This is a genomic window from Luteibacter sp. PvP120 (assembly GCF_054055715.1).
Genome location: NZ_JBSRXP010000007.1, coordinates 1 through 110,241, shown reverse-complemented (window position 1 = coordinate 110,241; position 110,241 = coordinate 1). Strand labels below are relative to the sequence as shown.

The following is a 110,241-nucleotide window of genomic DNA, read 5'->3' as shown; positions in this document are numbered from 1 at the left end:
GTAGGGCCAGGGCGCATCGGCATTGCGCATGCGCTCGGGCGCGGCGGCGAGGATCAGCACGGCGTCCTCGCCGGTCATGCGCATCAGCTCCCGGCGCCGCCGGGCGTACTCGGCCGCGGCGATCAATGCAGGGTGTCGTTCGCCGTCCGGGGGGCTCGGCTGAGTTCAGCGTGCAGCAACATGGCGCCGGCACGGACGAACTCTTCCAGTTCGGTCAGGCTTTCGTCGTTGACATCCTCGTCGGCGTCGAACTCGAAGTCCGTCGTGGCGATGCCGGCCATGTCCTGCAGGACCTCCTTCGCATCGTCACTCATGCCCTTGTTGGCCTCGACCGAGCCACCCAGGCCGAACCCGCCCAGGAAGCCCTGCACCCAGTCGGTCAGGCCCTCCGCCCGCTCCGCGGTGGGCGCGTCGTCGTCAGGCAGCCAGGGCGAGAAGGTCAGGTCCGGATCGGCCAGCCATTCCTCGGTCTGGTGACGCAGCCGGGAGAGCATCGCCTGTTCGTCGGCGGACGGGGCCGGATCGGGCTCGAGCTCGATCGCCGCCAGCACGTCATGGCGGGGAAAGCGGCCACCGGCACAGATGTAACCCACGAGGGAGCCATGGAATTCGCTGACCGACAGGGTCAGCTTGCAGCGGGCGATGAGCTCGGCGATCTCTTCCGGATCGACGGTCTGGTTGGCCGACATGGCGGCTACTCCTTGGGGCGAGAGCGGGCAGTCTAATGCAGCCATCTTCGGCCTGCTTCCGTCGAAGGCCTTCACGGATTGCCGACACGGCGAAAACGTCCTGTTATAGTCCGCGCATGACGAACCCGGATGCCTTCAAGACCGAACTGGAAGCCCTGAGCGCCACGCTCGACCGGCTCGTCGATACCGTTCGCCGTCTCACCGAGGAAAACCGCAGCCTGCGGCACAGCCAGGAGCAGCTGGCGAACGAACGTGCGGGGCTGATGGCGCGCAACGAACAGGCGCGCAGCCGCGTGGAAGCGATGATCCAGCGCCTCAAGGCGCTCGAAAACACCGGCTGAGGCCACCTTTATGAACGCCACCGCCAGCGAACCGGTCTCCCTCCGCCTGCTCGATCGCGAGTTTCACATCGCGTGCGCCCCGGAAGAACGCCCCGGCCTGATCGCCGCCGCACAGTTCCTCGACGGCAAGATGCGCGAGCTGAAGGCCCATGCCAAGGCGCCCGGCTTCGACCGGATCGCCGTGCTGGCGGCCGTCAGCATCGCCCACGAGCTGCTTTCGCTCAGAAAGGAGCACGGCTCGCAGGAACAGGTGCTGACCGACGGTCTTGCCGCACTGCGCAGAAAGCTTGATGGTCTGCTCGACGCGCCGGTAAAATAGCCTCGGGCGTTCCCTGCGGTGTTCGCCAGCGCACTTTACATTTGCCTTGTTCCTACATACGACCCCGGGTCGGCTTTTGGTGGCTGTTGTGCATGTCCGCCTTCGTGCGGAAAGCCTTGATGCCGCCTAGCTCTCCCACCTGATCCTTTGGATCAAGGTCGTTTGGTGCGCAGCGGCATCGCGGAGAACGCCTCTCCATTCTCGCCGGTCGGCCCGCAGGGCCGGTCAGCGCCCTTCCCGCGGCACCGGGCGGGGCGGCTCGACGGCAACCTTCCGACCGTGCCGTCCGGCTGAACGTCCATGTCAAAGCTCCCCGAGAGACGCGAACTTCGAGCCGACCTCGTCCAGCGCCGACGCCAGCTGAAGCCGGCCGAGCGCGTGGCCGCGGCGCAGGGCCTGCGCCAGTCGCTGGAACAACTCCCCGAATTCGTCACCGACACGCATGTGGCCGGCTACTGGGCCACCGGTGGCGAGCTGCCCTTGAACCTCGCCATCGCGCCGCTTGCCGAGCGCGGGCAGACGTTCTACCTGCCCATCGTCACCAAGTCGGGCGGCAAGCGCCGGCTCACCTTCGCCCCGTGGGCCACGGGTGAAGACGTCGAATCCAACGAAATGGGCATCCCCGAGCCGAAGGCGTCCGGCAACATCGTCGAGGCGAACAAGCTCGACCTGGTGCTGGTGCCGCTGCTGGGTTTCGACCGCAAGGGCAACCGTCTGGGCTTCGGTGGCGGTTACTACGACCGCAGCTTCGAGTTCCTGCGCGGGCAGCCACGCCCGGCCAAGCCGCTGCTGGTCGGCGTCGCCTACGATTTCCAGGAACTGGACACCATCGAGACCGCCGAGTGGGATATCCCGCTCGATTACGTCGCGACGGACAAGGCCCTGATCGACTGCACGAGCGGCGCCGCATGAAGTACTGGCTCATGAAGTCCGAGCCGGATACGTTCTCCATCGACGATCTCAAGCGCAAGGGCGTCGAACCCTGGGACGGCGTACGCAACTACCAGGCGCGCAACTTCATGCGCGACGGCATGAAGGTCGGCGACAAGATCTTCTTCTACCATTCCAACACCGAGGTTCCCGGCATCGTCGGCATCGCCTCGGTGGCGTCGCCCGCGTATCCGGACGAAAGCCAGTTCAACGCCAAGTCCAAGTACTACGACGAGAAAAGCACGCGGGAAGAACCGCGCTGGATGCTGGTCGACGTCAAGTTCGAGCGTAAGCTCGCCCGCACCATCACGCTGGACGAACTGAAGAAGATCGACGAACTCGCGGACATGCCACTGGTGCGCAAGGGCAACCGCCTTTCAGTGATGCCGGTGGCCAAGGGCGACTGGGATTTCATCCTCACGCTGGAAAACGCATGAGCCAGGACAACGAAAAGCGTCTCGCCGCCGAAACCGCCGCCTTCCGCTACGTGGGCGAGGGCGGTTTCCGCGGCGGCATCATCGGCGTCGGCACGGGTTCCACCGTCAACTTCTTCATCGACGAACTGGCCCAGTACCGTGACCGCATCAAGGCGGCGGTGTCCAGTTCGGACGCTTCCAGCGCGCGCCTGCGCAAGCTCGGCATCGACGTGCTCGACCTCAACGCCGCCGGGCGACTCGACCTCTATGTCGACGGCGCCGACGAATGCGATCCGCACAAGCGCCTCATCAAGGGCGGTGGCGCCGCGCTCACGCGCGAGAAGATCGTCGCAGCCGCCTCCGACAAGTTCGTCTGCATCATCGACGCGAGCAAGCAGGTGGACGTGCTGGGCACCTTCCCGCTGCCCATCGAAGTGATCCCCATGGCCCGCAGCCATGTGGCGCGCGAGATCGTCGCCCGCGGCGGCCAGCCGGTGTGGCGCGATGGCGTCGTCACCGACAACGGCAACTGGATCCTCGACGTGCACCACTGGCGCATTACCGACCCGGTGGCGCTGGAAGCCGATCTCAACCAGATCGTCGGCGTCGTGGCCGTCGGCCTGTTCGCGAAGCGCCCAGCCGACGTGGTGATCGTCGGCAATCGCGAGATCTGAGAAAGCCCCGCCCTAGCCTGCGCGCGGGATGTCCGCAACACAGGTAACCTCGCGCCATGACCCTCGAAACCGTTCTCCTTGTCGTCCTGCTGGTCACCGTACTGGCGTGCCTCGCCTTGCTCTTCGTCGTCGTCTCGCGCAGTGGCAGGCAGGACGACGGCAGTGCCGCCCGCCTGGACGGCCTGCGTGACGACACGCGCCGCCTCGAAACCGTGCTGCGCGACGAGCAACGCGCGGGTCGCGGCGAGCTGGGCGAGAGCTTCGGCCAGTTCCGCACCCACGTGCAGGAGCAACTGCAGCACGCCGCCGAGCGCCAGCACGAGCGCATCGAGGCCTTCGGCAAGCGGCTGGACCAACTGACCGAGCGCACCGATCTCGGCCTGCAATCGTTGCGTCAGGGCCTGGGCGACGATGCCCGGAAAACGCGCGAGGAATCCGCCGTCACGCTGAAGCATTTCGGCGAGCTGCTCGACCAGCGTTTCGGCACGCTCACCGCCGACAACGAGAAACGCCTGACCGATGTCCGCACCACGCTGGAAACCCGGCTGGGCGCCATCCAGCAGGACAACGCAGCCAAGCTGGAACAGATGCGCGCCACCGTGGACGAAAAACTGCAGTCCACGCTGGAGACCCGGCTGGGCCAGTCGTTCCAGCTGGTATCCGAACGCCTGGAGGCCGTGCAGCGCGGCCTGGGCGAGATGCAGGCGCTGGCCACCGGCGTGGGCGACCTCAAGCGCGTCCTGACCAACGTGAAGACCCGGGGCACCTTCGGTGAGGTACAACTGGGCGCCCTGCTCGAGCAGATCCTCGTGGCCGAGCAATATGCCTCCAACGTCGCCACCGTGCCGGGCTCCGCCGAGCGCGTGGAATACGCCATCCGCCTGCCCGGTGGCGACGACGACAGCGGCCCCGTGTGGCTGCCCATCGACGCGAAATACCCCGTCGAGGACTACCAGCGCCTGCTCGACGCCCAGGATGCCGCAGACCTGGAAGGCGCCCTGCTCGCCGGCAAGGCCCTGGAAGTGCGCGTGCGCGAAGAGGCACGGCGCATCCATACCAAGTACGTGTCGCCGCCGCACACTACCGACTTCGCCATCCTCTTCCTGCCGACCGAGGGCCTCTACGCCGAGGTGATCCGTCGGCCGGGCCTGTCCGACCAGTTGCAGCGCGACCATCGCGTCACCATTGCCGGCCCCACCACGCTGACCGCCCTGCTCAACAGCCTGCAGATGGGCTTCCGCACCCTGGCCATCCAGAAGCGCTCTTCAGAGGTCTGGCAGGTGCTGGCGGCGGTGAAGAACGAGTTCGGCAAGTTCGCCACCGTGCTGGAACGCACCCAGAAACAGCTGGACTCGGCCACCAACAGCATCAAGAACGCCGGGGTACGCACGCGGGCCATCGAGCGCAAGCTGCGTGGCGTGGAATCCCTCGGCGGCGAGGAATCGCAAAAACTTCTGGATCTCGGTGCCATCGACGAGACCGACACCCCGACGGAAGATGCCGGCGACTGAGCCGGCCCGGCCTGAACATCGCTACACTATGTGTTTGCCCCGTCGAGGAACCGTCACGATGAGCGACGACAACAAGTCCCGCCCGGTCAGCCGTGAGCAGGCCGAAGAAGCCGTGCGTACCCTGCTCCTGTGGGCAGGTGAAGACCCGCAGCGCGAAGGCCTGCTCGATACCCCCAAGCGCGTGGTCAAGGCCTACGGCGACTGGTTCAGGGGCTACGACGAAGACCCGGCCGAATACCTGCGCCGCACCTTCGAGGAAGTGGCCGGCTACGACGAGATGATCATCCTGCGTGACATCGAGTTCGAAAGCCATTGCGAGCACCACATGGCCCCGATCATCGGTCGCGCCCATGTCGGTTACGTGCCGACCGACCGCGTGGTGGGCATCAGCAAGCTGGCTCGCGTCGTGGAAGGCTTTGCGCGCCGCTTCCAGGTGCAGGAAAAACTCACCGCGCAGATCGCGCACTGCATCGACGACACGCTGCGTCCCCGTGGCGTCGGTGTGGTGATCGATGCCGCCCATGAGTGCATGACCACGCGTGGCGTCCACAAGCGTGGCGTCTCCATGGTCACCAGCCAGATGCTCGGCAGCTTCCGCGAGGACCCGCGCACCCGCGGGGAGTTCCTCAGCTTCGTCGGCATTCCCCGTCGCTGACCTTGGGCGGGCCGGCCGACACACCTCTCCACGATGAGCGCCTGCAGGATCTTTTCCGCGACGGCGTAGTCGTCGAGGACATCCCCACCCTGTTTCCGCTGCTGCGCGGGCGGGGCCTGCTGCGTGCATTCTCCGCGCTGTTCCATGGCGGCGAGGCGCAGGTGCTGTTGCGCCTGCTGGTCCTGCGTACGCTGGGAGGCCGCACGCATGCCACCGAATGGACGCCGCAGGAGATCCGCGATCACCTGGCGTTCGTCGATGCGGTCAAGCTCGACACGGTGGTCCAGCGCCTGAAGGACCACGAACTGCTGGTCTACGACGGCGAGACCCAGCGTTATCGTGTGGGCCTGCCGGGGCGCAAGGCGCTGGCCGCCCTGGCCGTGATGCTCGAGTTCGAGAACGACGACGACGACGGGCTGGGCTACCTCACCGCGCAGCTGGCCGCCGGCCAGGCCGTGGGCCGTGTCTCGGTCGATGAACTGGGGCACCTGCTCTCGCGCCTGACCGAACTGAAGGACGACTTCGACCGCGCCGTGTTGTCCGGTTCGGAGCACCGCATCCGGCGCGCCGCCGAACGGCTGGATTCGGTGTGGACCTGGGTGGAGAAAGGCACCGAGGTGGTTGCGGGCATCACCGTCAAGGAGGACCTGGAACCGGCTGCGCACCGGCTGGCGCAGGCCGTGGGCCGCGCGCAGAGTGCCCTGCTCAGCCAGGCCGGCACCTTCCAGCGCGAACTCAACAAGATCGACCAGCACCGGGTGCACCTGGGCCGCACGGGTCTGTCGTCGTCCGACCTGGTCGGCTGGCTGCGCGCACAGGATGTCGACGCGCTGGCGTCATTCGAGGATGGACAGCTGCTGCTGCCGTTGCCTGCGCCCTTCCTCCACGACCAGATCGCGTTGGACGTCGCCGAGTTCGAGCTCCTCGAGCGCGAGCGCCTGGCCGCCGAGACGACCGCCCTGCCCGGCGCGGAACAACCGCCGGACACCGCCGACCTGGCGATGGACGAGGAAGACCTGCGCTTCCTCGGCGAATGGCATGCCGAGCTGGCCGCACTCGTCGCGCCACGCGAGCTGTCCGACACGCTGATCGGCGACGACTACGCCCTCTCCGCCTACCGGTTGTCGCTGCTCGGCCTGCTCGGCGATCCCGAATCGGCCGCGCTGGAAGGCGGCACCGCCGACCTGGCCCGGCTGCCGCTGGCGCTGGAGATCGAGCCGCGACTGATCGACACCGACCTGCCCCAGATCGCGCGGGTCAGCGCCGGACGCCTGCGTCCGCGCGACACCGCGAAGGACACCCCCGATGCATGACGATACCGCCACCTTCGTGACCCGGCTGCTCTCCCAGCGCTGGCTGCCGCGCGACGACGTACAGGCGCGCAAGGCGCTGCTGGACGACGGCTTCCGCGAGGAACTCGACCGTCGCCTGGAAGCCGTCGGCCTGGAACTGCGCGAGCACCCCTACGCCGCTTACATCGGGCTGGCCGTGGCCCGCAAGAGCGAGCGTGCCGTGTTCGGTGGCAGCGACAGCTGGATTTCCAACACCCTGCAGCTCGACCGCGACGGCGTGGCCCTGCTGGTCGTCCTCTGGGCACTGATCGTGCTGCCCAAGCGGCAGCGCCAGATCGAACGCCAGGCGGTCGATGCCGCCGCGTCACAGGGCCAGATGTTCGCCGAAGGCAAGCCGATACCGCGCGATCCGGCCGTCTCCCCCGTGATCGCCGAACGCACGCTTCTGGCGGACTTCGGCGACAAGCTGGGCGGCAAGACACGCGTCGGCTTCAACCTCGGCACGCTGAACCGGCTGGGCTTCATCATCCGTCGCAAGGGCGATGTGGCGGAAGGTCCACTGCTGGACCTGGCCTTCGACTACGAACGTACCGCGCGGCGCATCCTCGACGGCGCGCTGGCCGACCTGCTGACCGATGCCGCGAACCGTGCGCCCGTGCCGGACGACGACGGGGACGACGACGAAGCCGGCTCAGCGACGATCCATCCGGAGGAGCCGTCCGATGTTTGATTTCCGCAGCCTCGAGGTCGTCCACTGGGATTACTGGCAGCGTTTCAGCCTGCCGCTGGATACCAACATCGTCACGGTGGTGGGGCCGAACGGCTCGGGCAAGACCACGCTGCTGGACGCGTTGCGCACGCTGCTGACCATCGACTGCGCGGGCAACCGCGACTACAAGAGCTACCTTCGCCACAACGGCATGCCGTACGCCTGGCTACGTGCCCGCGTAGGCAACGTCCCGGGACCGAGTGGCGAGCGCCCGTTCTTTCCGCTGATGGACCGCGAGGTGACCCTCGCCTGCCGCATCCAGAAGAAGGGCGGCGAATGGACACGGCAGTACGCCGTGCTGGGTGGCGATGTCGGCATCGAGGAGATCGACGCGCGAAACGATTTCCTCGGGCTGCGCGACTACCGAGTCCGCCTGGAGGGCGCGGGCCTGTCCCAGGCGATCCGCCGGGTACTGACGCTCGAACAAGGCGCCACCGACAAGCTCTGCCAGCTGCCGCCCAAGGCGCTGCTCGAACTGGTGTTCGACGTGTTCGGCGACAAGGCCGTGCTCGACGACTACCAGCGCGCGCGCAACGAACAGGTCGAGGCCGACCGCGAGCAGCACGGGCTCGAGCACCAGCTGTCCCTCATCGGTGCCAGCCTGCAGGAAACGGAAGCGCGTGCCCGCTCCTACCAGGAATGGACCGCGCTGAAGAACGAGCGGGTCGATCTGGTCGCCAGCGTGCTGCCCCGGGTGGAGTTGGCGGAACTGGCCGGCGGTATCCGGGGCGCGCGCCCGCAGCTGATCGGCGGCAAACGTCGCGTCACCGACCTGGAGCGCCGCGATGCGGACCTGACCCGCCAGCTCGGCGATTTCGACGTCACCGGCGAGGCCTTGCGGGCAGCACAGAACGAGGCGGACACCGCGCGCCAGCAGACGCGCAAGCTGCTGGACGCCGCTCGCGGCGAACTGGCGCAGAACGACCTGCTCATCAAGCAGGAAGCGCGTCTGCGCGAGATGGTTGCCAACCAGGGCGGTGCCGATCACGAGCGCCTGGCCGATGTCGCACGCGACGCGCGCAGCACCGTCCATGCGCTGCAAGCGGAAGAAGGTGTGTTGCGCCAGCGGCTGACGACCCTGACCGGTCAGCTGGCCGCGTGGCGCAGCGGGCGTCGTTACACGCCCGAGTTCGAAGCCTCGTTCCGCCGTGCGCTGGACGAAGCCGGCATACGGCACAGCATGCTCAGCGAGATCGTGGAGATACGCGAGCCACGTTGGCAGCCGGCGGTGGAAGCCGTGCTGGCGGGCTACCGCCACGTGGTATTGCTGGACGATCCGCGCGATCGCGAAACCGCGTGGAAGCTGGGCGAACAGCATCGTTACAAGCACTTCGTCGTGGCCGACCGCGCACCCGCCGAACGGGCCCATCCGCGCTCCCTGCTCGAGGTGGTGGACTTCTCCGCGGCGGCACCGGACTGGTTGCTGCGCAACCTGGACCGTATCCGCCGGGTGGAAGACATCGCCGAAGGGGCGACGTGTGGCAAGGACCAGGACTGGATCACGCCCCAGGGTTACTTCCGCGAGCGTCGCGGCGGCCGCCACCTGGGCGTGGACGACATGTACTTCGGCAGCGGGGCGCGCGAGCGCCAGCTGCGCGATGGCGAAGCGGCGCTGCGCGAGATCGAGACGCGACTGCGCGACATCGCTGCCGAGCGCAAGGACGCCATGGCGCGCGCCGCCGATGCCGAAGCGATCCTGCGCGGCGCCAGCGCCAGTAGCCAGCTGGCCGACCGCGCGGACGAGTTTGCCGACGCGCATGCCCAGCAGCCGCGCCTGCAGGAAGACGTGCAACGCACGGCGGACAGCCACGCGGCTGCGGAGACCCACTACGAGGCCATCCGCGACAAGCGCCTGAAGACATCCAACGCCCGAGACAACGCCGCACGCGAGCAGCGCGACGTGCAGCGCCAGCTCACCGACGCGGGCCGGCAGCACCACCAGTTGCGCAACGAACAGATCGAACGCCTGCGCGCGTTCCGCGCCAAGCGCATGCATATCCCGCTGGCGCAGCGAAGCCGGGCCGCCATGGCGGAACTGCGCGAACGCTACGAATCGGCCAGGGCTGTCGAGCGCGAAGTGATACGTCTCGAGCAACGTCTGGCGGAGGGCCACTGGGAAGAAGACCCCAGCGTGGTCGCGCTGCGCGAAAAACTCTGGGCAGACCACGAGGGCCTGAAGCTCGACCTGGACAAACGCCGTGCCCATCTGGAGCGCGCGTCACGCATCACGCACGAGGCCCGCGGCGCGTACATCCAGGTGCTACGCAACACCGTCCGCCGTTATGCCCGCAACCTCAAGGTGCTGGCCGATCTGGCCGGCATCGGCGTGGACGTGGACCTGCCCGAGCTGAGCAACGACGATTTGGCCCTGGCCTCGGCCGCGCTGCAGGTGCGCTTCGAGTTCGACAAGAAGGGCTGGATCGGCATGGACGACGGCGAAGCGTCGGGCGGCCAGCAGGTCATGAAGTCGCTGTTGTTGCTGGTGGCACTGATGCGCGACGAGGACCGCCCGGGCGGCTTCGTCTTCATCGACGAGCCGTTCGCGCACCTGGACATCTTCAACATCGACAAGGTGGGCGCGTTCCTGAAGTCCACCCGCGCCCAGTACATCCTGACCACGCCGGCCACGCACAACATCAACGTGTTCCAGCCGTCCGAACTGACGTTGGTGACCAGCAAGCGCCGTCCGGGTGCGACCTGGGCGCAACCGCTGGCCGTGCTGAGACGCAGGAGCGAAGTGGCGTAGTGGGGCTACATCCAAAGCCGGAGCCAGAGCCAGAGCCGCCGTTGCTTGTATGGCGCGGCGATGAGGCGTCGGGTGGTCATCCTCTGAGCGAGTTCGGCCGCTTGCGGCCGCTGCCCGAGCGCAGAGGGTGACCACCCGGCGCCTCCTCCCCGCAGCCGCAGCCGCAGCAGCTAGCGGGTCAGTAGTACCGCACCTTCCCAGCTTTCGGACGGTCTTCGTCCGACTCATCCAGCGCGGCGTTGCCGGCGTCTACAGGTACCTGCCGCATCGGATCGTGTTCGTCTTCCTCCGGCCGCACCCGCGCGTGGTGACGGGCGATCAGCCAGGCGGCCGCGATGGCACCCAGGCCGAGGCCGGCGCCGATCACGATGCCCAGCGGGCGACGACGCACATGGCGACCGGCTTCGGCCAGCGCCTCGGAGGTGAGCGAACCGGCGCGGCCGGCGTACTGGCGGGCGGTGCCCAGCGCCTGGTGCTTGCGGCTGCCGGTGACCGAGCCGATCGCACGCTCGGCCTTGCCGAACATCTCCTCACCGAAACTCTTGCTGCGCAGGAACGTCATGGGGTGTCTCCTTCTATCGAGGCGCACACCATGACTCCAGCGACGTGATGATTTCGCGGTGCCGCCGTGGAGGCGGCGAACCGCCGGCCGTGACATCAGGCCAGGCTTTCCAGCCAGGCGTCGTCGGACCCTTCCTCCACGCCTTCGAACAGGAACGTCGACAGGTAGCGCTCTCCCGTATCCGGCAACATGGCCAGGATGACGCTGCCCTCCTCGGCGGATTCGGCGTGGGTGAGTGCCGCTGCCACGGTGGCACCGGCCGAGATTCCGACGAAGAGACCTTCTTCCTGCGCCAGGCGACGGGCCGTGTCGCGTGCCTGGATGTCGTCCACCGGGATATTGGCGTCGAAGACCGAACGGTTCAGCACCTCGGGGATGAAGTCCGGGGTCCAGCCCTGGATCTTGTGCGGCGACCAGGGCTTGTCGGCCAGCAGCGGCGCCGCGGCGGGCTCCGTGGTGACGATACGGACCTCCGGGCGTGCCAGCTTGAGCATTTCGCCCACGCCGGTCAGCGTGCCGCCGGTGCCCCACCCGGTGACGAACGCATCGAGACGGCGGCCGGCGAAGTCCTGGAGGATTTCCGCCGCCGTGGTGCTGCGGTGATAGGCAGGGTTGGCCGTGTTGCGGAACTGCCGCGGCAGGAACCAGCCGTGCTTCGCGGCCAGTTCCTCGGCGCGCCTGACCATGCCGCTGCCGCGCTCGGCAGCGGGGGTCAGGATGACGCGGGCGCCGTAGGCGCGCATCAGCTTGCGTCGCTCGACCGAGAAGCTGTCGGCCATGGTGGCGACGAAACGGTAACCCCTGGCCGCGCAGACCATGGCCAGGGCGACGCCGGTGTTGCCCGACGTGGCCTCGACCACGGTGTCGCCGGGCTTGAGCAGGCCCTTCTGTTCGGCGTCGCGGATCACCGCGATGGCGAGGCGGTCCTTGACCGATCCGCCGGGGTTGAACGACTCGACCTTCGCGTAAAGCGACACATGGGAGGGCGCAACGCGGTGCAGGCGGACGATGGGCGTGCGGCCGATGGTATCGAGGATGCTCTCATGGATCATGGGGAAGTCCTTGGCGGCGATACGGGGATCCACGACGTTACTCCCCCCGCCCCGGGGCGACAAACCCGGCCGGATCGCGCAGACTGCCGGGCATGAATCGACGTCCATACGTTTTCGCCGCCGGCCTGTTCCTGGCCCTGGCGGCCTCGGCCCAGGACCTGCCGCGGACACCCGCGGACTACCTGCGCCGCATGGACGCCAACGGCGATGGCCGCATCGACGAGGCGGAATACGTTCGCTACATGAGCCAGGGCTTCCTGCGCATGGACATCAACGGCGATGGCGTACTCGACGCCAACGACGGGCCCATGCGTCCGGGTGCGCGTCCCGTCCGGCTGGACGCCTTCCAGCGCGACCTGATCCGGCAGTTCCACAAGCTCGACCGCAACGGCGACGGTTACCTCGACGCGCGCGAACTCTCGCAACCGCCGCGCTGAAACAGGTCGACACGGCGCGCCCGCCGTGGGTTACCCTCTGGCCCACTTCGGGGAGAGCGGATGACCACCACGGAATTGTTCCTGATCGCCATGACGATCATTCTGGGCGTGCCCTACCTGATCTGGCGCATCTTCCGCACGGATTACTGGGCGCCGCTGGTGGTGGTGCAGATCCTGACCGGCATCCTGCTGGGCCCGGGGCTGCTGGGACGGATGTTTCCGGCCTACTACGCCACGGTGTTCGCGCCGCCGGTGATCGCCGCGCTCAACGGCATCGCCTGGTGGGCGGTCATGGTGTTCGTGTGGATCGCCGGCATCGAGCTCGACCTGCGCGAGGTCTGGAAGCAGCGCCGCGAATGCGGCACCACGGCAGCGTTCGCGCTCGGCATCCCCCTGGCCACCGGCTGCCTGGCGGCGCTGGGCATGCTGGCCTGGCGCGACGGCTGGATGGGCGAGGCGGCCACCCCGTGGCAGTTCGTCCTGGGCATCGGCATGGCCTGCGCCGTGACGGCGCTGCCCATCCTCATCCTGCTGATGGAGAAGATGGGCATCCTGCGCGAACCGCTGGGACAACGGGTGCTGCGCTATGCCAGCCTCGATGACCTGGCCATCTGGGCGGTGCTGGCCGTCATCCTGCTGGACTGGCAGCGGGTCGGGCACCAGGCCGCGTTCCTGGGCCTCTTCGCGATCGCCGCCCTGGCCATCCGTCGCCTGATGGCCCGTGTGCCGGAGGCCGATCGCTACATCATCGGCCTGGTCTGGCTGGCCGCGTGCGGCTACGGCGCGGACGCCTGCGGCCTGCATTTCATGGTGGGTGCCTTCCTCGCCGGCGCGGTCATGGAGCGCGAGTGGTTCACCCTCGAAAAACTCGATGGCCTGCGCCATAACGTGCTGCTGGTCATCATGCCGATCTACTTCCTTTCCACCGGGCTGCGCACGAACTGGCAGATGGGCGGCACCGCCGTGTTCGTCGCGGCCGGGGTGCTGCTCGTGGCCTCGATCGCCGGCAAGCTGGCCGGCGTGGGCATCGCAGGCAAGCTGCTGGGCTGGGCCCGGGGCGATGCATGGACGATCGGCTGGCTGCTGCAGACCAAGGCACTGATCATGATCATCTTCGTCAACGTGCTGCTCGACCGGCACATCATCACCAGCGAAACCTTCACCGCCTTGCTGCTGATGGCCGTGGCCAGCACCATGCTGACCACCCCGATCGTCGCGCCCCGGCTGCACCGCCCGATGCACCGCGGCAAGCCCGAGCAGGCCCGCCGCCGCGCCACCGCTGAAACGTGAGCTAATTCGTAGCCCCCGTCGTATGATGGAACGAATTCGGCATAACACGATGGTTGGGGCGTGCGTTGGACAACCAGCTATGGGAAAGCAAATACCACGAGGCCGTCGACCGACTGACCCGTGAAGAGAGCCAGTGGCGGACCGCCGAGTCTCTGCTGCGCCAGCTGGTGGGTTGCCTGGGCCGTGCCGCGCATGGCGCCAACGATCAGGTCGACCCGCATATCGAACGCGTCGCCAACGCCCTGCACGGCCCGGTCGACGCGATGCTGCTCGAGCCGCTGGTCCACGGCCTGAGCGAGGCGCTGGACAGGCTGGGCGACCATCCCCAGGCCACCCTGGAGGAACGCTCGGTCGCCCTCGTCCGCGCACCGCGCAGCGAGCACGGTTCGTCCGTGCAGTCGGCGCTGAGTCGTCTGGTCGACCGCATCGTGGTGCTGCCCAAGCTGGCCGATCGCGCCAGCGACCTGCGCCACGATGTGGCCGATGCCGGCGACCTGGTGGCCCTGGCTGTCTGCGGCGACCGCCTGGCCGACCTGGTCAACGAGCAGCGCATCGGCCTGCAGCGCGAGATAGAGGCCCTGCAAGCGGTGCTTCGCCATGTCACCGGCCGTCTGGACGAGATGAGCCAGTACATGTCGCGCGAGCTGGCCGACCAGAACACCGGCGAGGCCAACGGCCAGGCGCTGGACGCCTCCGTGGCGCATGAGATGCGCCTGCTCGGCGAGGCCGCACTGGAACTGGAAGACATCCACGAGCTGCGCGAGCGGGTGGGCGACAGCCTGGAGACGATCGCCGAGTGCTTCCGCGAGTTCCGCGACCGCGAAGGCGGCCGGCTTACCGCGTACCGCGAGCGCGCGGAAAAGATGCGCCAGCGCATCGAGCAACTGGAAACCGAGCGCAACGCCCTGCAGCGCTCGCTCGAACGCGAGCACGAGCTGGCGCAGACCGACACCATGATCGGCATGCCCAACCGGCTGGCGTATGAAAAACGCATCGAGGTGGCGTTCAACGCCTGGCAGATGGCGGGCCGGCCGCTCTGCGTCGCCGCCATCGACATCGATCACTTCAAGAGCATCAACGATACCTACGGCCACACCGCGGGTGACGCCGTGCTGCGCATCATCGGCCAGGCCCTGGTGAAGCACGTGCGCCCGTGCGATTTCGTCGCCCGCTACGGTGGCGAGGAATTCATCGTGCTGTTCGATGGCGCCGACGAGAACGAAGCCCTGCAGGTGTGCGAGCGCCTGCGCGGCAAGATCCAGCACCTGGCTTTCCACGCCAGCCGGCAGCCGGTGCGTGTCACCGCGTCCATCGGCCTGGCCCAGTTCCAGGCCGGCGACACGCCGCAGACCGTGTTCGACCGCGCCGACCTCGCGCTCTACACCGCCAAGAACGGCGGCCGCAACCGCTGCGTCATCGGCTGACGCCGAACAGGCTGCCCACCGCCGCGGTCAGCGCCATGGCCGCCGCGCCCCAGAAGACGATGCGCAGGGTGCCACGGAACACGCCGGAACCCGCCAGTCGCGCCGACGTGGCGCCGAGCACGGCCAGGGCAAACAGGGACACGACCACGACCGCGGCGGTCATGGCCGACCGTGGCGCAAGCGCCGCGGCGGCGATAGGCAGCACGGCGCCCACGGCGAAGCTTGCCGCGGAGGCGGCCGCCGCTTGCAGGGGCCGCGCCGCGGTCGCTTCCGACAGACCCAGTTCGTCGCGCAGGTGGGCACCCAGCGCGTCGTGCGCCATCAGCTGGTCCGCCACGGTGCGCGCCAGCGTGCGATCGAGCCCGCGCAACACATAGATCTCGGTCAGCTCGCGGTGCTCACCGACCGGGTCTTCCGCCAGTTCGCGCGATTCCAGCGTGCGCTCCGCATGCTCGCTGTCGGCCTGCGAGCGCACCGACACGTATTCCCCTGCCGCCATGGACATGGCGCCGGCCACCAGGCCGGCCATACCCGCCAGCAGGACATTGCCGACGCCCGCGGCGGCCGACGCCACGCCGACCAGCAGGCTGGCCGTGGAGAGGATGCCGTCGTTGGCGCCGAGCACGGCCGCACGCAGCCAGCCGATCCGGTCCAGCCGGTGGTGTTCATGGTGCCGTTGTCGGTGCATCCTCGTCCTCCTTCCGGATCGTGCCTTCGACGCGTTCCTCGATGCGCGAGACCAGCCAGCCGATGGCCAGCGCGCAGGCAGTACCGAGCAACACTTCGCCCAGGCGATAAAGAGCGGTTTCCCACAAGGGGCCCGTGTTGGGCACGAGCAGGAGGATCGCCGCGGTGATGCCACCCACCCGTGCCGCGGCACCCGCATTGAATATCCAGCAGGCGACGGTGACCACGGGAAGCGCCACGCAGAAGGACACCAGGTTGCCGGCGCCACCGATCCACAGCCCGAAGAGGCCGGCCGCGCCACCGAATGCCGTGCCCACGATGCGATCACGCCCGGCCCCGCGCGTGTCGCCGAAGTGTGGCTGGACGACTGCCACAGCGCTGATCGCCGCCCAGTACGCCTGGCCGGTATGCAGCGCATGCCCGATGAGATAGGCCACGCTGGCGGCGACCACGGTCTTCAGCGCCATGAAGATGCCGGTGCGCACGCGGCCACCCAGCGGCATGGCGCGGAACATCCGGTCCAGCATCGCCTGCGCACGATGCAGGCGGCTGGCATGCGTGGCGGTGTCGGTACGGGCGTCGGCGGGGTTCATCGCCTTATCGTAGCGAGGAACCCTGTCGACGCGCCGCGACAGCGGCGCTTACGACTTGAGTTTCCACCCGGTCCGGAATATCCACCACACCGCCGTGAGGCAGACCAGCAGGAAGCCCACCGTCGCGCCCACGCTCACCAGCACGTTCACGTCGGCCTGGCCGTAGAAGCTCCAGCGGAAGCCGTTGACCAGGTAGACCACCGGATTGAACATCGTGATCGTCTGCCACGCGGGTGGCAGCATCGAGATCGAGTAGAAGCTGCCGCCGAGGAAGGTGAGCGGCGTGATCACCATCAGCGGCACCACCTGCAGCTTCTGGAAATCGTCGGCCCACAGCCCGATGATGAAACCGAACAGGCTGAAGGTCACCGCGGTCAGCAACAGGAAGGCCACCATCCACACCGGGTGCTGGATCTCGTAGGGCACGAACAGCCGTGCCGTCAGCAGGATCAGCAGGCCCAGGATCACCGACTTGGTCGCCGCCGCGCCGACGTAACCGATCACCACCTCCACGTACGACACCGGTGCCGACAGCAGCTCGTAGATGGTGCCGGCCCATTTGGGCATGTAGATGCCGAACGACGCGTTGGAGATGCTCTCGTTGAGCAGCGACAGCATGATCAGGCCGGGGATGATGAACGCCCCGTAGCTCACGCCGCCGATGGCGCCCATGCGCGAGCCGATGGCGGCACCGAACACCACGAAGTACAACGAGGTGGACAGCACCGGCGAGGCGATGCTCTGCATCAGCGTGCGGAAGGTACGGGCCATCTCGAAGCGGTAGATGGCGCGGATCGCGTGGAAGTTCATGCGCCACCCCTTACCAGGCTTACGAAGATGTCTTCGAGGGAACTCTCGCTCGAGTGCAGGTCCTTGAAGTCGATACCCAGGTCGCTCAGCTTGCGCAGCAGCACAGCGATACCGGTGTCCTCGCCCTGCGTGTCGAAGGTGTAGATCAGCGAGGTGCCGTCGGCCCCGAGTTCCAGCGGCCACTCACGCAGGCCATCCGGCACGGCGTCGAGCGGGGTCTGCAACGAGAGCGTCAGCTGCTTCTTGCCCATCTTGCGCATCAGCGTCTGCTTCTCCTCGACGATGACGATCTCGCCGCGGTTGATGACGCCGATGCGGTCGGCCATCTCCTGGGCTTCCTCGATGTAGTGCGTGGTGAGGATGATGGTGACGCCGGACTCGCGCAGGCGGCGGACCATCTGCCACATGTCGTGGCGCAACTCCACATCCACGCCCGCCGTGGGCTCATCCAGGAAGAGTACGCGCGGCTCGTGTGCCAGCGCCTTGGCGATGAGCACGCGCCGTTTCATGCCGCCGGACAGCGCCATGATCTTCGCGTCGCGCTTGTCCCACAGCGACAGGTCGCGCAGGATGCGCTCCAGGTGCACGGGATTGGGCGCCTTGCCGAACAGGCCACGGCTGAACTTGACCGTGGCCCATACCGTCTCGAAGGAATCCGTGGACAGCTCCTGCGGGACCAGCCCGATCAGGCTGCGCGCGGCGCGGAAATCCTTGCGGATATCGTGGCCGTCGACGAGCACGCTGCCGCCGGTGCCGTTGACGATGCCGCAGACGATGCTGATCAGCGTGGTCTTGCCGGCACCGTTCGGGCCCAGCAACGCGAAGATCTCGCCACGCCGGATATCGAGGTCGACGCCGTTGAGCGCGCGATGGCCGCTTTTGTATTCTTTGGTCAGTCCGCGGATCGCGACGATGGCGTCGGGCGCGGTGGTGGAAGCATCCATGGGAACCCGCGATGTGGAGGGGTAAGACGGCCGATGGTAGCCCCTGGCGCCGTGGGCCGCGAGACCTTGTGGAAACGTCCGGCGGCCCCAGATCGACGCAATAACTTCGCCCCGGAATGCCCATGTCCATCTCCCTGTACGACGCCACGGTGCCCGTCTTCGCGCGTGGCTTTCGCGTGCTTTCCGACCTGCTGACCAAGGCGGAGGCGCACGCCACCGATGCGTCCGCGTTGCTGGAAGGCCGACTTGCGCCGGATATGCTCACCCTGACCGGGCAGATCCAGCGCGCCAGCGACACCGCCAAGTTCGCGGTGGCCCGGCTGAGCGAGGCCCAGCCGCCCTCCTTCGAGGACAACGAGGCCAGCTTCGCCGACCTGCGCAAGCGTCTGGACGCCACCGTCGCCTGGATCGAGTCGGTCGACCGCGACGCCATCGAGGCGGGGGCATCGCGCACCATCGCCCGCACGTTTCGCGACACCGAGTACACCTTCACCGGCCAGAGCTACGTGCTGACCTTCGCCCTGCCCAACTTCTTCTTCCACGTGACCACGGCGTACGACATTCTCCGCCACCAGGGCGTGCCCATCGGCAAGATGGATTACCTGGGCGTCGCCGGATGAGCGAGGGCCTTCGCCGCTGCGCCTGGGGCGATGCCGACGAGTTGCTACGCGATTACCACGATCACGAATGGGGCGTGCCCGAGCATGACGGGCGCCGCCTCTGGGAAAAACTGGTCCTGGACGGTTTCCAGGCCGGGTTGTCCTGGCGCACCATCCTGGCCCGCCGCGACGGCTTCCGCCGGGCCTTCGACGGCTTCGTGCCGGAGGTGGTGGCTGCATACGGCCAGGCCGACATGGAACGCCTGCTCGCCGATCCCGGGATCATCCGTTCGCGGGCGAAGATCGCCGCGGCGATCGGCAATGCCAGGGCCTATCTGGCCATGCAGCAGGCCGGGGAGGATTTTTCCCGTTTCTGCTGGGATTTCGTGGGCGGCACGCCCCTCGTCTGGGAAGGCGCCGTCCCGCCCAACAGCCCGCTTTCCGCGCAGGTCTCACGGGCGCTGAAGCATCGCGGCTTCAGCTTCGTCGGCCCCACCATCGTGTTCGCCTGGATGGAAGCCACCGGCCTGATCGACAGCCACGCGGCGCACTGCTTCCGCCGCGGTTAACGGCATTTTTAGCCCTCCCGGCGTAGGTTGGCTACGAGGCCGTCACACCGGCCCATCGTCTGGTCCACCCAAGCGTCAGTGAGGGTCCCATGGCTTCCAGCTCCGCACAGCTCTTCATTCCCTATTGCACGGCCCCGCAGGGTCCATGGGTGGTTCGCCGCGCTTCCGCGCCGCTGGCGCGCTACGCCAGCCAAGCCCTCGCCATCGCCGCCGCGGAAGACCTCGCCCCCGCCATGTCCGACAGCCTGGGCCTGCCCGTGGAAATCCACGTGCAGCAAGCCGACGGCACCTGGGAAGAACACACCTTCGTCGTGGCCGGCCTGGTGGCCGGCCTGCCCACACCGCCTGCCGGCATCGTCCGTCACGCGTGAGCGTCATGGGGTGAGACGTCGATGAGGTAACCTTGTCCGGTTGCCTCATCCCTCTCCGTACCCATCGATGCTCACCGACGACACCAAAGCCGCGATCCGCGCCGCCTACACGCGGCTGAAGGACGGTCTTGCGGGTTTCCGGGGGCGCTCGGCCCAGCTGAAGATGATCGCCGAGGTGGCCAAGGCATTGGCCGAGCCCGCCGGCGCCGCGGTGATCGAAGCCCCCACGGGCACCGGCAAATCCATGGCCTATCTCATCGCCGGCCTGGAAGTGGCGCGCGCCCAGAAGAAGAAACTGGTCATCGCCACGGCCACCGTGGCGTTGCAGGAACAGCTGGTGCAGCGGGACATCCCGCAATACCTCAGCCTGTGCGGCGTCGAAGCGAAGATTGCCCTGGCCAAGGGCCGCGGCCGTTACCTGTGCCCGCGCAACCTGCGCATGGCCGGCGCGGAGCCCGCCGCGCAGACCGGCTTCGATTTCGATGCCGACCTGGCCCTGTGGTCGCGCCCTCCGGCGGAGCGCGACACCAAGGCGGTCGAGAAACTGGCCGCAGCGTTCGAATCGCGCGAGTGGAGCGGCGATATCGACACCAGCCCCGAGCCGCTGTCCGACCTGGTGCGCGGCATGATCACCACCAGCGCGGGCGGATGCACGGGGCGCAAGTGCGGCGCCTTCGCCGTGTGTCCGTTCTTCGTCGCCCGCCGCGCCATCGGCGAGGCCGACATCGTCGTGGCCAACCAGGACCTGGTGCTGGCCGACCTCACCATGCCACGCGACGAAGACACCTTCGGCGGCGTGATCCTGCCCAAGCCGGAAGACACCCTTTATATCTTCGACGAGGCGCACCACGTGCCTGCCAAGGCCATCGACCGCGGCGCGGCGGATGTCCACCTGGCCACTGCCGTGCGCCGTATCGGCCGCCTGCAGAACCAGATCCACGGGGCCTATTCGCTCACCGACAAGGAAAGCATCGGCAACCTCACGCTGGAGGCCGGCGACGAGAAAATGCTCGCCATGTCCAACGCCCTGGAGGAGATCGAGCGCGAGATCCGCATGACGTGGACACCGTCGTCGAACGAAACCGAGCCCGTGTTCCGCGCATCGCTGGGGCAGCTTCCGGAAAACTGGAAGATGCACGCCGAACACCTGCACCTCATCACCCGCGACATCCAGCGCTGGTTGCGCACGGTGCGCCGCACGGTGGTGGAAATGGAAGCGGGCGGCCCGACCCAGGAAGCGCTGTCGCGCGAGCTGGGCGTGGCCCTGGAGCGACTCGAGCGCCAGGTGAAGACGTGGTACGCCTGGTCCACCGACGACAGCGACACCGGACCGCCGCTGGCCCGCTGGGTCAGCATGACGCCGGAGCAGCAGCTGGTCTGCCACGCCTCCGCGGTGTCGGCCGGCGGCCTGCTGCGCAACGTGCTGTGGGACAACGCATCCGCCGTGGTGATGACGTCCGCGACGCTCAGCGCCGGCGGTAATTTCCGCGGGTTTGCCGATGCGGTGGGCCTGCCCAACGACGCCGTGACGCTCAGCCTGCCCTCGCCGTTCGACCTCGAACGCCAGGCCACCCTGAGCGTGCCCAGCATGAAGACCCTGCCCGACGATCGCGAAGGGCACGCCCGCGAGATCTCCTCCTGGCTGGCGCAAAACCTCGACTGGGACGCGGGCAACCTCGTGCTGTTCACCTCGCGGGCCAAGCTCGACCGCGTGCTGCAGACGCTGCCCATCGAGTTCGTCCGCAAGGTGCGCGCGCAGGGCTCGCTGTCCAAGCAGCAATTGATCACCGAGCACCGCGAGGACATCGAGGCCGGCAAGGGCAGCACGCTGTTCGGCCTGGCCTCGTTCGGCGAAGGCCTGGACCTGCCCGGCAAGCTGTGCGAAACGGTGGTGGTGACACAGCTGCCGTTCGCGGTGCCTACCGATCCGGTCGGCGCCACCTATGCGGAGTGGCTGGAGTCGCGCGGACGCAACCCGTTCATCGAGGTGAGCGTGCCGGATGCCACACGCATCCTCACGCAGTATTGCGGCCGGCTGATCCGCACGGAAACCGACACCGGTCGCATCGTGCTGCTGGATCGCCGCGTGGTCACCAAGCGCTACGGCACCGGCATGCTGCGGGCCCTGCCCCCGTTCGCGCGCGATATCGAGCGCGTCGCGTGAGCGTGATCGGTTTCGCACGCTTGCGTGCCGTGCCGTGGAAGAACGGCCTGGGCATCACGCGTGAGATCCAGGTCGAACCCGCCGGCGCGACGATGGACGATTTCCTCTGGCGGGCCAGCATCGCGGAGGTCGACACGGCCTCGCCGTTCTCGGTGTTTCCCGGCATCGACCGGACGATCGTGCTGCTGGACGGCAACGGCTTCACCATGACCCTCGACGAAAACCGCGTGCACGCGCTGACCACACCCTGTGTACCGTTCGCTTTCGCTGGCGAGTCGCGTGTCGAGGTCGCCCTGGCCGGTGGTGCCACCCGCGATTTCAACCTGATGGTCCGGCGCAGTCATGCACGGGGCCATGTCGATGTCGAACGGGGCCCCGCCATGCTCGAACATCAGGACGTGGCCCTGCTGCACCTGGCACGGGGCCATGCCGAGGTGGACGGCGTGGCGTGTGTCCCGGGGGACAGCGCCATCGGGCCACGCACGGTGCGGCTCGCTGCCGACGCGGTGGCCCTCTGCGTGCGGGTGGTCCTGCTGACGCGATGAACGGCCAGGGTTGGCGTGTCGTCCGCAAGTTCAAACGGGGTTCAAGCCCCGGTGCGCATCGTAGGGGATCGTTCCCCCGGATCTACACCATGCGCATCGCCCTCACGGCCCTCCTCCTCTCCATGGCCACCACCGGCGCCCTCGCCAGCACGCCGGTCACGGCCGTGTCGCACCTCGACCTGGATCGGTACGCCGGCACCTGGCACGAGATCGCGCGCCTGCCCATGTGGTTCCAGCGCAAATGCGAGAAGGATGTCACCGCGCATTACACGCCCCGGCCCGACGGCACGGTCACCGTACACAACGCCTGCGTGACCGCCGAGGGCAAGACCATCGCCAGCGATGGCGTGGCACGACGGCCCGAGCCGTTCGCGCTGGGCAAGCTGCAGGTGCGTTTCGCGCCCGCGTGGCTGTCGTGGGTGCCGCTGGTCTGGGCGGATTATTGGGTGATCGCGCTGGACGACGACTACCGCTGGGCGATGATCGGCCAGCCGGGCCGCAAGTACCTCTGGATACTGTCCCGCGAGCCCTCGCTGGACCGGAAGACCTTCGAGGAACTCAAGGCGCGCGCGGTGTCGATGGGCTACGACCTTGGCCCGCTGATCGTCTCGGGCAAGGTCGACTGACGCCATGGCTGCCTCGGACTCTTCGGGCACTGCCGGCGCGTCCGGCCCTTGCCCCTGCGGCAGCGGTCCCTCCTATGCCGCATGCTGCGGCCGCTGGCACGCCGGCGAGGCCGCCCCGACCGCCGAAGCGCTGATGCGCTCTCGCTACAGCGCCTATGTCCTCGGCCTGGAGGCGTATCTGCTGGATACGTGGCACGCATCCACACGGCCATCCCATCTCGGACTGGCCACGCAGTCGCCCCGACCCACCTGGCTGGGGCTGTCGGTGAAACGCCATGACAATCCGTCGGCGGACACGGCTGTCGTCGCGTTCGTGGCGCGCCTGCGCATGGGCGGCGGCAGCGCGGAGCGCATGCAGGAGACGAGCCGCTTCGTGCGCGAAGACGGGCGCTGGTTTTATGTCGACGCGGCGTCCTGATCCACGGGTGGCCATCTCCCTTCCCGTTCCAACCGCTCGTACCATGTGCGCATTCCGCTGTCCTCCGGTGCGTAGTCGCCCCTCGCCGACTTCCAGATAAGCGGTGGCTCTCGATTCCTGAGCTTTTCGGTGGCCGCCTGTGCCGTACCTGCCTGCACCAGCTTGCCGTGCGCCTCGGTGTACTCCTTCAGGGCATCGCCGGTGAACAGCTTCCCTTCTTTTCCGTGGGAAAGAACGCGTGTAAGTATGGCCCGCTCCAGCGCAGATAAGCTTTCGTAAGCATTCGCATAATCCGCAGCCCGGTCTTGCTCGTAGTGATGGGCCTGGATGTCGAGCAAGTCGTGGAAATTGTCGTCCGTCAGCCGGCTGAACGGTCCGGCCACCCGGGTTATGGCGTTCTGGATTTCCTCAGGACGATGGTCGAAGCGAACGAACGTTTCGTACAGGCGTTGGTTGTCGATGGCGAGCGCTGGTTTGGCAACCCGAAGGTGCCCTGCAAGGAAGTCCATGTAAGGATCGCCGAGCAGCGGCAACTCGTTGATCGTCGATCCCAAGAAGGGCGTGCTGTTGCCATGCACCAAGCGCAACAGCTTGTCGCGGTCGGAGCCCGACATCACCAGACCAAGCCGGGTAACACCGGGGCTGTTGATGGTATCCCGCGCCGATTTGAGCGCGAACATGGCATTCATGCCTTCCTTGGATGTGATGGCGTGCTGCGCCTCATCCACGATCAGGACGACGGGTCTTTCGACTTTCTCGATGAGGGATTTGAGGGCATCGGCCAGACTGGCGCCGGGCTTGCTGCCGATATCCCCGAGATTGAACTCCACACCATGGATACTGACTTTGCTGAGCCCCACGGCTTGAGCAGCGCGTGCTACGGCACCCTGTGCCTTGGCAAGGGCGCTAGCGATGGTGTTCGCAATCAGTTCACCGGGATCTGTGCTGGGATTCTTCCAGAGATCGACGTAAAGCACCAAGGCATCCAGCTTCTCGAGAGCCGGGGTCAACTCTTCGATAAGGAATGTAGATTTGCCCGTTCGGCGAGGCGCGCCGAGGAACAGGGTGCTCGACGTGAAGAGACCGGCTTTCAGGACCAACGTGGCGGACTCGGTGGCGACATCCGGACGCTTGAAATGCAGTTCCATGGTTTTACGTGTCAAAAGTCTAGTTTACTTAACTTAAGCTTCGCTACTTAATTTTTCAAGAGCGACTTCAAGTGCATGTATTTAGTAATTTTTTTCTTTTAAATCAGTTTTTCCATTCTCACTTAATTTAAGTGAATCAACTTAAATCGAACCAGATGAGGGATATCGGTGGCCGGCGATAACGGCACGGCGGTCTGCCAGGCCATCCGCGAGCGACGCCTGCTGGCCATCGAATACGGCGGCACGCACCGGCTGGTGCAACCGCATGTCTATGGGGACGACCACGCCGGCCATCGCCTGCTCAGCGCCTATCAGGTGAGCGGCGACAGCGCGTCGGGCGCGTCCCGGGGATGGAAGTCGTTCCGCATGGACCGGGTCGGCTCGGTGGTCTTGACCACCGAGCGGTTCCATGGGGCGCGCACCGACTACCAACGCGACGACGGCGCCTTCGCGCGTGTGCTGTGCCAGCTGTGAGCGCTGGTCAGACGATCGAGCGGGTGACGCCGCCATCGACACGGATCGCGGCGCCGGTGGTGCCGGAGGCCTGTTCCGAGGCGAGGTACACCGAGGCGTTGGCGACCTCTTCCACGCTGAGCAGGCGCTTGATCAGCGACGTGGGACGATGGGTCTGGATGAAGTCCTTCTCCACCGCTTCCATCGCGATGCCCTGTTCCTTCGCGATCTTGCCGAAGAACTCGCTGACACCTTCCGACAGGGTCGGCCCGGGAAGGATCGCATTGACGGTAACGCCGGTACCGGCCAGCACCTCGGCCAGGCCGCGCGACACACCGAGCTGGGCCGTCTTCGTCACGCCGTAGTGGACCATCTCGGCCGGCACCTGCACACCCGATTCGCTCGAGATGAACTGCACGCGGCCCCAGCCACGTTCGGCCATGCCCTTGGCGTAATGACGCGACAGGCGAACGCCCGAGTTCACGTTCACTTCGAAGAAGCGCGTCCATTCGGCGTCGTCGATGGCGAAGAAATCCTTCGGCTCGAAAATGCCCAGGTTGTTCACCAGGATGTCGGTGTCCGGCACGGCGCGGGTCAGCGTCGCCGCCCCTTCGGCCGTGCCAAGATCGGCGGCCACACCGGTGACGGTGGCGTTCGGCGCGGCTTTCTTCACGGCAGCGATGGCGTCGTCCACACGGGCCTGGGTGCGCCCGGTCACGACCACGGCAGCCCCCGCGACGGCCAGGCCGGTGGCGATGGCCAGGCCGATGCCAGCGGTGGAGCCGGTGACGATGGCATGGCGCTGGCTGAGATCGATGTGCATGGGGTGGCTCCGGACAGGAAAGGATCACCTTATCGTCGGGGCGCAGCCGGCGGGGATCAATTGCCGGCCGGGCAAAAGAGCCTTTCCGCCGGGGAAAGGGCGGATCAGCGCGGCACGTCGGCGTCGATGCGGGTCTCGCCCTCGAACACGCCGTGGGGCCCGAAGCGACGCTCGCCGATCATCGTGCGGCCCTCGTTGTCGACGAGGATCACGGTGCTGGCGCGCGTGCCGTAGTGTTCCCCGACGATGAACGCGCTGGAGAGGAAACGCTCGCGCTCGATGCCGATACCCGTGTCCGGCAGCACGTCGTCGGGCCAGACGCCGCGATCGGCCAGCAGCGCGAACAGCCTGTCAGGGTCGCCGCTGCCGTCTTGCGCCAGCCAGTCGCCAAGCCGCTGGACCAGCGCGCGCGTCTTCGGCCACGGCGCGTTGAAGTCGGCATTGCTCAGGCCATGCACGCCGGCGGCCACCGGCTGCGCACGGGCCACAGGGTGGTTGCCCAGGTAGTACGCGTCGTCATGATCGAAGGTCAGCAGGTTGAACGGTCGATAGTCCCGCGCGCTGGCCATCAGTTCGATGGCGTGGGTGCGTGCGGGCAACGTGGCGCCGAGATAGTCGGCCACCAGCAGGCCCCGTGACAGGCCACTGTGGTCGGCATGCATGTCGCGCACGTTGGTGATCACGCCGACGCGTCCATCCGGGGCGACGCCGGCCCAGGTACCGCCGGCCTCGAGGTCACGACCCGCGAGGATCTGCGGCGCCTCGTCCCACGCGGCCAGCGGCGCCGTCGGCCGCGCATGGAACTCGTCGCGGTTGGCGACCAGCACCAAACGCCACTGCGGGTGGGCGCGCCAGGCAAAAGCGATCAGGCACATGGCAGCGTCGGGGCGTGCAGCGGCATGCGCCCATTGTGCGCCCCGTAGGTCACGATGACCATGTAGGAGCGCACGATGTGCGCGATGGGGGGTGCGTCATCGCCGCTTCGTCGGCTTTTCGCGCACATCGTGCGCTCCTACACGCGGCTTTTCGCGCACATCGTGCGCTCCTACACGGCCTGGCGGAGGGGGGCCGTGTGTTTTGCGGTGGCGAGCATGCGCACGATGGAGGCGGCGGCTTCGCGGCCATCGTAGACGGCACGGACGACCAGATCGGCGCCGCGCACGTTGTCGCCACCGGCAAACACCTGCGGATGGCTGGTCTGCAGCGGCAGGCGACCTTCGCCACCGACCGCGATGCGTCCGCTGTGATCGCGTTCGATGCCGAAGGCGTCGCACCAGTCGGGCGGACTCGGCTGGAATCCGAAGGCCTGGATGACGACGTCGGCCGGCAGGTCGGTTTCGCTGCCTTCGATGTTCTGCGGACGCGGGCGACCGTCGAGGCCCGCCACCAGTTGGGTCTCGACGACGCGAACGGCGGTGATGCGGCCGTCCTCACCCAGCAGGGCCATCGGCTGGCGCTGGAACAGGAAGCGCACGCCCTCCTCGCGGGAATAGCCGACTTCGCGGCGCGAGCCGGGCATGCTCGGCTCGTCGCGACGGTACACGCAGGTGACCGAGGCGGCACCCAGGCGGATGGCCGTGCGATTGCAGTCCATGCCGGTATCGCCACCGCCGAGCACCACGACGTGCTTGCCGGCGAGGTCGTACTCGGCGGACGGCTCCTCGTCGCGCAGCAGCCGCTCGGTGTTGCCGATGAGGAAGGGCAAGGCATCATGCACGCCCGCCAGGTCACGACCTTCCAGTTGGCCGTCCACGTAGGTGTACGCACCGGTGCCGACGAACACGGCGTCGTAATTGGCGAGCAGGTCGTCGAACGCGATGTCGCGCCCGATCTCCACGCCGAGGTGGAAGGTAACGCCCATGCCCTCGAGCACCATGCGCCGCGTGCGCACGATCGCCTTGTCGAGCTTGAACGGCGGGATGCCGAACGTCAGCAGGCCGCCGATCTCGTGCTGCCGGTCGAACACATCGGCAGCGATGCCCGCGCGACGCAGGCGATCCGCGCAGGACAGCCCGGCCGGACCGGCACCGACGATGGCCACTCGCGCACCGGTGTCCTTCACCCGTGACAGGTCGGGGCGCCAGCCCTGGCGGATGGCTTCGTCCGTGGCCCAGCGCTCGACGCTGCCGATGGTGACGGCGCCGAAATCGCCCTGCTCCAGCGTGCATGCGCCCTCGCACAGGCGATCCTGCGGGCACACGCGACCACAGATTTCCGGCAGCGGATTGGTCTCGTGCATCAGCGTGGCCGCTTCGAACAGCCGTCCGTCCTGGACCAGCTTCAGCCAGTTCGGGATGTAGTTGTGCACCGGGCAGGCGTGCTCGCAGTACGGGTTGCCGCAGTCGATGCAGCGTTCGGACTGCGCGGCGGCCTCCGGAGGGGCGAAGTCGCCGGAGATTTCGCCGTATCCCAGCACACGCACGGCGACCGGCACCGTGCGTGGCGTCTGTCGCGGGATCTCGAGGAAACGGAAATCCTTGCTGCTCATGCGGCACTCCGCAGTTCTTCCGCCAGCGCATCGAGGCTGGCGGCCTTGGGTTTGACCAGCCAGAACCGCTGCAGCAGGCCACGGAAATCGCCCAGCACCTGGCGGCCCCAGGCGGAGTCGGTGAGTTCGGCATGCCGGGCGATGAGCTGGCGCAGGTGCTGCATGTAATGTTCCATGCCCTCGTGCGAGATACGCACGATGTCGACGAGTTCGTGGTTGTAGCAATCGACGAAGTTGCGCTCGATGTCGAGTACGTAGGCGAAGCCGCCGGTCATGCCCGCGCCGAAGTTCAGCCCGGTGCGACCCAGCACCGCCACCACGCCGCCGGTCATGTATTCACAGCAGTGATCGCCGGCGCCCTCGACGACGGCCAGCGCCCCGGAATTGCGCACGGCGAAGCGTTCGCCGGCCTGGCCCGCGGCGTAGAGTTCGCCGCCGGTCGCGCCGTAGAGGCAGGTGTTGCCGATGATCGAGGCATCCTGGCTGGCGAAGGGCGAATCCGCCGGCGGACGGATGACCAGACGGCCGCCCGCCATGCCCTTGCCCACGCCGTCGTTGGCCTCGCCGGTGAGGTCAATATGCACGCCGGCGGCATTCCATGCACCGAGGCTCTGCCCGGCTGAGCCGAACAGGTGCAGGTTGACCGGCTTGCCGCTCATGCCCATGTCGCCCCAGCGACGGGCCACGTCACCGGAAAGGCGCGCGCCGATGGCGCGGTCGGTGTTGACGATGGGATAGGTGAAGCTGCCGCCCAGCCCATCCGTGACCGCTTCACGGGTTTCCGCGGCGATGCGGCTGGCGAGGGTGGCCGGATCGCGCATGGGGTTGCGTGCGAAGGTGCAGGCGAAGTCCACCTTCGTACCCAGGCCGTCCTCGCTGATGAGCGGGGCCAGGTCCAGGCGCTCTTGCACGATGGTAACGCCCTCGCGCTGTTCGAGGCGCCCGCTCTGGCCGATCAGCTCGGCCAGCGAACGCACGCCCAGTTGCGCGAGGTGGCGACGGACATCCTCCGCGATGAAGCGGAAGTAGTTCATCACCATCTCGGGGAGGCCGATGAAGTGTTTCTGCCGCAGCACGGGATGCTGCGTGGCCACGCCCGTGGCGCAATTATTGAGATGGCAGATGCGCAGGTACTTGCAACCCAGCGCCACCATCGGGCCGGTGCCGAAGCCGAAGCTTTCAGCACCCAGCAGCGCAGCCTTGATGACGTCGAGGCCGGTCTTCAGGCCACCGTCCGTCTGCAGGCGCACGCGACCGCGCAGGTCGTTCAGGCGCAACGTCTGCTGGGTTTCCGCCAGGCCCAGTTCCCACGGCGTGCCCGCGTACTTGATCGAGGTGAGCGGGCTGGCGCCGGTGCCTCCGTCGTGGCCGGACACGGTGATCAGGTCGGCGCCGGCTTTCACCACGCCCGCGGCCACCGTGCCTACGCCCGCGTGCGAGACGAGCTTGACCGAGATCAGTGCCTTCGGATTCACTTCCTTGAGGTCGTGGATCAGCTGGGCCAGGTCTTCGATGGAATAGATGTCGTGGTGCGGTGGCGGCGAGATCAGGCCGATGCCCGGCTTGGCGTAACGCAGCCGCGCAATGGTGGCATCGACCTTGTGACCGGGCAGCTGGCCACCCTCGCCCGGCTTGGCACCCTGGGCGATCTTGATCTGCAACACCTCGGCGTTGACCAGGTAGCTCGGGGTGACGCCGAAACGACCCGAGGCCACCTGCTTGATCTTCGACGCGCGCTCGGTGCCGTAGCGCGAGGGATCCTCACCGCCTTCGCCCGAGTTGCTGCGCCCACCGAGCCGGTTCATCGCGATGGCGAGTGCCTCGTGTGCTTCCGGCGACAGGGCACCCAGCGACATGCCCGCGGAATCGAAGCGACGGAGGATGTCCTCCACGGGCTCGACCTGGTCCAGCGGGATCGGCGTACCCACGCGTGGCACCAGCAGGTCGCGCAGTGCCGAGGGCGGCCGCGTATCCACATGGTGCGCGTACGCTTCGTAGTCGGCGTAGTTGCCCGTGCGCACCGCCACCTGCAGCGTGGCGATGACATCGGGGTTGTACATGTGGAATTCGCCACCGTGCACGTACTTGAACAGGCCGCCGGCACGCAGCGCGTGCGCTTCGTCCCAGGCTTCCGCGGCCAGCAGGCGTTGCTCGCGTTCCAGGTCGTCGAAGGTGGAGCCACCGATACGCGAGGGCGTACCCGGGAAACAGGCTGCCACCACTTCCGGCGACAGGCCGACGATCTCGAACAGCTGCGCACCGCGATAGCCCGCGACGGTGGAGATGCCCATCTTCGAGAGGATCTTCAACAGGCCCTTGCGGATACCGCGGCGGTAGTTGCGGCCGATCTCGCGCGGTGCGCCCTCGCCGTTGCGGATGTGTCCGCTGCGGCCCATGTCGAACAGGCTCTGGTAGGCCAGCCACGGATAGATGGCCGTGGCACCGAAACCGATCAGGCAGGCGAAGTGGTGGGGATCGCGTGGCGTGGCCGTCTCGACCATGATGTTGCACTGGCAGCGCAGGCCCTTGTCGACCAGCCGCGCGTGCACGGCGCCGGTGGCCAGCAGCGCATGGATGGGCAGGAGGTCGCGACGCGGGTAGCGGTCGCTCAGGAACACGATGCGCACGCCCTTGCGCACGGCGGCTTCCGCCTCGTCGCAGAGTTGGGCCAGCGCCTGCTCGAGGGTTTCGTCCGCGCCGTACATGAGGTCGAAGCGCGGCGTGTCCGCGTACTCCGGATTGGCCAGGATCTGGCGCAGCTTGCGCTGGGAGAGGATCGGCGAGTTGAGCAGGATCTGACGGGCGTTCTCCGGCCCGAGGTCGAAGATGTTGCGCTCCTGGCCGATCTGGGTGACCAGCGACATCACCAGCCGCTCGCGCAGCGGATCGATCGGGGGGTTGGTCACCTGGGCAAAGCCCTGGCGGAAGCGGTCGAACAACGGACGGATCTGCCGCGACAGCACGGCCATGGGCGTGTCGTCGCCCATCGAACCGGTGGCCTCGGCTTCGGTTTCGGCCAGCACCTTCAGCACCGACTCGCACTCCTCCCGCGACAGCCCGAAGAGCTTCTGGTAGCGGCGCAGTTCGTCCGCCGGCAAGGGCTCGGCGGCCAGGCTGGGATCGATCAGGTCGGATTCGAGATAGGTGACGCCTTCGCGCAGCCAGTCGCGGAACGGGGCACGCCCACGGTTGATCGCATCGATGTCGGCATCGCGCAGCAGGCGATGCTCGCGGAAATCGACGGCGATCATCTCGCCCGGCGCAAGGCGACCCTTGGCGACGATGCGCGCCGACGGGACATCCCACAGGCCGGCTTCGGAGGCCACGATCAGGTGGTTGTCGTCCGAGAGCGCCCAGCGCGCCGGACGCAGGCCGTTGCGGTCCAGCGTGCAGGCGGCATAGCGTCCGTCGCAGATGACCAGGCCGGCCGGGCCGTCCCAGGGTTCGCTGTGCAGCGCGTAGTATTCGTAGAACGCGGCCAGGTCTTCGTCGATGTCCTCGCGCGCGGCGTAGGCCGGCGGCACCAGCACACGCATGGCGGTGAGCAGGTCCATGCCACCCATCAGCAGCACTTCGAGGGCGTTGTCGAGGCTTTCCGAGTCCGAGCCGCTCTGGCGCACCAGCGGACCGATGTCCGACAGGTCAACGTGCTCGGAGCGCATGACGGCCGTGCGCGCCTGCATCCAGCGACGATTGGCGCGGATGGTGTTGATCTCGCCGTTGTGCGCCAGCAGGCGGAAAGGCTGGGCCAGTCGCCACTGCGGCGAGGTGTTGGTCGAGAAGCGCTGGTGGAAGACCACCGCGTCCGCCACCAGGGCCGGATGGGCGAGGTCGGGATACACCTGGCGCAGGCGGCCGGGCGCGGCCATGGCCTTGTAACCGATGACCTCACCGGACAGCGAGACCACGTAGAACTGCCTGTCGTCGGCAAGGCGCAGTTCCGTGCGACGACGCGCCCGGAACAGCGCGGCCTCGAACGCCGCGACGGGCATGTCGCCCGGGGCGTCGACGAATACCTGCCGCACGCGCGGCATGGACGACGCAGCCAGCGGGCCGCAGGCCGCGGTATCGACGGCGACATCGCGCCAGCCGGCGACGGAAAGTTTCACCGCCGCCAGCTCGTCCTCGAGCACCCGGGCCGCGGCATCGTCGCCCTGCGGATCGAGGAACACCACGCCCGCGGCGAAGTGCGTAGCCAGCGTGATGCCCGCTTCTCCAGCGAGCGCGCGCAGCCACTCCACCGGGCGCCGGATGAGCACGCCGCAGCCGTCGCCGCTGATGCCGTCGGCATTGACGCCACCGCGGTGGGAAAGACGGGCGAGTGCGTCGAACGCCGTGTCGACCAGCGCGGCGCTGGCGTGACCGTCGATCTGCGCGACGAGACCGAAGCCGCAGCTGTCGTGTTCGAACGCCTCGTCATAGAGGCGCGGAATGCCTTGCTTCACCATCCGCCTCCTGGTGGCTTGGTTTTGCTGGGGTGGCGCATGCGTGGCCCCACGACCTGGAACGGCCGACTCTTCACGCATGCGCAGAGGACGAGCGACCCACTTTAGTCACATTTGCCGCGGCGCGTCAAAGCGTTCGGACGTCCAAACACGAATGCAACGAAAATCTTACGGATGGCCCCCGCAGACCACTGCGCGCGAATGGCGCCCGTCAGCGCCTGCAAGGCCATACCAGCCCCTGCCGCCGGTCCGTGCCGGCCGGGCGGCCGTTCGACTGGTACCGGTGGCGCGGCGGGGTACAAAAGTCCCTCGGGGCATTCCCGGGCACGGACAGGCGGCCCGGCCCCGGGATGGGTAATAATCGCCGGATGCGCCCACGTCCCCGCCTCGCCTTCATCCTCGCCCTCGCCGCTGCCTCCCTCTCGCCCACGCCACCCGCCCTGGCGGCCCAGGATGCGAAGGCACGGACGCAGCAGGAGGAAACCCGGCAGAAGCTGGAAGGTGTCCGCAAGGACATCGACAACCTGACGAAGGAACAGCGCGAAACGGCCAACGCCCGCGACAGCGCCAATGCCGCGCTGGCGAAACAGGCCGAGCAGGTCTCGGCTGCGGCGAAGGCCGTGCGCGCCACCGACGGCGACCTGCAGCAGCGCCAGCACGACCTCGAACAGCTGAACACGCAGCGCGCCAGCATGGAAGCCGGTCTCTCGAAGCAGAAGGATGCCCTGGGCGACCTGCTGCGCGCCACCTACACGCTGGGCCGTGGTTCCGACCTGCAATTGCTGCTGGGCGACGAGGACGTCAACCGGATATCCCGCGCCCTGGCGTATTCACGTTACTTCCAGGACAACCGGGTCGAGAAGATCCACGGGCTGCTGGCGGATCTTTCCCGCCTGCAGGAGGTCGAAGCTGCCATCACGGCCGAACAGCAGAAACTCGAGGCCACCCGGGCGGAGCGCGAGGCACGCGCCGCCGAACTGGAGAAGCAGCGGACCAGCCAGGCGAAACTGGTGGCCGAGGCGGATTCGAAATACAAGGACCAGGCCCAGCGCATCGCCGCCCTCAAGCAGAACGAGCAGGACATGAACGCGCTGGTCGCGCGACTGCAGAAAGTGATCGACGAGGCGGCCAAGGCGGCCGAGCCCGCACCGGCGCCCAAGGGCGCGCCCGCCGCCGCACCGGTGGGCAACCTGCGCGGCAGCCTGCCCTGGCCGACCAACGGGCCGGTGCACGCCTTCGGCAGCGGCGTGATCATCGTCGCGCCGCGCGGCAGCGAGGTAAAGGCCGTGGCGCGTGGTCGCGTGGTGTTCGCGAACTTCCTGCGCGGCTACGGCATGATGATCATCGTCAACCACGGCAACGGTTTCATGAGCATGTACGGCAACAACGAGACGCTGCTGCACGGCGTGGGCGACATGGTGGAGGCCGGCGAAGCCGTCGGCACGGCCGCCGCGCCCGCCGGTGACAACGGCGCGTACTTCGAGCTGCGCCAGGGTGGCAAGCCCATCGATGCGCGCGGCTGGCTGAGCAAGAAGCATTGATCCCGGAGACACGCATGCGCCAGCACCCCCTTCGTCTCGCCCTCGCACTGGCCCTTGCCGGTGCGGTGACGGTTCCTGCCGCCGATGCACAGCAGGCGAAGCCGACGCCCATCCGGCAGCCCGATGCGCCCGCGGCGTCGTCCACGTCGGCCGCCAAGGTGGCCAGCCAGGCCGACGACACGGTGGACCTAGACGACATTCGCAATTTCACGCGGGTGTACCACATCGTCCAGCAGGCCTATGTCGAGAAACTGGACAACAAGACGATCATGAAGGCCGCCATTGGCGGCATGCTGCAGAACCTCGACCCGCACAGCGAATACCTCGACAAGGAAGGCCTGGCCGAACTCGATGAAGACACCACGGGCCAGTACGGTGGCCTGGGCATCGAGGTACTGCAGGTGGACGGCAGTCTGAAGATCGTCTCGCCGATCGACGACACGCCCGCCTCGCGCGGTGGCATCAAGGCCGGCGACACCATCCTCAAGGTGGACGGCACGGTCGTCGACAGCCAGAACATCGACGACGCGTTCAAGAAATTGCGCGGCGATCCCGGCAGCAAGGTCACGCTGACGATCCTGCACGAGAAATCGGACAAGCCGATCGACGTGCCCCTGGTGCGCGAACGCATCGCGGTCACCAGCGTCAAGCTTCGCCAGCTCGATCCGGGGTATGTCTACATCCGCATCAGCCAGTTCCAGGAAGATACCTCGACCGACCTGGACACGAAGCTGGCGGCATGGATCGCGAAGAACGGCGCGCCCAAGGGCGCGGTACTGGACCTGCGCTCCAACCCCGGCGGCCTCCTGACCACGGCCGTGGGCGTAGCCGACACCTTCCTCGACGCGGGTACCATCGTCACGACCAAGGGCCGCCTGCAGGACGCCAACCTGCGCTTCGACGCGCACCCCGGCGACCTGTTGAAGGGCGCACCGATGATCATCCTGGCCGACAACGGCACGGCGTCTGCGGCGGAGATCGTCTCCGGTGCGCTCAAGGACAACCATCGCGCGCTGATCATGGGCCGGCGCACGTTTGGCAAGGGCGTGGTGCAGACCGTATTGCCGCTGGACGCGGACCACGCGGTGAAGATCACCACGGCGCGGTATTACACGCCCAACGGCACATCGATCCAGGCCGAGGGAATCAAACCCGACATCGCGCTGGCGGATCTGTCGGTGACCAAGAGCGAGACGGCACCCCAGCTGATCGGCTCCGAGGCCGACCTGCCCAACCACCTGGTCAACGAAAAAGCCTCGGCCGACGAGAAGGGCGCCGCCGATGACGACGGCAAGCTGGCCACCCAGGATTACGCGCTGTCGCAGGCACTGAACGTACTGAAGGGCCTGGCGCTGGGTCGCGCCGCCACGCACACCCCTTAGGCCGGCAACCCCGCAGGCCATGACGCGCACCGCGCCGCAGCCGCGCGCGATGCGGGCCGCCGGGTCAGGCGACGGGGTCCGCCGGCGCGGGCTTGAGCAGGAACTTCACGGCCAGCAGCCCGAGCTCGTAGAGGATGCACATGGGCACGGCCAGCATCACCATGGACAGCAGGTCCGGCGGCGTAATGAACGCCGCGATGGCGAACGCGCCGACGATGGCGTAGCCCCGGCCCTTGCTGAGTTTTTCCGCATCCACGACGCCGATCGCGGCCAGGATGACCACCGCTACCGGCACTTCGAAGCACAGGCCGAAGGCGAAGAACATCAGCATGACGAAATCGAGGTAATGCGTGATGTCAGTCATCATCGCGACGCCATCGGGCGTGACCGCATTGAGGAACTTGAACGCCGCCGGCAACACGACGAAATAGGCGAACGCGCAGCCTGAGTAGAACAGCACCAGCGACGCCACCAGCAACGGCCGGGCCAGGCGCTTTTCGTGCCGGTACAGCCCGGGGCTGACGAAGGCCCACAGCTGGTAGAGGATCATCGGCATGCTGATGAACAGCGCGCAGAAGAACGCCAGTTTCAACGGCGTGACGAACGGGCTGGCCACCTCCGTGGCGATCAGGTGCGCGCCCTGCGGCATGCGCTCGACCAGTGGCTTGGCCAGTTCGGCGTAGAGGTGGTTGGCCACGGGTACGAGTGCCAGCAACACCACCAGCAGGACGACGATAGCGCGCAGCAGGCGGGAGCGCAGTTCGATCAGGTGGGAGAACAGGCCTTCTTCGACGACGTCGTCGCTGGAGGGGCCGGTGTCAACGGGGCTCATGTGGTTCGTTCCGGGGCGGCGTGGACTCGCCGTAGGCCAGGGGGAGCATGTCGCGTGCCGGATCGGGCACGCGGCCCTCGGCATGGGCTACCTGCGGCTCGGTAAAGGCGTCGCGCGCCTGCTCCCCGGCCTGCCGAGCCTCGCCCGCCGCGGCGCGGAAATCCTCGCGGACGCTGTTACCAGCGGCACGGATGTCATCGCGCACGCTGTCGTGGGTGGCCCGGGCGTGCTCGGCCGTCTCGCGCAGGGTGCGCTTGATTTCCTCGGCCTGGATCTCCCGCTCGACTTCGGACTTCACGCTGTCCCAGCCGTTGCGCATGCGCCGCAGCAGGGCGCCCGCCGTGCGCGCGGCATGGGGCAGGCGCTCGGGGCCGAGCACGATGAGCGCCACTACCGCGAGCAGCAGCAATTTACCGAAGCTGATCTCGATCATGGCGCCGCCGGGATCACGGAGTGCGGTCGCGCGGCTCGACGGTTTCGGTGTGGGTCGGCGGCACCGGGGTGACCGGCGGCGGATCGGCGCGCAGTTTGTCTTCGCGCTCGCGGGCCGCCCGTGCTTCTTCGTCGCCGTCCAGGCCCTTCTTGAAGTCGCGCATGGCACCGCCCAGGTCCGAGCCGATGTTGCGCAGCTTACGCGTGCCGAAGATGAGCACGACGACGAGCAGCAGGAGGACGATGTGGGTAATGCTCATGAAAACCTCTCAGGCCCCGCTCTGGGAGCCGGTGGGACGGCCCGCGCGCCACGCGGCGCAACGGGTTGGGACGACGATCAGCGGTTAGTGTACTCCTCCAGCTTATCCCTGAAATCGACTACTTCGCTGGGGACGTTTGTCACGCCGCCTTCGAAAATGCGACGCGGCGTGATGCCGGGGCCGTAGATCTGCTCGTTGGTGTCCTCGTCGATGGCGATGCGGCTGCCATCCAGCGCGACACCGGCGAACAGGCCCTTGGCGCGCGAATAGGTGTAGATCTCGGCCTTCATCTGGCCATCGGTGGCCGCCGTCGCAGAGCGACCGACCGGGCCCGCCGCCGCGGAGGCGTTGGCACCCATCGTGAACTTGCCGTTGATGATGCCGTCGATGCCGCGATCGGTGCGGAAGACGAGGATGACATCGGTGGACTGGATACCGGCCTGGAAGCCGACGCCGGCACCACCCACCGAGATGAAGTTGGGGTTGGACCAGGTACCGTCGTGCGTCTTGATCGAGATCAGGCCTTCGCCCTTGGAACCGGAGAACACGAAGCCGCCCTTGACCATGCCCGGGATGATGGCGATGGCGCGCGCATTCCTGAGCAGGTCGGCCGGCAGCGATTTGTCCGGGGCGTCGTCCATCATTTCGGACAGCACCCGCACGGCCTCGCGCGCCTGTTTGCGCGGCGGATCGGCGGCCTGGACGGCCAGCGACGGCAGCAGGGCGAGCAGGCCCAGGGCGAGCAGGCGAAACGGACGAGATGACATCGGGTGGCTCCTTTCGTGACGCGGAATGGCAGCGGGTGCGACAGGGACTACAGGCCTCGACACCCCGGCATATGGCAGACTGCGACGATCCTCGCGAATGCCGGACACCGATGCCTGGTTCACCAAACTATACCGGCCTTGCCGGCTATTCCCACGACACCGTGCCCCAGGCCGGTGTGCTGCTGGTTAATCTCGGTACACCTGAAGCCCCCACCGCGGCGGCCGTACGCCCCTATCTGGCCGAATTCCTCGGCGATCCGCGGGTCATCGAGTACCCGCGACTGCTGTGGAAGGCGATCCTGCACGGCGTGATCCTGCGGGTGCGCCCCAAGCGTTCCGCCCACGCCTATTCGCGTGTGTGGACTCCCGAGGGCTCGCCCCTGCGCACGGGCAGCGAGGCACTGGCCGCCGCCCTGCAGGCCGAGCTCGGCCGCCGTCGCAGCGGGCCCATCCGCGTGGCGCTGGCCATGCGCTACGGTCGGCCCAGCGTGGCCGCCACCATCGCGCAGTTGCAGCGCGAGGGCGTCCGCCGGTTGCTCGTGCTGCCGCTGTATCCGCAGTATTCCGCGACCTCCACGGGCAGCGTCTTCGACGCCGTGGCCGATACGATCAAGGGCCTGCGCTGGCCGCCGGAACTGCGGCAGGTCAACGATTACCACGACGAGCCCGCCTACATCGCCGCCCTGGCCGCCAGCGTGCGCGAGCATTGGCAACGCCACGGTCAGGGCGAGCGCCTGCTGATGAGCTTCCACGGCATCCCCGAGCGTTACGTGCGCAACGGCGATCCCTACTTCTGCCAGGCCCATGCCACCGCGCGCCTGCTGCGCGAAGCCCTCGGGCTCACGCCCGAGCAGGCGCCGATGAGCTTCCAGTCGCGCGTGGGACGCGAGCGCTGGCTGCATCCGTACACCGACGAGATGGTGAAGTCGCTGGGCGCCCAGGGCGTGAAGCGGATCGACGCGATCAGCCCGGGCTTCGCCGTGGACTGCCTGGAAACGCTGGAGGAAATCGCCATGCAGAATGCCGATTTCTTCCGCGAGGCGGGTGGCGAGACACTCCACTACATCCCCTGCCTCAACGCGCGCCCCGACCATGTGGGTGCCATCGCGGACCTGGTGCTGCGGCACACGCAGGGCTGGCCGGAGTTCGCCGAGGACTACGACGCGGTGGCCGTGGCCGCGCGCCTGGCCGCCTCGCGCGAACGCGCCCGCAAGGCCCACGCCGATGCGTGAGCTGCGTATCGCCCTTCCCGGAATGGAACTGGGCGGCATGAGCTGGGGCGAGCCGGATGCGGCACCGCTGGTCGCCCTCCATGGCTGGCTCGACAACGCGGCCAGCTTCGCGCGGCTTGGGCCGTTACTCGCGGATCGTTTCCACGTGATCGCCCTGGACCTTCCCGGCCACGGGCATTCGGATCACCTGCCCGAGAGCGCCACCTATACCCATCACGACTACGCACGCGCGGTGCTGCTGGCGGTCGATGCACTGGCCCTGCCCCGCTTCCACCTGCTCGGCCATTCGCTGGGCGCGGGCGTGGCCACCATGGTCGCCATCGCGGCCCCGGAGCGCGTGCGGGCACTGGCGTTGATCGAAGGCCTGGGGCCCCTGGGCGACGACGGCTCGCGCACCCTGGACCGGTTCCGTGAAGCGATGGCGCCGAGACCCGAAGGCAACCGGCCGCTGCGCGTCTTTCCCGCCATCGACGATGCGACCCGCGCCCGCGCGCTCGCGAGCGGCCTCGATGCCGGACTGGCCCGCCCGATCGTCGAGCGCGGTTTGCGCGAGGTCGATGGCGGCTACAGCTGGCGCAGCGATCCGCGCCTGTCACGGCCCACCGCCATCCGCCTCGCCGAGACGCAGGTCATGTCGCTGCTGCTGGGTCTTGCCGCGCCGACCTCGTTGCTGCTCGCGCGTCCGCATCCGCCCTACCTCGAACCCGAGGCCCTGCAGGTGCGCATCGACTGCGTCGACCAGATCGAGGTGACCCACATGGACGGCGGCCATCACCTGCACCTGGAACACCCCGACGCCGTGGCGACCTGGATGCACGGGATGCCATGACCGGCGGCCATCGCTCCCTGCTCGCGTGGGTCACCCGTCTCTTCCCGCTCTGGGCGATCGTCGTCTCACTGGTCGCCTACCTGCACCCCGGGGTGTTCCTGCCGGCGGGCGCATGGATCGTCCCGCTGCTCATGCTGGTGATGTTCGGCATGGGCGTGACCTTGAGCCTCGACGATTTCAGGCGCGTGCTGCTACGCCCGCTGCCGGTGCTCGCCGGCACCTTCCTGCATTACCTGGTGATGCCGCTGGCCGCCTGGGCACTGACCCGCGCGTTCGCCATGCCGCCGGACCTCGCCGCGGGCATGATCCTCGTGGGCAGTGTTGCCAGTGGCACCGCCTCCAACGTCATCATCTACCTTGCCAAGGGCGACGTCGCACTGTCGGTCACGCTGTCGTCGGTATCGGCACTGGTGGGCGTGGTCGCCACGCCGCTGCTCACGCGGCTGTATGTGGATACGCGGGTAGCACCGGACACATGGGCGATGCTGGTGAGCATCGTGCAGATCGTGGCGCTACCGATCGGACTGGGGCTGCTTGTCCACCACACGCTACGCGGCGTCGTGCGGCGGATCGAACCGGGCCTGCCCCTGTTCTCGATGACTTGCGTACTGATCCTGATCGGGGCCGTGGTCGCCGCCAGCCAGCCGTCCATCGCCACGGTGGGCGCGATCACCGTCGTCGCCGTGATCCTGCACAACGCCATGGGGCTGTTGGGCGGTTACTGGGGCGGCCGGTTGTTCGGCTTCGACGAATCGACGTGCCGCACCCTGGCCATCGAAGTGGGCATGCAGAACTCCGGACTGGCCGCGACGCTCGGCAAGCTCTATTTTTCGCCCCTGGCCGCGCTGCCCGGTGCGTTGTTCTCGGTATGGCACAACCTGTCGGGCTCGATGCTGGCGGGATACTGGTCGGGCAAGCCGACGCGTAAGGTCGGGTGAACCGGCCGGCCCGTCAGACGACGGGCTCGAGGCGGAAACCGGGCTGCACGATCGGATCGACCAGCCAGTGGTCGGCCAGCAGAAACGCGAACAACACCATCAGGTACACGATGGAATAGTTGAACATCTTCATGGCGAACAGTTCGTCGGGCGGGTTGAACATGCGCGCGGCGTACCAGAGGAAGCCCAGGCCCAGGATCACCGCGCCGAACAGGTAGATCAGGCCGCTCATGCCGGTGAAGAACGGCAGCATGGTCACGACGAACAGCAGGATCGTGTAGAACAGGATGTGCCAGCGTGTGAACACCACGCCGTGGGTCACCGGCAGCATCGGCACCTGCGCGCGTGAGTAATCGTCGACGCGGAAGATCGCCAGCGCCCAGAAGTGCGGCGGCGTCCACACGAAGATGATCAGCAGCAATTGCAGCGCGAAGGGATGCAACGAGCCCGTGACCGCCGTCCAGCCCAGCATCGGCGGCGCGGCGCCGGCCAGCCCGCCGATCACGATGTTCTGCGGCGTCGCGCGCTTGAGGTAGGCGGTGTACACCACCGCATAGCCGATCAGCGAGAAGAACGTCAGCACTGCCGTCAGCATGTTCACCAGGAACACCAGCACCAGCATCGATACGATGCCCAGTGTCATGGCGAAGACGAACACCTGCATCGGGGTGAGCTGGCCGGTCGCGAGCGGGCGGTGCGAGGTGCGCGCCATCAGCTTGTCGATGCGCTGGTCGATCAGGTGGTTGAACGCGGCCGCCGATGCGGACGCCAGCCAGATGCCCAGCGTGCCGAACAACGCCGCATGCCACGTCGGCAGCACGCGGCGGCCGTCGGCATCCACGGCCAGGAACATGCCGATGACGGCGCAGAAGACCAGCATCGCGACGACGCGCGGCTTGGTCAGCTCGAAATATTGCGCGGCTTTGCTCACGGGAACTCCGGGGTGACAGGCAGTCGCTGCGTGCTGGCCAGCGCGGCCAGCAGCGTGAACAGCAGCAGTGCGGCCACGCCATTGTGCGCCGTGGCCACCGGCAACGGCAGGCCCAGGTGCACGTTGCCGATGCCCAGCAGCACCTGGGCCACCAGCACCACCGCCACGGCGATGCCGACCTTGCGCAGGCCTCCACGCGCCAACCGGTGCGACAGCCAGCCCAGGTAGAGGAAGGTGACCAGCGCACCGATGCGGTGCGCCATCTGGATTGCACTGCGCGCGGCCATGTCGAGCACGCCACCCTCGTAGTTCACGCCGATGCCGCGCCACAGGACGAACGCCTGCGGGAAGTCGGTCTGCGGCCACCACTGCCCGAGGCACTGCGGGAAGTCCGTGCCGCAGGCCAGCGCCGCGTAGTTGGAACTGGTCCAGCCACCCAGCGCGATCTGGCAGACCAGCACCGCGATACCGACGGCGACCGGCGTGCGCAGCGCGGCGAAGCGATCGTCCGGTGTGCCGACACGCCACCAGCGCAAGGCAGCCCAGGCCAGCAGCGCGAACGTGGCAAGGCCGCCGAGCAGGTGGCCCATCACCACGATCGGCTTGAGCAGCAGGGTGACCGTCCACATGCCCAGCATGGCCTGGAAGATGATGACCGCCAGCGCCGCTACACCGATGCGCCATGCACCGGGACGCCTCAGCGTGGCCGCGGCGACCAGCGGCAACGCGATGGCCAGCGCGGACAGCAACGAGGACACCATGTAGGCCCCGCGCATGTACATGGCCACGCCGGCGGCGGCGAACACCGCTGAGGCCAGCACGGCGACCACCGCCATGCGCCGGCGCCATGCCGACATCACCGCGATGGCCAGCACCATGAAGCCGAGGCTGCCGGCGAGGAAACGATGCACCTGCTCACGCCATGCCTTGTGCGTCTCGTAGGGCCGGTCCGGGAAGGCCTCGTTGGCGCGGGCGATGTCCTGGGCGTGGCCGGGCCAGGTGGCCTTGCCGTAGCACGTCGGCCAATCCGGGCAGGACAGGCCCGCGTTGGACAGGCGCACGAAGGCACCGAACATCACGATGCAGAACGCGAACAAGGCCGCCAGCAGGGCCAGCATGCGCAGGGCTTTCAGGGCACGGGAAGACATCAGCGGATCACCTTCTGCATGTCCTTGCGCAGGCCGCTCGGGTCGAAGCCCGCGGGATACCAGGACAGGGCGGTGGCATTGGATTCGACCAGCACGGCGGCGACCGTGTCCGGCTCGGTGGGACGGAAACTGTCGAAGGCCTTCGCGGCATCGGTGCCGATCGCCCAGTCAGGCATGACGCCCTCCGCGCCGGGCGCCGTGGGTGGCGTACCGAGGTAGAGCAGGCGCAGGCGATCGGCGTTGCGGTTCAGCACGATGCGGGCGTTGCGCATCAGGGCCAGCGTCTGCAGGCATTGCGCCGCGCACCCCGGGCCGGGCAACGCGACCAGCGTGAGGCGCGGCTCGCTGTCGCGCCAGGCCCACGGTCGCCCGGCGACATCGACATGGACATCGGCGACGCTGCGCTGCGGAACGATCGGGCGTCCGTTGCCCTTGCCTTCCGGCTGCCAGCCGCTAAGCGTCAGCAGGCCGGCGGCGGCGATCGGCGCCAGGAACACCAGCATGATCAGCACGAGCTTGAACCGGCCGGTGCCGGGCGTGCGGGGGGATACGTTCGGATCGGTCATGAAGACGGGGGCCGGTTCGGGCGTCGCTTGCGATGCAGGAGGACGAAGATCACCACCGCCGCGAGGGCGAAGGTGAACCACTGGAAGGCATAGGCGCGGTGGCGGGCGGGCGGCATGAAGCCCGGGGTCCAGTCGCGTGCGTAGATGCTGGCCGGATCGGCGTCCAGGAGGAGGACACGAGGATACAGCGCGCGCCCCAGGTCGTGGCCGATCTCGGCGAGGTCGACATAGACCATGGTCTTTTCGGCGCCGTGCTGCTCCGGCAGGCGGTCGCCCCCGAGCCTTACCCCGACACCGGGCGACGGCACATAGAGCCCGCGCAGCGTGGTGGGGCCGGCGGGAAGCGGCGGCAGCCGCGGGTTGCCACCCCCCTCCTTCGGCAGGAAACCGAGATCGACCAGCAGCCAAGGCACGCTGCCCTGGGGAGCGAAGGGCGCGTACACATGCACGCCGACCCGGCCCGCATGGGTCTGGTCGTCCAGCAGGTAATAGTGACCGGGCAGGAAGCTGCCGCTCACCGCATACCGGGGATAACGATCCACCGGCGGCTGTGCGGCGGCGGGACCGAAGGCTTCCACGCCCGCCGAGGCGGATGCGGCGTAGCGCCGCAGCAGTTCGTCCTTCTCATCCGCGCGGTGCAGCTGCCACATGCCCAGGCGCACGAAAGCGAGCACACCCACCAGCGTGAGTGCGACAGCGAACCACGTCGGGCGCCGCAGGAAAGTCATGCAAGACGCCCCGCGGCCACGGCTATACTCGAATTGTCGATAGGGCGCGGAGCCGTCACGTGGAAACCATCTACAAATATGCGCTGGTGATCCTGCTGCTCGTGGTGTTGTTCAACCTCGGGCAGGCCCTGTTCTTCATGATGACCGACAAGGGCCAGAGCAAGCGCACCGTATGGGCGCTCACCCGCCGGATCGGACTCTCGTTGCTGCTCATCGCCATGGTGGCGCTGGGCATCTTCATGGGGTGGCTACACCCCCACGGGGTCGGTCAATTCTAGCGCGCGTGGCCGGGGGGCCAAGGCGCGGTGCGGCAATCGGTGCCGCAAGGACGATCAGGCCAGGGCGGCCAGGACGTTGTGGGGGTCCTTGCCGATGGCGCGCAACAGCGCCCGGGCCGGGCCGGTAGGCGCACGCCGCCCCTGCTCCCAGTTACGCAGCGTACCCACGTCGACATCCAGCAGCAGCGCGAACTTCGCCTGGGACAGACCCGTGGTTTCGCGCAGCTGCCGGATGGCGGCTGGATCGACGTGGAACATGCGCGACGCCTTCCGCTCGCCACGGAGGATGCCGTCCATTTCCTGGACGCTTTCCAGCAGGTCTTCGAAGAAGGTGTTCATGGCAAAGCTCCCTGACGCGATGATCGAATCGTGCGTCAATGACGTACATACGTCAATGACGAATAGCCAAGGCTCCCGAGGGTGTTGGTTGACAGGTCGGCAACTGCGCGCGAGGATCGAACCATGAACCGCGCCGTGGCACTCATTACGCTGATTAGCATCGCCATCCCCTGATGGTGGGTTGAATCACGCGCGCAAGGTGACCGACAACCCGCCCTACCGAGGCGGGTTTTTCATGACCGCCTCCGGAAAAAACGCATCGTCCGGAGACGTACCGCATGTCCCTACCCGCACCACGCCAGGCCAGCCAGGACGAACCGCTTCGCGACGCCTCGGATTACCTCCGCCTGGTCCTCACCGCGCGCGTCTACGACGTGGCTCGGCGCACGGAGTTGCAACACGCCGCGGTGCTGTCCGAGCAACTGGGCCACGACATCCTGCTCAAGCGCGAGGACACGCAGCCGGTGTCGTCGTTCAAGCTACGCGGGGCCTACAACCGGATCAGCCGTCTGGACCCCGCGTTGCGGGCCCGCGGCATCATTACCGCGTCGGCGGGCAATCATGCCCAGGGTGTGGCCTGGTCGGCGGCGAAGCTGGGCATTCCTGCTGTCATCGTCGTCCCTGAGACGGCGCCGCAGGTGAAGGTGGCCGCCACGCGCCGCTTTGGCGGCCCCACCGTGCAGGTCATCAAGGCCGGCGACTCTTATAGCGACGCCTACGCCCATGCGGTGCGGCTTCAAAGCGAACGCGGCATGACCTTCATACCCGCGTTCGACGATGCCGATGTCATCGCCGGGCAGGGCACGGTGGCGATGGAAATCCTGAGTGAGCACCAGGGACCCATCGACGCGATCTTCGTGCCGATCGGGGGCGGCAGTCTCGCCGCCGGCATCGCCGCCTATGTAAAGGCGCTGCGACCCGACATCCGCGTCGTCGGGGTACAGACGCAGGATTCCTGTGCCATGGCGCGCTCGATCGACGCCGGCCACCGGCTCGAGCTATCCGACGTCGGGCTGTTCTCGGACGGCACGGCCGTGAAACTGGTGGGTGAGGAAACCTTTCGCCTGTGCAAGGCCTACCTGGACGAGGTGATCCTGGTCGACACGGACGAGGTGTGCCGCGCCATCAAGGACATCTACCAGGACACACGGCGTTTCGTGGAACCAGCGGGCGCCCTCGCGGTGGCAGGAGCGCGTCGTTACGCGGCGCGGTGCACCGCTGATGCCGACGCCGCACGACTGACGCTGGTGGCCATCGTCTCCGGCGCCAACCTCAATATCGACCGGATACGATTCATCGCCGAGCGTGCGGCGGTGGGTGAATCGCGCGAGGCGCTGTTCGCGGTGAGCATCCCCGAGGAACGCGGCAGCTTCCTGCATTTCTGCGAACTGGTCGGCAACCGTAACGTCACCGAATTCAACTACCGGATGGACAGCCACGACCGTGCACGGATCTTCGTGGGCGTGGAGATCGATGAGCCCGCCGAAGAAGCGGCGCTGGCCGCGGTGTTCGAAGCGGCGGGATTCGCCGTGGTCGGCCTGGGTAACGATGAACTTTCCACGCAGCATATCCGCCACATGGTGGGCGGCCGATCCGCTGCAGCGCACGACGAGCGTCTGTTTCGCTTCGCCTTCCCCGAACGCCCCGGCGCCTTGATGCGTTTTTTGCGCTCCATGTCGCCCAGCTGGAACATCAGCCTGTTCCACTACCGGAACCAGGGCGCCGACTACAGTTCGACCCTGGTCGGCATTCAAGCGGGCGCCGGGGACGATCGGGAACTGACGTGCTTCCTCGATCGCCTCGGCTACCCGTACCGGGAAGAGACGGACAATCCGGCCTACCGTCTCTTCCTGCGTTAGACCGCCGGATCAGTCGGCCGCGGGTGGCAGCAGGTCCAGGGTACCCACCGGAGACACGTTGCCCGCTTCGTCGGAGCCCTTCGCACAGACACGGAGCGGACCCTTGGACTTGGGCAGGCTGAGGAACAGCGACGTCAGCTCGCGATAGTTGCCTTCGTCGTTACAGTCCGTGGCATGGAGGCGGCCGACCTTGACGATGGGCGGCGACACGTACGGGCTGTGGATCTTGACGATCCAGGCGGCGTCGCTCTCGTTGTGAACGGCGGGCCGTGGCGTGGCGGTCGGCGCGGTGTCGTCGATCACGCGCAACATCACACTGGCGCGCTCGGGCGACTGCCAGTCGTTGTCGATATCGAGCTGGCCCAGGACACACATGGCGTAGACGCCTTCCGCCGGTCCGACCGGAAGCCGGTCCATCGGCTGCTCGCGCGCTAGTGCCGGGGCACTGTACCCGTCGAGGCTGGCGCAGTCCGTGGTGGCCGCATCGCCGTGTTTATAGCGAATCCAGCGCGTGTCGTCGCTGACGACGATACCCCAGCGGGCGGGCGTGACCTCGCCCTCTTCCACGACCTGGCTGCGCGTGTACTGGCCGATGGTGCGTTGCAGGGCCACGCCGTTGCCAGAGTCCAGCCACTGCGGGTTCCAGTCGCCGCTGGCAAGCAAGGCATTGCGCAGGGGGGCCACAAGGCTCAGATAGCTGGCTCCCGCCCGCGAGAAGGGCTGCCTGCCGGTCAATTCGCATGGACGATCGAAACCGCAACCGTCGAAGCGCGGGTCGACCATCGTGCCGAGTACACCCACGATCTGCGAGGTACCACGGCGCAGCACCGGCGAACCGGACGAGCCGCCCGCGACGCCCGCGCAGTCGGTAGCCGATTCACGAAGGAAGAAGCGCTCACCCTCGAACAGCCGTACCGGCTCGCTGGCCTCGCAGGTGGACAGGCGCAGGAACCGTTCGTCGAGCGGTACGTCGTTGGCGGGAATCTGCGGCAGATCCACCGGGAGCGTGCCGATGATGCCGGGCGCGGACGGAACCAGCGGGGTGATGCCGATGGCGGCCAGTTCGCCGTAGGACACCGACAGGCGAAGTACCGCGATATCCATGCCCTTCGTCGTGGCATACAGGATGCGCTCGACGCCGACGGGCCGGTGCACGGCCTGCGCGTCCTGGAAATACGCAGGGGTGAAGCGGTAACCGGACGGGGCAGCTTCGTCAACCAGCACCTGGTTGGGGACGAGCTCCCGCCCGAGCACGCAGTGACCCGCCGTGAGCAGCAGCGCCGGACGGCTGCCGTAGGGAGATGCGGAACCGGCGACGATGGCGCCGGTGCAAGTGCCACCATCAGGCGCATCGATCAGGCCGACGGCGCGAAAACGCGCGTCGCTGGCCGAGGACAGCAGGGGCGTTTCGGCCGCGGCGACGCCCGAGGCGAAGCCAAGCGAAAGCAGGATCATCGACAGGCGCGACAAACGCGTGGTGACTTTCCGTGTCATGGGTACTCTCCGTGGGTGCTGAGGGCGACCTTCGTCATGAAGGCGCACGGAGAGTTTAGAGCGAGGCTTACGCAGAGGCCGTCAGGGCAGCGCCGACAGACGTGTCAGCGCTTTCTTAGAGCACGTAGACGAACAGAAAGAGCGCCAGCCAGACCACGTCGACGAAATGCCAGTACCAGGCCACGGCCTCGAAGCCGAAGTGGTCGTCCTTGCTGAAGTGACCCTTGGCGCAGCGCAGCCAGATGATCGCCAGCATGATCGTGCCCAGCGTCACGTGCATACCGTGGAAGCCGGTGAGCATGAAGAACGTGGCGCCGTAGACACCGCTGCCCAGCGTGAGGTTGAAGTGCTCGTACGCTTCCGCGTACTCGTGCGCCTGGAACCACAGGAACAGGCAGCCCAGCAGCACGGTGGCGCCAAGTCCGATCAGCAGGGGCTTGCGATGGCCGGCCTTCAGCGCATGGTGCGCGATGGTGATGGTGACGCCCGAGGACAGCAGGATCAGCGTGTTGAGCAGCGGCAGGCCCCACGCAGCGATGGTCTGGAACGAGCCGCCGATCTTCTGCGGGCCGCCACCACCGTTGGCGCCCCACGATGCCTCGTAACCCTGCCAGACGAACTGGTGGGTGAGCACGCCGTGGCCTTCGCCGCCCAGCCAGGGCACCGAGAAGATGCGCGCGTAGAACAGGGCGCCGAAGAACGCGCCGAAGAACATCACTTCGGAGAAGATGAACCACATCATGCCCATGCGGAACGAACGATCCACCTGGCTGTTGTAGTTGCCCGCCAGCGACTCGCGGATCACCGAGCGGAACCAGCCGAAGAACATGCCCAGGATCATCACGATGCCGATCCAGAATAGCGGCTTGCCGAACGTGCTGCCCTCACCGGGTTGCGCGTTCAGCCAGTGCGCGGCACCGAACACCGTCACGAACATGGACACCGCGGCCACGATCGGCCAGTAGCTCTTGCTCGGTACGAAGTAGACGTCTTGTTGCTGGTGACCCATGGTGGTTTCCCGTGGATGTCGCGTGTTAGCCGATCAGACCCGGAGCATCTGTACGATCGAAAGGAGGAAGACCGCGATCGCGAAACCGCCCGCGATCAGGGCCGTGCGGCGTGCGCGCCGGCGGCGCGCCTCCATGGCGATGTCCGTGACGCCCTGCATCGATCAGTGTTCCGTGTTGCCGTGGGCCAGTTCTTCGTCGTGGATCACCGGCGGCACGTCGAAGGTATGGAACGGCGCCGGCGACGGCACGGTCCACTCCAGGCCCCGGGCCCCTTCCCACGAGCGGTCGGCCGCGCGCTTCTTCGAGAAGAACACGCAGTGCACCACGACGCCCAGGAAGATCAGCTGCGAGGCGCCGAACCAGAAGCCGCCGATCGAGCTGATCATGTTGAAGTTGGCGAAGGCCACGTTGTAATCGGGAATGCGGCGCGGCATGCCGGCCAGGCCGAGGAAATGCTGCGGGAAGAACAGCACGTTGACCGAGATGACGCTGGACCAGAAGTGGATCTTGCCCCAGGTCTCGCTGTACATGTTGCCCGACCACTTGGGTATCCAGTAGTACGCGGCGGCCATGATCGAGAACGCGGCGCCGGTCACCAGCACGTAGTGGAAGTGGGCCACGACGAAATAGGTGTCGTGGTACTGGAAGTCCGCCGGCGCCAGGGCCAGCATCAGGCCGGAGAAACCGCCGATGGTGAACAGGATGACGAACGCGATGGCGAACAGCATCGGCGTCTCGAAGGTCATCGAGCCGCCCCACATCGTCGACACCCAGTTGAAGACCTTGACCCCCGTGGGCACCGCGATGAGCATCGTGGCGTACATGAAGAAGATCTCCGCGCCCATCGGCAGGCCCACGGCGAACATGTGGTGCGCCCAGACGATGAACGAGAGGAAGGCGATGGAGGCGATGGCGAACACCATGGCGCGATAGCCGAAGATCGGCTTCCGGGCGAAGGTGGGGATGATCTCGGAGATGATCCCGAACGCCGGCAGGATCATGATGTAGACCTCGGGATGCCCGAAGAACCAGAAGATGTGCTGGAACAGCACCGGGTCGCCGCCGCCGGCGGCATTGAAGAAGTTGGTATGGAAGTACTTGTCGGTCAGCAGCATGGTGACCGCACCGGCCAGCACCGGCATCACCGCGATCAGCAGGAACGCCGTGATCAGCCAGCTCCACACGAACACCGGCATCTTCAGCAGGTCCATGCCGGGCGCGCGCATGTTGAGGATGGTGGCGATGATGTTGATCGCACCCATGATCGAGCTGATGCCCATCAGGTGGACGGCGAAGATGGTGTACGCGATGGACTCGCCCTGCAGCGACAGCGGCGGGTACATGGTCCAGCCGCCGGCAGGGCCGCCGCCCGGCATGAACAGGGTGGACAGCAGCAGGATGAACGCGAACGGCATGATCCAGAACGAGAGGTTGTTCATGCGCGGCAGGGCCATGTCCGGCGCGCCCACCATCAGCGGGATCATCCAGTTGGCCAGGCCGACGAACGACGGCATGATCGCGCCGAAGATCATCACCAGCGCGTGCATGGTCGTCATTTCATTGAAGAAATACGGCTGCACCAGCTGCATGCCCGGCTTGAACAGCTCCGCGCGGATGACCATCGCGAAGGCGCCGCCGATGAAGAACATCGTCAGCGAGAAGATCAGGTACAGCGTACCGATGTCCTTGTGGTTGGTGGACATCACCCATCGCTGGAAGAACCCCTTCGGGGCCCCGTGGTGATCGTGGTGGTCGTGGGTGGCTGCGTGGGCCATAACCTTGAACCTCTACCGAATGCTTGAGCGGGTTAACCCTGGGGGACCGGGGCGGGGGCGTTCTGGGCGGTCGCGGCGGCCTTGCGGACCCGTGCCTCGTCTTCCTGTGTCGCCAGCCACTGTTCGAATTCCGCCTTGGGCACGGCCTTGACCACGATCGGCATGAAGCCGTGGTCCTGGCCGCACAGTTCGGCGCACTGGCCGCGGTACACACCCGGCTCCTTGATGTTGGTCCAGGCGGCGTTGGCGATGCCCGGAATGGCGTCCATCTTCCAGCCCAGCGCCGGCACCCACCAGGAGTGGATGACGTCGCCGCCGACGATGATGAAGCGGATCTTGGTGTGCACGGGGACCACCAGCGGCTTGTCCACGTCGAGCAGGTAGGTCTGGTAGCCGTCGACCTGGATCTTGCCCGGGTCGAGGTTGGAACGAAGCTGGCGGGTACGGTCCGAGGTTTCTTCCAGCTTGGACATGAAGCCGACCTTGTCGACTCCCTTGCCCTTGTAGTCGACGTAGTCGTAGCGCCACTTCCACTGGTAACCGGTGACCTTGATGGTCATCTCGGCGCCGGTGGTGTCGGCGAACGAGGTCAGGCCCCCCGTGGCGAGGTTAGCCAGGAAGACCAGGATGATGACGGGGATGACCGTCCAGACGATCTCCAGCCGCGTGCTGTGCGACCACTTCTCGGCCACGGCACCGCGCGACTTGCGGAAGCGGAACATCGCCACGAACATCGCGCCGAAGACGATGATGCCGATGACCACGCAGACCCACAGGGCCACCATGTGCATGGCATAGGGCGACCACTCGCTGACCCCCTTGGTCATGTTGAGCTGGTTCGGTTCCGGGTTGGCCCATGCCGCCCCGCCGAACAGGGCGAGGGCACTCGCCACGCACGCCGCCTTCCATCGTCCGATGCCGCCAGATGTCATTTCTTGCACCTTTAGTGAACCTACCTGCGCGTCTGGCCTGAGACTTCGGACAGCAGCACCATGAGTTTCCTGGACACCTCGACCCTTTCCTCTTCCCCCAGGAAGGCGCCGATTTCGAGCTCGTTACCGTGTGACGTGAGCAACAGGCGCTGCCGCCCGCCTGCCGATGCCAACCCTACCCGTACCCAGTGCGTCTGGAAACGGACGATCCGATGCCCCGGCACGGCACGGACTTCGAGCGTGTCGGGCCCTACCACGATGCGCTCACCCTTGCCGCCGGCCCGCCAGGCCGCGCCAAGCGCGAACCCGACGACGAACGACTCCGCCAGGGCGAACACGGGAGCGAACACATTCCCCTGCCACGCGCCGAGCGACGCCGTTGCCAGCGCCAGGGCCGCCAGGCCCACCACGACCCGCCGAAGACCGCGCCGGTCCAGCGCCCGGTTGGGCCGGAGCCACAACACGCGCGGCCCGCCCACGGCATTCGGTCGAAGCACGATCATGGAAGTCGTCGCGTGCCTTGAACGTTGGGATGATAGGGCGGTAGCCAGTAAGCGGCAAGGTTGGGAAGCGGCGCGATGTCGCAGGGGTGCCACGCCGGCGGGCCCCGCAGCGCAACACACATGGCGCATCGGCCTCCCTTACAATAGGCGTTCCCCCTCGCCCCGATCCCCTCCGTGAACCCACAGATCCTCCGTCCCGAACTCCCCACCGGCGCCGAGCCGGCGCGCGCGCGTATCACGTCCGCCTGGTTGCGCGACGAAACCGAGGCCGTGAACGACCTGCTGGCCCAGGCTACCCTGCCGCCGACCGAGCGCGAGCACGTCATCGACGTGGCCGCCGGCCTGGTGACGCGGGTACGCGCCCGCGCCAAGGACCAGAGCGCCGTCGAATCCTTCATGCGCCAGTACGACCTGTCCTCCGAAGAGGGCGTGCTGCTGATGTGCGTGGCCGAGGCGCTGCTGCGCATCCCCGACAAGGCCACGGCCGACAAGCTCATTCGCGACAAGCTGGGCGACGCGAACTGGAAGAAACACCTGGGCCAGAGCGAATCCGTGTTCGTCAACGCCTCCACCTGGGGCCTGATGCTCACCGGCCACCTGGTCAATCTGGCGGAGGAAACGCGCCACGACTTCACCTCCGCGCTGCGCCGCCTGGTCGGCCGTGCCGGCGAGCCCGTGGTGCGCCTGGCCGTGCGCCAGGCCATGCGGATCATGGGGCACCAGTTCGTGATGGGGCGGACCATCAAGGAAGCCCTGGACCGTTCCGCCGAAAAGGAGCATGCGGTCTACCGTTACTCGTACGACATGCTCGGCGAGTCGGCGCTGACCCAGGCCACGGCGGAGCGCTATCAGCAGGACTACCGTGACGCGATCAACGCGCTCGGTGGCCGCGGCCCGTTCCCGAACAACCTCGAGGCCCCGTCGATCTCGGTCAAGCTGTCGGCGCTGCACCCGCGCTACGAAGTGGCCAACCGGGCACGCGCACGGGTCGAACTGGGCGCCAAACTGCTCGAACTGTCCCAACTGGCGTTCAAGAACGGCATCGCCCTGTCCGTGGACGCGGAAGAAACCGACCGCCTTGAACTGTCGCTGGACATCATCGGCGACGTCTTCGCGCATCCGTCGCTGGAAGGCTGGAACGGCCTGGGCATCGTCATCCAGGCGTACCAGAAGCGTGCCCCGTTTGTGATCGACTGGGTGACCGAGAAGGCCCGTGCCACCGGCCGTCGCTGGTTCGTGCGGCTGGTGAAGGGTGCCTACTGGGACGCCGAGATCAAGCGTTCGCAGGAAAACGGCCTGTCCGGCTACCCGGTGTACACGCGCAAGCCGAACACCGATGTCTCCTACCTGGCCTGCGCGCATCGCCTGTTCGCCGCCGGCGGCGACGCGGTGTACCCGCAGTTCGCCACGCACAACGCGCACACCATCGCCGCCATCCACCACATCGCCAAGGGCCGCCCGTACGAGAACCAGCGCCTGCACGGCATGGGTGCGGACCTGTACGCGGAGGTGATCGGCAAGGACAAGCTCAACGTGCCCTGCCGCGTGTATGCGCCGGTGGGCAGCCATGAGGACCTCCTGCCCTACCTGGTTCGCCGCCTGCTCGAGAACGGCGCCAACACCAGCTTCGTCAACCGCGTGGTGGACGAGAGCGTACCGGTGCGCGACCTGGTCGCCGACCCGTGCGAGACGGTGCGCGCCTTCAGCTCCATTCCCCACCCCCGCATTCCCCTGCCGGTCAACCTGTACGGCGAACTCCGGAAAAATTCCATGGGCATGAACTTCGCCAACGACAACGAGCTGAACGAGCTCGCCGACGCCGTCAACCGCCACAGCGGCCCCTGGGCCGCGGCCCCGCTGGTCGCCGGTGGCGCCGCCGCCGGCACGAAGACCGAGGTCACCGACCCGTCCGACCGTCGTCGCATCATCGGTACGGTGGAAAACACCGACCCGGCGCTGGTCGACAAGGCGCTGGCCGCGGGCGTGAAGGCGCAGCCGGGCTGGGATCGCCTGCCGGCCGCCAGCCGCGCCGCCATTCTCGAGCATGCCGCCGAGCAACTGGAGCACAACCGCGCCGAGTTCATCGCGCTGTGCGTGCGCGAAGCGGGCAAGAGCCTGCCGGATGCGATTGCCGAGATCCGCGAGGCCGCCGACTTCCTGCGCTACTACGCGACCATGGCCCGCCGCCTGTTCGGCCAGCCCGAGCAGTTGCCGGGCCCCACCGGCGAAAGCAACCAGTTGTTCCTCAATGGCCGCGGCGTGTTCGTCTGCATCAGCCCATGGAACTTCCCGCTGGCGATCTTCCTGGGCCAGGTGGCCGCCGCGCTCGCCGCCGGCAATGCCGTGATCGCCAAGCCGGCCGAGCAGACCTCGCTGATCGGCCATGCCGCGGTCAAGCTGCTGCACGCCGCCGGCGTGCCGACCGACATCCTGCAGTACCTGCCGGGCGATGGCGCAACGGTCGGTGCCGCGCTCACCCGCGACCCCCGCGTGGCCGGCGTGGCCTTCACCGGCTCCACCGACACCGCCTGGGCGATCAACCGCGCCCTCGCCGCGCGCAATGCGCCCATCGCGGCCCTGGTCGCGGAAACCGGCGGCCAGAACGCGATGATCGCCGACTCGTCCGCCCTGCCCGAGCAGATCGTCAAGGACGTGATCGCCTCGGCCTTCCAGTCCGCCGGCCAGCGTTGCTCGGCGGCGCGCGTGCTGTTCGTGCAGGAAGACATCGCCGACAAGGTCATCGCGATGCTGGCCGGCGCCATGGCCGAGCTGACCGTGGGCGACCCGGGCCTGCTCTCGACCGACGTCGGCCCGGTGATCGACGAGGATGCCCGCCAGATCCTGGTCGACCACGCCGCACGCATGGACCGCGAAGCGAAGAAGATCGGCGAGGTGGCCCTGCCGGCATCCACCGGGCACGGCACCTACTTCGCGCCGCGTGCCTACGAGATCCCGTCGCTGGACGTGCTGACCCGCGAGATCTTCGGGCCCGTGCTGCACGTGATCCGCTGGCACGGCGCCGACCTCGCCAAGGTGGTGGACCAGATCAACGCGACGGGTTTCGGCCTCACGCTCGGCATCCACAGCCGCATCGACGACACCATCGATTACATCGCCAGCCATGCGCGCGTGGGCAACTGCTACGTCAACCGCAACCAGATCGGCGCGGTGGTCGGCGTGCAGCCGTTCGGCGGCGAAGGCCTGTCCGGCACTGGTCCCAAGGCCGGCGGCCCGCACTACCTGCTGCGCTTCGCCGGTGAGCGTACGCTCACGGTGAACACCACGGCGGCGGGCGGCAATGCGTCGCTGCTGACCATCGGCGAGTAATTGCGGGCCGCCATTATCGTTATGCGATTCAGCATCGCCCGTACCAAGACCACGTCCCGAAAGGCACGTGGTCTTTTTTTGTCACGCTCCGGGAGCCACATCGGGCCCCTTTAATGAGACAAACCGATCATGCTGAAGCGCCGACATCGTCATGCGATTTCGGCACGCGCGAGGCCCGGCCGCTGTATGCAAAAGGAACCGCTCTTTCGGCGAGGTCCACGCCGTAAGCGCACCTCCCTGGGGATCGGGCTTATGCTCGACGGGCGGTAACCACCGCCACGTTGCTAACTTACTGCGCCGCAAGAGGCGCGTGTCCAGGGAGGACCTATGAACAACGACAAGCATCCCCCGCTCACCATGAGCAAGCCGGGGCAATGCCCCAGCGAACTGACCACTGCCATGCCGGCCATCACCTTCGATGCGATGCCCCTCGGTCCGCTGCCCAAAGGAGCGAAACGGGAGGTGGAAGGGCACACTGTCCAGGCGCACACGTCAGGCATCGCGTTCACCGACGCACCGGAAACGTATCCGAACATGATGGAAAACACGGTGATCACCGCCACTGGCGCGTCCGAGTGCATGGTCGAGATCACGTTTCGTGACAGCGTGGTCACCGTAGCCGTGGGTGTCTACCAGGCCGAGAGCGGCCAGGGCGTATTGACGTTCCTGGACGAGCATGGTCAAACTCTCGGACACTACGAGACGATCGACGGTCTGACGCAGTATATGTACTCCTCCGACGGCAAGACCAAGACGCTGCGCTGGACCTCAAGGGGCGGCGCCTCGCTCGACGACGTCTATCTGCTCGGCGTCTGAAGCACTACGGGGGCGTCATCCGCCCCTTCAAATAGCGTCGGCCGGAACCCGACGCCCACCCCCAAAGGGAGGGCCGCAACATGACGTTGCAGTCAGTGGTTCCGATCATGCCTGCCCTGCAGGTATCCAAAGCCGTCGCCACGTCCGCAACGAGCGGGCAGGGCCCCTCGATATCCCCGCGCGATCTGGTCGGACCCCGACTTGGCATCCTGGCCGACGAGCCCGTCACGGACGCGCTGGCCGGCGCACAGGAGGGTGTGATCCCGCCGCAGGGACGTCGTGATCTCATGCACCTGGTGATCCTTACCGGCGACGCCGGCGCCATGCTGGAAGCCGATAGCGATCGCATGGTACTGACCGGCATCCGCGGCGCGCGCAACGATTGCCGGCTGCTGCTTCGCCAGGCGTACGGCACGGTGCGCTGCGAGGTGCAATCCGCCGGCGCGGAGGCGCACCTGGGCTTCCTCAGCTGGCGTCACGGTGCCTTCGAGGAGGTGCAGACGATCCATATCCAGCGGCGCCCCGTGCGCGGCTACCAGGGTGGGAACGGCGGCCGGCTGATCACGATCGTGGAGTACCGGGCCGAGCCCCTGCGCGAGGTCCACGGGCTGGTCTGGCGTGGCGGATTGCTGCGCATCGAGAGCCTGTGCCTCACACCCTAGGTTTCCGCGCAAAACAGGACACGGCGACGTAGCACAAGCCGCCGCCTGACACCCTCCCACCATCCGAAGGAACGGACATGCAAATCACGACGGGCATCCCATCATTTGCCGTGCCAAGCCGTTCGCGCCGCCTGCTGCTGTGTCTCATGACCGCCCTGGTCGCAGCGTGTCAGCCCGTGCCACGCCCCTCGCCGGTGCCGATGTCCTTCGTGTACGCATCGCGCGAGTGGGGCGAGGATGTCGCCGCTGACATGACAAGCCGGTATCGCGACACACGAAGGTCGTGCAGCGGCCAACTCGCATTGCGTTGCTCCGGCATCCTGTTCAGGGCCACCAGCAATCCCGCAAACACCCACGCGTGGGACCCCAGCCCCGAGTCACTGACGAATGGTGGCGTGTCATTTTCGTTCCTACGCCAGGATGCGACATTTCGGGCGCTGGCGTCTCAATACGATCATGGCCTGATCTTCTTCGCGTATGACGACGCGCCTGAAAGCCGGACGTCTCCCCAGCCGTTATGCGTATTTCCCATCGATGCGGGTACCACGGGCCGCCTGCCGCCAGGCGGTTGCGGGCAACAGACCGCATTCGTGGTTCCCGCCCCGGCGAAGAGTGCCCCATGCCAGAGACAGGGCATTACCACCGGTATTGCATGGGTGGCCCATTTCAATGCGCTCGGCGGCTCTGGTGATGTGAAGCGCCATGGCACATGTGGTTTCAGCCTGGACGGCTCGGACGCGTCGTCTGCCTTCATGGCGTCGATCGACGCCATGCCCTCCATTGCCTCATGGCTCGATACGTTGACCAACGAAGTGCGCATCAAGGTATGGAACAGTGGGATGGGCAAGCAATTGCCCATCGAAGCCTTTTTCTATACGCGTAGCAGCGGGCTTGCGCTGGCCCGAAGGGACCAGAAGGATTATTCGGATGTCACGACCATCAAGCGACCGATCATCCGGCTCACGCTGCCGACGCGCAACGCGGAGGCGCGCTTCGAGTTCGTGACCTCCGATCAGGCGATCATCGGCGACGGGCCGCCCATTTTCGACGCCCGCCCGCCCGTGCTGGAAGCGACGGGCAACGACGGCCGACTGCTGAGACTGAGCGACTTTTATTCCCGGGAGTACGTCACGGTCAATGTTCCCCGGTACTCGAACATGGCTTATGGCGACCGGGTACAGGTCCGCTGGCAGGGTTTTGCAACGTATGTCACCCCGCAGAAGACAGTCGCCACGCCTGGCGATCTTCACTTCAGTATTCCGCGCATGGAAGTGGTGGACTCGATGGGCGGAAAGGTCGGCATCACGTTTACCGTGACCCAGGGAACGACTCAAACGACGTCGGCGAACTTTGGACTGACCGTCGCGAACCAGACGCTGGCGCTTCCTTCTCCAACCTTCAGTGCGGCGGCGCGACGCGTCACGGTCGCCTATTCCGCGATGGCAGCTGGCCATCTCGTCGAGGTTCGCATCACGGGTGCCACGAACCGATATACCGGAGAAAAAACGGCCACCGGCTCGACCGCATTGACCTTCGACCTTCCCGCGGAGTGGGTAGCCGAAAATCGCGGGCTGCCCTGGTCGATCAACTACACGGTCAGACCCGGTTCCGCCGAAAGCCGGCAATTTTCCCGCTATTTGCGCCTGCCGGCTTCGCCGGGATCCGTGGCCACCGCTCGCCCCTGAACCCGCGTGAAGCCTGACCCACGACTGACGGTGGCGCTCCCATGACGGAGCGCCACCGCGGCGACTTACTTCAGTCCGCGATCCTGCAGCATCGGTTCGATCGACGGCTCTTTGCCACGGAAGTCGCGGTAGAGCTTGCCGAGTTCCTCGGTGTTGCCACGCGAGAGGATCTTGTCGCGGAAGATCTGGCCGTTTTCGCGGGTCAGGCCGCCGTGCTCCTTGAACCACTCGAAGGCATCCGAGTCGAGCATCTGCGTCCACAGGTAGGCGTAGTAACCGGCCGCATATCCGTTGCCCCAGATGTGCTGGAAATAGCTGGACCGATAGCGCGGTGGGACCTGCGCCAGGGTGAAGCCGGCCTTCTTCAACGCGGCCGCCTCGAACTGGTCGACGTCCTGCTTCTTGTCGCTGGCCGGCAGCATGTGCCACTGCATGTCGAGCAAGGCGGCCGAGATCAGCTCGCTCATGGCGTAGCCCTGGTTGAAGCTCTTGGCTTTCTTGATCTTCTCGACGAGTTCCGCCGGCATGGCCGCGCCGGTCTGGTAGTGCTTGGCGTAGTTGGCGAAGACCTTGGGATCGGAGGCCCACTGCTCGTTGAACTGCGAGGGGAACTCGACGAAGTCGCGCGGGGTGTTGGCGCCCGAGAGTGACGGGTACTGCGAGTCGGCGAACATGCCGTGCAGGGCGTGGCCGAACTCGTGGAACATCGTGGTCACGTCGTCGAACGACAGCAGCGCCGGCTGGCCCGCCGCCGGCTTGGTGAAGTTGGCCACGTTGTAGACCACGGGCTTGTCGCCGAACAGCCTGGACTGGTCGACGAGGTTGCTCATCCAGGCGCCGCCATTTTTGTTGTCACGCTTGAAGTAGTCGCAGTAGAACAGCGCCATCGAGGTGCCGTCCTTGTCGAACACCTCGAACACCCGCATGTCAGGCTGCCAGGTGGGAATGTCCTTGCGTTCCTTGAAGGTGATGCCGTAGAGCTGGTTGGCGGCGTAGAACACGCCGTTCTGCAGCACGTTGTCCAGTTCGAAGTACGGCTTGACCTGCGCTTCGTCCAGGTCGTACTTCGCCTTGCGAACCTTCTCGGCGTAGTGGTCCCAGTCCCACGCCTGCACCTGGAATCCACCCTTCTCCTTGTCGATCACATCCTGGATGTCCTTCGACTCCAGCCGGGCGCGAGCGACCGCGGCCGGCGCCAGGCGCTCCATGAATTTCTCGGCCGCCGCGGGCGTCTTCGCCATCTGGTCGTCGAGGCGCCAGGCGGCGTAATTGGGGAAACCCAGCAACCTGGCCTGCTCGGCGCGCACCTGCGCGATGCGCGTGATCGTGTCGCGCGTGTCGTTGGCGTCGCCATGTTCGGCGCGCTCCCACGATGCCTTGAACAGCTTCTCGCGCGTGGCGCGATCGTTCATGCCCTGGAGCGCCGGCTGCTGCGTGGTGTTCTGCAGCGTGACCACGTACTTGCCGTCCAGCTTGCGATCCTTCGCGGCATCCGCCGCCGCGGCGATGTCACCGTCCGACAGACCGTCCAGCGACTGCTTGTCGTCGACCACGAGCGCACCGGCCTTGTTGGCGGCCAGCAGCATGTTGGTGAAGCGGGTGCCGAGGGTGGATTCTTCCTTGTTGAGTTCCTTGAGCCGGGTCTTGTCGGTTTCCGACAGCTTCGCACCCGCATGCACGAAATTCTTGTAGGTCACCTCGAGCAGGCGTGCCGATTCGGGATCGAGCTTGAGCGATGCGCGCTTGTCGTAAAGCGACTGCACCCGCTTGAACAGCTTGTCGTTGAGATAGATGGCATCGCTGTGCGCGGCCAGTTCGGGCGAGAGGTTTTCCTCGGCCTTTTGCAACGTGTCGTTGGTGTTGGCGCCCGTCAGCGCGTTGAATGCGTTCTGCGCACGCTTGAGCAGCACGCCGGATTTCTCGAACGCCACGATGGTGTTGTCGAAGGTGGGCTCGTCGGTCGCATCGGCGATCGCGTTTACCTCGGCCAGTTGCTGCTTCATGCCCTCTTCGATCGCCGGCTGGAAGTCGCCATCGGCAATCTTGTCGAACGGGGGCGCATGGAACGGCAGCGTGCTGGCGACCAGCAGCGGGTTCTCATGCGGGACGGGTGCAGCAGCCGTGGCCGCCGCGGCGGGACTCGACGGTGCCGTGCCTGCGGGTGCTGGCGTGGCGGCCTTGTCGGCGTCGCCGGACGAGGAACAGGCGGCGGTGAGGGCGATCGAAATGGCGATCACGAGGCTACGGACCTTCGGCATGGCGGGATGTCCCCTGCGGTGAGCAAAACGCCGACTCTAGCGGTGCAGGGCCGGCGGGGACAACCGCCATGGACCGTGGACGGCTCAGCGGGTATCGCGAAGCTCCCAGCTCGAGCCGATCAGCAGGTTGAGCCGGTGCTTCACCAGTCGCATGGGCAGCGAGGTGGTCAACTGGATATCCGTACGGTCGTTCGACAGCTCGCCGGACGCGGAGGCCGCCCCGTCCACCGCGCCGAGGCTCGGATCGACCTCGTCGGGATCGGGCTGCTTGGCGCGCCAGCGCTGGAACAGGTCGTCACCGCGCATGGCCGCGGCGATGTCGGCGGCGAGCTTGTCGGGGCCGATGCCCTGGAACGACAGCTCGGGGTCCGGGCCCTTGGCCCGGCTCATGTCTTTTACCGAAAGGTAGTAGGTGGTCATGCCGCCTTGTTACGTCCGTACGCGTGAAGCCGCCGTCAGCCCAGCAGCGAAAGGTCGAGAAGGTTGGCCGCATCCACCGGGGCGATGCGGTAGGGGAGCACGCCCAGGCACGGGGCCGGCAGGTAATCGCGCAGCGTGCCGATGTTTTCCTCCAGCAACGGCATCGTCGGTTCGATGATGTTGGCGATCCAGCCGGCGAGGCGGCAGCCATCGGCAGCGATGGCCCGGGCGCTGAGCCGGGCATGGTTGATGCAGCCCAGGCGGATGCCGACCACCAGCACCACGGGCAGGTTCCAGCGACGGGGAAAATCCTCCGCGGAGAGGCCCGCGCCAAGCGGCACCAGCCAGCCGCCGACGCCCTCGACCACCACCCGCTCGTAGTCCACGCCGAGTGCCGCGAACGCGTCGTCCAGCGGCGGCCAGGTCACCTGGCGACCGCTGCGGGCCGCGGCGAGGTGCGGGGCTACCGCGTCCTCGAAGGCGAGTGGGTTGACGAGCGTGTACGGCGGCGGTGGCCAGCTGGCGGCTTGCAGGTCCAGGGCATCCTGGTTACGCAGGCCCTCCCGCGTGCGCCCGGATCCGCTGGCCACGGGCTTCATCCCGGCGACCCGTTCGCCGGCCTGGCGGAACGCGTGCACCAGGGTCTGGGCGGCGTGCGTCTTGCCGATGCCGGTATCGGTACCGGCGACGAAGAGATGTCGCGACATGCGTGGGCGGCCTTGCGGGAGCGATGGCATGGCACCATACACGGCTTCCTATGACGAAATGAACGGGAACCGCCATGTTCGAAGCCAAGGCCATCGCCACCGGGGACAAGGCCGCGCTTTACGCGGAACTGCTGCAACAGGCCCAGGGCCTGATGCACGGCGAGACGAACGTGATCGCCAACGCCGCCAACTTCGCCGCGCTGGTCTACGACGCCGTGCCGGAACTCAACTGGGCGGGGTTCTACCTCTACGACGGCAGCGAACTGGTGGTCGGGCCTTTCCAGGGCAAACCGGCGTGCATCCGCATCGCGCTGGGACGCGGCGTCTGCGGCACGGCGGCACAGACGCTGCAGACCCAGGTGGTGCGCGACGTCCACGACTTCGACGGCCACATCGCCTGCGATGCCGCCTCCAATTCGGAAATCGTGGTGCCGCTGACGAAAGCCGACGGCAGCCTGTTCGGCGTGTGGGACGTGGACAGCCCCCGCGTGGCCCGTTTCGACGACGAGGACAGGAAGGGCATGGAGGCGCTGTGCCGCGCCTTCATGGCCACACTGGGCTAGCCGGCGGGCGCGGGCGCGCCTAGACCAGTTCGTGCGGGCGCGGCGTCGCCAGCAGTTCCATGACGCGGGCGCGCGCCTCCTCGATACCGGTCTTGGCCGGCGACGAGAACACCTGCGCGGTGCCGCGCACGTTGTTGGTCCGGAAATCCTTGCGCAGGGCCTCCAGGGCGGCCGAGGCCTGCCCGCGGGAAAGCTTGTCGGCCTTGGTCATCAACACATGGCAGGGCAGGTCGGTAGCCGCGCAGAACGCGAGCATCGTCCGGTCGAAATCCTTCAGCTCGTGGCGGATGTCCACGATCAGCACGATGCCTCGCAGGCTGCGGCGCATCTTCAGGTAGGCATCGATCTCGCCACGCCAGTGCATGCGCATGGCTTCGGGCACCTTGGCGTAGCCGTAGCCCGGCAGGTCGACCAGCCGCGCATCCACCGGCGCCTCGCCCTCAATCTTCAGCGGGGCCAGGTCGAACACCACCATCAACTGGGTGCGCCCCGGTGTCTTGGACGTCCGGGCCAGGCCGTTGTGGCCGGTCAGCGCGTTGAGCGCGCTCGACTTGCCGGCGTTGGACCGGCCGGCGAACGCCACCTCGGCACCCTGGTCGTAGGGCAACTGGGTGATTTCGTTGGCGGCCAGCACGAAGCGGGCACTGTTGAGGGGGTTCGAGGACATGTGCGGCTGGCCGGAAGGCGGGGATCGACGGTCGGGCAGTGTATGCGATACCGCGCGCAGCCGCGCGCCGACGCGGTTTGACCGGGCTCTCCCGCGCCCCCCATAATCTTTTGATCGCGGCGCGCTGGGGAGCTCGCCCGACTCGGAAGCATCCCTCCTGGAGAGACGTATGAAGTTTCGGCACGCCGCCGCTGCCATCACCGCGATGCTCGTCATGAATTTCGCCACGGCCCAGACGGCCGCGCCCGCGAAGGCGGCGACCGCGCCGGCGCCGGCCAGCACCGCGGCCAAGCCCGGCGCCAATCCCGCCACCGATCCGGCCACCCCGGGGATGCCCACGACCGAGACCACCACCGCTCCCGTCGGCGGCACCACCGCCGCGGTCAAGCCCGGCGACGCCGCCACCGGCCAGGGCAAGGCCGCCGCCTGCGGCGCCTGCCACGGACTGGACGGCAACTCCAGCGATCCGCAATACCCGCGCCTCGCCGGGCAGAGCGAGCAATACATCGCCGCGCAGCTGGCCGATTTCAAATCCGGCAAGCGCATGAACCCGATCATGATGGGCTTCGCCCAGCCGCTCAGCGAGCAGGACATGCATGACATCGGTGCCTACTTCGCTACCAAGGCATCCCTACCGGGCGTAGCAGATCAGGCCTATGTGGATAAGGGCCAGACCCTCTACCGCCAGGGCGATGTCACCCGCGGCATCCCGGCCTGCATGGCCTGCCACGGTCCGGACGGCGGCGGCAATCCCGGCGCCCGCTACCCACAGCTGACCAGCCAGCACGCGAAGTACATCGAGTCGCGGCTGAAGGCCTGGCACGACGGCAACGCGCAGAGCGACGACCCCCACGCACGCATCATGATCACCATCGCCCAGAAGCTGGACGACAAGGATATCGCCGCCGTGGCCAGCTACATCGAGGGCCTGCACACGAACGAACCGACGCAGGCCGCACCCACGACGCCCTGATGGCGTTAAAGTTGGACGATCGAACGGGCCCCTTCGGGCCCGTTCTCGTTCTCGAAGGTAAGAAAAGGAACCCCGATGCGTATGCGCCTTCCCCTCCTCTGCGTGGCACTGCTGGGCCTTGCCGCCTGCGGCTCCGGCAACCAAGACGCCGCTTCCACGCCCCCGCCAGCCACCTCGGCCACCGCGGCGCCGGCCGCCACCGCACCGGTGACGCCGCCAGCCAGCGCCACCTCGACAGCGGCGAGCACGCCCGCCACCGCAGGTAGCAGCGCGGCGGCGGCCCCCGTGCCCGCCGCGGAAGCGGACGACAAGCGCCCCGCCCCCAAGCCCTTCGTCGACGATGGCAAATGGGTCGAGGGCAAACAGTACTTCCGCATCGACCCGGCACAGCCGACCAGCACGCCGGGCAAGATCGAAGTCACGGAGGTGTTCTCGTACGGCTGCCCCGCCTGCTTCCAGTTCCACGGCATCGTCGACCAGATGGTCAGGGACCTGCCCCGCGGCACGGTCATGACGTACACGCCGGCATCGTTCCGCCCGGACGAGAACTGGCCGCTGCTGCAGCGCGCCTATCTCACCGCGCAGGCCTTCGGCGTGGACAACCAGAGCCACGACGCGATGTTCGACGCCGTGTTCAAGAGCGGCGAGCTCGGCATCATGGACCAGCAGACCAACAAGCCCAAGGCGCAGTCGGCCTGGCCGACCATCGACGACGTGGCGAAGTTCTACGCGAAGTACGGCGTGAAGCCGGAGGAATTCGTCGCCACGGCCAATTCCTTCACCATCAACACGAAGATGAAGCGCGCCGATGAACTGATCCGCGCCTATGAGGTCGATAGCACGCCGACCATCGTGGTGAACGGAAAGTACCGCTTCACGGCCGCGACGGCCGGTGGCTATCCCCAGTCGATCGAGCTGGTGCAGTGGCTCATCAGCAAGGAAGCCGCGGGCAAGTAACCGCGTTCCCGACCCTTTACGGAGATCTCCATGTTCAAGCGTTTATCGCTCCTTTTCGTGGGCCTGGCCCTCACTGCCGCGTGCAGCGCCAAACCGGCCGACCCCGCCGCCGCGGCCAGCTACACCGACGGCACGCAGTACGTCACCATCGCCAAGCCGCAACGCCTGGATCCGAAGGACGGCAAGGTCGAAGTCGTCGAGGTGTTCTCGTACGGGTGCGTGCATTGCGCGCATTACGAATCCTATGCCGAGGATCTGCAGAAGCAGCTGCCCAAGGGTGTGGTGTTCCGTGTCATCCCGGCGGCATTCAACGACGCCTGGCTGCCGTATGCGCAGGCCTACTACGCGGCGAAGCAGCTCGGCGTGGCCGAGAAGGCCCACGCGGCCTTGTTCAAGGCGATCCATACGGACCATTACCCCGTTCGCACCATCGACGAGCTGGCCGACTGGTACGCGCAGAACTACGGCGTGGACAAGGCGAAGTTCATCCAGCTGGCCACCAAGGACGACACCATCCACCAGCGCATCCTCGCCGATAGCAAACTGATCCAGGCATGGGGCATCGACGGCACGCCCACGGTCGTTGTGGACGGCAAATACCGCAGTGCGCAGATCAAGGACTTCGACGAGCTCAACGGCGTCACGAAGTACCTGGTCGACAAGGAACTCAAGGGCGGCAAGTAAGCCCCGCGCCCACCCGATGCCCCCCGTTCACATGGCGGGGGGCATCCTCTGGCGCTACCGCCGGACGAGACCCAAAAGCACCCGCACATGACCCGCTTTACGCCGCCCCCCGTCATCGCTCCGGAACGCACCCTGCGCCTGCTGAGCTGCAACATCCTCGCCGGCGCCAGCGTCCAGCGTTACAGCGATTACGTCACGCGCAGTGTCAACGCGGTGCTGCCTGCACGCTCCAAGCTCGACAACCTCGATTCGCTCGCCCAGCTCCTGCACGAATTCGACGTGGTCGGACTGCAGGAAGCCGATGCGGGAAGCCTGCGTTCCGGCTTCCTCAACCAGACCCGTTACATCGCCGAAGCCGCCGGCATGCCTTACTGGAGCCACCAGCCCAACCGGCCGATGGCACGCGTGGCGCATTCGGCCAATGGCCTGCTGAGCCGGATCGAGCCCAGCGAGGTCATCGACTACCCGCTGCCCGGTCGCATCAAGGGTCGCGGCGCGCTGTTCGTGCGCTTCGGCACAGGCACCGACGCGCTGGTGGTGGTCATCGCGCACCTGTCGCTCGGCGCGGCAGCGCGCATGGGCCAGCTTGGATTCATCGCCGAACTGCTGGCACCGTTTCCCCACGCGGTACTCATGGGCGATCTCAACACCGAGCCTACGTCGCCCGAAATGCGTCGGCTGTTCGAGAAGACCGCGCTGCAGCCGCCCGCGGTCAGCACGCCCACCTTCCCCAGCTGGAAACCGCGCCGCGCGCTGGACCACATCCTGACCTCCGCGGACATCGCGCTGGACCGGACATGGACATTGCCCCGCGCCTTCTCCGATCATCTGCCGCTTGCCGCTGAAATCCGCCTGCCGCTCGCGCTGGCCGAGGCCGCCGGCGCCCTGCCCACGAGATAACTCCCTCATGAAGTCCAGCCTGCGCGCCGCCCTGCCCTGGGTCGTCATCGTCCTCGTCGCGCTCGGCGCCACCGTGTTGCGCTACGGCTTCATCGAACCCGCCGACGCGGCGCATGCCTGCGACGGTGCCGACGGCCCCTGGTGGTGCGCTACGCGCAACCTCATCGTGCAGGGCTTCCTGACCTACGCCTACGGCTACGCCGCCGTGCTGATGGCCCTGGTCGCCCTGTTCTGGCGCAGCACGGTATCCGCCGTGCTCGCCGCGTCGCTGGGCGTCATCGCCCTGCAGCTGTACTGCTACGAAGGCGGCGCCCTGGCGCTTCTGATCGGCGCCCTGCGCCTGGTCCGCGTGCAATACGACCGCACCCTCCCCGCCCCGGCAAATTAGGGCCATGCAGGAGCGCACGATGTGCGCGATAGGCCGACGCGCAGGAGCGCACGATGTGCGCGAAAAGCCACGCGTAGGAGCGCACGATGTGCGCGAAAAGCCACGCGTAGGAGCGCACGATGTGCGCGAAAAGCCAACGAAGCGGCGAAGAGGCATCCCCATCGCGCACATCGTGCGCTCCTACACGTTGGTATCGGGCTCGGGCAGGCGCGCGCGGCGCCAGGCGCTCAGCACCGGTAGCGCCATCGCCAGGTTGAGTACCAGCCAGCCCCACGACACGGCGTTCGCGCCCTGCTCCTGGACCACGACGGCCACCGCCAGCAGCGGCAACCACACGGCCAGCAAGCGTTCCTCCACCAGGGGCATCAGCGTGTCGTTGCGCGTGCGCAGCACGCCGAGCACGAGGAACCCGATGCACGGCAGCGCGAACAGGCCGATGGGAAAGTCGCGGTAGCGTCCGTTGAACACCAGCAGGATGCCGTAGAGCGTGAGGACGAACATCCAGAAGAAACGCTGCGGCGTGAATGCGTCGGACCAGGCGATGCCGAGGCGCCGACGCTCCACGGGGCGCGGCGCTACCGCGGCAGGATCCACCGGCGAGGCCAAGCGCGCCGCGATGGTTCGCGACAGCGACACGGCGGTGAGCAGCGCCAGCAAACCGATGACGATGCCGACCGTCCACTCCACGTCGTTGCGCGCGGCGAACGACAGCAGCCGCAAGTGGGCGGCCAGCGCGGTGCCCGTGGCGAAGCCGGCGAACGCGAGCGCCGCCCAGCCCGATACCCCCCGCCAGCGGCGACGTACCGCACCCGCCGCCACGAAGACCAGCGCCATCAAACCACCCGCGGCGATGGCCCACGTCCAGCGCGGCTCTTCGACGATGGGGCCCTGCATGGCGAACTTGGGTTCGGCATCCGCGTCGAAAATGCCCCAGTAGCCGCCCACCGTGCCTTCCAGGTCGCGCTTCCACGGCTGGTCGAAGGCCTCGATGACGTTGTACGGCATGTCCACCGTCGCCGCGTAGTTCAGGAATTCGCGCATGTAGCGCGCTTCGTTGACCAGGCTGGCGTTGGCGTCGCGACGCGTGCGGCCCTCGCTGGGCCAGCCGGTCTCGCCGATCATGATGGCCTTGCCCGGAAACTCACGCTTCATCTTCTGGTACACGTCCGCGACATGGCGCACCGCGTCCTCGGGCGCCACCGGCTGGTCTTCCCAGTACGGCAGGATGTGGATGGTGAGGTAATCCGTCGCCTTGGCCAGCGCGGGATGCTTCTGCCAGAACTCCCACACGTCGGCGTAGGTCACCGGAACGTCCGTGGCCTTGTTCACCCGCGCGATGTAGCCGGCCAGTTCCTTCTCCGACAGTTCGCCGCGTAGCAGCACCTCGTTACCCACCACGATGCCGCGCAGGCTGTCGTGATCGCGCCGCGCCGCCGCAAGACCCAGCTGGATCTCTCGCTCGTTCGCGGCCGGATCGCGACCCAGCCAGATGCCCATCAGCACCTTCATGCCGTAGCGGCCCGCAAGATCGGGAACAGCCCCCAGGCCCTGGCCCATCGAATACGTACGTACGCAATCGAAACGCGTGGACAACGCCTTGAGGTCGGCGTCGATGCGCTCGGGGGGAATGAACGCATGGATGTCGAACGGCGTTTCGCCCTTCAGGCGGAACGGCGCGTAGGACACACAGGCAATCTTGGCCGTCGGTGAGTCCGGCAGGGCGATCGGGCGGCCGAGGACGAACCAGTACCCCGCACCGAGGACGACGGCCAGGGCAAGGATGAGCCAGGCGAAGGGTCGCGCCAGGCGCGCATGGGAGAGATGGGGCGGCATGCCGTTCCAGTTGCCAGAGCGTAAAGGAGGAAACCGTCCAAGCTTAGCGGACCCGCACGGGCCGGAGCGATGCCTCCCGTGCGCAGCGTTCATCAAGCCTGCGCACCCGCTTCGCTTACAATCGTCGTGTAAGCACCCGTGAAGGAATCCCGATGGTCTTCGCCCCGAAGGCACTACGACGCAGCGTCCGCTCGTTCCGCCTCATGGCCGGTCTCGCCCTTGCCGCCTGTGGCCTCGCCGTCACGCTGGGCGCTTCGGCCGAGGGTACCGACGCCGAGCGCGCGCGTTTTCGCCAGGCCTATGCCGTCGCCCAGCAGGGCGGCGACGCGTGGCGTGCCCAGGCCGGCGGCCTCGAACACTATGCCTTGTTCCCCTACCTCGAGGCAGCCGCCCTCGAGCACGACCTGCGCACCCTCGATCGCGCACGCGTCGAGGCTTACCTCAATGCCAATCGCGGGCTGATCCCCGCAAGCGACCTTCGCCGCGATTTCCTCACCGAACTCGCCCGCCGCAAGGACTGGGCCACCTTCACCGCGATGTACCAGCCGGGGCTCGGCGACGCGCTGAGCTGCTTCGCCCTCCAGGCCAAGCTGTCCCGTGGCGAGCCGCTGGTGTTCGCGACCGACCTGGCGGACCTGTGGAAGAAGGCCAGCCTGCCCGACGCCTGCGACCCGGTGCTCGGTGCGGCGCACGACCAGGGCCTGCTGACGCCGGATCGCCTGTGGACACGCATCCAGACCGCGGCCGAGGCGGGCAAGGGCGGCACTGTCGCCGCTCTGGCCGGCTGGCTGCCGGCCGACGATGCCGCGGCGGCCCAGCGCATCGCCAAGGCACTGAACGATCCCAATGGCGCGCTGCGCGACGCGGCCACGTGGCCCGACACGCCGCGCGGCCGCCAGGCCGTGACGCTTGCCCTGCAGCGCATGGCGCGCAAGCAGTCCACCGTGGCCGACAGCGCCTGGACCACCCTGGCCCCCCGCTTCGCCCTGAGCGAGCAACAGAAGGGTGCCGTCCTCAACGCCCTCGCGCTGTTCCACGCCACCGACTTCGACGAATCCGCGCTGGACCGGCTGGCGGCGCTGCCGGCGGGTGCCCAGACCGACGCGACACGCGAATGGCGGGTGCGCGTCGCGCTGGCCAGGCAGGACTGGCCGGCGGCGCTGACCGCCCTCGATGCCCTGTCGCCCGCGCAGAAAGACGACGGCGAGTGGCGTTATTTCCGGGCACTGGTGCTGGGGCGGTTGAACCGGCAGGCGGAAGCGCGGGCTATCTACCAGAACGTGGCACAGGAGGCGACGTACTTCGGCTTCCTCGCCGCCGACCGGCTCGATGCGTCCTATGCGATCTGTCCGGCCTCCATGGCCACCGACGAGCGTCGCGAGGCCTCGCTGCTGGCGGAGCCGGGCCTGGACCGCGCGTTCGAACTCTACGCCGTGGGCATGCAGAAGTACGCCCGCCGCGAGTGGACGGCCGCGCTGGCCGGACGCGATGCCGACACCCAGCGACTCGCCGTGGACCTGGCCTTCCGCAAGGGCTGGTACGACCGCGCGGTGTTCGCGCTGTCGTCCGGCGATGCCCTGCGCCTGTACGAGCAGCGCTTTCCGCTGGCACGCCAGGACGGCGTGGTCGAGCAGGCCAGCCAGGCGGGCATCGAAGCACCCTGGGCCTACGCGATCATCCGCGCCGAGAGCGCATGGATGACCGATGCACGCTCGGGCGCCGACGCGCGCGGGCTCATGCAGCTGCTGCCCGGCACGGCTTCGCTGGTGGCCAAGCGCAACGGCCTGGCATGGAACGGGGGCGACAGCCTCTACGAGCCCACCACCAACATCATCCTCGGCACGCGCTACCTCGCCCAGATGGCGGCGCGCTACAACGGTGCGCCGTGGCTGGCCAGCGCCGCGTACAACGCGGGGCCGAACAAGGTCGACCAGTGGGTGAGCGCGCGCGGCACGCTTGACCCCGACCTGTTCGTCGCCAGCATTCCTTACAAGGAAACCCGCGAATACGTCGCTCGCGTCATGGCCTTCGCCGTGATCTACGACTGGCGCCTGACCGGCAATGCCCTGCCGATCGGCTCGCGCATGACCCGCTTCGGCACGTCTTATTCGCTTCCGTCGGCAGGTGCCGTCCGCAAGACGGTGGCCTGCCCGGCGCCCGCCGTGACCCGCCCCACGCCACCGACAGCTCCCGCCGTCTCACAGCCGGCACCCGCCGAGGCGACATCCGCCCCGGCCCCTCAGGAACCCCAGAGCTGATCCGCTTGGCGTCGAGCGCCAGGCGGCCTAGGCTGAACTCATGAACGCTCAACGCATCGTCATCCTCGGCGGCACCGGCTTCGTCGGCAGCACGCTGGTTCCCCGGCTCGCGGCCGACGGGCACTCCCTCCTGCTGCTCTCCCGCAACCGCGAGGCGCGCCGGCACAGCGCGGTAGGACGTCAGGTCACCACCGTCACCGCGGATGTCTACGATCCCGCGGCCCTGCGGCGGCACATCGCCGGCGCAGATGCCGTCATCAACCTTGTCGGTATCCTCAGCGAGAGTGGCCGGAACACGTTTGAGCGCGCCCACGTGGGCCTGACGCGTCTCGTCATCGAGGCCTGCCAGGCCACAGGCGTCCACCGCCTGCACCAGATGAGCTCGCTCAAGGCCGGCCAGGGGCTATCGAAATACCTCCGCTCCCGCGGCGAGGCCGAAGCCCTGGTCAAGGCATCCACGCTGGACTGGACGCTTTACCAGCCCAGCACCATCTTCGGGCCGGGCGACGGCCTGGTCAGTCGGTTCGACGCCCTCCTGCGCCTGGCGCCGGTCATTCCGCTGCCACGGCCGCAGGCGAAAATGGCGCCGGTATACGTCGGCGACGTCGCCGAAGCGATCGCCCGCTCGGTCGCCACGCCCTCCGCCAGCCTGCTGCGTACCTTCGAGCTGTACGGGCGGGAGACCTGGACCCTGATCGACATCGTTCGCGCCATCCGGGATGCACGCGGCCGCCGCCGCGTGGTCCTTCCCATGCCCGACAGCCTGGGTCGCCTGCAGGCGCAGTTCGCGCAGTTCGTGCCAGGCAAGCCCTTCACTCCGGACAATTTCCTCTCGCTGCGTACGGATTCCGTCGGCAAGGTCGACGGCCTGGCCCAGCTCGGCATCGCACCCCAGTCGTTCGCCGCCTGGTTGCCTCGTCTGTTGGGCCAACCCGTCCGCCAGCGGCGGCTGGACGAGGCGCGCACCAAGCGCCGCCCCTGACACGCCGATGGAGATCTACCTCGTTGGCGGCGCGGTCCGCGATCAGTTGCTCGGCCGCCCCGTGGTGGATCGCGACTGGGTCGTCGTGGGGGCAACCCCGGACGACATGCTCGCCGCCGGCTTCAAGCCGGTCGGCAAGGATTTCCCCGTCTTCCTGCATGGGCAGACGAAGGAGGAATACGCGCTGGCGCGCACGGAGCGCAAGACGGGCCGCGGCTACCACGGCTTCGCGTTCCACGCGGATCCCGGCGTCACCGTCGAACAGGATCTCGAGCGCCGCGACCTGACCATCAACGCCATCGCCCAGCGCGACGACGGCAACCTGGTGGATCCGTTCGGCGGGGTCGACGATATCCGCACGCGTACGCTCAGGCATGTCTCGTCGGCCTTCGCGGAAGATCCGGTACGGCTGCTGCGCGTCGCGCGTTTCGCAGCGCGATATGCCCCGCTGGGCTTCACGGTCGCCGACGATACCCTGGCGCTGATGCGGCGCATGGTGGACGACGGCGAGGTGGATCACCTCGTGCCCGAGCGCGTGTGGACCGAAACGCGCAAGGCACTGGCCGAACCCCGGCCGTCGGTGTTCCTGCAGGTGCTGCGGGACACCGGCGCCCTGCGCCTGCTGTTTCCCGAGGTGGATGCGCTCTACGGCGTCCCCCAGCGGCCGGAATACCACCCCGAAATCGATACGGGTATCCACGTGCAAATGGTGCTGGATGCCGCGGCGGTGCTGGCCCCGGGTGATGCGCTGGTCGGCTGGTGCGCGCTGACCCACGACCTGGGCAAGGCCCTGACACCGGCGCATGTGCTGCCCCGGCACATCATGCACGAGCAGCGGGGCGTCGAGCCCGTTCGCGAACTATCCGCCCGGCTGAAGGTGCCTGCGGAATACGCCTTCATGGCCGAGATGGTCTGCAAGCACCACCTCAACGCGCACATGGCGTTCGAACTGAAGCCGACCACCGTCCTCCGCCTGCTCGATGCCCTGGGCGCCCTGCGCCGACCGGAGCGCCTGGAGACGTTCCTGCTCGCCTGCATGGCCGACAAACGTGGACGCGCCGGTAGTGCCGATGCGCCCTATCCGCAGGCCGACTTCCTGCGCAGCTGCCGCACCGCGGCTGCGGCCGTCACCTCACAGCCCTTCGTCGAACGGGGCTTGCAGGGCCCCGCCATCGGCGAGGCGATGAAGAAAGCCCAGGCCGCGGCCATCGCCGCCGTGCCCCGCCCTACCGCCTGACGCCCGGTCCGGCGAGACTTACAGACGGGAGCCCTGGTCCGCCGCCATCACCTCGGCCGGCAACACGCCCGGGTCGATGTCCCTGGCGAACATCATCACCTGGAAGCGCTCGCCCATCTGGTCGGGCAAGGTCAGCTTCTTTACTTCCTGTGACAACCGGAAGCGCGCCGCTTCGTCGGTCAGAGCCAGGTAGTCGTCCTCGAAAACGTCCTGCAAGCCAGCGGCGATCAGGAACCGCGCCTGCGACAGGTAGGCGGCCACGCCGAACCCCGCGTTGTTGCCCGCCTCCGCCAGCGCCGTGAAGTCCACCGATGCGGTCAGGTCCTGCAGGCCCGGCAGGTGGAAGGCGTCGTTGTGGGCACGATGGCGATAGAACGCGCGCAACGTGCCGTCGGTGCGCTCGGGCAGGTAGAACTCCCCGCGGGTGTAGCCGTAGTCGACGAAGAGCATCGCGCCACGACGCAGCGTGCCGGCCACCGCCTGCATCCAGTACGGCAGCTGCGGCAGGATCTCGGTGCGGTAGCCATCGGCGAAGTCGCGGCCCAGGTCGCGCTCTACATGGCGCACGGCGCCGCGGACCAGGGCATCCGCCGGTCGATCGCTGCGCATGAACCGGCCCTCGCCGTCGAGCACCACGTGCTCTTCGTAGATTTCGCCCTCGCGGGCCGTGATCCGTGTGGTCGGCAGGGCATCGATGACTTCATTCGCGAAGATCACGCCCTCCCACTCCGTTTCCAGCGGACCGTCCAGCCAGCTCACACGTGCGGCCACATCGGCCGGCAGGGTGGCCTGCAGCCGCTCGCGCTGTCGCTCGCGCAGGTCAGCGCTGGGTTCCAGGATCATGAACCGTCGCGGCGCACGGCCGGCGGCATCCAGGGCGCGCAGTGCCGCTTCGGCGAAGGCGCCGCTGCCGCCGCCGATCTCGAGCACATCGGCCTCCGGCCCCAGCGAGGCCAGTACCGGTTCGAACGCGCGGACGACACAGCGGGCGAACAGCGTGCCCAGTTCCGGCGCGGTGACGAAATCGCCATCCGCACCGAACTTGGTCTTGCCTGCGCTGTAGTAACCCAGGCCCGGCGCGTAGAGGCACCGCTCCATGAAACGGGAGAACGGCATGGGACCGTGGCTCGCGATCTCCTCGCGGAGCAGGGCGGACAGATGGTCGGAGTGGGCGCGCTCGTCGGCGCCGGGATCGGGAAGCTTGGCGGTCATGCCTTCAGGATAATGGAAGGCATGACCGCATGGTCACCTCGATGTGAGGACTCAGAAGTCCTGCTGCAGCGAGAGGAACACGCCACGGCGCGGCCCGAACTGCGGTGCGCCCACGCCGATGCCCGAGCCGTCACGCAGCTGGTAGGTGCGATCCAGCGCGTTGACCAGGGCGAACTGCGCGTGTGTCGCGCCCACGCTGGTCAGGTTGAAGTCGTGCGCCACGCTCAGGTTGAGCTGGAAGTACGCCGGCATGGTGTCGCCGTTGGGGACGATGCCGTCGCGACGCAGGCCCGAGCCGAACAGGTAGTTCGCCCCGATGCGTGTGCTGTCGTCGAACGCGTAGCTGATGCCGCCCGACGAGGTGTACTTCTGGTCGTGGTCGAGGTGGATGAAGTGGTCCTGGATGTAGGCCAGGTCGTCCGGAGCGAAGTTGTACTGGCCGGTGATGATGCGCTTGCCCACCGAGCGGTTGTACGAGAAGTTGAAGTAGGCGGTCAGCGCGCCACCGTCGTAGTTGACGGTCAGCTCGTCGCCCTTGACCTTGCCCTGGTCGTAGTTGAAGGTCGAATAGACGACAGCGGCACCGAACTGCCCTTCATCCTGGATGCGCGACACGTTGCGCCGGTAGCTGTCCAGGCCCACGGTCCACTGCGTGCCCAGCTTCTGCGAGATACCCACGTCGTAGTAGCTGCTGCGCTCGGCCAGCGGCGTGTCGTTGCCGTTGTCCGGCAGCGCGTTGGTCGTGCCGACGAACTTGGCGATCGAGGTGGGGCTGATCGACTCGCTGGCCGGCGGCGTGAAGTAACGCGAGTAGCCGGCGTGGATCGTGGTGCCGTCCACCGGCTGGTAGACCACGCCCAGGCGCGGGCTGAGCTGGCTTTCCGGCTTGAACGCGTTGTACTTGTCGGCGCGCACGCCGTAGTTCACCGTCCACTTATCGCCGATGCTCCACTCGTCCTGCAGGTAGAGCGCGTACGTGCGCGCCAGGATGCGGCTGCTGTCGAGGATGTTCAGCGGCGTGGTGGAGGTCTGGTTGCCGTCGCCGTCGGCCGGGAACACCAGGGCGTTGTTGGTCGACGTGGCGCGCTCGAACTCGCCGTAAATGCCGTAGCGGAGGGTATGGCTGTCACCCAGCGGCGTGGCGAAATCCGCCTGCAGCGTGGTGGCGCGGTTCGCGCGGCGCACGTCCGAAGCGACGCCGTTGAACATCAGGTCACCGATGTCGTCGGGCGTGAAGTCCAGGCTGCTGTAACGCTCACCGGCCGAGACCTGGTAAGCGGTGTCGCCCATCTTGCCCTGCAGGCTGAGCACGCCGAACCGGGTCTTTTCCTGCTGGCGCTCGTCGAGCTGCGCGGAATCGAAGTTGGTGACGTCCAGGTAGCCGAACTGCGGCGTCTGCCCCGGGTTGTTGGGGATCTCGAAGCGGTTGTTGGTCGCGCCGAACATGAAGCTGATGCGCGTGTCGTTGTTGATGAGGTAGGAAACGTCGCCGAATGCCTTCACCTGGTTGGTGTGGTCGTGGATGGCGTTGCGGCTGGCGGTCGGGTTCTCGATGCCGACATCGTTCTTCAGGTAGTTGGCCGTCAGGAAGAAGCTCCAGTCGTCCTTCTTGCCGAACAGGGTCGCATTGGGGTTCACGGTGCCGAACTGGCCACCGGTGATGCCGACGCTGCCGCCGACGCCATCCTTCGGCGTACGGGTGGTGATATCCACGATGGCCGCGGTGCGCTCGCCGTACTGCGCGGGCAACGCGCCGGTGAGCAGCTTCACGCTGTCGATCATGCGGGTGTCCAGCGTCTGGCCGAAGCCGCCGATGCTCTCGGGGATCAGCACGCCGTCGATCCGGTACTGCAGGTTGGCGTGGTCGCCACGCACGTGCAGCTGGCCGTAGGAATCCTGCACCACGCCCGGCGCCTGGAGCACGACCTGGTTGAGCGGGGTGGAATCGCCCAGGGGCAACGCCTGGATCGTCTGGCGGCTCATCACGTACTGGCTGCTGCCCGTGTCCGGCGACAGGCTGTTACGGGCCTCGTCCAGGCGCGCATTGACATCGACCTCGCCCAGGTTCGTGGCTTTTTGCGGGGGCGCTTCGTCGGTGGCGAAGGCCGGCGCGGCGGAAAGGGCAAGCGCGATGCAGAAGGCGAGGCGAACAGGGGTCATCGGGGACTCTTCTTACGAATGTTATAACGTTACTGACGACAGGCGCAGCAAGGGGGAATTTCGGTGCGGCGACTATGGCGTTTCGACCTTTCAGACCGCTTTCGGCCCTGAGATTTGTCTCAAAGCATACCGCGAACCCGCTTCATGGACGACTCACGCCCCCAAGGCGACCATGGTCCCCTCGATTCCATGGAACTGCCCCGATGGCGAAGCACGACGCCACCTCCACCTCGAAAGAAATCATTGCCGTGGTCGCCGACCGCACCGAAAGCCCGGTCACCCGGGCCATCCTGAGCTTCGTCAGCCATATCCCGGAAAGCGACGTGGCGGCTGCCTCGCCCGCCACAGTGGAAGAGAAGTGCCAGCAGCTCGCCGCCGCCGCGGCCCGCAAGGCCGGCCTGACCGCCGGGTCGCTCGCCCTGCCCCCGGGCCCGGTCGGCTGGCTTACCGTGTTGCCGGAACTGGTCGCCATCTGGCGCATCCAGGGGCAGCTGGTCAGCGATATCGCTGCGGCCTATGGCAAGACGGCCAGCCTGGGCCGGGAACAGATGCTCTGGTGCCTGTTCCGGCATACCGCCGCGCAGGCTTTCCGTGACATCGCCATGCGCGTCGGCGACCGCCTGGTGTTCCGCCGGGCGGCCGGGGGCGTGCTCCAGCGCGTGGCCGGCCGCATCGGCGTCAGCGTGTCCAAGCGCGCCGTGGGCAAGGGCATCTCCCGCTGGCTGCCCATCGTCGGCGCCATGGGCGTGGGCGCGTATGCCTACTACGACACCAACCATGTCGCCAAAAGCGCCATGGAGCTGTTCAGCGGCGAGGTGCATGTCGAGGACGTCGAGCCGCCGATGGCGCCGATGGCACCGGACACCGACGGGAAGTGACGCCGCGCGGCGTTTGCGTCAAGCTCGCCACCGGCCGTACAGGGAGTGTCGTGTGAACCAGCAAAGCGTTGTTCTCGTGACCGGCGGCGCGCGTCGTGTCGGCGCAGCGATCGCGCGGCACCTGCATGCCGCCGGCTGCACCCTGGCGATCCACTACCACCGGTCCGCCGCCGATGCCGAGGCGCTATCCGCGGAATTCAACGGCGTGCGCGCGGACAGCGCCGCGACCTTCGCCGGCGCACTGGAAGACGATGCCACGCCCGAGGCGCTGATCGGCGCCGTGCTTTCCCGCTTCGGCCGGCTCGACGGCCTGGTCAACAATGCCTCGGCGTTCTACCCCACGCCGATCGGCCAGACCACGCCGGCGCATTGGGACGACCTGTTCGCCGCGAACGCGCGCGGACCGTTCTTCCTGGCCCAGGCCGCCACGCCGGCGTTGCGCGAGGCACGCGGGGCGATCGTCAATATCGTCGACATCTACGCGGAGCGCCCCCTGGGAGGACACACCGTCTACTCGATGGCCAAGGCCGCGCTGGTCATGCTGACGCAGGCGCTGGCGAAGGACCTGGCGCCGGACGTCCGCGTGAACGCCGTAGCGCCGGGCGCCATCCTGTGGCCGATGGCCGGCAAGCCGGATGAGGCGGTCGATGCCTTGCTCGCCAAGACACCGATGGCCCGCAAGGGCGACCCGCGGGATGTCGCGGAAGCCGTGCGCTGGCTGCTGAAAGATGCGCACTACACCACCGGCCAGGTGATCCGGGTCGATGGCGGTCGTGCGTTGACCATCTGAGTTGAGCCGGCGCACGGCGGGGTGCCGTGCCGAATGGACTCCACGTCGGCGATAGGGCCACCGCCGACGACACCGACTATAGGCGGCCGGTATCGCCTGTCAAACCCATCCGTTTATCCGGCAATGGGCAGCACACGCACGGGGCTTCCTGCCTGATCGGAAGATGCGCGGATCGGGCCATGGCTCACTTCTTCTGGCGGAACGCCGATTCAAGCAGCGCCCGATCGAAGCCCTGCCCCGGATCGCCTTCGGTAGCGAACCGATACAGCGCTGCGGAGTACACCCCGTGCATCGCCGACTGGAACAGCGTGAGCGCGACCAGGGCGATCACGGCGGCGACGCCGACGGCGACCATCAATGCCACCGAGTGCGTGGCGAACGCGCCGAAGAACAGCAGGCCGCTGGCGAACAGCAGGCAGAGGGTGAGCACGCCGCCAGCCACGCCGATGCCGGCATTGCCGATGAGGTTTTCGCCCCAGGTCTGCTTCAGCAGCGAGGTGCTGCGCTTCACCGCGTCCACCGGGCCGATGTCCTGGGCGGCCAGCACCGGCACGACGAGGAAGGTAGCGACCGTCCAGCCGAAGCCGAGCACACCGGCCACGATGCGGCCGACGAACCCGAGGCGCTCTTGCAGGGCGCGCAGGATCATGCCCACCGTGGCGGCCACGAGTGCGTAGCCGATGATGTTCGGCAGCTTGCCGCGCGCGGCGCGAAGGCCGTCGCCAAGCGTCGGATTGCCGCCGTCGAGGCGGATCATGGCAGCGGAGGCCAGCGCCACGTTGAAGAAGATGACTACGCTGTACTGCACGAAATAGAACGCGAAGCTGACCAGCATGAACAACGGCGAGACGTGGCGGCGCTGCCCTTCGAAGTCGGCATGGTGGGTGCCGATCATGGCGATGACCGGCCAGGCGAAGGTGGCGATCACCAGCAGCGACGCGATGCCCGCGAACAGCGGGAAAAGCATCAGTTCCTTGTCCTGGCGGAGGATGCGGGCGCTCGCCTTCATCAGCGCCCAACTGCGTGCGAACTTACCCATTGCCGCTCCTTATAGCCCCTTAGGTGGAACGCGTTGTATCACCTTGCCCGACGCGCTGCCACCGCGGGTGGTCATGACCCGGCGCATCGGCCGCCCGCCTGGACCGCCGCCGTGCAGGCCTCGTCCCGCGCCAGCGGCTCGCTGTCTGCCGGGAAGGCTGACCACAATTCGCCGAGGGTGCGCCCATCGACCGGATGGCGCACGGCCGGCGCGATATCGGCCAGCGGCTTGAGGACGAAGGCATGGCGCAGTTCGCCCCGCGGCAACTCGAGGTGCCCTGGCCCTCGCAGCACCCGGTCGTCATAGAGCACGATGTCGACATCGAGCGTGCGGTCCGCATAGCGCTCGCCGCCGCGGACACGCCCGTGGCGGTCCTCCAGCGCGTGTAGCCAGTCGTTCAGGGCCTCCGGCTCGAGGTCGCTGTCCATCGCCACGGCAAGGTTGAGGAAATCGGGACCGTCGAAGCCGACGGCAGCGCTACGGTAGACGGGCGAGACGTCCAGCGGGCCGAACCGCGCACGCAGTTCCCTCACCGCCGCGCCGAGCCAGCGTGCGGCGTCGATGTTGGAACCGAGGCTGAGGTAGGCGCGCCCCATTCAGTCGCCCCCCGGTGCGATCGCCGCGGCGGACGACGCACGCAGGGCCGCGAAACCTTCGCGCAGGTCGCCGCCTGACGGCTGCTGGAACGGATGCAGGCCGAACTCGGGGAGGATGGCGATGAGGTGGTCGAAGATGTCCGCCTGGATCCGCTCGTAGTCGAGCCAGACCACCGTGTTGGTGAACGCGTAGATTTCCAGCGGGATGCCCAGCGCGCCCGGATCGCGCATGCGGACCATGCGGGTCATCCTGTCGTGCACGTCCGGATGGGCCGCGAGGTAAGCATCGGCATACGCGCGGAAGGCGCCGATATTGGTCTGCCGGCGGCGATTGACCGGCAGCTTGCCGGGCTCGCCCAGGGCCTCGTTCCACCGCGCGATGTCCTCGCGCTTGCGTGCGAGGTAACCGGTGAGCAGGTGCACCTTGCCGAAGCGTTCGATTTCCTCGTCCTCGAGAAAACGCACGCCTGCGGCGTCGATGAACAACTCCCGCTTGATCCGCCGGCCGCCCGATTCGGACATGCCGCGCCAGTTCTGGAACGATTCCGCGATCAGGCGCCAGGTGGGCACGGTCACGATGGTGCGATCGAAGTTGCGCACCTTCACCGTGTGCAGTGTGATGTCGACGACATCGCCATCGACGCCGGCCGAGGCCATGGTGATCCAGTCGCCCACGCGCAGCATGTCGTTGGTGCTGAGCTGGATACCGGCGACGAAGCCGAGGATGGTGTCCTTGAACACCAGCAGCAGCACAGCTGACATGGCGCCGATGCCGGACAGCAACAGGCCGATGCTCTGGTGGGTGAGCTTGGTGATGACCAGCACCAGCGCGACGATCCACAAGGCCAGCTGCATCAGCTGCACGACGCCCTTGATGGAACGCTTGCCTGCCGGCGTGGCGCTGTAGAGCGATTCGAAGGCGATCAGGGCGCGACCCAGCGCGGCGATCACGCAGACGATCATCCAGCACACGGCCAGGTTGCGGATGAAGGCACCCATGTCGTCGTCGGCCACCGAGAGGAACAGGGCGATGCCGTAGTAGACGACGATGGCGGGGAGCATCCGCGCCAGCCAGCGGAACGCACCGTATTCGTAGAGGGCGTCGTCCCAGCGCCAGGCGGTGTGACGGGTGGCCACGCGCACTACGCGATGCAGGAACACCCGGCCCAGCAGGCCGACCAGCCAGGCCGCGAGGAACAGGCCGGCGACGAAGGCCACCCGTTTCAGTTCGGGGGATGCGAGGAACTCTTCCATGACGTTGAACGGGGCCTCCTTGGGAATCATTCCGGTCGGGTGCCGCGTTCGATGCGGACACCCACGGCTTTCGCGCCGCGCACGGCACCGGGCTTGGACAGTTTCAGGCGCACCCAGGCCACGCCGAATTCCTCGCGGACGATCTGCGCGCAACGTTCCGCCAGGGTCTCGACGAGGCCGAAACTGGACGCCTCGACATAGGCCTGCAGGCGTTTGGAGACCGACTTGTAGTTGAGCGTCTGCTCGATGTCGTCGGTTTCCGCCGGCTTGCGATTGTCGAAGGCCATCTCGATGTCGAACGACAGCGTCTGCCGGATACGGCGTTCCCAGTCGTAGATGCCGATGACCGCGTCGATGCGCAGGTCTTCGATGAAGACGATATCCATGCGGGTGTCTGGTGATGCGAAGGGCTTACAGGGTCGGCGACGGATGCCTTTTGTGCAACCGTAAGCAACGACGCGTCATGCGGCGGGCAGGCTCTCCAGGCTCCAGCGCGGATGCACTTCGATGGTAGCGTCCTGGTGCTGGCCGGCGGCCAGGCGGATGGCGCCGGCCAGGGCGATCATGGCCCCGTTGTCGGTACAGAAGGCCATCCGCGGGAAATACACCCGGAAACCGTCCTTCGCCGCGGCGTCCGCCAGTTGCTCGCGCAGGCGCTTGTTGGCGCCGACGCCACCGGCGATCACCAGCCGCCGGGCGCCACTGGCCTCCAGGGCGCGCCGGCACTTGATCGCCAGCGTGTCGACGATGGCCTCCTCGAAGGCCCGTGCGATGTCCGCGCGGGTCTGCGCCGTCTTGTCGGAGGCCTGCCACGCCAGCAGTACCTGGGTCTTCAGGCCGGAGAAGCTGAAGTCGAGGCCCGGCCGGTCGACCATGGGCCGGGAGAAGCGGAATCGGCCAGGCGTGCCCTGCTCGGCCAGCCTGGCCAGGGCCGGTCCACCCGGGTACGGCAGGCCCATCAGCTTGGCGGTCTTGTCGAACGCCTCGCCCGCCGCGTCGTCCAGGGTGTCGCCCAGGATGGTGTACTCACCGATGGCCTTCACCGCCACCAACATGGAATGACCGCCCGAGACCAGCAGGGCCACGAACGGGGGCTCCGGGGGGTCGTCTTCCAGCAGGGGCGCCAGCAGGTGCCCTTCCATGTGATGGACCCCGATGGCAGGGATGCCGAGGGCCCAGGCCATGGCACGCGCCGCCGAGGCGCCCACCAGAAGGGCCCCGACCAGGCCGGGGCCGGCGGTATAGGCGACGCCGCCCAGGTCCGCGGGCGCCAGGCCGGCATCCTTCAGGGCCTGGCGTACCAGCGGCACCAGCTTGCGCACGTGGTCGCGGCTGGCCAGTTCGGGCACCACGCCGCCGTATTCGGCGTGCAGGGCGATCTGGCTGAACAACGCGTGGGAAAGCAGGCCGCGGCCCGGCTGCTGCGGGTCCCAGCGGAGCAGGGCCACCCCCGTCTCGTCGCAGGAGGTTTCCACGCCCAACACGGGCTTTGAATTTTTCGAATCGATCACGTTATAATCCGCGGCTCACCCGGGTAGACGGGTCAGTTTAAACAAGTGGAGTTTCCATGCCGAGCGTTAAAGTCCGCGAGAACGAGCCGTTTGAGCTTGCCCTTCGCCGCTTCAAGCGTACGTGCGAGAAGGCTGGCGTTCTGGCCGAAACGCGCAAGCGCGAATTTTACGAAAAGCCGACCCAGGAGCGTAAGCGTAAGCGCGCTGCCGCGGTGAAGCGTCACCTGCGCCGTCTGTCCCGCGACACGACGCGCCGGACCCGCATGTACTGATTGCCGGCCCGGCCGTCAGGCCGGGTGCTGGACCCGCGGCTGGCGCGTTCGCCCGCTGCCGCCGCAATCAGGCGGAATCCCGAGCCGGCTTCGCCGAAAGGTGAAGCCGGCTTTTCGTCGTCCCGGAGAAAAGACATGAGCCTGAAGGCAAAGATCACCGAAGACATGAAGGCCGCCATGAAGGGCGGCGAGAAAGACCGCCTGGCCGTTATCCGCCTGATGCAGGCCCAGATCAAGCAGCGCGAAGTGGACGAGCGCATCGAACTGGACGACGCCCAGGTGCTGGCGGCGCTGGAGAAGATGCAGAAGCAGCGTCGCGACTCCATCGAGCAGTATGACAAGGCCGGCCGCACCGACCTGGCCGACATCGAGCGCTACGAGATGGGCGTCATCGACGGCTACCTCCCCGCCAAGCTCAGCGAGGCCGAACTGGACGCCGTGATCGCAGCCGCCATCGCCGAGACCGGTGCCACCACCGCCCGCGACATGGGCAAGGTCGTGGCCCTGGTGAAGGAAAAGGCCGCCGGCCGCGCCGACATGGGCGCCGTGGCAGGCAAGGTCAAAGCCCGCCTGGTCTGACCAGCGGCCGGACCGACCGTGTAGGAGCGCGCGTACGCGCGCGACATCTTTTCGCGATTACGCTGGAAAAATGGCGCTTGCCTCGTCTTCGCGCTGTTGGCTTTTCGCGCACGTCGTGCGCTCCTACGCACGGTGCCTTCCACCCGTCAGGGGATGGTTGGGGGGTGACATCGGCGTGACATATTCACGGCAGCCCTACACATTTGTGAGCATTCTCCGCACCGCAGCTGGCGGGACCCTCCTCCGGCGCTCGACGGGAATCCCCAATGCTCAAGTACGCCATTATTTTCGGTCTCATCGCCCTCGTTACCGGCGCGCTCGGCTTCAGCCGCGTGTCGGGCGTTGCCGGCACGATCGCCAAGATCTGCTTCGCCATCTTCCTGATCCTGTTCGTGATCGCGATCCTGGCCGTCATCGGCGTCTTCCACCTGGCGTTCTGATCGCGCCCGTCGGGAATGCGGACGCCATACGGAGCCGGATGCATGGCATCCTAGGCAACTGATGCGCGGCCGTATTCCCGACAGTTTCATCGATGAACTGCTGACCCGCGTCGACATCGTCGACGTGATCGAGCGGCGCGTCCCGCTGAAAAAGGCCGGGCGCGAGTGGACGGCCTGCTGCCCGTTCCACAACGAACGCTCACCCTCCTTCTATGTCAGCCCCCAGAAGCAGTTCTTCCACTGCTTCGGTTGCGGTGCCCATGGCAGCGCGATCAAGTTCATCATGGACTACGACCGGCTCGAGTTTCCCGACGCCATCGAGGAGCTGGCCCAGTCCGCGGGCCTCAAGGTGCCTTACGAGGGCGGCCGCGACGACAAGCCGCGCGAAGATCGCAGCGACCTCTACACCCTGCTCGACGAGACGGCCAGCTTCTACCAGCGCGAGCTGGGCGGCAGCCCGGAAGCGAAGGCCTATGTCGATGGCCGCGGGCTGGACGACGAGATCGTCAAGCGCTTCCGCATCGGCTGGGCTCCAGCGGGGTTCGACGGCGTGCTCAAGGCACTGGGCACCAGCGACCGCCGCCGGCAGCTGCTGAACGAGGCGGGCATGGTCGCCAGCAACGAGCGTGGCAATCGCTACGACCGTTTCCGCGAACGGGTGATGTTCCCCATCCTCGACCGGCGCGGGCGTGTCATCGCCTTCGGCGGGCGCGTACTGTCGTCGGAACAGAGCCCCAAGTACCTCAATTCCCCGGAAACCCCGCTGTTCCACAAGGGCAAGGAGCTGTTCGCCCTGTGGCAGGTGAAGCAGGCGCACCAGCAGCTCACGCGGATCATGGTGGTCGAGGGCTATATGGATGTCATCGCCCTGCACCAGGCGGGCCTGCCCATCGCCGTGGCCACGCTGGGCACGGCGACCACGCCCGACCATGCCGAGGTGCTGTTCCGCGCCGCGCCGGATGTGTATTTCTGCTTCGACGGCGACCGGGCGGGTCGCGCCGCGGCCTGGCGCGCGCTGGAATCGGTGCTGCCGCGCATGCGCGACGGACGCCAGGCGCACTTCCTGTTCCTGCCCGACGGCGAGGACCCTGACACGCTGGTGCGCAAGGAAGGCAAGGACGGCTTCGAGAAACGCATGAAGGAATCCATGCCCATGTCGGAATATTTTTTCGAGGAACTGGGTCGTGACGTCGACATCAGCCGTCTCGACGGCCGGGCACGCCTGGCGGAGCGGGCACGGCCGCTGATCGCCAAGCTGCCCGACGGCGCCTTCCGCGACCTGATGGGCCAGGAACTGGAGCGGCGCACCGGCGCCCGTGCCGTGCTCGAACCGGAGCCGCCCGTCCGCCGGCCCGACACGATGCGCCCGGCCAATGTCCAGCGCAGCCTGGTCCGCAGCGCCATCACGCTGCTGCTGGCCCAGCCGGAGCTGGCCGCGGAGGTCGAACCGCCCTACCCGTTCCTGCGCCTGGACCGTCCCGGCGTCGGCCTGCTCTCCGAACTGCTCGACGTGGCGCGCGCGCGCCCCGGCATCCGCCCCGCCGTGCTGGTCGAGCATTTCATGGAACGCCCCGAATACGCGTCCCTGCAGAAACTGATGGCCGCGGACGTGGTGGGCGAGGCGGACATGCAGCGCGTGGAGTTCCACGACGCCCTTACCCAGATGGAGCGCCAGGCCACCATGCAACGCCGTGAACAGCTGATCGCCCGCAGCCGCGAGGGCATCCTCGACGACACGGAGAAAGCCGAGCTGCGCGTGTTGCTGGCGGCGCGGGCCGCACCGGCCCGGGCGGCCGGCGAATGATGCGGCGCACCGCCGCCGTAACACGATCCATGGGATCATCCCCGCCTCGTTCTTCCAAGGGACCGGCCCCAGCCGGCTTCACGCGCCACTGATGGATCTTCTCAACGACCTCGTCGACTTCTTCGGTCGCAATGGCTATGCCGCCGTGTTCTTCGCCCTGATGCTCTGCGGGGCGGGCGTGCCCCTGCCCGAGGACATCACCCTGGTCGCCGGCGGCATCATCACGGGCCTGGGCTACGGCGACGTGCACACCATGGTCGGCATCGGCATGGCCGGTGTGCTGGTGGGCGATTCCACTATGTTCCTGCTGGGTCGCCATTTCGGCGCGCGGATCATGAGCTGGCGTGTGGTGTCCCGCCTGCTCACGCCGGAGCGCTACACGAAGGTGCAGGAAAAATTCGAGAAATACGGCAACCGCATGATGTTCGTGGCGCGCTTCCTGCCCGGCATGCGCACCGCGGTGTTCATCACCGCCGGCGCGACGCATCGCGTCGGATTCTTCCGCTTCCTGCTGCTGGACGGCCTGGCCGCCGCCATCAGCGTGCCGATCTGGGTCTACCTGGGTTATTTCGGTGCGCACAACCACGCCTGGCTGTCGATGTGGATTCGTCGCGGGCAGACCGGCATCTGGCTGGCCATCGCCGCGGCGATGATCGCGCTGGCGGTGATCTGGTGGCGCCGGAAGAAATCCGCGGGCGACTGCTGAGGCACAGGCGCGGTCCACCCGAACAGAACACGAGGCATGCCCTCCAGCGGACACGTGATGAATATCCTGACCATCGACACCGGCACGACCAACACCCGCGTCACCGCCTGGCAGGACGGCGAGGCCGTCGCCATGACAACGCGTCCGGTGGGCGTACGCGACACTGCCATCACCGGCAACACCGGCAAGCTCGAACAGGCGTTGCGCGATGCCATCGCCGGGGTGCTTTTCGCCGCCGGGATGACCCAAAGCGACATCGGCCCCGTGTTGGCCTCGGGCATGATCACCTCGAACATGGGCCTGTGCGAGATCCCTCATGTGCCCGCGCCGGCCGGTATCGACGAGCTGGCCGCCGCGATGCGCGAAGTGCGGATCGAGGGCGTCTGGCACGCGCCCATCGGGTTCGTGCCGGGCGTGCGCAACGCCGTGGCGCCCATCGACCTGCACAACGTCGAGGCCATGGACATGATGCGCGGCGAGGAAACCGAGGCGCTCGCCCTGGTCGAACGCCTTGCACTGGCCGAACCGGCGGTCATCGCGCTGCCCGGCTCGCACTCCAAGTTCGTCGGCATCGATACGAAGGGTCGCATCGACGGCTGCGTCACCACCCTGGCCGGCGAGCTGCTGCAGGTGATCTCGCACGAGACGATCCTGGCCGGGTCGCTGAAGGACGGTTTCGCCACGCACATCGATGCGGAGATGCTGCTGGCCGGCGCTGGCGCCGCCCAGCGAGTCGGCCTGGGGCGCGCCTGCTTCAGCGTGCGCATCCTCGACCAGTTCACCGACCGTGACGCCAATGCACGGGCCAACTTCCTGCTCGGTGCCGTGCTCGCCTCCGATATCCTCACGCTGAAACACTCCAGCGCGATCCGGATGCACCCGGGTACACGCTTCGTCGTCAGCGGCAAGCCCATACTCCGCGAAGCGATCGCGCGGCTGGTCGAGGACGACGACTTCTTCTCCGGCATGCTGACGGTAGTCGGCGACGACCAGCAGTGCGACCTGGCCGGCGCCGGCGCCATCGCGGTGGCCCGTCGCCGTGGGCTGGTCGCGTAACCCTTTCCCCGCCGGGCCGCCCAGGCGATCCGGCCAACGAACACAGGCGACACCGCTGATGACCGATGCGTTCAAACCCCTTTCCCCGCAGCGCCAGGCCCACGCCGAAGGCGTGATCTGGGACGACCTGATGGGCGTGGTCCGCTGGACCGACATCGCCTCGTCCACCATCCACGACTACGACCCGGCCACCGGCGTGGTGCGTGAGCATGTGCTGCCGGCACGCGTCGGCTGCTTCGCGCTGACCCACGAGCCGGGCGTCCTTCTGCTGGCGATGGAGAAACAGCTGGGCCGGTTCGACACGCGCGATGGCCGCCTGCATGTGCTGGACGACATCGAGGCCGATCTTCCCGGCACGCGCACCAACGACGGGCGCTGCGACCGCGGCGGCAACTTCATTTTCGGCACGCTGAACGAACGCGGCCCCGAGCAGATCGCCTCGTTCTGGCGCTACACGAAGAACGGCCAGTTGGGTCGCCTGGCGCTGCCCAAGGCCGCGATCACCAACAGCATCTGTTTCAGCCCCGACGGGGAAACGATGTACTTCACCGATTCGCCGACGGCCCGCATCATGGCCTGCGACTACGACGCCGACACCGGCGAGGTGGACCGCATCCGCGGCTTTGCCGAAATCGATGCCGGCCACGAGCCGGACGGCTCCACCATCGACGCCGACGGCTTCCTGTGGAACGCCCAGTGGGGCGCGTCGCGCGTGGTCCGCTACGCACCGGATGGCCGTATCGATGCGATCATCCCGCTGCCCGCGCGCCAGCCCAGTTGCGTCAGCTTTGCCGGGACGGACCTGGCGCAGATGGTGATCACCTCCGCGCACAAGGGTATCGACGAGGCCACGTTCCGCGACGAGCCACTCAACGGCGCGATCTTCATCGGCACGCCGCCGCGAGGGCGCGGCCTGCCCGAAGCGCGCTACGGCCACGAGGTGCAGTCATGAGCTGGCCCACCGCCCTGCCCCTCATCGCGATCCTGCGCGGCATCACGCCCGACGACGTGGTCGGCCATGTCGAGGCGCTGATCGCCGAAGGCTTCGACGCCATCGAGATCCCGCTGAATTCGCCCGACTGGCAGCGCAGCATCCCGCTTGCGGTGGAAACGGCCGGTGCACGCGCGCTGGTCGGTGCGGGTACCGTGCTGTCGCCCGAGGCGGCCGCCCAGGTGGCCGACCTGGGCGGCCACCTGATGGTCACGCCCAACACCGATCCCGCCACCATCCGCAAGGCGCGCGAGCGCAATCTCTATACCGCCATCGGTTTCATGACGCCAACGGAAGCGTTCGCGGCGCTGGCTGCCGGCGCGCAATCGCTCAAGCTGTTTCCGTCGTCGAACCTGGGCCCTGCGTACATCAAGAGCATTCGTGCGGTGCTGCCGCCGGACGTGCCGCTGCTGGCCGTCGGTGGTGTCACGCCGGAGAACCTGGGCCAGTTCCTCGATGCCGGCTGCATCGGGGCCGGGCTGGGCAGCGACCTCTACAAACCCGGCCAGCCCGTGTCACGAACGCGGGAACGCGCCGCCGCCTTCGTCACCGCTTATCGCTCGGTCTGACGCGTCGGGTCGATGATCCGAACGGCCCCCGGGGCCAGGCCGTCGAGTCGGTAATCGCCGACGGCCTCGCGGATCAGGCGCAGCGTGGGCAGTCCCACGGCCGCCGTCATGCGCCGCACCTGCCGGTTGCGCCCCTCGCGCAGCACGATGCGCAGCCACGCGTCCGGCACCGTCTTGCGAAAGCGCACGGGCGGATCGCGGAGCCATAGCCAGTCGGGTGTGTCGATCGCCTCCACCCCGGCCGGCAACGTGGGGCCGTCATTGAGCGTGACGCCCCGGCGTAGCCGGTCGAGGGCGTCTTCCGTCGGCACACCCTCCACCTGCACCACGTACGTCTTCGGCTGCTTGTGCTTCGGATCGGCCAGGCGATGCTGCAGCCGGCCGTCGTCGGTGAGCAACAGCAGGCCTTCGCTGTCGTGGTCCAACCGACCGGCCGCGTACACGCCCTTGTGCGGCACGACGTCGGCCAGCGTACGCCGGCCGGCGTCGTCGGTGAACTGGCACAGCACCCCGAAGGGCTTGTTCAGCGCGACCAGCACGTCACTTCGCGGCGGTGGGCTTCACGAAGCGCAGGGTCATCCGGTCGGACTCGCCGATGGCCTGCCACTTGGCCTTGTCCGTGTCGCCCATGTCGAAGGACGGCGGCAGGGTCCACACGCCCTTGGGATGGTTGTGGTCGTCCTTCGGGTTGGCGTTGATCTCACTCTGCGCATCCAGCTTGAACCCGGCGTCGGTGGCCAGCTTGATCACGTAGTCGGTCGGCAGGTAGCCGGAGTTGACCACGTCGTCGAGCTTCTTGCCGGCGTCGGCACGATGGTCTTCCACGCCCAGCACGCCGCCAGGCTTGAGCACCGCGAACATGGCCTTGAACATGGCCTCGGCACTGCCGTCGGCGGCCCAGTTGTGCACGTTGCGGAAGGTCAGTACGCGATCGGCCGAACCCGGCGCACCCAGCACCGGCGCCTTGTGGTTGAACTCCATGATCTTCGCGTTGCCGTACTGCGCCGGGGCGAAGGAGAACTTCTTCTGCAGGGCCGCCGTGCTCTTGGAGCCCGCTTCCACCGCGCCGATGTAGTGGCCGTTGTCGTGCAGGTAGGGCGCGAGGATCTCGGTGAACCAGCCACCGGACGGCCAGATCTCGATGACGGTCATGTCCGGGCGCACACCGAAGAAGCTCAGCGTCTGCTGGGGGTGGCGATACATGTCGCGCGCCTTGTTCTCCGGCGAACGCCAGCTACCGGCCACGGCCTTGTCCAGCTGGGCGGCGCTCGCTGCGTCGATGCCGGTAGACGATGCGGTGCGCGTCGGCTGCTGGGCGCCGGCAGCCAGGGCGGCGTGCGAAAGCGCGAGGCCGAGCAGGCCGGCGCAGGCAAAAGCGAGTTTCTTCATGGCGACACCGTTTTGGGGGGATGTGGCCCGGAAGGCTAGCACGCGGCATCACCAGCGCTACACCGGTTGCAGTGCAGCATGCCAGGCCTCACCGGGCGCCCGCCCCCGCAGGATTTTCGCATGTCGCCGTCCCCCCTCCGTCCGCTCGCCGCGGGCGTGCTCATCGCACTGGCGGGTACCGCCTCCGCCCAGGAAGCCACCCTCGCACCGGTGGTGGTGACGGCTACCCGCACCGCCCAGGCACCCTACGACATTCCCGCGGCCATCGACGTGGTGGCCACGCCGCCCGACGGCTCGCTGGACGTGAACCTGTCCGAACGGGTGCAGTCCATTCCCGGCATCGTGGCGCGCGATCGCCAGAATTACGCGCAGGATACGCAGGTGTCCATCCGTGGGTTCGGCGCGCGATCCACCTTCGGTATCCGCGGCATCCGCCTGTATACCGACGGCATTCCCGCCACGATGCCGGACGGCCAGGGCCAGGTGTCGCATTTCAACCTGGACTCCGCGGCGCGCGTGGAGGTTTTGCGCGGCCCGTTCTCGGCCCTCTACGGCAATGCGTCGGGCGGCGTGGTGCAGCTGTTCACCGCGGACGGCACCGAACCGCCGGAACTACGCTTCGGCGTTGCCGGCGGCAGCAATGGCAACCTGCGCACGTCCGTGAACGCGCGCGGCGTCGACGGCCCCGTGGATTACAACGTCGACCTCAGTCATTTCCGCACCAGCGGCTACCGCGACCACAGCGCGGCACGGCGGGAATCGGGCAATGCCAAGGTCGGCTGGAAGATCGACGACGACACGAAGCTCACCCTGGTGGTCAATACGGTGGACATACCGGATGCCCAGGATCCCCTCGGACTGACGAAGGCGCAGTTCAAGGCCGATCCGCGCCAGGTCGCCACCGTGGCCGACACCTACAACACCCGCAAGTCGGCCGACCAGCAACAGGCCGGACTGATCTGGGACCAGCGCCTGGATGCGGCGAACAGCCTGCGCGTCATGGGCTACTACGGGCAGCGCGGCGTGACCCAGTACCTGTCGATACCCAAGGCCACGCAGGTCGCGCAGCCGGGTAACTCGGGCGGTGTGGTGGACCTCGCCAACGAGTACGGTGGCGGCGACGCCCGCTGGACCTGGAGCGACACGCTGGCCGGCCGCCCCTTCGAGATCGCCACCGGCATCGCCTACGACAACCAGACACAGCATCGGCAGGGCTACAACAACTTCGTGGGCGGCACGCTGGGTGTGCGCGGCGACAAGCGACGCGACGAGATCGACCGCGTGTTCGACTTCGACCAGTACGCGCAGGCCACCTGGCGCGTGGCCGACGACTGGAGCCTGATGGGCGGCCTGCGCCACAGCGAAGTACGTTTCCGTTCCACCGATCGCTACGTTGCGGCGGGCAATCCGGACGACAGCGGCAGTACGACGTACAGCGCCACCACGCCGGTGTTCGGCGTGCTGTGGCGCGCGGCGCCGTGGGCGCATGTGTATGCGAACTGGGGTCGCGGCTTCGAGACGCCTACCTTTTCCGAACTGGGCTACCGCGCCGACGGCGGCGCTGGCCTGGCCTTCGACCTGCGGCCCTCGCGCTCGCACAACGGCGAGGTGGGCCTGAAGCTGCAGCCCTCGGACCACACGGAAGCCGGGCTGGCCCTGTTCCGCGCCGACAGCGATGACGAACTGGCCGTGGCGACCAACCTCGGCGGCCGCACCACCTACCAGAACATTGCGCGCTCGCGACGCCAGGGCATCGAGGCGTCGTTCAAGAGCGAGATCGCACCGGACCTGCACCTCGTGGCGGCGTACACGCACCTGCAGGCGAGCTTCCGCACGCCCTTCCTCACCTGCGCCAGCACCGGCTGTGCCGCACCCGACACGCCGGTGGCGGCCGGCACGCGCATTCCGGGCGTGCCACGATCCACCGCGTATGCTGCACTGACCTACGGTGCCGAGCTCGGCTGGCAGGCGGGGCTGGACATGAACGCGATGGGCGCGACCTCGGCGAACGACCTGGGCACGGCCTCGGCGGCGGGCTACGCCCTGTTCGGACTGTCGGCGGGTTATGTCGTGGACGATGGCCCCTGGCGGATCAACACCTTCGCCCGCGTGGACAACCTTGCCGACCGGCACGTGGTCGGCTCGGTGATCGTCAACGACGGCAACGGGCGCTACGACGAACCCGCGCCCGGTCGTACGTTCCTGGTCGGCGTGGACCTGCGCTGGCGCTAGGCCGAAATCGCCAGGCGCTCGGAACGGTAGAGCATGGCCGCGCCCAGCGTGGCCAGCAACGCGGCGGCAAACCCGCCGGCCAGGCAGGTGCCGATCTGCCAGGCGGGCACGCCATCGCCGCGCAGCAGCTGCACGATGCCCAGGTTCTGGCCCAGCAGCGGCACCGCATACATCCAGGGCTCCGCGCGCACCGGAACGACCGAGAGCAGCACGCTCGGCACGATGGGAATCATCATCAGGATGGACAGGTAGGTCTGCGCCTCGCGATAGCTCTTGGCCAGGGCCGACACCAGTGACTGCAACGCGGCCAGCAGCAGGATCAGCGGCAGCATCAGCAAAGCCACCTGGGCGCCGAAGCGCAGGCCCAGGTCGAGCGCGATACCGAGTTTTTCCGTCGGTATGAACCACGGCGCCGTCATGAACGCGGCGATGGTGAGGAACAGGCTGACCAGCGAGAACGTGCAGATCGCCGCCAGCTTGCCGGCGAGGATCTTCCAGCGCGCTACCGGATTGACGAACAGCGGCTCCAGCGACTGACGCTCGCGCTCACCGGCGGTGAGGTCGATGGCGAGGTACATGCCGCCGAGGAACACGGTGAGCGTGAAGAAGTACGGCAGGAACGAGAACATCAGCGCGGATCGCGACTGCGACGTGGCCTGGTCGCGATCGGCCACCTGCACAGGCCAGGCCGTGGTCGGCGACAGGCCGCGCGCGATGAGGCGCATCGCCCCCTCGCGGCGGCCGTAGCTTTCCACCACGCTGCGCACGCGCGCCACCGGCGTGGACGCATCGCGACGCGAGGAATCGTAGATCAGCTCCACCTGCACGCTCTGGCCCTTGTTCCACGCCTTGGCGTAGTCCGGCGCGATGCGCACCACGACATCGGCGCGCTGCTCGCGCACCGCGTTCTCCGGATCGGGCATGCCGGCGTCCGCGTCGATGCCGGCCCCTTTCAGCGCCGCCATCAGGTTGGGCGCCAGTTCCGCGCCGATGACCGGGACATCGATGTTGCGATCGACCTTGGCCAGCTCGCGATTGGTCATGACGTTCATCAGCATGATGAAGATGATCGGACCCAGCAGCGGCCCGGTGACCAGGGCGCTGACCAGCGTGCGCCGGTCACGCAGGTTCTCGCGCACTTCCTTCCAGTACACCGCGGAGAACGCGCTCATGCGGCCAATCCTTCGTCGGTACCGATGATCGTCACGAAGGCATCCTCGAGCGTGGCCTGGCCCGTCTGCGCCAGCAGCGCGGCGGGCGTTTCATCGGCGACCACACGACCCTGCGCGATCACCACGATGCGATCGCACAGCGCGGCCACCTCCTGCATGATGTGACTGGAAAACAGCACGCAGCGTCCTTCGTCACGCAACTGCCGCATGAAGCGGCGCATGGCGCGCGTCGCCATCACGTCCAGGCCGTTGGTCGGCTCGTCGAGCAGGACGTTGCGCGGATCGTGGATCAGCGCACGGGCGATGGCCGTCTTGACCCGTTGCCCCTGGGAAAAACCCTCCGTACGGCGATCGGCGATGTCGCGCATCTCCAGCGCGTCGATCAGGACCTCGCGACGTCGCGCCAGCAGGTCGGACGACATGCCGTGCAGCCGGCCGAAATAATCGATGTTCTCCGCGGCGGTCAGCCGTTTATACAGGCCGCGCGCATCGGGAAGCACGCCGAGGCGCCGGCGCACCGCAAGCGCATCCTGGTAGGCATCCATCCCGTCCACCAGCACCTGTCCGGCGTCGGGCCGCATCAGTGTGTAGAGCATGCGCAACGTGGTGGTCTTGCCCGCCCCGTTGGGGCCGAGCAGTCCGGTGATCTCGCCGTCGCGCGCGGTGAAGTTCACGCCGTTCACGGCGCGCACCGCGCCGAAGGCCTTGTGCAGGTCCCTTACCTCGATCATGGCGTGGCTCCGTTGAATCCGACGAACACCGGCAGCGGGCGCAGCCGCTCCAGGCACGTCACGTCCAGCGCCTTCGCGTCGGCCGTGTCGATGAAATGGTCGAGCACGCGTGGCATGCAGCCGCGCGAGATCACGTTGTGGCCCTGGCCCCGAAGCACCAGGTGGCGGCCGTTGGGCAGGCCCTTGAGCACGTCGTCGCCGTAACGCGGTGGCGTGACCGGGTCGAATTCGCCCGACATCAGCAAGGTGGGCACCGCGCTCTTCAGCGGCTGGTGGAAGTCGGCCGGCATCGTGCCGTGTGGCCAGACGGAACAGGCCGCGCGAAACGCTTCGATCATGGTGTCGCCCAGGATGGTGTCCTTGTCCTGCGGACGCGATTGCAGGAGGTCGCCGTCCTCGCTGCAGATCACCGAATACTGCATGCCGCCATCCATGGTGTCGCCCAGGTCGCCCGTGAGCAACTTGGCCTGGCCCAGGAGGGGGCCGACATCGCCACGCGCGGCGGCATCGATGGACAGGGGCAGCAAGGCGGCGGTTTCCGGCGAATAGGCGAACATGCGCACCACCGTGGCCAGGGCGTGCTCGCTGAGCACGCGCTTCACCGAAGCGTAGTTCTGCGGATCGCGGAAGCTGACCATGTGCGGGTTCGCGCGCAGCGCGTCGCGCAACTGGAACAGGGTCTGGTAGGGATCGCTGAAGCGCGCGCGGCACGCGTCGTCCGCCTCGCAACGGGCGAACTGCGCCTTCAGGGCCGCGTCGAGGTTGACCGCGAAGTCCTCGCCCAGCACCAGCGCATTGGGCGCGATGCCGTCCAGCACGAGGGTGCGCAATCCATCGGGGTGGCGCATGGCGTACTGCTGCGCCACGCGCGTGCCGTAGGACACGCCGATCAGGTCGAACGTCGGCGAACCCAGCGCACGGCGGACATCCTCCAGATCGGCCACGGCATCGGTAGTGGTGTAGAAGCGCACGTCCGCGTCCTGCGACAGCTGGTCGAGGCAATGCTGCGTCTCGCGCCGCACCGCGCCGGCATCGAAGCCGTGCACTTCCGCCGCGCCTGCCGGTGCACCCGGCTCGTCGTCGCGGCAGCTCAGCGGATGGGAAGCGCCGGTGCCTCGCTGGTCCAGCAGCAGCAGGTTACGGTGGGCCAGCAACGGGGCCATGGCCGGCGCGATGCCGGCGTAGCTTTCCGCGGCCGACTGACCGGGACCGCCAGCGATGAAGGCGAGCATGTCGTCCGCCGGCACCTGGGCGCTGCTGCGCACCACGGCCAGGCGCAGGGTGATCATGCGACCGTGCGGCTCGGCGCGGTTTTCCGGCACCGGGAAGGCGGCACACCACGCGGCAGTCGACAGGCCCGAGTGCGGCTGCGGCAACTCGCACGGCTTCAGTTCGACGGAGCCGAGTCGCCAGACGCGCGGCGGCGCGGGGTTGGTGGCCGCCGGCACCGCGGTGTGCGTCGCCGCCTGGGTGGAGGCATGGGCATCGGCCGCGTCGTGCCGGGACATCACCAGGTGCCGCCCCGCCATCGCCGTGGTGAGCAGCACGACGATGATGGCGATGCGTGGGGGACGTTTCATGCCGTCATTCCTCGGGGGCGAAAATGGATTCGATGGGCAACGCGAACAGGCGCGCGATCTTGAACGCCAGCGGCAGGCTGGGATCGTACTTGCCGGTCTCCACTGCGTTCACGGTCTGCCGCGAGACGTCCAGCTTCTCGCCCAGGTCGGCCTGCGACCAGCCCAGCGCGGTGCGCAGTTCACGGACGCGGTTATGCATCGCCGCGGTAGTGCCAGCGCACGGCGCATTTGGTGATGCCGAACAAACCCATCAGCACGGGCAGCACCCAGGTGGCGACGGCTTCGGCCGGCGGTGCGGCGACGACATGCGCATGCAGCAGCATGCCGAAGGTAAAGAATCCGAAGCCGCCGATGCCGCCGGCCATGGCGATAGCCTCCAGGTCGATGCGTCGTTCGAATTCGTCCTGGTCTCGGATCACCCGGACCATGGCCCGGATGACGAAGGCGATGGGCAGGGTCGGCAGCAGGGTGACGATCGCGCGGGCCGGCGTACCTTCCAGCGTCTTCAGCCAGCCGACCGACAGCAACAGGAGCACGACGTAGGCAAACATCGCCGGGAAGAACTCACGCAGGTAACGCTTGTGTACGGCACGCATGGCCATCGCCTGTCTCCCCGGGATACGCATGGGCAGGTCGTCGGGCGCTGTCGGTCGAAACATGACGCGGGACGACACCCCGAACCTGACGGTAGATAAAAGCGTGTCAAGCACGCTTGACACGCATCCTGGGCCGACAGGCTCAAGATGTCAAGCAAACTTTACATGTCCATGGAGATTTTCGGCATCGTCAAGTCGATCCGGCAGGTCACGGCCGCCTGCATACACAGCGGCGCGTCGCTTCCACGATCCTTGCAAACCACGAGGGCACTCGCCGGCAAGCGTCGACGAAACGACGCGTCGTCCCGCCCACAGGAGAGCACCATGTCCTTCCGCCTCATCGCTACCACCGCCACCCTGTTGGCGATGTCCGTCGCCGCCGTCCCGGCTCACGCCGCCACCGCGACCACGACGTTCAACGTACGCGTCACGATCACCGCCGCCTGCGACATCAGCACCACGGCGCCGACCGACGTCAACTTCGGTACGCAACCGTCCACCGCGACCAACACCGACAACCAGGGCGCGCTCAACGTGAACTGCACGCCCAGCGCGCCCTACACCATCGCGCTGGACAACGGCCAGAACGGCACCGACGCCAACACCCGCAAGATGAGCAGCGGCACGGCGCAGGTGCCCTACCAGCTGTACCGCGCGGCCACGCGCACGTCCGCCGATGTCTGGGGCAGCACCACGGGCACCGGCGGCAATACCTACGCCGGTACCGGCAGCGGCACGGTGCAGACCGTGCCCGTGTATGGCCGCGTGCCCAGCAGCAACTTCCCCGCCGGCAGCTACGCCGACGTCATCACCGCCACCATCACCTATTGACGGTGCGCCCTTGGCCGCTCCGCGTGGCGATAGCCGGCGCGCTGGCCGCGATGGCGTGCGTCGCCCACGCGAGTGGCCTGCAGGTGTCGCCGATCGGACTGCGGCTGGCCACGTCGACCGCCGCCGAAGCCCTGTGGCTCACCAATACCGGCACCGAATCGCTGCACGCGCAGGTGCGTGTGTTCCGCTGGACCCAGGCGGACGGCAAGGATGTACTGGCCCCCTCTCGCGACCTGGTCGTGAGCCCGCCGATGGTGACCATCGCCCCCGGCGACCGTCAGCTGGTGCGCGTCATCAGGCAGGTCGCTCCGGCAACGGACGGCATGGAAACCGCCTACCGCGTGATCGTGGACGAACTGCCCGTGGACGCCAGCGACAAGCCGGGACTGAAGTTCGTGTTGCGCTACTCCGTGCCGGTGTTCCTGGCACCCGCGGGCGACCCGACGATGAAAGCGGCGCTGCAGGCAACGTGGGAGAGCGACGCGGACGGTCCTCACCTGCGCATCCACAACGGCGGCAACGGCCATGCGCAGGTCGCCGACCTGGCGTGGCAAGGCAGGCAGGGCCATCGCACCCCGCTGCTGCCCGGCCTGGTGGGTTATGCGCTGCCTGGGGCGACGATGCGCTGGAAGCTCCCGCCGGATGCGCGGCACGCGGATGGCCTCCTGCGTGCGAGGATCAACGGTGAGCCGTCCGAGTCGACGCTGGCGGTGGATACGGACGGCCACTAGCATGCTGGCCCTGGTCGCCGTCAGCGCGCACGCGGACGTGGACGTGGATGGGCATGCCACCGCGACCGATGCCCTGCCGCCGCCCGTGGCGACGCGGGAGAGCGGCGCCGGCGAAGACCTCTACCTGGAAGTGGTGCTCAACGGCACGCGGACCGAGGCGCTGGTGCATTTCATCCGCCGTGGCGAGGCACTCTGCGCCCAGGCCGCCGACCTGCGTGGCCTGGGCTTCGTGCTCCCGCCCGGCAGCGATCCACGCTGCCTGCCGGACATGCCCGACGTACGCTACACCTACGATGTCGCCCAGCAGCGCGTGAACATCGACGTGCCCACCGGCCAGCTGAACCTGCCGACGCAAGTGCTCAACGTGCCCGAGCGCCGTGCGACGCGTGCCTCCAGCGGGACCGGCCTGTTGCTCAACTACGACGTGTACGCCGCGCACGGTGGCGGCGCGAGCAACGTCAGTGGCCTGGCCGAGCTGCGTGCGTTCACGGACGGCCTGGGCGTGCTGAGCACGACCTCGCTGAGTCGTCGCTACCAGACGTCCGGCGTCGGCTGGCAGGGCGATACCGTGCGTCTGGATACGCAATGGCGGTTGTCGTTCCCCGACCGGTCGCAGACGCTGACCATCGGCGACACCTTTACCGGCGCCCTGTCCTGGTCGCGTGCCACGCGTATCGGCGGCATCGCCTACGGCACGGACTTCGCCTTGCAGCCTTATCGTGTGACGACGCCGCTGCCGCAGTTCTTCGGCCAGGCCGCCGCGCCTTCCTCGGTGGAGCTCTACATCGACGGCATCCGCCAGTACAACGGCAAGGTGCCCGCCGGCCCGTTCCAGCTCACCGCCGTGCCCGGCGTGGACCAGGCCGGCCAGGCGCAGGTAGTGCTCACCGATGCGCTAGGCAGGAGCAGCACGGTGACCTTTCCGTTCTACGCCGCGCGTCAGTTGTTGCGTGCCGGCCTGTCGGACTGGTCGGTCGAACTGGGTACGGTGCGCGAGGCCTACGGCATCGATTCGTTCGCCTATGGGAGCGAGCCGGTCGCCAGCGCGACCTGGCGGCGCGGCGTCACCGACCGGCTGACGCTGGAGTCGCACACCGAGGTGGGCGACGGACGCGGCACGGCAGGCAGCGGCATCGTCTGGAACCCCACCGGGGCGCTGGTGTTGAACGGCTCCTATGCCCGATCGCGCGCTGGTGGCGCCCAATACGGTGCGGGCCTGTCGTGGAACGGCAGTCATGTGAATGCCTCGATGGACACGCTTCGCGGCAACGCACGTTACGACGACGTCGCCAGCGGCTACGGGTCGCCGCCACCGCGTGCCAGTGACCGTGCCCTGCTCGGCTTCAACATCCACGCATCCAGTTTCGGCGTGAACTATGTCCGCCTGCGCTACGACGGGCAGCCAGCCACGCGCTATGCCGGCATGTTCCTGCTACGCAACATCGGCCGCGGCATCTCGTTGAACGCCAGCTACAACCAGAACCTGGACATCGCCGCCGATCGCAGCTTCTTCATCGGCGCAACCATGGCGCTCGACCAGCGCACGACATGGAGTACCTCGGTGCAGCGCGATCGCGACCGCACCTTCGGCATCGTGGATGCCAGCCGGCCGATCGACGGCGACGGTGGTTTCGGCTGGCATGTGCAGGGCCGCAGCGGATCGACCGGCGGCGGCCTGGCGGAGCTGGGCTGGCTGGGCAACCGTGGCCAGCTGACCGTGGGCGCCAGCAATTTCGGCGCCGCATCCTATGCGTATGCCGACGCCAACGGCGCGCTCGTGTTGATGGGCGGGCACTTCTTCGCCGCACGCCGGATCGACGACGCCTTCGCCCTGGTGACGACGGAAGGCACACCGGATATTCCGGTGCTCCTGGAAAACCGGCGCACCGGCGTGACCGACAGCCGGGGACTGTTGCTCGTGTCGCGACTCATGGCCTACCAGGACAACCGGCTGGCTATCGATCCGATCGACCTCCCGGCCGACCAGCGCGTGCAACGCGTGGAAACCATCGTCGCGCCCTCCGATCGCGCCGGCGTCGTGGTGCGTTTTCCCGTGAAGCGGGTGCGCGCGGCGTCGGCGATCCTCGTCGACGAGGCAGGGCAGCCGCTGCCGGTGGGGGCAAGCGTGGCGACGGGCGATGCATCGTCGCCTGCCGTCGTCGGCTACGACGGCCTGGTGTACCTCGACAACCTGCAGGGCGGCGACACACTGCTCGACGTGACCCTGCCCGGCGGTGCGCGTTGCCGTGCGACGCTCACCTATCCGGCGCAGGCACACGACCTGCCGCAACTCGGTCCGCTGATCTGCAAGGCGGCCACGCCATGAAGTGGCTTGCCTTTATGCTGCTGGCCTTCGCTGCCCTGCTTGCGTCGCCGCGCGCCGACGCGACGACGACATGCAGCATTACCAGCATCAGCAACCTCGCGTTCGGCCCCGTGGACCCGACAGGCACGGTGGTGACCACCACGGCGACGCTCAACTACAGTTGCACCTATTCCGGCGTGCTCGGATCGCTGTACGGCAGCTACATATCCGCGTGTGTCAGCCTGGGAACGGACGACCTGGCGAATTTCGCGCCCCGCACCATCGTCAACGCCAACAACGATCGCATGCAATACCAGGTATTCAAGGACGCGAGCCTCACGTCGATCTGGGGGCGGGTAAACCATGCGACCTACACGCCGCAGACCTTCACGCGGCAGATCGGCATCCTGTCCAACGGCGCGACGCTCACCGGCAGCCTCACGATCTACGGACAGGTACCGGCGCTGCAAAGCACGTTGTCGCCCGGCAGCTACAGCGGCACCCTGCTCGGCTCGCTCACAGGCAACGCCCTGACCTGGAGCTACAACGAAGCCTTGCTGACCATCGGCACCTACCCCGCCTCGTGCAGCGCTGGCGGCACCGTCGCCGCGCAGACGGTGGCCGCGCCGTCCATGACCGCCACGGCGAACGTCGCCGCCCGCTGCACGTTCGGCACCGCCACCGACCTCAACTTCGGCAGTGTGCCCGGGCTGCTACGTACCAACACCGACCAGACCTCGCTGCTGCGCGCCACCTGCACCAACCGTGCTGCCTACCAGGTGGGCCTGGACAACGGCAGCAACGCATCGGGCACGACGCGACGCATGACCGATGGCACCCGCTTCGTCACCTATGAACTCTACCGGGACACCGCACGCACGCTACGCTGGGGCGCGGCCCTCAATACCGATACCGCCACGGGCACCGGCACCGGTGCCGAGCAGACGCTGACCGTGTATGGCCGCCTTCCCGTACAAGCGGCGGCGCGGGCAGGTGCCTATAGCGATATCGTCACCGTCACCATCACCTACTGACGGCGGGCCGGTACGCACTCAGAACGTCATGGCCAGTCCCACGCGCAGCGCCAGGCCGGACTCACCGGCACCGCCGACCGCGACGCGTCGATCGATATCCGCGGAGAGGGTGATGTCGCCGCGTAGTTCCGCCGACATGCCGGCGGCAAGGTCGACCTGGCGGCCGCCCCCGCCCGTGGCGAAGCGGATGCCGGAGAGAACGGCCCGTGTACCGGTGTCGCGCGTGGTCGCATAGCCCGCATACACGCGGGCGGACCAGGCCGACAGCCAGTAGCCGTGCGGTACGAAGGCCAGCGCGGCGCGCATGCCGGCACGAAGCGTCAGGCGTTCCGGCGCACCCAGGCGGACGACGATGCCGTCGCGGTCCTGCGCGGCGGTGAAGCGCTGGCGCTGCCACACCAACGACGCCCCCGGGTCCACGGCCAGATACGACGTGGGCGACCATCGCAACGTGCCGGCCAGCGATGCATCGTTGCCGTTCGCACGCAGCCGGGCGAGGGCCTCGCCCCGCGGGTGGCTACGTACCGCCACGCGATGGTGACTGGCCGCGTAGGCCGCATCCACGCGCCAGCCTGCGTCACCGCGCAGCGCATAGGTGAGGGCCAGACCGCGGCTCTCCGAACGCGCCGCGCCGACGCCGTCGACCGCGCGCGGCGCGATGCGTGCACGCCCGACACTGGCGACGATACCGGCACGCGTGTGCGATGCATCGGATTCGATGGCGACGAGGTCGCCCGCCACCTGCATGCCCGTGTCGCTGCGCAGGCTGTCGACGCCGAAGCGGTCGAAGGGCAACGTACTCCGGTAGCGCGTATGACCACCGAAGCCGCGTACGCGCAGCGCGGCATCGTGCGCGGCGGCGAGATCGTCCGGGTGCGCGGCGTCGAGGGATGCACGCGCATGGCCGAACAAGGCTCCCGCCAGCGCCAGGTAGGCAGGCACCTGCGGCGCAAGGGCGGCGCGCGAGGCTGGCAGGGGCGATGCATCGTCCACCACGTCGACCGGCAACGACCGCCCTAAGAAGCCGAGGGCGCGGCCATGCCGGTTGATCCGCGTGCTCTGCAGACGAAAATCCCAGTAATCGCTGCCGTCACCCGCGACTCGCCTTTGCGAGGCGTCGGCCTCGCCAGGGGCGTACGCGTGCAGGCCATAGCGCCACGGTCCGACGACGACGTAATCGCCGGCCAGCCGAAACGACGCCTCGCTGGCCGCACCGCCCACCTGCGCGACGCTGATGCCGCCACCCGCGCCGGGGGCGGTCGCGGCACCCCGGCCACCGGCGGCGACGATCGCGAGCCGCGTGGTGCCGAGGGCATCGCCCTCGACGAGAAGGCGATCGGTGCCCTGGCGTGCCATCGCACCGCCGGCATCCATGCGTGTACGCAAGCGCACCGTCGCCTCGCCGCCGGTGCTGTCGAGGCGGCCGACACGCAGGCTGGCGAAACCGGTGCCCGCTTCGGCGAAGGCCACGGTGGACGCCCCCGCCAGTGTCAGTTGCCCGACATCGGCCTCCCCGGTGACGAACCAGTCGCTGGCATCCAGGCGCAGGCGATCCACACCCGTGGCGCGACCCGTCCAGCGCGACCGCGTGAGCCCGGCATCCAGTTCACCCGCACCGCGGCGCATGTCACCGACCAGTTCGCTGTCCTCCATCCGCAGCAGCAGGGAGGCACGGCCGCTCTCGACATGGCCCACGGCGTGGGAGCCGTCGCTCAGGTGCACGCGCAGTGGGTCGACGCCTGCACCCCGGCTGCCGAAGGCACCGCCGGCGCCCTCGATTCGGGTGCCATGGAGCCGGACCTCGCCACCCGTACCCGTAATGGCCCACGCCTGCTCGCCCTGCGCCACAATGCGGCTGCGCATGGCGCTGAAGCGGGACTCCTCGCCGTCCACCACGACGGCACCGACGTTGGCCCGCCGCGTGAGCACGTCGCCATCGTCGATGCCGACGTGCGCGCCCTCACGCACCAGGACGGCCTGCGCACGACCCGGGACCGATGCCGCTCCGGCGTGATCGATCCGCACCTGTCCGTGCACGGCGGCGTCCTGGCCGTGCACCAGTACGGCGGTGCTGTCCGCCCCCGCGACATCGATGCGTGTGCCCCGCCATTCGATGTCGGCACCGCCGACGGCTGCAATGCCAAGGCTGCCCTTGCCGGTGGTGGCGATGCCGATATCGCGGAACACGGCACGCGAGGCGCCCTGGACCTGCACGGCCACCGCGCGATCGCCGAGCATGGTGATCGCGCCGCCCTGCATGTCCGACTCGCTGCCGTCGAAGACGAGCACCCCGTAGGCATAGCCGGCGGGATTACCGCTGGTGCGGTTGCTGACGGCGGCACCCGTGGCGTCGAACGAGGCCCGCGGGGCGACCGTGACGGCACGGCCGGTGGCCACCCCGCTGACCGAGACGGTGTCGTCCGGCCCGAGGGACACGGCCGAACCGCTCTCGACGAGAATGCCGAACGGAAAATCCGCTGCCGCTGCGGACGTGGACAACGTACCGGCCAGGGCGGCGGCCAGCGCGTGGCGCCGGCCGGGGGAGACGATCATGGGCACTTCCTTGCTCGCGATGAGAGGAAGTGAACTTATTCAGTGGATGGACGGCTGTATGTCGGTTGGGCGCGCGGCGCGAGTCAGCGTTAGTCGTCGCCGCGTCGCCACTCGCCGCGCTTGGGCTTACCCGCCGGTTTGGGTGCGGCCTTGCGCTTCAGCCGTGCCTCGAGCGTCGCCGCCTGTTCCTCGCGCTCGTCGTGCAGCTTGAGGAAATTGCGCCAGCGCTGCGGAGAAAGCTCACCGGACGCGAGCGCCGCCTGGATCGCGCAGCCGGGTTCGTTGCCGTGGCCGCAGTCGGCAAAACGGCACTGTGCGGCAAGCGTTTCGATATCGGCGAACAGGTCGAGGTTTTCCTCGCCGGTCAGCTTCAGTTCGCGCATGCCCGGCGTGTCGATCAGGCAGCCGCCACTGGGCAGGCTGAGCAAGGCGCGATGCGTGGTGGTATGGCGACCGCGACTGTCGTGCGAGCGCACCGCATTGGTGGCCATGCGCTGCTCGCCGAGCAACGTGTTGGTGAGGGTGGACTTGCCCGCGCCGGACGAGCCGACCAGCACGGCACTGGAGCCCGGCCCCAGGTAGGACGCCAGCAGGGGAACCGTGGCCGGGTCCTTGGCGTTGATCGCGTGCACGGAGGCGTCGTCCGGCAGGCGGGCGACGAGCGCCGACACCGCCGCGTCGACGTCCACGCCCGTGTCCGCCTTGCTGAGCAGCACCACCGGCCGGGCGCCGGAACCTTCCACCAGCGTGAGGTAGCGCTCGATGCGCGACGGGTTGAAGTCGCCGTCCAGGCCGGTCAGTACCAGCACGTAGTCGATGTTGGTGGCGATGATCTGCCGTTCGTAGCGCTCGCCGGCGGCGGCCCGCGTGAGCACGGCGCGGCGAGGCAGCACCTCCTCGATCACCGGGTGCGTGGCGCGGTCCAGGAAGACGAAGTCGCCGACGGCCGGTCGCAATGACGGATCCAGGCCGCGTTTCAGGAAATGCCCGGCCGGCTGCGCGTTGAACGCGGACGAGCCGTCGTGCATCTCGTAGCCGGCACGATGCTGCGCCACCACGCGGGCGAGGCGGCGCGGGTCGGCGGGTAGCGTGGCCTCGCGCCAGCCGATGCGGCGCAGGGAGGTCAGGTCCGGGGTGTCGGTCATGCCGCGATTATGCCCGCTTATGGCCCGAAGTCCGTCTCGCGGCGTCGTGCCGACGCTGTTAGGATCGGGTGACGACGGCGGGAAACGGCCCGCCGCACGCACCGGAAGTCGTCAGCAGTGTCCTCGATCAAGCCCAGCGCGCACCTGGCGGAAGTGCGCTACGAAATCCGCGGCGCCCTTACCCGGCGCGCTCGCGACATGGAAGCGGCCGGCCAGCCGATCATCAAGCTCAATATCGGCAATCCCGGTCGCTATGGCTTCGCCACGCCACCGCACCTCAGCGCAGCCATCCGCAACCACCTGGGCGACAGCGAGGCCTATGGGCACGAACAGGGCCTGGAGGAAGCACGCGAGGCCATCGTGGCGCAGCAGCGAGCCCGTGGAGCCACCGGCGTCGACATGGAGCGCGTCTTCATCGGCAACGGGGTCAGCGAACTGATCGATATTTCCCTGCGCGCCCTGCTACAGCCGGGCGACGAAGTACTCCTGCCCAGCCCGGATTACCCGCTGTGGAGCGCGGCCACCATCCTCAACGATGGCAGCCCGCGCTATTACCGCTGCCTGGCCGAGAACGCCCACCTGCCCGACCCGGAAGAAATCGAGGCGCTGATCGGCCCGCGCACCCGTGCCCTCGTCCTGATCAACCCGAACAACCCCACCGGCGCGGTCTATCCCAAGGCCCTGCTCGAGCGCATCGTCGAGGTGGCGCGCCGCCATGGCCTGCTGCTGCTGTGCGACGAGATCTACGACGAGATCCTGTACGACGGCACGCCGTTCCATCCGCTGGCGTCCGTCGCGGGCGATCACCCGTGCGTCAGCTTCGGCGGCCTGTCCAAGGTGCATCGTGCCTGCGGTTACCGCGTGGGCTGGATGAGCCTGTCGGGCGATCCGAAGCGCAGCAACGAGTACCGCGACGCCCTGCAACTGCTGGCGGCGTTGCGCCTGTGCGCCAATGTCACGGCGCAGTGGGCCGTGCGCCCCGCGCTGCTGGACAAACCCACCATCGGCGAACTCACAGCGCCGGGTGGCCGCCTGCACCAGGCGCGACAGGTGGTGCTCGACGGCGTGGCAGCCAGCCCGTTCCTCGACGTGGTGGCTCCTGGCGGCGCCATCTATGCCTTCCCGCACATCCGTGCCGATGCCATCGCGCACTTCGATGACACCGCGTTCGCTTTGCGGCTGCTCGAACAGGAAAGCGTGCTCGTCGTGCCGGGCACCAGTTTCAACCTGTCCGCCAGCCGGCACCTCCGCCTCACCCTGCTGCCCGAGCCGGCGCAGTTGCAGGAGGTGTTCGTGCGTATCGATCGGGTACTGCGGCGCATGGCCAACGAGAGCACGCCCGCTGCCACCGCCACCGCCGTCGCCTGAGCCATGGGCGCAGCGAGCTTCCTCGCCCTGGGCGATTCCTACACCATCGGCGAGGGCGTGCCGGAGGCGGGGCGCTGGCCCATGCAGCTGGCGACGCGCCTGCGCGAGTGCGGCGTTGCGGTCGGCATGCCGGAAACCATCGCCACCACCGGGTGGACGACCGACGAGTTGTTCGCCGCCATGGACGCCACCGCCCTGCGCGATGCCTACGACATGGTCACGCTGCTGATCGGCGTGAACGACCAGTATCGCGGTCGCGGCGTCGACGCCTATCGCGAGCCCTTCGTCCGTCTGCTCGAACGCGCCATTGCGCTGGCCGGCGGTCCCCGGCGGGTGGTAGTGGTGTCGATTCCCGACTGGGGTGTCACACGCTTTGCCGAGGGCCGCGACCGTGCGGCCATCGGGCAGGAGATCGACGCATTCAATGCCGTCGCATGCACCGCGACCGCGTACGCGCAGGCGCGGTGGGTGGACATCACGCCCGTATCCCGGCAGGCCGGCGAGCGGCCGGGCATGCTGGTCGACGACGGCCTGCATCCCGACGCCGCCCAGTACGCCCTGTGGGTCGAGCACATCCTGCCCATGGCCGAAGCCGCGCTGGGCAAGCGGGCCGCCACGACGGTCTGACCGGGTCCGGGCACGCCGTGCGCGATCCACGCGCAACAGGTTTGCAATACCATCGCCATGCCGCGGTTACGCCGCAGGCCGAGACTGGGCAACCGGGACCCTCCCGGAAACCGTTCTCATGGCCAGACTCATCTGCCGCGCCGCCTTCATCTCCGACGTGCATCTGGGCACGCCCGACTGCAAGGCCGGCTATCTGCTGGATTTCCTGAAAAGCCTCGACTGCCGGCAGCTCTACCTCGTCGGCGACATCGTCGACCTGGAAGCGCTGGCCCGTCGCCAGTGGTGGCACCCCGAGCACAGCGCGGTGATCGCCGAGCTGGTGGGCATGGCTGCGCGCGGTGTGGAGGTCATCTACCTGCCCGGCAACCATGACTACCAGATGCGCGGCCTGGCCGGATCCACCATCGCCGGTATCCGCGTCGAGCTGGATGCCGTGCACGAGGGGGCCGACGGTCGTCGCTACCGGGTCAGCCACGGTGACGAATACGATCCCGAACATATCGGTCGCGCGTGGATCACCTGGCTGGGCGACACGCTGCACCGCTTCATCTGCTGGGCCAATCGCCGGGTGCACGCGGTGCGCAAGCGGCTCGAACTGCCGTACTTGCCGCTGTCGATCATCCTGAAATCGCACGTCGGGGCCGCCCTGGCCTACATCCGCGATTACGAGCAGCGCGTCGCCAGCGATGCGCGCGAGCGCGGTTTCGACGGCCATATCTGCGGGCATATCCACTTCGGGCACATCCGCAGCGTGGAAGGCGTGCTCTACATGAACGACGGCGACTGGGTGGAGCACTGCACGACGCTGGTCGAGGACATGGGCGGCGCCATGGAGCTGATCCACTGGACCGAGCAGTGCACGCCCCTGGGGCGGGCCAGCCGGGAGACCGTGCTGCCCTCGGCAGAGGCGGTACTCGGCTTCGCGCCATTGGCCGATTGCCGCGCCAACCTGGGCGAACTCCATGCCGGAACCTCCCTGGCCGGTTGAAAGCGAGCGGCGCGGGGCCCATCTGCGAGGGATGCCGGTAAACTGGCTCCCTCTCCTACCCGCGGTGACCCCATGGCCCTCGAAACACCCACACGCGAGCGCATCGAATCCCTCCTGGCCCAGCACGAGGTCGTGCTGTTCATGAAGGGGACGCGCCAGCAGCCGATGTGCGGTTTTTCCGCCGCGGCCACGAACACGCTCAACGACATCATCCCGGCCTACCACACCGTCAACGTGCTGGAAGACCCGGAGATCCGCGAGGGCATCAAGGAATACGGCCAGTGGCCGACCATTCCGCAGCTGTACGTGAAGGGCGAGCTGGTCGGCGGGTCCGACATCATCCGCCAGATGTACACCAGCGGCGAGCTCTACACGCTGTTCGGCGCCAGCCCGCCGGATCGCACGCCGCCCGAGATCGCCATCACCGACAAGGCCGCCGAGGCCATCCGTGGCGGCATGGCGACGGCCCAGGGCATGGCCTTGCACCTGGAGATCGGCCCGGACCACAGCGCCGGCTTCCAGCTGGCGCCGGCCGGCGATTTCGACATCGTGGTGGTGGCCAACGGCATCGAGGTGCACTTCGATCCGGGCAGCGCCGCGCGCGCCAAGGGCATCACCATCGACTGGGTGAGCACCGTGCAGGGCGAAGGCCTCAGCCTGAAGTTCCCCGGCGCCGTCGACATCGCCTCGATCAGCGTGCACCAGTTGAAGGACAAGCTCGCCGCCGGTGGCCTGACACTGGTCGACGTGCGTCCGGCGCACGGCCGTGCCGCGGCGGCCCCGCTGCCGGGCGCGCGCATTCTCGAGGACGAGGGCTACGAGGCGCTTGCCGCGCTGCCGAAGGACACGCCGATCGCTTTCATCTGCCACCACGGCATCTCCAGCCAGGCCGCCGCGGAGCGCCTGGCCGCCCATGGCTTCACGAACCTGTTCAACGTGGAAGGCGGCATGGATGCCTGGGCTCGTGAGGTGGATCCGACGGTGCCGCGTTACTGAGTTTGGGCGTTTCGCGAAGGGAAAAGGCGCCCACCGGAGGGCGCCTTTTTTTTGCGTGCTTCACGCATGACGGGGCCTGTCCCGAGCCAAAGCCACATCCCCTCGCTCGCAGGGCGCGGCGGGGAGGTGCTGGGTGGTCACACTCTGCGCTCGAGCAGCGGCCGCAAGCGGCCGAACTCGCTCAGAGCGTAACCACCCAGCACCTCTGCGACGACAGAGGCAA

General features: G+C 67.7%; 109 protein-coding genes and 1 other RNA gene (1 of these 110 only partly in view). 61 read left to right on the top strand and 49 right to left on the bottom strand.

Annotated elements, in window-relative coordinates; all coding sequences use genetic code 11:
* Together ACVKN3_RS15040 and ACVKN3_RS15035 are read right to left on the bottom strand one after the other, a co-directional pair.
* On the bottom strand, positions 1–126 hold the 5' portion of the coding sequence (locus tag ACVKN3_RS15040) for an aminopeptidase P N-terminal domain-containing protein (RefSeq protein ID WP_354516058.1). 1,167 nt of this gene lie to the left of the window's left edge; the window shows 126 of its 1,293 coding nt (coding positions 1–126); the start codon lies at positions 124–126; its stop codon lies beyond the left edge, outside the window.
* Positions 123–689: a UPF0149 family protein gene (locus ACVKN3_RS15035; RefSeq protein WP_285402938.1), complete on the bottom strand. Its 567-nt coding sequence runs from the start codon at positions 687–689 to the stop codon at positions 123–125. Before ACVKN3_RS15035 ends, ACVKN3_RS15040 begins: the two co-directional genes overlap by 4 nt.
* 116 nt (positions 690–805) lie before the next feature.
* Here ACVKN3_RS15035 and ACVKN3_RS15030 point away from each other — a divergent pair, with 116 nt between their 5' ends.
* From ACVKN3_RS15030 to ACVKN3_RS14980, 11 genes are all read left to right on the top strand, one after another.
* Positions 806–1,030 (top strand): TIGR02449 family protein, encoded by a 225-nt coding sequence (locus tag ACVKN3_RS15030; protein WP_036116258.1) that lies wholly within the window; start codon positions 806–808, stop codon positions 1,028–1,030.
* 10 nt (positions 1,031–1,040) lie between these two features.
* Positions 1,041–1,349 carry a cell division protein ZapA gene (locus ACVKN3_RS15025; RefSeq protein ID WP_036139439.1) on the top strand — a complete coding sequence of 103 codons (309 nt, stop codon included), beginning with the start codon at positions 1,041–1,043 and terminating at the stop codon, positions 1,347–1,349.
* Positions 1,350–1,356: 7 nt separating this feature from the next.
* Positions 1,357–1,540: non-coding RNA, 6S RNA (ssrS, locus tag ACVKN3_RS15020), on the top strand.
* A 109-nt stretch (positions 1,541–1,649) separates the two neighbouring features.
* Positions 1,650–2,261, top strand: coding sequence for a 5-formyltetrahydrofolate cyclo-ligase (locus ACVKN3_RS15015; RefSeq protein WP_285402929.1), 612 nt, complete (start codon positions 1,650–1,652; stop codon positions 2,259–2,261).
* Positions 2,258–2,716, top strand: a complete 459-nt coding sequence (locus ACVKN3_RS15010; RefSeq protein WP_285402927.1) for an EVE domain-containing protein — start codon at positions 2,258–2,260, stop codon at positions 2,714–2,716. The genes ACVKN3_RS15015 and ACVKN3_RS15010 overlap by 4 nt, the downstream gene beginning before the upstream one ends.
* Complete coding sequence (rpiA, locus tag ACVKN3_RS15005) at positions 2,713–3,369, top strand: ribose-5-phosphate isomerase RpiA (protein ID WP_036139431.1); 657 nt, start codon at positions 2,713–2,715, stop codon at positions 3,367–3,369. Before ACVKN3_RS15010 ends, rpiA begins: the two co-directional genes overlap by 4 nt.
* Before the next feature lie 56 nt (positions 3,370–3,425).
* Entirely contained in the window at positions 3,426–4,880 is a 1,455-nt protein-coding gene (locus tag ACVKN3_RS15000) for a DNA recombination protein RmuC (RefSeq protein ID WP_354516062.1), read from the top strand.
* Positions 4,881–4,938: 58 nt separating this feature from the next.
* Positions 4,939–5,535, top strand: a complete 597-nt coding sequence (gene folE / locus ACVKN3_RS14995; RefSeq protein WP_285402921.1) for a GTP cyclohydrolase I FolE — start codon at positions 4,939–4,941, stop codon at positions 5,533–5,535.
* A 2-nt stretch (positions 5,536–5,537) separates the two neighbouring features.
* Complete coding sequence (locus ACVKN3_RS14990; RefSeq protein WP_285402919.1) at positions 5,538–6,848, top strand: hypothetical protein; 1,311 nt, start codon at positions 5,538–5,540, stop codon at positions 6,846–6,848.
* Positions 6,841–7,557, top strand: coding sequence for a hypothetical protein (locus ACVKN3_RS14985; protein WP_354516064.1), 717 nt, complete (start codon positions 6,841–6,843; stop codon positions 7,555–7,557). The genes ACVKN3_RS14990 and ACVKN3_RS14985 overlap by 8 nt, the downstream gene beginning before the upstream one ends.
* The gene (locus ACVKN3_RS14980) at positions 7,550–10,342 is read left to right on the top strand and encodes an AAA family ATPase (RefSeq protein ID WP_354516066.1); all 2,793 of its coding nucleotides are present in this window, start codon (positions 7,550–7,552) and stop codon (positions 10,340–10,342) included. The genes ACVKN3_RS14985 and ACVKN3_RS14980 overlap by 8 nt, the downstream gene beginning before the upstream one ends.
* 178 nt (positions 10,343–10,520) lie before the next feature.
* Here ACVKN3_RS14980 and ACVKN3_RS14975 read toward each other — a convergent pair whose 3' ends face one another.
* Both ACVKN3_RS14975 and cysK read right to left on the bottom strand, forming a co-directional pair.
* On the bottom strand, positions 10,521–10,904 hold the full coding sequence (locus ACVKN3_RS14975) for a hypothetical protein (RefSeq protein WP_285402914.1): 384 nt from the start codon (positions 10,902–10,904) through the stop codon (positions 10,521–10,523).
* 95 nt (positions 10,905–10,999) lie between these two features.
* Entirely contained in the window at positions 11,000–11,956 is a 957-nt protein-coding gene (gene cysK / locus ACVKN3_RS14970; protein WP_354516170.1) for a cysteine synthase A, read from the bottom strand.
* Positions 11,957–12,048: 92 nt separating this feature from the next.
* Here cysK and ACVKN3_RS14965 point away from each other — a divergent pair, with 92 nt between their 5' ends.
* The 3 genes from ACVKN3_RS14965 (at position 12,049) to ACVKN3_RS14955 (ending at position 15,107) form a co-directional block, all read left to right on the top strand.
* The gene (locus ACVKN3_RS14965) at positions 12,049–12,393 is read left to right on the top strand and encodes an EF-hand domain-containing protein (protein ID WP_354516068.1); all 345 of its coding nucleotides are present in this window, start codon (positions 12,049–12,051) and stop codon (positions 12,391–12,393) included.
* Positions 12,394–12,453: 60 nt separating this feature from the next.
* The gene (locus tag ACVKN3_RS14960) at positions 12,454–13,683 is read left to right on the top strand and encodes a cation:proton antiporter (RefSeq protein WP_354516070.1); all 1,230 of its coding nucleotides are present in this window, start codon (positions 12,454–12,456) and stop codon (positions 13,681–13,683) included.
* A gap of 65 nt (positions 13,684–13,748) precedes the next feature.
* Complete coding sequence (locus tag ACVKN3_RS14955; RefSeq protein WP_354516072.1) at positions 13,749–15,107, top strand: GGDEF domain-containing protein; 1,359 nt, start codon at positions 13,749–13,751, stop codon at positions 15,105–15,107.
* Here the strand turns inward: ACVKN3_RS14955 and ACVKN3_RS14950 are convergent.
* The 4 genes from ACVKN3_RS14950 to ACVKN3_RS14935 are packed head-to-tail and all read right to left on the bottom strand — an operon-like array spanning position 15,097 to position 18,141.
* Positions 15,097–15,795, bottom strand: coding sequence for a VIT1/CCC1 transporter family protein (locus ACVKN3_RS14950; protein WP_285402907.1), 699 nt, complete (start codon positions 15,793–15,795; stop codon positions 15,097–15,099). The two genes, ACVKN3_RS14955 and ACVKN3_RS14950, sit on opposite strands and share 11 nt — an antisense overlap.
* Positions 15,773–16,387: an FUSC family protein gene (locus ACVKN3_RS14945; protein ID WP_354516074.1), complete on the bottom strand. Its 615-nt coding sequence runs from the start codon at positions 16,385–16,387 to the stop codon at positions 15,773–15,775. Before ACVKN3_RS14945 ends, ACVKN3_RS14950 begins: the two co-directional genes overlap by 23 nt.
* Before the next feature lie 48 nt (positions 16,388–16,435).
* Entirely contained in the window at positions 16,436–17,197 is a 762-nt protein-coding gene (locus ACVKN3_RS14940; protein WP_036139409.1) for an ABC transporter permease, read from the bottom strand.
* The gene (locus ACVKN3_RS14935) at positions 17,194–18,141 is read right to left on the bottom strand and encodes an ABC transporter ATP-binding protein (RefSeq protein WP_285402903.1); all 948 of its coding nucleotides are present in this window, start codon (positions 18,139–18,141) and stop codon (positions 17,194–17,196) included. The genes ACVKN3_RS14940 and ACVKN3_RS14935 overlap by 4 nt, the downstream gene beginning before the upstream one ends.
* Before the next feature lie 122 nt (positions 18,142–18,263).
* On the opposite strand from ACVKN3_RS14935, the gene ACVKN3_RS14930 reads away from it, so the two are divergent.
* The 7 genes from ACVKN3_RS14930 (at position 18,264) to ACVKN3_RS14900 (ending at position 23,433) form a co-directional block, all read left to right on the top strand.
* Positions 18,264–18,761, top strand: a complete 498-nt coding sequence (locus ACVKN3_RS14930) for a DUF1993 domain-containing protein (protein WP_285402901.1) — start codon at positions 18,264–18,266, stop codon at positions 18,759–18,761.
* On the top strand, positions 18,758–19,309 hold the full coding sequence (locus ACVKN3_RS14925; RefSeq protein ID WP_354516077.1) for a DNA-3-methyladenine glycosylase I: 552 nt from the start codon (positions 18,758–18,760) through the stop codon (positions 19,307–19,309). The genes ACVKN3_RS14930 and ACVKN3_RS14925 overlap by 4 nt, the downstream gene beginning before the upstream one ends.
* 89 nt (positions 19,310–19,398) lie before the next feature.
* Complete coding sequence (locus tag ACVKN3_RS14920; protein ID WP_036139400.1) at positions 19,399–19,680, top strand: DUF2188 domain-containing protein; 282 nt, start codon at positions 19,399–19,401, stop codon at positions 19,678–19,680.
* Between the two features lie 67 nt (positions 19,681–19,747).
* Positions 19,748–21,844 (top strand): ATP-dependent DNA helicase DinG, encoded by a 2,097-nt coding sequence (gene dinG / locus ACVKN3_RS14915; RefSeq protein WP_285402895.1) that lies wholly within the window; start codon positions 19,748–19,750, stop codon positions 21,842–21,844.
* On the top strand, positions 21,841–22,389 hold the full coding sequence (locus ACVKN3_RS14910) for a HutD/Ves family protein (RefSeq protein ID WP_285402893.1): 549 nt from the start codon (positions 21,841–21,843) through the stop codon (positions 22,387–22,389). The genes dinG and ACVKN3_RS14910 overlap by 4 nt, the downstream gene beginning before the upstream one ends.
* An 89-nt stretch (positions 22,390–22,478) precedes the next feature.
* A complete protein-coding gene (locus ACVKN3_RS14905) occupies positions 22,479–23,015 on the top strand; it encodes a lipocalin family protein (protein ID WP_456992014.1) in 537 nt (178 codons plus the stop codon).
* A 133-nt stretch (positions 23,016–23,148) separates the two neighbouring features.
* On the top strand, positions 23,149–23,433 hold the full coding sequence (locus ACVKN3_RS14900; protein ID WP_456992012.1) for a YchJ family protein: 285 nt from the start codon (positions 23,149–23,151) through the stop codon (positions 23,431–23,433).
* Here the strand turns inward: ACVKN3_RS14900 and ACVKN3_RS14895 are convergent.
* Positions 23,412–24,581 (bottom strand): ATP-binding protein, encoded by a 1,170-nt coding sequence (locus tag ACVKN3_RS14895; protein ID WP_285402889.1) that lies wholly within the window; start codon positions 24,579–24,581, stop codon positions 23,412–23,414. The genes ACVKN3_RS14900 and ACVKN3_RS14895 overlap by 22 nt on opposite strands.
* 168 nt (positions 24,582–24,749) lie before the next feature.
* On the opposite strand from ACVKN3_RS14895, the gene ACVKN3_RS14890 reads away from it, so the two are divergent.
* Positions 24,750–25,055, top strand: a complete 306-nt coding sequence (locus ACVKN3_RS14890) for a WYL domain-containing protein (protein WP_285402887.1) — start codon at positions 24,750–24,752, stop codon at positions 25,053–25,055.
* A 7-nt stretch (positions 25,056–25,062) separates the two neighbouring features.
* Here the strand turns inward: ACVKN3_RS14890 and ACVKN3_RS14885 are convergent, their stop codons facing one another.
* The 4 genes from ACVKN3_RS14885 to gltB form a co-directional block, all read right to left on the bottom strand.
* A complete protein-coding gene (locus ACVKN3_RS14885) occupies positions 25,063–25,857 on the bottom strand; it encodes an SDR family NAD(P)-dependent oxidoreductase (RefSeq protein WP_036139388.1) in 795 nt (264 codons plus the stop codon).
* A 104-nt stretch (positions 25,858–25,961) separates the two neighbouring features.
* The gene (locus ACVKN3_RS14880) at positions 25,962–26,732 is read right to left on the bottom strand and encodes an NRDE family protein (RefSeq protein ID WP_285402884.1); all 771 of its coding nucleotides are present in this window, start codon (positions 26,730–26,732) and stop codon (positions 25,962–25,964) included.
* 170 nt (positions 26,733–26,902) lie between these two features.
* Positions 26,903–28,345, bottom strand: a complete 1,443-nt coding sequence (locus tag ACVKN3_RS14875; protein WP_354516081.1) for a glutamate synthase subunit beta — start codon at positions 28,343–28,345, stop codon at positions 26,903–26,905.
* Positions 28,342–32,793, bottom strand: coding sequence for a glutamate synthase large subunit (gene gltB / locus ACVKN3_RS14870; protein WP_354516083.1), 4,452 nt, complete (start codon positions 32,791–32,793; stop codon positions 28,342–28,344). The genes ACVKN3_RS14875 and gltB overlap by 4 nt, the downstream gene beginning before the upstream one ends.
* A 365-nt stretch (positions 32,794–33,158) precedes the next feature.
* On the opposite strand from gltB, the gene ACVKN3_RS14865 reads away from it, so the two are divergent.
* Both ACVKN3_RS14865 and ACVKN3_RS14860 read left to right on the top strand, forming a co-directional pair.
* A complete protein-coding gene (locus ACVKN3_RS14865) occupies positions 33,159–34,331 on the top strand; it encodes a murein hydrolase activator EnvC family protein (protein ID WP_354516085.1) in 1,173 nt (390 codons plus the stop codon).
* 14 nt (positions 34,332–34,345) lie between these two features.
* On the top strand, positions 34,346–35,713 hold the full coding sequence (locus ACVKN3_RS14860) for a S41 family peptidase (RefSeq protein WP_354516087.1): 1,368 nt from the start codon (positions 34,346–34,348) through the stop codon (positions 35,711–35,713).
* Positions 35,714–35,777: 64 nt separating this feature from the next.
* Here ACVKN3_RS14860 and tatC read toward each other — a convergent pair whose 3' ends face one another.
* The 4 genes from tatC to ACVKN3_RS14840 form a co-directional block, all read right to left on the bottom strand.
* On the bottom strand, positions 35,778–36,545 hold the full coding sequence (gene tatC, locus ACVKN3_RS14855) for a twin-arginine translocase subunit TatC (protein WP_354516089.1): 768 nt from the start codon (positions 36,543–36,545) through the stop codon (positions 35,778–35,780).
* Entirely contained in the window at positions 36,532–36,978 is a 447-nt protein-coding gene (tatB, locus tag ACVKN3_RS14850) for a Sec-independent protein translocase protein TatB (RefSeq protein ID WP_285402871.1), read from the bottom strand. Before tatB ends, tatC begins: the two co-directional genes overlap by 14 nt.
* Positions 36,979–36,991: 13 nt before the next feature.
* Complete coding sequence (gene tatA / locus ACVKN3_RS14845) at positions 36,992–37,237, bottom strand: twin-arginine translocase TatA/TatE family subunit (protein WP_285402869.1); 246 nt, start codon at positions 37,235–37,237, stop codon at positions 36,992–36,994.
* Positions 37,238–37,314: 77 nt separating this feature from the next.
* Positions 37,315–38,004, bottom strand: a complete 690-nt coding sequence (locus ACVKN3_RS14840; RefSeq protein WP_036139369.1) for a lipid-binding SYLF domain-containing protein — start codon at positions 38,002–38,004, stop codon at positions 37,315–37,317.
* A 110-nt stretch (positions 38,005–38,114) separates the two neighbouring features.
* Here ACVKN3_RS14840 and hemH point away from each other — a divergent pair, with 110 nt between their 5' ends.
* From hemH to panS, 3 genes are read left to right on the top strand one after another with little or no spacing between them, the layout of a single operon-like run.
* Complete coding sequence (gene hemH, locus ACVKN3_RS14835; protein WP_354516092.1) at positions 38,115–39,236, top strand: ferrochelatase; 1,122 nt, start codon at positions 38,115–38,117, stop codon at positions 39,234–39,236.
* Entirely contained in the window at positions 39,229–40,065 is an 837-nt protein-coding gene (locus tag ACVKN3_RS14830; RefSeq protein WP_354516094.1) for an alpha/beta fold hydrolase, read from the top strand. The genes hemH and ACVKN3_RS14830 overlap by 8 nt, the downstream gene beginning before the upstream one ends.
* Positions 40,062–41,003: a ketopantoate/pantoate/pantothenate transporter PanS gene (gene panS, locus ACVKN3_RS14825; RefSeq protein ID WP_441295034.1), complete on the top strand. Its 942-nt coding sequence runs from the start codon at positions 40,062–40,064 to the stop codon at positions 41,001–41,003. Before ACVKN3_RS14830 ends, panS begins: the two co-directional genes overlap by 4 nt.
* A gap of 13 nt (positions 41,004–41,016) precedes the next feature.
* On the opposite strand, the gene cyoE is transcribed toward panS, so the two are convergent.
* From cyoE to ACVKN3_RS14805, 4 genes are read right to left on the bottom strand one after another with little or no spacing between them, the layout of a single operon-like run.
* Complete coding sequence (gene cyoE / locus ACVKN3_RS14820) at positions 41,017–41,934, bottom strand: heme o synthase (RefSeq protein WP_036139362.1); 918 nt, start codon at positions 41,932–41,934, stop codon at positions 41,017–41,019.
* Complete coding sequence (locus ACVKN3_RS14815) at positions 41,931–43,082, bottom strand: COX15/CtaA family protein (RefSeq protein ID WP_285402862.1); 1,152 nt, start codon at positions 43,080–43,082, stop codon at positions 41,931–41,933. The genes cyoE and ACVKN3_RS14815 overlap by 4 nt, the downstream gene beginning before the upstream one ends.
* Positions 43,082–43,648 (bottom strand): hypothetical protein, encoded by a 567-nt coding sequence (locus ACVKN3_RS14810; RefSeq protein ID WP_285402860.1) that lies wholly within the window; start codon positions 43,646–43,648, stop codon positions 43,082–43,084. The genes ACVKN3_RS14815 and ACVKN3_RS14810 overlap by 1 nt, the downstream gene beginning before the upstream one ends.
* Positions 43,645–44,376: an SURF1 family protein gene (locus ACVKN3_RS14805; RefSeq protein WP_285402858.1), complete on the bottom strand. Its 732-nt coding sequence runs from the start codon at positions 44,374–44,376 to the stop codon at positions 43,645–43,647. The genes ACVKN3_RS14810 and ACVKN3_RS14805 overlap by 4 nt, the downstream gene beginning before the upstream one ends.
* 59 nt (positions 44,377–44,435) lie before the next feature.
* Between ACVKN3_RS14805 and ACVKN3_RS14800 the strand changes: the two genes are divergently transcribed.
* On the top strand, positions 44,436–44,654 hold the full coding sequence (locus tag ACVKN3_RS14800) for a twin transmembrane helix small protein (RefSeq protein WP_036139356.1): 219 nt from the start codon (positions 44,436–44,438) through the stop codon (positions 44,652–44,654).
* A gap of 54 nt (positions 44,655–44,708) precedes the next feature.
* Here ACVKN3_RS14800 and ACVKN3_RS14795 read toward each other — a convergent pair whose 3' ends face one another.
* A complete protein-coding gene (locus tag ACVKN3_RS14795) occupies positions 44,709–44,993 on the bottom strand; it encodes a helix-turn-helix domain-containing protein (protein ID WP_285402854.1) in 285 nt (94 codons plus the stop codon).
* Positions 44,994–45,271: 278 nt separating this feature from the next.
* On the opposite strand from ACVKN3_RS14795, the gene ilvA reads away from it, so the two are divergent.
* Complete coding sequence (ilvA, locus tag ACVKN3_RS14790) at positions 45,272–46,852, top strand: threonine ammonia-lyase, biosynthetic (RefSeq protein ID WP_354516098.1); 1,581 nt, start codon at positions 45,272–45,274, stop codon at positions 46,850–46,852.
* A 9-nt stretch (positions 46,853–46,861) separates the two neighbouring features.
* Here ilvA and ACVKN3_RS14785 read toward each other — a convergent pair whose 3' ends face one another.
* The 6 genes from ACVKN3_RS14785 to ACVKN3_RS14760 all read right to left on the bottom strand — a co-directional run bounded on the left by ACVKN3_RS14785 (position 46,862) and on the right by ACVKN3_RS14760 (position 52,566).
* A complete protein-coding gene (locus tag ACVKN3_RS14785) occupies positions 46,862–48,346 on the bottom strand; it encodes a trypsin-like serine peptidase (protein WP_354516100.1) in 1,485 nt (494 codons plus the stop codon).
* A 115-nt stretch (positions 48,347–48,461) separates the two neighbouring features.
* Positions 48,462–49,355 (bottom strand): cytochrome c oxidase subunit 3, encoded by an 894-nt coding sequence (locus ACVKN3_RS14780; RefSeq protein WP_285402848.1) that lies wholly within the window; start codon positions 49,353–49,355, stop codon positions 48,462–48,464.
* Between the two features lie 33 nt (positions 49,356–49,388).
* The gene (locus tag ACVKN3_RS14775; RefSeq protein ID WP_255349634.1) at positions 49,389–49,514 is read right to left on the bottom strand and encodes a hypothetical protein; all 126 of its coding nucleotides are present in this window, start codon (positions 49,512–49,514) and stop codon (positions 49,389–49,391) included.
* 3 nt (positions 49,515–49,517) lie between these two features.
* Positions 49,518–51,131: a cytochrome c oxidase subunit I gene (ctaD, locus tag ACVKN3_RS14770; protein WP_354516102.1), complete on the bottom strand. Its 1,614-nt coding sequence runs from the start codon at positions 51,129–51,131 to the stop codon at positions 49,518–49,520.
* A 32-nt stretch (positions 51,132–51,163) separates the two neighbouring features.
* Positions 51,164–52,063: a cytochrome c oxidase subunit II gene (gene coxB / locus ACVKN3_RS14765; RefSeq protein WP_036139341.1), complete on the bottom strand. Its 900-nt coding sequence runs from the start codon at positions 52,061–52,063 to the stop codon at positions 51,164–51,166.
* A gap of 20 nt (positions 52,064–52,083) precedes the next feature.
* Entirely contained in the window at positions 52,084–52,566 is a 483-nt protein-coding gene (locus ACVKN3_RS14760) for a DUF2244 domain-containing protein (RefSeq protein WP_354516104.1), read from the bottom strand.
* Positions 52,567–52,740: 174 nt separating this feature from the next.
* Here ACVKN3_RS14760 and putA point away from each other — a divergent pair, with 174 nt between their 5' ends.
* The 4 genes from putA (at position 52,741) to ACVKN3_RS14740 (ending at position 59,056) form a co-directional block, all read left to right on the top strand.
* The gene (putA, locus tag ACVKN3_RS14755; RefSeq protein WP_285402841.1) at positions 52,741–55,893 is read left to right on the top strand and encodes a bifunctional proline dehydrogenase/L-glutamate gamma-semialdehyde dehydrogenase PutA; all 3,153 of its coding nucleotides are present in this window, start codon (positions 52,741–52,743) and stop codon (positions 55,891–55,893) included.
* Positions 55,894–56,220: 327 nt separating this feature from the next.
* Positions 56,221–56,709, top strand: a complete 489-nt coding sequence (locus tag ACVKN3_RS14750; RefSeq protein ID WP_354516106.1) for a hypothetical protein — start codon at positions 56,221–56,223, stop codon at positions 56,707–56,709.
* An 80-nt stretch (positions 56,710–56,789) separates the two neighbouring features.
* Positions 56,790–57,371 (top strand): hypothetical protein, encoded by a 582-nt coding sequence (locus tag ACVKN3_RS14745; RefSeq protein ID WP_354516108.1) that lies wholly within the window; start codon positions 56,790–56,792, stop codon positions 57,369–57,371.
* A gap of 77 nt (positions 57,372–57,448) precedes the next feature.
* Entirely contained in the window at positions 57,449–59,056 is a 1,608-nt protein-coding gene (locus tag ACVKN3_RS14740) for a hypothetical protein (protein WP_354516110.1), read from the top strand.
* A 65-nt stretch (positions 59,057–59,121) separates the two neighbouring features.
* Here the strand turns inward: ACVKN3_RS14740 and dcp are convergent, their stop codons facing one another.
* From dcp to bioD, 3 genes are all read right to left on the bottom strand, one after another.
* Positions 59,122–61,314, bottom strand: coding sequence for a peptidyl-dipeptidase Dcp (dcp, locus tag ACVKN3_RS14735; protein WP_354516112.1), 2,193 nt, complete (start codon positions 61,312–61,314; stop codon positions 59,122–59,124).
* A gap of 84 nt (positions 61,315–61,398) precedes the next feature.
* On the bottom strand, positions 61,399–61,734 hold the full coding sequence (locus ACVKN3_RS14730; protein ID WP_354516114.1) for a hypothetical protein: 336 nt from the start codon (positions 61,732–61,734) through the stop codon (positions 61,399–61,401).
* A gap of 35 nt (positions 61,735–61,769) precedes the next feature.
* Positions 61,770–62,441 (bottom strand): dethiobiotin synthase, encoded by a 672-nt coding sequence (bioD, locus tag ACVKN3_RS14725; RefSeq protein WP_354516116.1) that lies wholly within the window; start codon positions 62,439–62,441, stop codon positions 61,770–61,772.
* 74 nt (positions 62,442–62,515) lie between these two features.
* On the opposite strand from bioD, the gene ACVKN3_RS14720 reads away from it, so the two are divergent.
* Complete coding sequence (locus ACVKN3_RS14720) at positions 62,516–63,004, top strand: GAF domain-containing protein (RefSeq protein WP_036139327.1); 489 nt, start codon at positions 62,516–62,518, stop codon at positions 63,002–63,004.
* Between the two features lie 19 nt (positions 63,005–63,023).
* On the opposite strand, the gene yihA is transcribed toward ACVKN3_RS14720, so the two are convergent.
* Positions 63,024–63,671 carry a ribosome biogenesis GTP-binding protein YihA/YsxC gene (gene yihA / locus ACVKN3_RS14715; RefSeq protein WP_285402830.1) on the bottom strand — a complete coding sequence of 216 codons (648 nt, stop codon included), beginning with the start codon at positions 63,669–63,671 and terminating at the stop codon, positions 63,024–63,026.
* A 169-nt stretch (positions 63,672–63,840) separates the two neighbouring features.
* On the opposite strand from yihA, the gene ACVKN3_RS14710 reads away from it, so the two are divergent.
* The 5 genes from ACVKN3_RS14710 to ACVKN3_RS14690 all read left to right on the top strand — a co-directional run bounded on the left by ACVKN3_RS14710 (position 63,841) and on the right by ACVKN3_RS14690 (position 67,573).
* Entirely contained in the window at positions 63,841–64,644 is an 804-nt protein-coding gene (locus tag ACVKN3_RS14710) for a c-type cytochrome (protein WP_354516118.1), read from the top strand.
* An 81-nt stretch (positions 64,645–64,725) separates the two neighbouring features.
* Entirely contained in the window at positions 64,726–65,601 is an 876-nt protein-coding gene (locus tag ACVKN3_RS14705; RefSeq protein ID WP_354516120.1) for a thiol:disulfide interchange protein DsbA/DsbL, read from the top strand.
* A 30-nt stretch (positions 65,602–65,631) separates the two neighbouring features.
* Positions 65,632–66,285: a thiol:disulfide interchange protein DsbA/DsbL gene (locus tag ACVKN3_RS14700; RefSeq protein ID WP_285402824.1), complete on the top strand. Its 654-nt coding sequence runs from the start codon at positions 65,632–65,634 to the stop codon at positions 66,283–66,285.
* An 87-nt stretch (positions 66,286–66,372) separates the two neighbouring features.
* A complete protein-coding gene (locus ACVKN3_RS14695) occupies positions 66,373–67,185 on the top strand; it encodes an endonuclease/exonuclease/phosphatase family protein (RefSeq protein ID WP_285402823.1) in 813 nt (270 codons plus the stop codon).
* 7 nt (positions 67,186–67,192) lie between these two features.
* Positions 67,193–67,573: a hypothetical protein gene (locus tag ACVKN3_RS14690; protein WP_354516123.1), complete on the top strand. Its 381-nt coding sequence runs from the start codon at positions 67,193–67,195 to the stop codon at positions 67,571–67,573.
* 180 nt (positions 67,574–67,753) lie between these two features.
* Here the strand turns inward: ACVKN3_RS14690 and ACVKN3_RS14685 are convergent, their stop codons facing one another.
* A complete protein-coding gene (locus ACVKN3_RS14685) occupies positions 67,754–69,406 on the bottom strand; it encodes a glycoside hydrolase family 17 protein (RefSeq protein ID WP_354516125.1) in 1,653 nt (550 codons plus the stop codon).
* Between the two features lie 152 nt (positions 69,407–69,558).
* On the opposite strand from ACVKN3_RS14685, the gene ACVKN3_RS14680 reads away from it, so the two are divergent.
* From ACVKN3_RS14680 to ACVKN3_RS14670, 3 genes are read left to right on the top strand one after another with little or no spacing between them, the layout of a single operon-like run.
* Positions 69,559–71,664, top strand: coding sequence for a transglycosylase SLT domain-containing protein (locus ACVKN3_RS14680; protein WP_354516127.1), 2,106 nt, complete (start codon positions 69,559–69,561; stop codon positions 71,662–71,664).
* Between the two features lie 40 nt (positions 71,665–71,704).
* Complete coding sequence (locus ACVKN3_RS14675) at positions 71,705–72,646, top strand: complex I NDUFA9 subunit family protein (RefSeq protein ID WP_285402815.1); 942 nt, start codon at positions 71,705–71,707, stop codon at positions 72,644–72,646.
* Positions 72,647–72,653: 7 nt separating this feature from the next.
* A complete protein-coding gene (locus ACVKN3_RS14670) occupies positions 72,654–73,883 on the top strand; it encodes a multifunctional CCA addition/repair protein (protein WP_285402814.1) in 1,230 nt (409 codons plus the stop codon).
* 18 nt (positions 73,884–73,901) lie between these two features.
* On the opposite strand, the gene ACVKN3_RS14665 is transcribed toward ACVKN3_RS14670, so the two are convergent.
* Together ACVKN3_RS14665 and ACVKN3_RS14660 are read right to left on the bottom strand one after the other, a co-directional pair.
* Positions 73,902–75,095, bottom strand: coding sequence for a class I SAM-dependent methyltransferase (locus tag ACVKN3_RS14665; protein ID WP_285402812.1), 1,194 nt, complete (start codon positions 75,093–75,095; stop codon positions 73,902–73,904).
* A 51-nt stretch (positions 75,096–75,146) separates the two neighbouring features.
* Positions 75,147–77,255 (bottom strand): TonB-dependent receptor, encoded by a 2,109-nt coding sequence (locus tag ACVKN3_RS14660; RefSeq protein ID WP_285402810.1) that lies wholly within the window; start codon positions 77,253–77,255, stop codon positions 75,147–75,149.
* Between the two features lie 203 nt (positions 77,256–77,458).
* Between ACVKN3_RS14660 and ACVKN3_RS14655 the strand changes: the two genes are divergently transcribed.
* Positions 77,459–78,133 (top strand): hypothetical protein, encoded by a 675-nt coding sequence (locus ACVKN3_RS14655; protein ID WP_354516130.1) that lies wholly within the window; start codon positions 77,459–77,461, stop codon positions 78,131–78,133.
* A 52-nt stretch (positions 78,134–78,185) separates the two neighbouring features.
* Positions 78,186–78,923, top strand: a complete 738-nt coding sequence (locus ACVKN3_RS14650) for a pteridine reductase (RefSeq protein WP_354516132.1) — start codon at positions 78,186–78,188, stop codon at positions 78,921–78,923.
* Between the two features lie 184 nt (positions 78,924–79,107).
* Here ACVKN3_RS14650 and ACVKN3_RS14645 read toward each other — a convergent pair whose 3' ends face one another.
* From ACVKN3_RS14645 to tsaD, 5 genes are all read right to left on the bottom strand, one after another.
* The gene (locus ACVKN3_RS14645; protein ID WP_354516134.1) at positions 79,108–79,962 is read right to left on the bottom strand and encodes a DUF6159 family protein; all 855 of its coding nucleotides are present in this window, start codon (positions 79,960–79,962) and stop codon (positions 79,108–79,110) included.
* Between the two features lie 71 nt (positions 79,963–80,033).
* On the bottom strand, positions 80,034–80,558 hold the full coding sequence (gene folK, locus ACVKN3_RS14640) for a 2-amino-4-hydroxy-6-hydroxymethyldihydropteridine diphosphokinase (RefSeq protein WP_285402801.1): 525 nt from the start codon (positions 80,556–80,558) through the stop codon (positions 80,034–80,036).
* Positions 80,559–81,842 carry a mechanosensitive ion channel family protein gene (locus ACVKN3_RS14635; RefSeq protein ID WP_354516136.1) on the bottom strand — a complete coding sequence of 428 codons (1,284 nt, stop codon included), beginning with the start codon at positions 81,840–81,842 and terminating at the stop codon, positions 80,559–80,561. It lies immediately after the preceding gene.
* The gene (gene folB / locus ACVKN3_RS14630; protein WP_285402797.1) at positions 81,839–82,198 is read right to left on the bottom strand and encodes a dihydroneopterin aldolase; all 360 of its coding nucleotides are present in this window, start codon (positions 82,196–82,198) and stop codon (positions 81,839–81,841) included. Before folB ends, ACVKN3_RS14635 begins: the two co-directional genes overlap by 4 nt.
* Before the next feature lie 75 nt (positions 82,199–82,273).
* Positions 82,274–83,296: a tRNA (adenosine(37)-N6)-threonylcarbamoyltransferase complex transferase subunit TsaD gene (gene tsaD, locus ACVKN3_RS14625; RefSeq protein ID WP_285403081.1), complete on the bottom strand. Its 1,023-nt coding sequence runs from the start codon at positions 83,294–83,296 to the stop codon at positions 82,274–82,276.
* Positions 83,297–83,379: 83 nt separating this feature from the next.
* Between tsaD and rpsU the strand changes: the two genes are divergently transcribed.
* The 8 genes from rpsU (at position 83,380) to ACVKN3_RS14585 (ending at position 89,740) form a co-directional block, all read left to right on the top strand.
* Entirely contained in the window at positions 83,380–83,595 is a 216-nt protein-coding gene (gene rpsU / locus ACVKN3_RS14620) for a 30S ribosomal protein S21 (protein WP_029213735.1), read from the top strand.
* A gap of 135 nt (positions 83,596–83,730) precedes the next feature.
* Positions 83,731–84,174 carry a GatB/YqeY domain-containing protein gene (locus ACVKN3_RS14615; RefSeq protein WP_285402787.1) on the top strand — a complete coding sequence of 148 codons (444 nt, stop codon included), beginning with the start codon at positions 83,731–83,733 and terminating at the stop codon, positions 84,172–84,174.
* Positions 84,175–84,440: 266 nt separating this feature from the next.
* The gene (locus tag ACVKN3_RS14610; RefSeq protein ID WP_036139288.1) at positions 84,441–84,614 is read left to right on the top strand and encodes a DUF1328 domain-containing protein; all 174 of its coding nucleotides are present in this window, start codon (positions 84,441–84,443) and stop codon (positions 84,612–84,614) included.
* Positions 84,615–84,675: 61 nt separating this feature from the next.
* Complete coding sequence (gene dnaG, locus ACVKN3_RS14605; protein WP_285402783.1) at positions 84,676–86,418, top strand: DNA primase; 1,743 nt, start codon at positions 84,676–84,678, stop codon at positions 86,416–86,418.
* Positions 86,419–86,509: 91 nt separating this feature from the next.
* Positions 86,510–87,124, top strand: a complete 615-nt coding sequence (locus ACVKN3_RS14600) for a DedA family protein (RefSeq protein WP_285402781.1) — start codon at positions 86,510–86,512, stop codon at positions 87,122–87,124.
* Between the two features lie 57 nt (positions 87,125–87,181).
* Positions 87,182–88,180, top strand: coding sequence for a 2-dehydro-3-deoxygalactonokinase (locus tag ACVKN3_RS14595; RefSeq protein WP_285402779.1), 999 nt, complete (start codon positions 87,182–87,184; stop codon positions 88,178–88,180).
* Positions 88,181–88,238: 58 nt separating this feature from the next.
* Positions 88,239–89,132, top strand: coding sequence for an SMP-30/gluconolactonase/LRE family protein (locus tag ACVKN3_RS14590; RefSeq protein WP_285402777.1), 894 nt, complete (start codon positions 88,239–88,241; stop codon positions 89,130–89,132).
* On the top strand, positions 89,129–89,740 hold the full coding sequence (locus ACVKN3_RS14585; protein WP_285402775.1) for a 2-dehydro-3-deoxy-6-phosphogalactonate aldolase: 612 nt from the start codon (positions 89,129–89,131) through the stop codon (positions 89,738–89,740). Before ACVKN3_RS14590 ends, ACVKN3_RS14585 begins: the two co-directional genes overlap by 4 nt.
* Here the strand turns inward: ACVKN3_RS14585 and ACVKN3_RS14580 are convergent.
* Both ACVKN3_RS14580 and ACVKN3_RS14575 read right to left on the bottom strand, forming a co-directional pair.
* Positions 89,725–90,279 (bottom strand): pseudouridine synthase, encoded by a 555-nt coding sequence (locus ACVKN3_RS14580; RefSeq protein WP_354516141.1) that lies wholly within the window; start codon positions 90,277–90,279, stop codon positions 89,725–89,727. The genes ACVKN3_RS14585 and ACVKN3_RS14580 overlap by 16 nt on opposite strands.
* A gap of 1 nt (position 90,280) precedes the next feature.
* Positions 90,281–91,129, bottom strand: a complete 849-nt coding sequence (locus ACVKN3_RS14575) for a class I SAM-dependent methyltransferase (RefSeq protein ID WP_354516143.1) — start codon at positions 91,127–91,129, stop codon at positions 90,281–90,283.
* 120 nt (positions 91,130–91,249) lie between these two features.
* Between ACVKN3_RS14575 and ACVKN3_RS14570 the strand changes: the two genes are divergently transcribed.
* Positions 91,250–93,361 carry a TonB-dependent receptor family protein gene (locus tag ACVKN3_RS14570; protein WP_354516145.1) on the top strand — a complete coding sequence of 704 codons (2,112 nt, stop codon included), beginning with the start codon at positions 91,250–91,252 and terminating at the stop codon, positions 93,359–93,361.
* On the opposite strand, the gene ACVKN3_RS14565 is transcribed toward ACVKN3_RS14570, so the two are convergent.
* From ACVKN3_RS14565 to ACVKN3_RS14545, 5 genes are read right to left on the bottom strand one after another with little or no spacing between them, the layout of a single operon-like run.
* Entirely contained in the window at positions 93,358–94,533 is a 1,176-nt protein-coding gene (locus ACVKN3_RS14565) for an ABC transporter permease (RefSeq protein WP_354516147.1), read from the bottom strand. The genes ACVKN3_RS14570 and ACVKN3_RS14565 overlap by 4 nt on opposite strands.
* A complete protein-coding gene (locus tag ACVKN3_RS14560; protein ID WP_285402765.1) occupies positions 94,530–95,264 on the bottom strand; it encodes an ABC transporter ATP-binding protein in 735 nt (244 codons plus the stop codon). The genes ACVKN3_RS14565 and ACVKN3_RS14560 overlap by 4 nt, the downstream gene beginning before the upstream one ends.
* Positions 95,261–96,844: an alpha/beta hydrolase gene (locus ACVKN3_RS14555; protein ID WP_354516149.1), complete on the bottom strand. Its 1,584-nt coding sequence runs from the start codon at positions 96,842–96,844 to the stop codon at positions 95,261–95,263. Before ACVKN3_RS14555 ends, ACVKN3_RS14560 begins: the two co-directional genes overlap by 4 nt.
* A gap of 4 nt (positions 96,845–96,848) precedes the next feature.
* Entirely contained in the window at positions 96,849–97,043 is a 195-nt protein-coding gene (locus ACVKN3_RS14550) for a helix-turn-helix transcriptional regulator (protein ID WP_285402762.1), read from the bottom strand.
* Complete coding sequence (locus ACVKN3_RS14545; protein ID WP_354516151.1) at positions 97,036–97,440, bottom strand: hypothetical protein; 405 nt, start codon at positions 97,438–97,440, stop codon at positions 97,036–97,038. The genes ACVKN3_RS14550 and ACVKN3_RS14545 overlap by 8 nt, the downstream gene beginning before the upstream one ends.
* Positions 97,441–97,764: 324 nt before the next feature.
* On the opposite strand from ACVKN3_RS14545, the gene ACVKN3_RS14540 reads away from it, so the two are divergent.
* Genes ACVKN3_RS14540 through ACVKN3_RS14525 form a run of 4 tightly spaced genes read left to right on the top strand, consistent with a single transcriptional unit; the run spans position 97,765 to position 102,341 of the window.
* Positions 97,765–98,271 (top strand): Csu type fimbrial protein, encoded by a 507-nt coding sequence (locus ACVKN3_RS14540; RefSeq protein WP_285402759.1) that lies wholly within the window; start codon positions 97,765–97,767, stop codon positions 98,269–98,271.
* A 2-nt stretch (positions 98,272–98,273) separates the two neighbouring features.
* On the top strand, positions 98,274–99,002 hold the full coding sequence (locus ACVKN3_RS14535; protein ID WP_354516153.1) for a fimbrial biogenesis chaperone: 729 nt from the start codon (positions 98,274–98,276) through the stop codon (positions 99,000–99,002).
* A 1-nt stretch (position 99,003) separates the two neighbouring features.
* Positions 99,004–101,328: a fimbria/pilus outer membrane usher protein gene (locus ACVKN3_RS14530; protein WP_354516155.1), complete on the top strand. Its 2,325-nt coding sequence runs from the start codon at positions 99,004–99,006 to the stop codon at positions 101,326–101,328.
* Positions 101,325–102,341, top strand: coding sequence for a Csu type fimbrial protein (locus tag ACVKN3_RS14525; RefSeq protein ID WP_285402753.1), 1,017 nt, complete (start codon positions 101,325–101,327; stop codon positions 102,339–102,341). The genes ACVKN3_RS14530 and ACVKN3_RS14525 overlap by 4 nt, the downstream gene beginning before the upstream one ends.
* An 18-nt stretch (positions 102,342–102,359) precedes the next feature.
* Here the strand turns inward: ACVKN3_RS14525 and ACVKN3_RS14520 are convergent, their stop codons facing one another.
* Both ACVKN3_RS14520 and rsgA read right to left on the bottom strand, forming a co-directional pair.
* Entirely contained in the window at positions 102,360–104,894 is a 2,535-nt protein-coding gene (locus tag ACVKN3_RS14520; protein ID WP_354516158.1) for an autotransporter outer membrane beta-barrel domain-containing protein, read from the bottom strand.
* A gap of 89 nt (positions 104,895–104,983) precedes the next feature.
* Positions 104,984–106,039: a ribosome small subunit-dependent GTPase A gene (rsgA, locus tag ACVKN3_RS14515; RefSeq protein ID WP_354516160.1), complete on the bottom strand. Its 1,056-nt coding sequence runs from the start codon at positions 106,037–106,039 to the stop codon at positions 104,984–104,986.
* A 117-nt stretch (positions 106,040–106,156) separates the two neighbouring features.
* Between rsgA and ACVKN3_RS14510 the strand changes: the two genes are divergently transcribed.
* From ACVKN3_RS14510 to grxD, 4 genes are all read left to right on the top strand, one after another.
* Positions 106,157–107,407 (top strand): aminotransferase class I/II-fold pyridoxal phosphate-dependent enzyme, encoded by a 1,251-nt coding sequence (locus tag ACVKN3_RS14510; protein WP_354516162.1) that lies wholly within the window; start codon positions 106,157–106,159, stop codon positions 107,405–107,407.
* A gap of 3 nt (positions 107,408–107,410) precedes the next feature.
* A complete protein-coding gene (locus ACVKN3_RS14505; protein ID WP_354516163.1) occupies positions 107,411–108,034 on the top strand; it encodes an SGNH/GDSL hydrolase family protein in 624 nt (207 codons plus the stop codon).
* A gap of 118 nt (positions 108,035–108,152) precedes the next feature.
* Positions 108,153–109,022 carry a UDP-2,3-diacylglucosamine diphosphatase gene (locus ACVKN3_RS14500; RefSeq protein WP_354516165.1) on the top strand — a complete coding sequence of 290 codons (870 nt, stop codon included), beginning with the start codon at positions 108,153–108,155 and terminating at the stop codon, positions 109,020–109,022.
* Positions 109,023–109,094: 72 nt separating this feature from the next.
* Positions 109,095–110,018, top strand: coding sequence for a Grx4 family monothiol glutaredoxin (gene grxD, locus ACVKN3_RS14495; RefSeq protein WP_036139242.1), 924 nt, complete (start codon positions 109,095–109,097; stop codon positions 110,016–110,018).
* The last annotated feature ends 223 nt before the right edge of the window (positions 110,019–110,241 follow it).

What these genes read in the sequence shown, in the direction of transcription:
- ACVKN3_RS14655 (WP_354516130.1), top strand. Translation starts at nt 77,459, where the DNA reads ATGGCGAAGCACGACGCCACCTCCACCTCGAAAGAAATCATTGCCGTG.
- ACVKN3_RS14710 (WP_354516118.1), top strand. Translation starts at nt 63,841, where the DNA reads ATGAAGTTTCGGCACGCCGCCGCTGCCATCACCGCGATGCTCGTCATG.
- ACVKN3_RS14925 (WP_354516077.1), top strand. Translation starts at nt 18,758, where the DNA reads ATGAGCGAGGGCCTTCGCCGCTGCGCCTGGGGCGATGCCGACGAGTTG.
- coxB (WP_036139341.1), bottom strand. Translation starts at nt 52,063, where the DNA reads ATGACATCTGGCGGCATCGGACGATGGAAGGCGGCGTGCGTGGCGAGT.
- folK (WP_285402801.1), bottom strand. Translation starts at nt 80,558, where the DNA reads ATGGGGCGCGCCTACCTCAGCCTCGGTTCCAACATCGACGCCGCACGC.
- ACVKN3_RS14665 (WP_285402812.1), bottom strand. Translation starts at nt 75,095, where the DNA reads ATGACCGCCAAGCTTCCCGATCCCGGCGCCGACGAGCGCGCCCACTCC.
- yihA (WP_285402830.1), bottom strand. Translation starts at nt 63,671, where the DNA reads ATGTCCTCGAACCCCCTCAACAGTGCCCGCTTCGTGCTGGCCGCCAAC.
- ACVKN3_RS14815 (WP_285402862.1), bottom strand. Translation starts at nt 43,082, where the DNA reads ATGTCTTCCCGTGCCCTGAAAGCCCTGCGCATGCTGGCCCTGCTGGCG.
- ACVKN3_RS14780 (WP_285402848.1), bottom strand. Translation starts at nt 49,355, where the DNA reads ATGGGTCACCAGCAACAAGACGTCTACTTCGTACCGAGCAAGAGCTAC.
- ACVKN3_RS14530 (WP_354516155.1), top strand. Translation starts at nt 99,004, where the DNA reads ATGCTGGCCCTGGTCGCCGTCAGCGCGCACGCGGACGTGGACGTGGAT.
- ACVKN3_RS14920 (WP_036139400.1), top strand. Translation starts at nt 19,399, where the DNA reads ATGGCTTCCAGCTCCGCACAGCTCTTCATTCCCTATTGCACGGCCCCG.
- ACVKN3_RS14760 (WP_354516104.1), bottom strand. Translation starts at nt 52,566, where the DNA reads ATGATCGTGCTTCGACCGAATGCCGTGGGCGGGCCGCGCGTGTTGTGG.
- bioD (WP_354516116.1), bottom strand. Translation starts at nt 62,441, where the DNA reads ATGTCGCGACATCTCTTCGTCGCCGGTACCGATACCGGCATCGGCAAG.
- ACVKN3_RS14875 (WP_354516081.1), bottom strand. Translation starts at nt 28,345, where the DNA reads ATGAGCAGCAAGGATTTCCGTTTCCTCGAGATCCCGCGACAGACGCCA.
- ACVKN3_RS14700 (WP_285402824.1), top strand. Translation starts at nt 65,632, where the DNA reads ATGTTCAAGCGTTTATCGCTCCTTTTCGTGGGCCTGGCCCTCACTGCC.
- gltB (WP_354516083.1), bottom strand. Translation starts at nt 32,793, where the DNA reads ATGGTGAAGCAAGGCATTCCGCGCCTCTATGACGAGGCGTTCGAACAC.
- ACVKN3_RS14520 (WP_354516158.1), bottom strand. Translation starts at nt 104,894, where the DNA reads ATGATCGTCTCCCCCGGCCGGCGCCACGCGCTGGCCGCCGCCCTGGCC.
- ACVKN3_RS14565 (WP_354516147.1), bottom strand. Translation starts at nt 94,533, where the DNA reads ATGAGCGCGTTCTCCGCGGTGTACTGGAAGGAAGTGCGCGAGAACCTG.
- ACVKN3_RS14740 (WP_354516110.1), top strand. Translation starts at nt 57,449, where the DNA reads ATGCAAATCACGACGGGCATCCCATCATTTGCCGTGCCAAGCCGTTCG.
- ACVKN3_RS14900 (WP_456992012.1), top strand. Translation starts at nt 23,149, where the DNA reads ATGCGCTCTCGCTACAGCGCCTATGTCCTCGGCCTGGAGGCGTATCTG.
- ACVKN3_RS14865 (WP_354516085.1), top strand. Translation starts at nt 33,159, where the DNA reads ATGCGCCCACGTCCCCGCCTCGCCTTCATCCTCGCCCTCGCCGCTGCC.
- dinG (WP_285402895.1), top strand. Translation starts at nt 19,748, where the DNA reads ATGCTCACCGACGACACCAAAGCCGCGATCCGCGCCGCCTACACGCGG.
- ACVKN3_RS14560 (WP_285402765.1), bottom strand. Translation starts at nt 95,264, where the DNA reads ATGATCGAGGTAAGGGACCTGCACAAGGCCTTCGGCGCGGTGCGCGCC.
- ACVKN3_RS14980 (WP_354516066.1), top strand. Translation starts at nt 7,550, where the DNA reads ATGTTTGATTTCCGCAGCCTCGAGGTCGTCCACTGGGATTACTGGCAG.
- ACVKN3_RS15015 (WP_285402929.1), top strand. Translation starts at nt 1,650, where the DNA reads ATGTCAAAGCTCCCCGAGAGACGCGAACTTCGAGCCGACCTCGTCCAG.
- ACVKN3_RS14500 (WP_354516165.1), top strand. Translation starts at nt 108,153, where the DNA reads ATGGCCAGACTCATCTGCCGCGCCGCCTTCATCTCCGACGTGCATCTG.
- ACVKN3_RS14730 (WP_354516114.1), bottom strand. Translation starts at nt 61,734, where the DNA reads ATGACCACCTACTACCTTTCGGTAAAAGACATGAGCCGGGCCAAGGGC.
- ACVKN3_RS14675 (WP_285402815.1), top strand. Translation starts at nt 71,705, where the DNA reads ATGAACGCTCAACGCATCGTCATCCTCGGCGGCACCGGCTTCGTCGGC.
- ACVKN3_RS14555 (WP_354516149.1), bottom strand. Translation starts at nt 96,844, where the DNA reads ATGAAACGTCCCCCACGCATCGCCATCATCGTCGTGCTGCTCACCACG.
- ctaD (WP_354516102.1), bottom strand. Translation starts at nt 51,131, where the DNA reads ATGGCCCACGCAGCCACCCACGACCACCACGATCACCACGGGGCCCCG.
- ACVKN3_RS14505 (WP_354516163.1), top strand. Translation starts at nt 107,411, where the DNA reads ATGGGCGCAGCGAGCTTCCTCGCCCTGGGCGATTCCTACACCATCGGC.
- ACVKN3_RS14750 (WP_354516106.1), top strand. Translation starts at nt 56,221, where the DNA reads ATGAACAACGACAAGCATCCCCCGCTCACCATGAGCAAGCCGGGGCAA.
- ACVKN3_RS14775 (WP_255349634.1), bottom strand. Translation starts at nt 49,514, where the DNA reads ATGCAGGGCGTCACGGACATCGCCATGGAGGCGCGCCGCCGGCGCGCA.
- tatB (WP_285402871.1), bottom strand. Translation starts at nt 36,978, where the DNA reads ATGATCGAGATCAGCTTCGGTAAATTGCTGCTGCTCGCGGTAGTGGCG.
- ACVKN3_RS14960 (WP_354516070.1), top strand. Translation starts at nt 12,454, where the DNA reads ATGACCACCACGGAATTGTTCCTGATCGCCATGACGATCATTCTGGGC.
- ACVKN3_RS14635 (WP_354516136.1), bottom strand. Translation starts at nt 81,842, where the DNA reads ATGATTCCCAAGGAGGCCCCGTTCAACGTCATGGAAGAGTTCCTCGCA.
- ACVKN3_RS14590 (WP_285402777.1), top strand. Translation starts at nt 88,239, where the DNA reads ATGACCGATGCGTTCAAACCCCTTTCCCCGCAGCGCCAGGCCCACGCC.
- ACVKN3_RS15025 (WP_036139439.1), top strand. Translation starts at nt 1,041, where the DNA reads ATGAACGCCACCGCCAGCGAACCGGTCTCCCTCCGCCTGCTCGATCGC.
- ACVKN3_RS14985 (WP_354516064.1), top strand. Translation starts at nt 6,841, where the DNA reads ATGCATGACGATACCGCCACCTTCGTGACCCGGCTGCTCTCCCAGCGC.
- ACVKN3_RS14660 (WP_285402810.1), bottom strand. Translation starts at nt 77,255, where the DNA reads ATGACCCCTGTTCGCCTCGCCTTCTGCATCGCGCTTGCCCTTTCCGCC.
- ACVKN3_RS14805 (WP_285402858.1), bottom strand. Translation starts at nt 44,376, where the DNA reads ATGACTTTCCTGCGGCGCCCGACGTGGTTCGCTGTCGCACTCACGCTG.
- ACVKN3_RS14895 (WP_285402889.1), bottom strand. Translation starts at nt 24,581, where the DNA reads ATGGAACTGCATTTCAAGCGTCCGGATGTCGCCACCGAGTCCGCCACG.
- rsgA (WP_354516160.1), bottom strand. Translation starts at nt 106,039, where the DNA reads ATGACCGACACCCCGGACCTGACCTCCCTGCGCCGCATCGGCTGGCGC.
- ACVKN3_RS14600 (WP_285402781.1), top strand. Translation starts at nt 86,510, where the DNA reads ATGGATCTTCTCAACGACCTCGTCGACTTCTTCGGTCGCAATGGCTAT.
- ACVKN3_RS15030 (WP_036116258.1), top strand. Translation starts at nt 806, where the DNA reads ATGACGAACCCGGATGCCTTCAAGACCGAACTGGAAGCCCTGAGCGCC.
- ACVKN3_RS15035 (WP_285402938.1), bottom strand. Translation starts at nt 689, where the DNA reads ATGTCGGCCAACCAGACCGTCGATCCGGAAGAGATCGCCGAGCTCATC.
- ACVKN3_RS14680 (WP_354516127.1), top strand. Translation starts at nt 69,559, where the DNA reads ATGGTCTTCGCCCCGAAGGCACTACGACGCAGCGTCCGCTCGTTCCGC.
- dnaG (WP_285402783.1), top strand. Translation starts at nt 84,676, where the DNA reads ATGCGCGGCCGTATTCCCGACAGTTTCATCGATGAACTGCTGACCCGC.
- ACVKN3_RS14690 (WP_354516123.1), top strand. Translation starts at nt 67,193, where the DNA reads ATGAAGTCCAGCCTGCGCGCCGCCCTGCCCTGGGTCGTCATCGTCCTC.
- ACVKN3_RS14685 (WP_354516125.1), bottom strand. Translation starts at nt 69,406, where the DNA reads ATGCCGCCCCATCTCTCCCATGCGCGCCTGGCGCGACCCTTCGCCTGG.
- ACVKN3_RS15010 (WP_285402927.1), top strand. Translation starts at nt 2,258, where the DNA reads ATGAAGTACTGGCTCATGAAGTCCGAGCCGGATACGTTCTCCATCGAC.
- tatA (WP_285402869.1), bottom strand. Translation starts at nt 37,237, where the DNA reads ATGAGCATTACCCACATCGTCCTCCTGCTGCTCGTCGTCGTGCTCATC.
- rpiA (WP_036139431.1), top strand. Translation starts at nt 2,713, where the DNA reads ATGAGCCAGGACAACGAAAAGCGTCTCGCCGCCGAAACCGCCGCCTTC.
- ACVKN3_RS14830 (WP_354516094.1), top strand. Translation starts at nt 39,229, where the DNA reads ATGCGTGAGCTGCGTATCGCCCTTCCCGGAATGGAACTGGGCGGCATG.
- ACVKN3_RS14610 (WP_036139288.1), top strand. Translation starts at nt 84,441, where the DNA reads ATGCTCAAGTACGCCATTATTTTCGGTCTCATCGCCCTCGTTACCGGC.
- tatC (WP_354516089.1), bottom strand. Translation starts at nt 36,545, where the DNA reads ATGAGCCCCGTTGACACCGGCCCCTCCAGCGACGACGTCGTCGAAGAA.
- ACVKN3_RS14810 (WP_285402860.1), bottom strand. Translation starts at nt 43,648, where the DNA reads ATGACCGATCCGAACGTATCCCCCCGCACGCCCGGCACCGGCCGGTTC.
- ACVKN3_RS14695 (WP_285402823.1), top strand. Translation starts at nt 66,373, where the DNA reads ATGACCCGCTTTACGCCGCCCCCCGTCATCGCTCCGGAACGCACCCTG.
- folB (WP_285402797.1), bottom strand. Translation starts at nt 82,198, where the DNA reads ATGGATATCGTCTTCATCGAAGACCTGCGCATCGACGCGGTCATCGGC.
- ACVKN3_RS14975 (WP_285402914.1), bottom strand. Translation starts at nt 10,904, where the DNA reads ATGACGTTCCTGCGCAGCAAGAGTTTCGGTGAGGAGATGTTCGGCAAG.
- ACVKN3_RS14880 (WP_285402884.1), bottom strand. Translation starts at nt 26,732, where the DNA reads ATGTGCCTGATCGCTTTTGCCTGGCGCGCCCACCCGCAGTGGCGTTTG.
- ACVKN3_RS14745 (WP_354516108.1), top strand. Translation starts at nt 56,790, where the DNA reads ATGACGTTGCAGTCAGTGGTTCCGATCATGCCTGCCCTGCAGGTATCC.
- ACVKN3_RS14575 (WP_354516143.1), bottom strand. Translation starts at nt 91,129, where the DNA reads ATGAAGAAACTCGCTTTTGCCTGCGCCGGCCTGCTCGGCCTCGCGCTT.
- dcp (WP_354516112.1), bottom strand. Translation starts at nt 61,314, where the DNA reads ATGCCGAAGGTCCGTAGCCTCGTGATCGCCATTTCGATCGCCCTCACC.
- cysK (WP_354516170.1), bottom strand. Translation starts at nt 11,956, where the DNA reads ATGATCCATGAGAGCATCCTCGATACCATCGGCCGCACGCCCATCGTC.
- ACVKN3_RS14540 (WP_285402759.1), top strand. Translation starts at nt 97,765, where the DNA reads ATGTCCTTCCGCCTCATCGCTACCACCGCCACCCTGTTGGCGATGTCC.
- ACVKN3_RS14645 (WP_354516134.1), bottom strand. Translation starts at nt 79,962, where the DNA reads ATGGGTAAGTTCGCACGCAGTTGGGCGCTGATGAAGGCGAGCGCCCGC.
- ACVKN3_RS14840 (WP_036139369.1), bottom strand. Translation starts at nt 38,004, where the DNA reads ATGTCATCTCGTCCGTTTCGCCTGCTCGCCCTGGGCCTGCTCGCCCTG.
- ACVKN3_RS14585 (WP_285402775.1), top strand. Translation starts at nt 89,129, where the DNA reads ATGAGCTGGCCCACCGCCCTGCCCCTCATCGCGATCCTGCGCGGCATC.
- ACVKN3_RS14550 (WP_285402762.1), bottom strand. Translation starts at nt 97,043, where the DNA reads ATGCATAACCGCGTCCGTGAACTGCGCACCGCGCTGGGCTGGTCGCAG.
- ACVKN3_RS14670 (WP_285402814.1), top strand. Translation starts at nt 72,654, where the DNA reads ATGGAGATCTACCTCGTTGGCGGCGCGGTCCGCGATCAGTTGCTCGGC.
- ACVKN3_RS14720 (WP_036139327.1), top strand. Translation starts at nt 62,516, where the DNA reads ATGTTCGAAGCCAAGGCCATCGCCACCGGGGACAAGGCCGCGCTTTAC.
- ACVKN3_RS14615 (WP_285402787.1), top strand. Translation starts at nt 83,731, where the DNA reads ATGAGCCTGAAGGCAAAGATCACCGAAGACATGAAGGCCGCCATGAAG.
- ACVKN3_RS14860 (WP_354516087.1), top strand. Translation starts at nt 34,346, where the DNA reads ATGCGCCAGCACCCCCTTCGTCTCGCCCTCGCACTGGCCCTTGCCGGT.
- ACVKN3_RS14905 (WP_456992014.1), top strand. Translation starts at nt 22,479, where the DNA reads ATGCGCATCGCCCTCACGGCCCTCCTCCTCTCCATGGCCACCACCGGC.
- ACVKN3_RS14525 (WP_285402753.1), top strand. Translation starts at nt 101,325, where the DNA reads ATGAAGTGGCTTGCCTTTATGCTGCTGGCCTTCGCTGCCCTGCTTGCG.
- ACVKN3_RS14885 (WP_036139388.1), bottom strand. Translation starts at nt 25,857, where the DNA reads ATGCACATCGATCTCAGCCAGCGCCATGCCATCGTCACCGGCTCCACC.
- ACVKN3_RS14930 (WP_285402901.1), top strand. Translation starts at nt 18,264, where the DNA reads ATGTCCATCTCCCTGTACGACGCCACGGTGCCCGTCTTCGCGCGTGGC.
- ACVKN3_RS14965 (WP_354516068.1), top strand. Translation starts at nt 12,049, where the DNA reads ATGAATCGACGTCCATACGTTTTCGCCGCCGGCCTGTTCCTGGCCCTG.
- folE (WP_285402921.1), top strand. Translation starts at nt 4,939, where the DNA reads ATGAGCGACGACAACAAGTCCCGCCCGGTCAGCCGTGAGCAGGCCGAA.
- ACVKN3_RS14570 (WP_354516145.1), top strand. Translation starts at nt 91,250, where the DNA reads ATGTCGCCGTCCCCCCTCCGTCCGCTCGCCGCGGGCGTGCTCATCGCA.
- ACVKN3_RS14545 (WP_354516151.1), bottom strand. Translation starts at nt 97,440, where the DNA reads ATGCGTGCCGTACACAAGCGTTACCTGCGTGAGTTCTTCCCGGCGATG.
- panS (WP_441295034.1), top strand. Translation starts at nt 40,062, where the DNA reads ATGACCGGCGGCCATCGCTCCCTGCTCGCGTGGGTCACCCGTCTCTTC.
- rpsU (WP_029213735.1), top strand. Translation starts at nt 83,380, where the DNA reads ATGCCGAGCGTTAAAGTCCGCGAGAACGAGCCGTTTGAGCTTGCCCTT.
- ACVKN3_RS14595 (WP_285402779.1), top strand. Translation starts at nt 87,182, where the DNA reads ATGAATATCCTGACCATCGACACCGGCACGACCAACACCCGCGTCACC.
- ACVKN3_RS14945 (WP_354516074.1), bottom strand. Translation starts at nt 16,387, where the DNA reads ATGAACCCCGCCGACGCCCGTACCGACACCGCCACGCATGCCAGCCGC.
- ACVKN3_RS14795 (WP_285402854.1), bottom strand. Translation starts at nt 44,993, where the DNA reads ATGAACACCTTCTTCGAAGACCTGCTGGAAAGCGTCCAGGAAATGGAC.
- ACVKN3_RS14950 (WP_285402907.1), bottom strand. Translation starts at nt 15,795, where the DNA reads ATGCACCGACAACGGCACCATGAACACCACCGGCTGGACCGGATCGGC.
- hemH (WP_354516092.1), top strand. Translation starts at nt 38,115, where the DNA reads ATGCCTGGTTCACCAAACTATACCGGCCTTGCCGGCTATTCCCACGAC.
- ilvA (WP_354516098.1), top strand. Translation starts at nt 45,272, where the DNA reads ATGTCCCTACCCGCACCACGCCAGGCCAGCCAGGACGAACCGCTTCGC.
- grxD (WP_036139242.1), top strand. Translation starts at nt 109,095, where the DNA reads ATGGCCCTCGAAACACCCACACGCGAGCGCATCGAATCCCTCCTGGCC.
- ACVKN3_RS14705 (WP_354516120.1), top strand. Translation starts at nt 64,726, where the DNA reads ATGCGCCTTCCCCTCCTCTGCGTGGCACTGCTGGGCCTTGCCGCCTGC.
- ACVKN3_RS14785 (WP_354516100.1), bottom strand. Translation starts at nt 48,346, where the DNA reads ATGACACGGAAAGTCACCACGCGTTTGTCGCGCCTGTCGATGATCCTG.
- ACVKN3_RS15000 (WP_354516062.1), top strand. Translation starts at nt 3,426, where the DNA reads ATGACCCTCGAAACCGTTCTCCTTGTCGTCCTGCTGGTCACCGTACTG.
- ACVKN3_RS14935 (WP_285402903.1), bottom strand. Translation starts at nt 18,141, where the DNA reads ATGGATGCTTCCACCACCGCGCCCGACGCCATCGTCGCGATCCGCGGA.
- ACVKN3_RS14940 (WP_036139409.1), bottom strand. Translation starts at nt 17,197, where the DNA reads ATGAACTTCCACGCGATCCGCGCCATCTACCGCTTCGAGATGGCCCGT.